Consider the following 114,630-nt stretch of genomic DNA (forward strand, 5'->3'; position numbering starts at 1 on the left):
CCGCAATCGGCGACCAGTGGACAGGAGCGGAGCCGCCATCTGGTTCGGTGGTCGCAGATTGCGGGTTACACCGCTCCGAAACCGCAAAGCGCGACCAGCGAACCGCACGAAGAGCACCCCCTCCGCCCCGTGGTCGCGGATTGCGGGTTACACCGCTCCGAACCCGCAAAGCGCGACCAGCGAACCGCGGCAGGGGGCGGGATCGAACCGATTCGATCCGCGAGTTTCCGCGAACAGCGCCGTCCCGGTACCCTGATCGCATGGCCGAGATCGAGCAGCAGTCCGCCCCCGGATCCGAGTGGTGGCGCACCGCCGTCATCTACCAGATCTACCCGCGGTCCTTCGCGGACGCGAACGGCGACGGGATCGGCGACCTGCCGGGCATCACGTCGCGCCTCGACGCGCTCAGCGAGCTCGGCGTCGACGCGATCTGGCTGAGCCCGTTCATGCCGAGCCCGCAGAAGGATGCGGGCTACGACGTCTCCGACTACCGCGGCGTGGATCCGCTGTTCGGCACGCTCGACGACTTCGACGCCATGCTCGCCGCGGCGCACGAGCGCGGGATCCGCGTGATCGTCGACCTCGTGCCGAACCACTCCTCCGACCAGCACGCCTGGTTCCAGGAGGCCCTCGCCGCCGCCCCGGGGAGCCCGGAGCGCGCGCGCTACATCTTCCGCGACGGCCGAGGCGAGAACGGCGAGCTGCCGCCGAACAACTGGCAGAGCGTGTTCGGCGGCGGCATGTGGACCCGCGTGACCGAGGCCGACGGCCGGCCGGGTCAGTGGTACCTGCACATCTTCGACACCAGCCAGCCCGACTTCGACTGGACCAATGAAGAGGTGCGCGAGGAGTTCCGCGGCGTGCTGCGGTTCTGGCTCGACCGGGGCGTCGACGGATTCCGCGTCGACGTCGCGCACGGGATGATCAAGAAGGCCGGGCTGCCCGACTACACGCCCGACGACGGCGCCGACTCGATGGGCGGCGACCAGGAGGACGTGCCCTACTGGGGCCAGCCGGGCGTGCACGAGATCTACCGCGAGTGGCACGAGGTCCTCGCCGCCTACGACGGCGACCGCGCGCTGTGCGCCGAGGCCTGGATGCCCACGCTCGACCAGATCGCGCTCTGGGTGCGCCCCGACGAGATGAACCAGGCGTTCAACTTCAACTACCTCATGACGCCGTGGAAGGCCGACGAGCTGCGCGACGTCATCCGCGATTCCCTCGACGCGTTCGGCGCGGTCGGGGCCCCGAGCACGTGGGTGCTGTCGAACCACGACGTGGTGCGGCACGCCTCGCGCCTCGCCCTCACCTGGGACAACCCGCAGGGCGAGGGCATCGGCCCGCGCGACGAGCCCAAGCCCGACCGCGCCGTCGGCCTCGCGCGCGCCCGCGCCGCGACGACCGTGATGCTGTCGCTGCCCGGATCCGCCTACCTCTATCAGGGCGAGGAGCTGGGCCTGCCCGAGGCGATGGAGATCCCGGACGAGTTCCGGCAGGATCCCACCTGGTTCCGCACCGAGGGCGAGCGCTACGGCCGCGACGGCTGCCGCGTGCCGCTGCCGTGGGGCGGCACCACGCCGTCGTACGGCTTCAACGACACGGGCGCCTCGTGGCTGCCGCAGCCGGCCGAGTGGGCCGAGTACGCCCGCGCGCTCCAGGAGCAGTCCGACGCCTCGACCCTGTCGCTGTACCGGGAGCTGCTGCGCCTGCGCCGCGCGCGCGGACTCGGAGCCGGCTCGCTGGTCTGGGAGGACCTGGGATCCGACGCGGTCGCGTTCCGCCGCGGCGAGCTGCACGTCGCGGCCAACCTCGGCACCGCGCCCCTCGCGCTGCCCGCCGGGGCGACGGTGGTCGTGCACAGCGCACCGGACGCCGGCGCCGTGCTGCCGCCCGACTCCGCCGCCTGGTACACGCTCGCCTGAGGCCGCCGCCGCGGCTCCGGCGTCCGGGATCCCCCCGCCCGCGGACGAGTCTGCGGAATTCCGGCGCGAGCGATCCCTCCGAGGAGGGATCCGGATCCGCTCAGGCGGGCTCGACCGCCCCGAGCGGCGGCTCGGCGGCGCCGACCACGTCGGACGAGCGACGCCGCCGATGCGTCACCGCCGTGGCGAGCTGCACCGCGAGGGTCACCGCCAGCACGACGCCCGACAGCGGCAGCAGCTGATCCGGCAGGGCGCCCGCGGCCAGGGCGACGCCGCCGAGGGCGCTTCCCAGCGCGCTGCCGAGCATCATGGCGCTGTTGTTCAGAGCGAGCACCAGCGCGGCGACCGCGGGCGGCACCATCGTCGCGAGGCGCGTCTGCGCTGCGACGCCGGATCCGCCGTTGAAGAAGGCGCAGGCGAGGAACCAGGCGAGCCCCGCGACGGCCCCCGCGATGCCGGGCAGCATCAGGCCCGCCCAGCCGAGCAGGGCGGCGGCGAGCACGGTGGCCACGATCACCGTGAGCACGGCGACCGGACCACGGCGGTCGGTCACGCGGCCCGACACGATGTTGCCGACCAGGCTCACGATGCCGTAGCCGAACAGGGCGCCGATCATCGGATACCCCTCGCCGATGCGCGGGCCGAGGATGAGCGTCGCGTAGGTGAAGCAGAGGTAGCTCGCGCACATGAGCCCCATGGGCACCACGAGGACGGCGAGGATCGCCGGCCGGGTGAGCGGGCTCAGCGCGGCGCGCAGCGAGAGCGGCGGGAGGTGCAGGCGCGGTACGCGCGCGAGGATGCCGATGAGCGCCGCGGTGCCGACGCCCACGACGAGGAACAGCGGGATCCGCCAGTCGGCCTGGCCGATCACCAGCCCGATCGGCACACCGAGGGCCGTCGCGAACAGGAAGCCGCCCATCACGAGCGAGAGCGCGCGTCCGCGGTAGTGCTCGGGGGTGCGTGCGATCACGTAGGAGCCGATGACCGCGTTCAGCAGCGCGCCGCCCAGCGCCGAGACGACGCGGCCGGTCATCGCCCAGAAGTACGACGGCGCGAGGCCGACCAGCAGGTTGCCGACCACGAAGACGGCCAGGGCGAGCACGATCGTGGCCTTGCGCTCCCAGCGTCCGGTGAGCGCGCCGAGCACCGGTCCGGCGATCGCCCCGGTCGCCGCGAACACGCTCATGAGCTGTCCGGCGGCGGCCGCGTCCACGCGCAGGTCGGTGGCGATCTGGGGCAGCAGCCCCGCCAGCACATAGCCGTCGATCCCCATCGAGAAGGTCGCGACGGCGAGCCAGATCAGGGCGCCGGCCCGGAAGCCGGTGTCGTCAGCAGTCGTTCGCACCACGTCATCCAAGCAGAGCGGATCCGCCGCCCGGAAACTTTTGCGAGGATTCCGGACGAATTGTCGGATCCGGCTCAGCCCTGCACCTCGAAGCCGACCGCCAGCAGCGTCTCCTCACGGGACGACGGCCCCACCAGGAGCTCGAACGCCCCCGGCTCGACCCGGCGGATCCCTGCGGCGTCGACGATCGTGCACGCGGCGACCGGCAGCTCCAGCCGAACCCGCGCCGACTCCCCCGCCGCGAGCTCGACCTGACGGAACCCCTTGAGCTCCTTGTCGGTCCAGCTCGCGCTCGTGACCACGTCGCGCACGTACGCCTGCACGGTCTCGCGCACGGGACGGGATCCGGTGTTGGCGACGGTGACCTCGGCGACGATCGTGTCCTCCGTGCCGAGCGTCGCCGAGGCGAGCGCGAGGCCCGAGTACTCGACCGTCGTGTACGACCGGCCCTCGCCGAACGCCCAGGCGGGCGCCTGCGTGAGGTCGGCGTAGCGGGCGCCGTGCTGTCCGCGGATCTGGTTGTAGTAGGTCGGCTGCTGCCCGGCGTGCCGCGCGAACGAGATCGGCAGCCGTCCGGACGGCTCGATCGCCCCGGTGATCAGTTCGGCGATCGCCGCCCCGCCGCGCATCCCCGGGTTCGCCGCCCAGATCACGGCCGCGGCGTTCGCCACCGAGGCCGGCAGCACGAGCGGCTTGGAGGCCAGCAGCACCACGACGACGGGCGTGCCGGTCGCGATCACCGCGTCGAGCAGGGCTTGCTGGCCGCCGAGGAGCTCGAGCGTCGCCGTGGAACGCCCCTCGCCGACGACCTCGATCCGATCGCCGACCACCGCGACGACGACGTCCGCGGCCTCGGCGGCGGCCACCGCGTGCGCCCGCTGCGCATCGTCGATCGGGGCCGCCACCACCACCGGCGGTCGCGGCTGCCCGTCGGGGAACGTCGGCCCGAGCGGATCCTCCTCGAGCGTGAGGATGTCGGCGCCCTGCGCGTACTGCACGGCAAGGCCCTCGACGCCGCGGAGCCCGTCGAGCACGGTGGTGATCATCTCGCGCGGCTGGCCCTCCAGCCATCCGGCCTGTCCCGAGCCGCCGGCCCAGTCGCCCAGCTGCGTCTGCGCGTCGTCGGCCAGTGGGCCCACGACGGCGACGCGGACCGGATCCGCCGTCCCGGCCGCGGGGCTCAGAGGGAGCGTGCCGTCGTTCTCGAGAAGGACGAGGGAGCGGCGGGCGACGTCGAGGTTGAGCACGGCGTGCGCGGAGGAACCGATGACGGTGTCGAGACGCTCGGACGGCAGGCGGGGATCCTCGAAGAGCCCGAGGTCGAACTTCAGGGTCAGGATCCGCGCGACGGCGGCATCGAAGGCATCGGGGGCGAGCATGCCGTTCTGCACGGCTTCGAGCGCGCCCTCGTAGAACCCCGGCGTGGTCATCACCATGTCGTTGCCCGCCTTCACGGCGGCCGCGGCGGCGTGCGCGTGGTCGGGCTGCACCTTCTGCTCCCACACCATCCGGCCCACGTTGTCCCAGTCCGTGATCAACGTGCCCGTGTATCCCCACTCACCGCGCAGCACCTCGCTGAGCAGCCAGTCGTTGACGGTGATCGGCACCCCGTCCATGCTCTGATACCCGAGCATGAAGGTGCGGCATCCCTCCTTGGCGACCCGCTCGAACGGCGGCAGGAACCAGGACCGCAGCTTGCGGCGGGAGATGTCCGCCTCGGACGCGTCCCGCCCGCCCTGCGTCTCCGAGTACCCCGCGAAGTGCTTCGCCGTCGCGAGGATCGCGGTCGGATCCGCGAGCCCCTCGCCCTGATATCCACGCACCATCGCGCTGGCGAGCTCGCCGATCAGGAACGGGTCCTCCCCGAACGTCTCGCCCACCCGTCCCCACCGCAGATCCCGTGCGATGCAGAGCACCGGGGAGAACGTCCAATGGATCCCCGTCGCCGAGACCTCCACCGCCGTCGCCCGCGCCACCTGCTCGATCAGTGCCGGATCCCAGGACGCGGCCATCCCCAGCTGGGTCGGGTAGATCGTCGCCCCCTCCCAGAACGAATGCCCGTGGATGCAGTCCTCCGCCACCAGCAGCGGGATTCCGAGTCGAGTCTGCGCGGTGAGCCGGTTCGCCTCGACGATCCGCTCCGGCGACGTGTGCAGGATCGACCCCGCATGCCGGCGCAGCACGTGATCGGCCAGGTCGTCGCGCGCATCCAGCTGCAGCATCTGACCCACCTTCTCCTCCACCGACATCCGGCCGAGGAGATCCGCCACGCGTTCGGCCGTGCTGAGTCGGGGGTCGCGGAAGGGCAGGGCGTCGCTCATGCAGTGGTGCTCTCTGTATCGGATCCGGTCTTCGCCGGGGAGGATTCGGTGCGCACCGCGGTCACGGCCGCGTTCGCGTCGATGCCGCGCTTCTTCAGGGCGCGGGCCCGCTCTCCGGCGGAGCGCAGGCGGGGGTTCACGTACTCGTCGATGCCGAAGTTGATCAGCGCGAGCGCGACCCCGAGGAGCGCGATGCAGAGGCCCGCGGGGACGTACCACCACCAGTAGTCCGGGAACGCGCTGTTCTGCTGGGCCCAGAACAGGATGGTGCCCCAGTTGAGGTTCGACACCGGGATGACGCCGATGAACGCGAGGGTCGTGAGTCCGAGCACCGCGGCGGTCATGGTGCCCACGAAGCTCGACGCGATGATCGCCATGAGGTTCGGGAGCATCTCCACCAGGATGATCCGGTGCAGCGGCTCGCCGTTCGCGCGGGCCGCCTGGATGAAGTCTCGGTTGCGCAGCGACATCGTCTGCGCGCGCAGCACCCGCGCGCCCCACGCCCACCCGGTCAGGCCGAGCACCGCCGCGATGACGACGAGAGGCGGATCCTGGAACTGCGAGGCGATGATGATCATCAGCGGCAGGCCGGGCAGCACGAGGAACACGTTCGACAGCGCCGACAGCGACTCGCTCTTCCAGCCGCGCAGGTAGCCGGCGGTCACGCCGACCACGATCGCGACCACGGTCGCCATGATCGTGGCGAGGAAGCCGACCACGAGCACGCCGCGCGTGCCGTAGACGAGCTGGCTGAACACGTCCTCGCCGATGTGGGTCGTGCCGAGCAGGTGCTGCCAGGACGGCGGCTCCAGCGTCGCGTCGAGGTGCTGCGCGGTGGGGCTGTAGGGCGCGATCAGGGGTGCGAAGATCGCCACGAGCGTGAACACCCCGAGGATGATCAGCCCGGCGGCCGACTTGCGGTTGCCGAACATCGCGAGCGATGCGCGCAGCTGGGTCCAGAAGGTGCGCCGCGGCGCGGGTCGGCGCTCGGCGGCGAGCAGCGCCGCGGTCTCGGGCGCGCCGGCGGCCGGCTGCGCGAGCTCGGGGGGAACGGGAGTCGTCATGATCAGGCCTCCGTCTGCCGGGTGCGCGGGTCGAGGATGGCGTAGGCGATGTCGGCGATGATGTTCGCCACGAGCACCGCCATCACGAGCACCAGGAAGATGCCCTGCATGAGCGCGTAGTCCTTCGCGTTCGTGGCGCCGAGCAGCAGCAGCCCGATGCCGGGGTAGGAGAACACCATCTCCATGACGATCGTGCCGCCCACGATGAAGCCGAGCGACAGGGCGAAGCTCTGGATCTGCGGCAGCACCGCGTTGCGCGCCGCGTAGCGCCAGAGCACCCGGCGGTTGGGCATGCCCTTGGCCTGGGCGACGGTGATGTAGTCCTCGTCGAGCACGGTGAGCATCATGTTCCGCATGCCGAGCACCCAGCCGCCGAGCGAGGCGATCACGATCGTGATCACCGGCAGCGCGGCGTGCGAGAGCACCTGCCCGATGAACTCGGCGTTCCAGCCCGGATCCACGCCGACCTCGTAGGCGTGGCCGGCGGGGAACCAGCCGAGCAGCGTCGAGAACAGCGCGATGAAGATGAGCCCGAGCCAGAAGTAGGGCACGGTGCCGAGGAACGTCGTCACCGGCACGAGCACGTCCAGGCGTCCGCCGCGTCGCCACCCGATCACGGCGCCCAGCACCGTTCCGATGAGGAAGGAGACGATCGTGGCGAAGCCGACCAGCCCCAGCGTCCACGGCAGGGCGGCGGCGATCGCGTCGCCGACCGGCGCCATGCCCGTCGAGATCGACACGCCGAGGTCGCCGCGCAGCAGCATCCCCCAGTAGTCGAGGTACTGCTGCCACAGCGGCACCGAGTGGTCGAGTCCGAACATGAGGCGCAGCGCCTTCTCGGCGTCGGGCGTGAGCTGGCCCTGGCTGCGCGCCATGTACGCGTCGACCGCGTCGCCCTTCATCAGCCGCGGGATGAAGAAGTTGATGGTGATCGCCGCCCATGCGGTGAACACGTAGAAGGCCGCCCTGCCCCCGATGAAGCGCCACGGCACGCGCATGCGTCCGCGCTCGGCGCGGGTCGCGGTGGTGCCGACGAGCGTCGGGTCCACCGGTTCGGGCGCGCCGGGCGAGGCCTCGGTCGCAGGTGCGGACGTGTCGGCGCTCATCGCGCACCTCCCGTGGTCTGTGCCTCCCGGCGGCGGAAGAACTCCTCCGGGTCGGGCGAAGCGGCGCGCAGCTCCCGCGTGTACGGGTCGCGCGGGCGCAGGATGACGTCGTCCGCGGGCCCTCGCTCCACGACCCGGCCCTGGTTGAGCACCAGGATCTCGTCGCTGAAGTGGCGTGCGGTCGCCAGGTCATGGGTGATGTAGAGCACGCCCAGCCCCTCCTCGCGCTGCAGATCGGCCAGCAGGTTGAGCACCCCGAGACGGATCGACACGTCCAGCATCGACACCGGCTCGTCCGCGACGAGCAGCGCCGGCCGAGACGCGAGCGCCCGCGCGATCGCGACGCGCTGACGCTGGCCGCCGGAGAGCTCATGGGGCCGCCGCTCCATCACGGCGTCCGGATCCAGGCGCACGCGTTCGAGCAGGCGACGCACCTCGGCCTCGACCTGGTCGCGAGGGACGACGCGGTCCAGGCGCAGCGGGCGCTCCACGTGATGGCGGATCGAGTGGTACGGGTTCAGCGAGGCGAACGGATCCTGGAACACCATGCGCAGCTGCTGCCGGTAGGTGCGCAGGCCCTTGCCCCGCCGCGGGATCGGCGCCCCGTCGAGCAGCACGTCTCCGCGCGTGGGGGTCTCGAGCTGGGTGAGGATCTTGGCGATCGTGGACTTGCCGCTGCCGGACTGGCCGACCAGTCCGATCGTCTGACGGGAGCTCAGGGTGAAGCTGACGTCGTCCAGGGCCTTCAGCTGGCCGGAGCCGCGGACGTTGTAGATCTTGGTGACGCCGCGGAACTCGAGCGTGGTCATCGCACCACCACCCCCCGCTCGCCGGTCAGGCGCGGAAACGAGCGCAGCAGATCGCGCGTGTACTCGTGCTGCGGATCCGTCCACAGCCGCTCGGCGTCGGCGAGCTCGACGATCTCGCCCTCGCGCATCACCGCGATGCGGTCGCTGATCTCCAGCAGCAGCGGCAGGTCGTGGGTGATGAACACGACCGAGAAGCCGAACTCGTGGCGCAGCTGGGAGATCTGCTTCAGGATCTCGCGCTGCACCAGCACGTCCAGCGCCGTGGTGGGCTCGTCCATGACCATGAGCTGCGGCCGGAGCGCGAGGGCCATCGCGATCATCACGCGCTGACGCATGCCGCCGGACAGCTCGTGCGGGTAGGACCGGATCCGCTGGCCGCCGACCTTCACGATCTCGAGCAGGTCGACGACCTCCGCGCGCCGCTGCGCACGGCTCATGCCCGGGCGGTGCACACGGAACACGTCGTCGAGCTGCGCGCCGATCGTCGCCACGGGGTTCAGGGCGTTCATCGCGCCCTGGAACACCATCGACACCTTGTCCCAGCGGAACCGGCGCATCTGCTCGGTGTCGAGGGCGTGCAGGTCGACGTCCGTGCCGTCGGCGTCGTGGAAGACCACGCTGCCGCCGGTGATCACGGCCGGCGGCTTGAGCAGCCGCTGCACACCGTACGCGAGCGTGGTCTTGCCGCTGCCGCTCTCGCCGGCGAGGCCGACGATCTCACCGCGACGGATGTCGATCGTGACGTTCTTCACCGCCCGCACGGGCGGATCCACGTCGTACACGACGGAGAAGTCGCGCACGGAGAGAAGGGTGTCTGTCATGAGGGCATGCTCCGGTAGCGGTCGTTGAGCGAGGCCGCGCGCAGCGCGACTGAGACGAAACGCGGGGCGCTCGCTCAACGACCGAGAGGGATGGACGGTTACTTGCCGGCCGGCTTCAGGTTCATGATGACCTGGACGGCCGAGGGCTGCGTCGGGTCGGCGGTCGCGTACTGGTCCTTCTCGCTCGGCCACCCCGTGAAGGTCCGGGTGTTGTACTCGCCGAGCTGGGGGTGCGTGCCGATCGGGATCGCGGGGACGTCCTCGACGAAGATCTTCTGGATCTTGTTGAGCGCGTCGGTGCGGGTCGCGTCGTCGGACGCCTGCGCGTACTGCTTGAGCAGCGCCGTCGCCTCCGGGTTGCTGTAGCGGCCGAAGTTGTCCGAGACCTTGCCGTCGGCCGCCTGCTCCAGGTACGCCCCGTTCATCACGTCGTCGTAGATGTGCCACGGGTTGGAGCCGGAACCCGACCAGTGCAGCGCGGCGTCGAAGTTCCCCGTCGCCATGTTGGTGAACCAGGTGTCGGCGTCCGGCGTGGCCACCTTGGCGTCCGCGCCCAGCGTGCTCTTGACCTGCGTCGCGACGAGCTGGATCCCGGTGACGTAGTCGTTCCAGCCCTGCGGATCCTGCAGCGTGAACGACACGGGGTTGCCGGACGGGTCGATCAGCGCGCCGTCCTTCCAGGTGTAGCCCGCGTCGGTGAGCACCTTCTTGGCGCCGTCGACGTCGATCGAGAAGGTCTTGTCCTTGTACTCGGGCGCGATGTACTGGTCGCCCGTGGGCTGCGGGATGCCGGTGACGCTGGTGAGCTCGGGGCCGGCGTTGCTGCGTGCCTTCTCCGCGTGCGCCTTGCGGTCGACGACCATGTTCACGGCCTTGCGGAAGGCGACGTCGTTGAACGGCGCCTTCGTGGTGTTGACCAGGACCATGTCCGGGCTCAGCACGTTCGCCCCCCAGAACACGTTGTGCTTCGGATCCTTGTCGACGTAGTTCTTCTGGTAGTCGGTGATGAAGATCTGCGCCCAGTCGGCCTCCTTGCTCTGCAGCGCGCGCAGGAGTCCCGTGTTGTCGTTGTACTCGAGGTACTTGAGCTGGCCGACCGGCACCTTGCCGCCCCAGTAGTCGGTGCGCGCTTTCAGCACCACACCCTGCGAGGAGAAGCTCTTGATCGTGTAGGGGCCGGTGCCGACCGCGTCCTTGACCGGATCCTTGGACGGGTCGGAGATGCTCTTCCACTGGTGCTCGGGGACGATGGTGACCTGCAGCACGTCGCCCTGCTTGACGAACTTCGACTCGCTGAACGAGAGCACGACGTTCCCGCCGTCCTTCTTGACGTCGGCGAGCTTGAGGCCGGCGAGGTCGAGGGCGGGCGTGTTCTTGATCATCGTGTAGGTGAAGACGATGTCGTCGGCGGTGAACGGCTTGCCGTCGCTCCATTTCACGCCGCTGCGCGGAGTGACGGTGAGCTGGGTGTAGTCGGCGTTCCACTCGACCTTGGAGGCGAGCCACGGGGTGGTCTCGTTCTTGCCGACCGGGTTCACGATCGCGAGGGGCTCGTAGATCATCCGGTCGTATCCGAGCGACATCCCCGACCCCGTGGAGATGAAGGGGTTGTTGGTCTGGGTCGACAGGATCGCGGCGCCGTCCGGCTTGGCGACGGTGAGCGAGCCGCCGCCGGACGCGCCGGCGGTGGAGCCCGACGAGCAGCCGGTCAGCGCGACGGCGCTGAGGGCCGCGATCGCCGAGACGACGAGCAGGGTCTTGGTGAGCCTCATTGCTTCTCCTTCTGGGGCACGGCCATCGTGCGCCACCTGGTGCGGGGTCTCGCTTCCGGAACTTTACTTACTAGCGAGAAAGTAAGTAGATGTGAGGTTACCGACGAGTAAGCTGGATGACAAGCGGCGAAGGGGACGAAATGGTCACGACGACGTCGGCGCGCGTGAAATCACGCCCCGAGACCGAGCGCAAGCGCACCGAGATCCTGGACGCGGCGATCGAGATCTTCGGCGCGAAAGGATCCACCAACGGCACCCTCGCCGACATCGCCGAGCAGGTCGGCATGACGCACGCCGGGGTGCTGCACCATTTCGGGTCGAAGCAGAAGCTCCTGCTCGAGGTGCTCGACTACCGGGACAAGAGCGACGTCGCCGAGCTCGCCGATCAGCACATCCCCGACGGCCCCGAGCTGTTCCTGCACCTGGTGAAGACGGCGTTCGCCAACGAGCATCGTCCGGGCATCGTGCAGACGTACACCGTGCTGTCCAACGAGTCGGTGACGGACGGCCATCCCGCGCGCGGCTTCTTCGAGCACCGCTACGAGAAGCTCCGCACCGAGGTGTCCGCCGCGTTCCGCGAGCTGTGCGCGCAGGAGGGCGTGACCGACACCGCCGCGATCGGCACGGCGTCGGCGTCGATCCTCGCGGTCATGGACGGACTGCAGCTGCAGTGGCTGCTGGATCCCTCCGCCGTCGGGCTCGCCGAGGCCAGCGCGTTCGCCATCCGGGCGATCGTGAACGGCGTGCTGCACCCCGGGCCCGCACTCGAGACCTACGCAGGACGCTGACACGGGCCCGCCGCCGGATCCGCGTAGGCTCAGCCCTATGACGATCGACCTCGAAGCGCTCTTCATCGACCTGCACCGCAACCCCGAGCTCTCGTTCCAGGAGGTGCGCACCGCGGGCATCGCCGCCGGTCACCTGCGCGATCTGGGGTTCGAGGTCACCGAGGGGGTCGGACGGACGGGCGTCGTCGGCGTGCTGCGCAACCCTTCGAGAACCTCAGGGACCCCTTCGAGAACCTCAGGGACCCCTTCGAGAACCTCAGGGACCCCTTCGAGAGCCTCAGAGGCCCCGGGGCCCGTCGTGTGGGCGCGGGCCGACATGGACGCCCTCCCCGTCGTCGAGGAGTCGGGGCTGCCCTATGCCAGCACTGCCAAGGGCGTCGACGCCGAAGGGCACGAGGTCGGCATCATGCACGCGTGCGGCCATGACATGCACGTGACCGCCATGATCGGCGCCGCCGAGGAGCTCGTCCGCACCCGCGACGAATGGTCCGGCACCCTGGTCGTCGTCATCCAGCCCGCCGAGGAGTTCGGCGCCGGTGCCCGCGCGATGCTCGACGACGGGGCGCTGGACCGCTTCCCGCGTCCCGACATCGTCATCGGGCAGCACGTGACGCCGTTCCCCGCCGGCGTGATCGGCGTGCGGCCCGGGCCTCAGATGTCGGCCTCCGACGGTCTGCACGTGGTGCTGCACGGCCGGGGCGGACACGGATCCCGGCCGCACTCCACGATCGACCCGGTGGTCATGGCGGCCGCCACGGTGATGCGCCTGCAGACGGTGGTCTCGCGCGAAGTGGATCCGCATGACCTGGCCGTGGTCACGGTGGGCGCCATCCACGCCGGCACCAAGAACAACATCATCCCGGCCGAGGCCACGCTCGATCTCAGCCTGCGCTACCCCGACGACGTCCTGCGCTCCCGGGTGCTGGCGAAGGTCGAGCGCGTGATCAAGGCCGAGGCGATGGCGAGCGGCGCGACCGTCGACCCGACCATCGAGACCCTGCACACGCTGCCCGCCACGATCAACGACGACGCGGCGACCGAGCGCGCGACCGCGGCCTTCCGCGCCGCGTTCGGCGAGGAGAACGTGATCGATCCCGGCCTCTTCACCGGCAGCGAGGACGTGTCGTGGTTCGCCCGCGATGCCGGCGTGCCGCTGGTGTTCTGGTTCTGGGGCGGCATCGCGCCCGCCCGCTACGCCGCCGCGGTGGCGCAGGGCACGGTCGACAGCGAGATCGCCACCAACCACTCCCCGTTCTTCGCGGTCGAGATCCACCCGACGATCGAGGTGGGCGTCCAGGCTCTCACCGTCGCCGCGCGCGAATTCCTGGACTGACGGGCGACGGTCACACGCCGATCGGCGCGTCCGTCTCCGGGTCGTCCGATCCCGGCATCGCGACGGGCGCCTCGGCATTGCGGGCGGCGTCGCGACGCGGGCGCCCTGCGGCCACGACGACGCCGGCCAGCACGAGGAACGCCCCGCCGAGCACGATGGTCCACCAGGGGAAGCCGGGGATGTCCGGCGCCGCACCGGCGGCGTCCAGATCCTTCTGCGGGGTCGGCGTCACGCGCTCGCCCGTGACCAGGATCCGGTGGGTGTTGATGCCGAGCGGGGTGCAGGTCACGAGCGTGACGAGGTCTTCACCCGGCTGGGCGCTCAGCGCCTGCGTCTCCTCGGGGAGGACCACCTTGGTGTCGCGCACCCGATAGGTCAGCACCTGGCCGAACACCTCGACGGTGAACGTGTCCCCGACCTTCAGCTGATCGAGGTTGTCGAACAGCGTCGCGCCGGCGAGGCCGCGATGCGCGGTGAGCACGGAGTGCTGATCGACGCCGCCGATGGGGAGGGACGTGCCCTCGAGATGCCCGACGCCCTTGGTCAGGGTGCTGTCGGAGGTGCCGTGGTAGATCGGCAGGTCGACGCCGATCGCGGCGATGCGCAGCCGGCCCATGACGCCGTCGGCATCGGCCTTGAGCATGCGGGAGTAGTCGAAGCCGGGCGCGGCCGCAGTGCTGGTGGGGACGCGCGATCCCGGCGCGACGAGCGCTCCGCCGACGAGGGCCCGGTTGTACGCCCGCGCCTCGTCGAGCGCCTTCTGCCGCGCATCGGGCGCGGAGCCGCCGACCTCGGAGTCCACCTTCACGATCAGCTGCGACTGGTTGTACTGCGACCACCAGCTCGCCACCGTCGGATACATCAGGACCAGGACGCCGACGAAGGCGACCGCGGCGAGCATCGCGGTCGCCCAGGGCATCCGCCACCGCGCAGGCGGCGCGGGCCTCACGTCCCGACGACGAAGCGGAGCGGTCTGCGTCACGACGGCTCCTCTCTCGGCCTCGGTGGATTGACGTGAAGGGTCCCGTGATCCCGGGCGCGCGACGCGAGCGGGATCACGGGAATGGGGGGAGGAGGGCAGGAGCTCTGGGGGCTCTGCCCTCCTCGGGCCCGTCGGCGACCCCTGCGTGAGGAGTCACCGACGGACGAGGGTTTCAGTGGCGACGAGCGCGCACGCGGCGCACCAGGATCGCACTGACACCGGCCACGACCAGCAGTCCGCCGATGACGGCGAACAGGGTGCTGCCCGCACCACCGGTCAGGGGCAGGTTGGGACCGACCTGCTGGGTGTTGGAGATGGTGATGCTGGTCGGGTTGGCCGAGCCGTTCGCGGTCACCGTGACCTGGGTCCACGGGTCGGCGGGCAGCACGTAGCCGGCCGGGGCCTGGACCTCCTTGAGCCAGTAGTCCTTGCTCTTCACATCGTTGTTGCCGACCCACAGGCCGTCGACCAGGATCTGGCCGTTCGCGTCGGTCGTGACGGGGCCGGCGACCTTGGTGCCGTTCTTGGCGTCGTAGACCTCGAAGATCGCGCCCTGCAGCGTGTTCTTCGTGTTGCCGTCCTGCTTGACGACCTTGAGCGGGCCCCAGTTGGTCTGCGGCGTGTTGGTGGTGCGGTCGGATCCGTTGGTGTTGACGACGGCGGTGTTCAGGATCTGGCCGTCGGCGCCGAGCGAGGTCACGGTCGTGGTGATGTCCGCGGTCACCGCGGTCTTGCCGGCGAGCTTGCCGAGGCCGGTCGCAGTGAAGGTGATCACGGTGTTGCCGGAGACGGTGTAGTCCGTGCCCTCGGTGAGGGTGGTGCCGTCGACCTTGACCACGGCGCCGACGTAGGTCAGGCGCGGGTCGAGGTTGTCCGTGATGGAGAAGCTGCGGTAGGTGTCACCCGCGGCCAGGGCGGGGATCGGGGCGTTGACCGTCCACACGATCTGCGAGCCCAGCACCGGCGCCTTCGGGTCGGCGACGGTCTTCGTCGGCTCCGTCGAGTTCAGCTTGTTCTTCGGGTAGACGTGGACGTTGTAGAGCCACGTGCCCTGGTTCGGGTAGGGCACCGAGACCAGGAACGGCTGCACCGGCGAGACGATGGGGTTCGCGCCGGGGCTGGTCTCCGTCACGAGGTACAGGCCGTACGGCAGGTTCGAGACCACGGCCTGCCCGGAGGCGTCGGTGGTCGCGGTGGTGCCGGTGCCGAGCGAGAACGGCGCCGACGACACGTTCGCGGGGGTCGCGCTCTTCGCCTGGTCCCAGCCGGCAGCGGTGGTGAGGTCGATCGGGGTGCCGTTCGCGCTCACGCGCTGGACGCTGAACTGAACGCCCTCGAGGCCCTGACCGAGCGCGGCGATCTTCGCCGGGTCGGTGATCTGGGTGCCGTCGCCCGCGGCGCCGGGGTCACCGGCGTGCTTGTGGATGGTGAGGGTGCCCGTGGTGCCCGTGATGTTCGACGGGCTCAGGGTGTCGGCGGCGTTGGCGGCCGGCGACACCGCGAGGGCGCCGAGGGCGGCGAGGGCCGCGACTCCGAGCCCGGCTGCGAGCTTGCGCAGCCCGAGAGACCTGCTGGTCATTTCCGTTCCTGCTTTCTTTGTGGTTCGTCGACCGACACCCGTCGGCCGACAGTTGTCGTGCTGTCGGTTGAGGTGGGTGAGGGGTCAGGAGGCGCGGCGCGAGGTGCGGCGGAGTCGGAGGAATCCGAGGAGCGCGAGGGCGGCGAACACGATCGCGCCGCCCGCAAGGAGGAACGCATCGCTTCCGATGCCGCCGGTCAGCGGCAGCACCGCGCCGGGCTGCTGCTCGTTCGGCTGGGCGCCGATGTCGAGCGTGGTGCCGGCGTTGGCCGCGCTCACCGTGAAGGTGAACGATCCGGCCGCGATGTAGCCGGCGGGAGCCAGCGTCTCCTTCGCCGAGTAGGTCCCCCAGGCGAGCTTGTCCAGGCGGAAGGCGCCCGGCGCCGGGTCGAGGTCGGGGCCGGCGCAGGGAGCCGCGGTGCAGTCCTTGACGACGAGTCCCTGGGCGGGCAGGCCGGGGCCGGTGAGGGTCCACTCGGATCCGGCGAGCTGGCCGCCGGTCGCCTTGGACGTCTTGGTCCAGACGACGGATCCGGGCTTGCTCGCGTTGGTGATCGTGCAGACCGCCTTCGCGTTCGCCGCGACGGTGACGGAGGATCCGCTCACGGTCGCGCCGGTGCAGGTCCACGCACCCGCGGCGTAGCCCGCCGGACTGCCGCTCTCGGACAGCGCGTAGGTCCCCGGGGACACGATCGCGCCCGTCACGCTCGCGTCGCCGGTCTTGCCGGTGATCGTCTGCGTGCCCGTCGCGGTGAGCGTCCAGTCGGAGATCGTGGACGTGCCGCCGTAGGTGTTGTCGACCTGCTTCTTGAGGGTCAGGTTCGCCGCGGAGGGCTTGTTCGTGATGGTGCAGGCCACCGCGTCACCGGGGGCCACGCCGGTGATGTCCGCACCGGCGGCGCCGGGCAGGGTCACGGAGCGCTGCGCGCCGCCGAGCGAGGTGACGGTGCAGCTGCCGCTGACGAAGTCCCACCCGCTCTTCTGCGTCTCGGAGACTCGCACGGTCGCCCGCGAGGTCGTCTTGTCGAACGCGACGGTCCAGTTCGCGTCGCCCGAGGCCGGGGTCGTCTGCGTGGTCGCGGCCGGCGTCGAGGTGGCGGTCCCGGTGGTCGCGGTGGTCGCCGCGCCGAGGGTCCAGCCGGAGCCCGGCGCCGGGTTGTTGCCGGCGATGTCGAGCACGGTCTTGTGCACTGCGACGGTCGCCAGCAGCGGCGCGTTCGTGATGGTGCAGACGACGCTGGCGCCCGAGCGGTTCGGGATCGTGAGCTGGCCGGCGGCGTTGGTCGGCACGGTCGCACCGAGGTCGTCGACGCAGGCGAGCGAGCTCGCGTAGTCGGCCAGCGTGCCGGGCGATCCGGCGGCGATCGCCTCGGACACCGTGTAGGTGTTGTTCTGGATCACCGGCAGCGGGCCGATCTGCGCGGTCTGGATCCCGGTGGCGGCCCCGGTGGTCGTCGCGGTCGCGGACTCGGTCGTGCCGCTCTTGACAGACAGGCGGAACTGGTCGCCGACGTGGGCGCGGGCGACGACGTTCTTCTTGACCGTCAGGTTCGCGGGCGAGTTGCAGCTCGCCAGATCCGTGCTGGAGAGGCTGTTGGTGACGTCGCCGCCGATCTGGGCGCCGGTCGACGCGTTGTACTCGCGGACGGTCGAGGCGTTGCCGAGGTACATCGACCCGGTCGTGTTGAACGCCATGCCGTTGATGTTGGAGAACCCGGCCGGTGTGAAGGAGAACGACGGCGACGACGCGAGCTGCCCGCCGGTGCCCGCGGCGAGCGCGGCGGCGGTGACGGAGTAGACGGTCGTCGTGGACGCGCTGCCGACCACGTACAGGTTGCCGTTGGCGTCGAACGCCATGTCGCCGTTGGTGCCGCCGGCAGCCGAGGTGTCGATCGTGCCGACGAGCGAGAAGGCGCCGGTGCTCAGCACGTACTTGTAGATGTAGAAGCTGCCCGACGCGAACCCGCCGAAGAAGTAGTCGCCCGTCTTGAGGTCGATCGCACCGGCGATGAGCGTCGCGGACGTGGTGTAGCTGTCCCCCGTGGACTTCCACGTGGATCCGTCGAAGTACCAGATGGTCGCGGTGCGGCTGTTGTTCGTCCGCTCGTACGCGATCGCGGTGGAGCCGTTCGCGCCGATGCCGAGGCCGTTGAACGACGAGACCCCGAGCGCCGGCGTGCCGACGGACGTGACGGCGCCGTTCGCGACGCGCTGCAGCTGGCCGGTGCCCGACAGCGCGTAGAACGTTCCGGTCGCGCAGACGAGGCCGGCACTCGTGGCCGGTGCGGTGCGCGCCGCGAGCGGGCCCAGCGCGGCAGAGTGCACCGAGGTCGTCGCCGGCGATCCGCTCAGCGAGAGCGATGCGGGTGCGGCCTGCGCGGCGGGCGTTGCGACGAATGCCAGCGCGATGCTCGCCCCCAGCGCCACGACGGCGCGCGCAAAGTGGTCCCCAAGCTTCATTGTGCTCCCCAGCCACAGAAGAAGGGCGTCCGCTCCCCGCGGAACGTCCTTCACGAGAGCCGATCACTCGGCTCTCTCCTCCCCATCGGACCATCCCCTGGCCCGCTGTCGGGAACCCATTTCCCGTGAGTCCCCTACGGCCGCCAATCCCCTGGCGACCTGGATCCCTTCCTCGCCCGCATCCGGCCCCAGGGACGGATGCACTACCGCGCGCGGACAGTGGATCTGTTCAAGACGCTACGACACGTGCGGGTGATTCACAAAATCGACGCCGGTACGTCGCATTTTGGTGCGCGTTCGTCGGAGCGTTCTGGTAGCGGATCCGCGACCCGGCTCGACCCGCGACAGCCGGACCACCCTCGCCGTGGTGTCCGGGTTCCAGATCGTGGCTCTGTTCCAGCGCCTCGCCAGCTCCGCATCCCGCCGCTCGCGCCTCTCCGTCCACGCTCACTGCCCTCCCGAGTCGCACGTCCGCGCCGGTGCGATGCCGTGGATCGTCGCCCACTGGACCTGCAGCTCGTCGCCGAACTGGGGCGCAGGGCCGGGGAGCTCCGGCGTGCATCCGGAGGTGCTGAACCCCCCGATGACCTGCCCGGGGCGAGCGGTGAGGGTGACGGTGTAGACGTCGCCGCCGGGCGCGGCGTTCTCGAGAACCGTGCGGATGGCCGGCCACCCGGGCGCATCCGTGAGCGCGAGATCCGACGGGAGCGCCGGCGCCGCCGATGTCGGGATCCTCACGGAGAGCCGCGGCGGCCCACTCGGGAACACGTCGACGGCGAACCGCAGCTCGTGGTCAGGATCGGCCGCGGCGAAGCCGCGGTAGCCGGCGTCGAAACCTCGCAGGATCGCCCCCAGCGACGCAGGAACAGGCGACTCGATGGTGGAGTCCTCGCCGAGCGAGAGGGTCAGTCGATCGGTGCGCGTCTGCATCGAGAACTCGTCGAGCAGCGCGGCCTGCGCCGAGGGCGAGAGCCGTTCGTCGGCGATCCGCAGGGCGCGGCCGTCGCCGACGGATCCGGAGAGCGGGATTCCGCGTTCCGCCCGGCTGAGCCATTCGCCGACGAAACGGACCCCGGGCGGCGGAGAGCCGGGGGCCACGGTGAACGACGCCTCGGCGACAGCCTCCAGCGCGAGGTGCAGCGATCGTGCACGTGAGCCTGGGATCCCGTACTCGGCACCTCCGCCGCCCTTCGCGGACAGCCAGGTCGTGATCACGCGATGCGCCTCGCCGGCCGTGACGCCGCGCTCGAGCCGGACGTCCGTGTCCCGGGCGATCCCCGCATCGAACCCGCCGTCGTCCACGACGCACTTCGCCGAGGCGACCCCGGGCAACGATTTCAGTGCCTCGCAGGTCGCAGCGGCGGCGCGCTCAGCCTCCCTGACGTCCCCCGGCGCCGAGCACGCGGTGAGGGCGCCCAGCAGTGTCAGCACAGTGAGGGCGGCTGTCGCACGGCGGGCCCCTGCGCCGCCCTGCCGAAGACCGCCCCCTCGCCCTCCCCGGTGCCGTCGCATAGGCACAGAGCCTACCGATCAACTGAATGCCTGTTCAATGCATTCCGGCCCGATTGCCGTCGACCGGCGAGGCGTCGTCGTTCAGGCGAGTGTGAGGAAGAGCTTCTCCAGTTCCTCCGCACTCGGGGACCCCGCGGCATCGGGGTCGGTCAGACACTCGCGCAGCGCCGTGGAGATCACCAGGAAACCGGCGCGGTCCAGCGCCTTTGTGACCGCGGAGAGCTGCTGCACGATCGCGCGGCAGTCCTCGCCTCCCTCCACCGCGGCGATCACCGCCGCAAGCTGACCGTGCGCACGTCGCAACCGGTTCGCGATCTTGCGCACCGCGTCCGGATCGTGCCCCGCTGCGCGCGTCTCGTCGTCTGCGATGCCCTGAGTCGTCTCCCTGCTGACCATGGAGCCAACTATACCCCGGGGAGTATGTTACGGTGATACTCCCGGGAGTATTCGACCATGCCGGGATGAAGGAGCAGAGATGTGCCGTGCAGTGACGTGCAAGACGTGCGGGAAGACCACCTGGGCCGGGTGCGGCCAGCACGTGTCCGAGGTGAAGCGCTCCGTGCCGGCGGCACAGTGGTGCGACGGCCGGCACACACAGGCGCAGATCGACGCGACCAGCCCCGCTCGGAGTGGTCTACTGTCCCGGATCCTCGGTCGATGAGCGCGGCCACGACGCCGCCGCGCCGGATCGTGATCGTGGGTGGCGTGGCGGCCGGGATGAGCGCCGCCGCCCGGGCACGCCGCCTGGACGAGGACGCCGAGATCATCGTCCTCGAGCGGGGCGAGCACGTCTCGTTCGCCAACTGCGGGCTTCCCTACTACGTCGGCGGCGAGATCCAGGATGAGGCCGCGCTGCTCGTGCAGACGCCGGCGAAGCTGCGCGACGCCCTCGACCTCGATGTGCGCGTGCGTCACGATGTCATCGCCCTCGACCCCGCCCGCCGGACAGTGGCCGTACGAGGACCTCAGGGCGAGAAGCAGCTGCGGTATGACGCGCTCATCCTCGCGCCGGGCGCGGCCGCCGTGCGCCCCCCGCTACCCGGACTCGACTCGCCGCGGGTGAGCACCCTGCGGACCGTCGAGGATGCGGTGCGTCTGCGAGCGCGCATCGACGCGCAGGCTTCCCGCCCCGCACGACGCGCCGTCGTGCTCGGCGCCGGCTTCATCGGCCTGGAGGCCGCGGAGGCTCTGAGCCGCCAGGGCCTCGAGGTCGATCTCGTCGAGCTCGCCCCGCATGTCCTCCCGCCTCTGGAAGCCGAGATGGCCGCCCCCGTGACGACCGAGCTGAAGCGGCTCGGGATCTCCGTGCACGCGGGCGTCGCGGCACAGGCCGTGGAGCAGCACGAAGGACACGACACCCTGGTGCTCGCGGACGGGCGACGAATCGAGGCCGATCTCATCCTGCTCTCCGTCGGCGTCCGCCCCGACACCGCGGTCTTCGAGACGGCCGGCGTCGCGTGCGAGCGCGGTGCGATCCTCGTCGACGAACACGGCCGCACGAACGTCCCGCACGTGTATGCCGCGGGAGACGCGGTCCTGTCCGCCGATGCCGTCACGGGACTGCGTCGGCCGGTGGCTCTCGCCGGCCCTGCGAACCGGGCGGGGCGCGGGATCGCCGACCACATCCTCCGCCCCGCATCGGCTCGCCCGCTCCCTGCCCCCGTCGGCACGGCGATCCTGCGCGTCGGCGAGATCACCGCGGCGCTCACCGGGGCGAATGCGGATGCGCTGCGCGCCTCCGGCATCCACACCGACACCCTTCACCTGCACCCCACCCAGCACGCCGGCTACTTCCCGGGAGCGACACAGATGGCGCTCGTCGTCCACATCCGCCGCGGCGACGGTCTCCTGCTGGGCGCGCAGGCGGTCGGCCGCGAGGGCGTGGACAAGAGGATCGACGTGCTCGCGACGGCCATCCGAGCGGGGCTCACCGCGGCCGACCTCATCGACCTCGACCTCGCCTACTCCCCCGTCTACGGCAGCGCGAAGGATCCGGTGAATCTCGTCGGCATGGTGGGCGCGAACGTCACCGACGGCACCCTCGCGCTGTGGTATGCCCAGGACTGGGAGCGGCTCCGGGGCGAGACGCTGGTCCTCGATGTCCGCAGCGCGGCGGAGTACGCCGCAGGGCACCTGCCGGGCGCCCTGCACATCCCGCACACCGAGCTGCGGGGCCGTCTCGACGAGGTGCGCGCCGCCGCCGCGGGCCGCCCGGTGCGAGTGCTGTGCGGCTCCGGCGTGCGGTCGCACATCGCCCACCGGCTCCTCACGCAGTCGGGCTTCGACTCCGCGTCGCTGTCGGGCGGGATGCTCACGGCCCGGGCGGTGCTCGGCGACGAGGTCCTCGTGGCCTGACGTCGCGCCGGGTCCGGATCAGGGCAGCACTACGGTCTCGACGCCCTCCCCGCCGGTTCTCCTGCATCCGTCGTCTCGTCGAGGGGCTCACGGCGGCCCACCGGCGCGCCCGACCCTCCGGCCGGGAGCGCGAACCGGGATGCCCCGGTGAAGGCGGATGGCTCCGCGCCCGTGTGGCGCCGGGTCTGCACCACGAACAGGACGATGCCGAGCGCGACGGCGGCGAGCGACGCCCATACGTTGGCGGGGACGCCCAGGAAGCCGATGCTCGAAGGATCGATGCGGATCGATTCGAGGTAGCTGCGGCCCGCGCCGTACCAGATCAGGTACAGCGCGAGCACCTTGCCCCATTGCAACGCGAAACGGCGCTCGGCCCAGAGGATCACGGCGAAACCGAGCAGGTTCCAGACGATCTCGTAGAGGAACAGCGGCTGGAACAGGGTGCCCGCCGGCAGCCCGGGCGGGAACTTGGAGTTCGTCGCCTCGATCTCAAGGCCCCAGGGCAGCGTGGTCGGCAACCCGAAGAGCTCGTGGTTGAAGTAGTTGCCGAGTCGGCCGAGAGACTGGGCGACCAGCAGCGCCGGCGCGAGGGCGTCCGCCACGCTCCAGAACCGCACCCGAGCGCGGCGGCAGGCGATGGCGATGCCGACGGTGCCGCCGATCAGGGAGCCGTAGAGGGCGTTGCCCCCATCCCAGATCGCGAACACGTTCCACAGGTCGTCCCCGGGAGCGAAGTAGTCGCCCACGTGCGTGAACACATGGTAGAAACGCGCGCACACGATCCCGAGGGGCACCGACCAGAGGGCGATGTCGATCGCGAATCCCGGCTCGATGTCGCGCCTCCTCAGACGCCTGCCGAGGATGAGGGTCGCCGCGATGATGCCGGCGATGATGCACAGCGCGTACGCATGGATCGTCAGCGGACCGACCTGGAACTGCGCCCATTGCTCAGGAGGGCTGGGGATGCTCGTTCTCATTCGATCGCCTTTCGGAGACGGGCACGGCATGAGCCACGCCAAGGGGCGGGTCGCGGAGGCGGCTGTGAACGGCGCAGCAGCCCCGCCTCAGACGTCTCGAGGCACCGTCGGGAGGGCGGCGAGCGGGGCGTGCGCCTCGTGGTGCAGCCGCTCCATGCGGCCGTCGAGCTCGCTGGCGGCATCGGCGGCCGCGGTGAGATCGTCGACGAGGTGCGCGGGCACCTGACCCTGGAACTTGTAGTGGATCTTGTGCTCCAGGCTGGCCCAGAAGTCCATGGCGATCGTGCGGAACTGCACCTCGACCGGCACCATGATCGGCCCGGAGGACAGGAAGACGGGTACCTCGAGGATCGCGTGCAGGCTGCGATAGCCGTTGGCCTTCGGCGTCGCGATGTAGTCCTTCACGATGCGCACCGTGATGTCGTCCTGCGCGGTGAGCAGGTCGAACAGGCGGTAGACGTCGGCCACGAAGCTGCAGGTCACCCGCACCCCGGCGATGTCGGTGATGTGCTGCCGGATCGACGCGAAGTCGGGCTCGACGCCGCGCCGCGCTACCTTCTCCACGATGCTGTCGGGCGACTTCACCCGGCTCTTCACATGCTCGATCGGGTTGTAGGAGTGGTGGTGGGTGAACTCGTCCCGGAGGATCGAGATCTTGGTCTCGATCTCCCGCATCCCGAACTCGTACTCGTGCAGGAAGCGCTGGAACTCGTCGCGCAGCTCCCGCGCCTCCGAGAGGGTCTGATTCAGCGCGTCGTCGTCGAGGGGGACCGTGCTCATGACTGCGACGCTACGCAACGGGCGTTCGGATCTCCTGTGTGTTCGTTCTGAGCGGATCCGGGAGCGACGAGACGCACCGGAGAACGCTCTCCCATAACGCTCCGGGACACGCCCGGCGCCGGACCGGGGCAAAGAGTGATGGAACAGTGATGCAACAACGCGCGCGCGAAATTGCATCGGCCCCGTTCCAGGCGTAATTTAGCCGCTCGTGGCAAATGACAGCCGTGAGAGCGCCGACGCCCCGCAGGTAGCCAAACGCATCCTGCTCGGCGAGCCGCTCAGCACAGAGAAGGCGAACGAGCAGCTCCTCCCGAAGCGGATGGCGTTGCCGATCTTCGCATCCGACGCGCTCTCCTCCGTGGCCTACGGCCCCCAGGAGATGCTGATGACTCTGGGCATCGGCGGGCTGGCGTTCCTCGCGTTCGCCCCGTGGGTCGCGGCAGCCGTCGTGCTGCTGCTGATCGTGATCGTGCTGAGCTACCGCAAGCTCATCCAGGCCTACCCCTCCGGCGGAGGCGACTACGAGGTCGCTTCGAAGAACCTCGGTGAGATCCCCGGCGTCGTCGTGGCCGCCGCACTGCTGGTGGACTACATCCTCACCGTGTCGGTGTCGATCGCCTCGGGCGTCGACAACATCATCTCCGCGGTCCCCCAGCTCGATCCCTTCCGCGTCGAGCTCGCCGTGGGCTTCGTGATCCTCATTGTGATCGTGAACCTGCGCGGCGTGCGCGAGGCGTCGACGTTCTTCGCGGTGCCGACCTACATCTTCATCGGATCCGTCGCCGTGATGATCGTCACGGGTCTCGTGCGCACCTTCCTCGGCGATGTGCCGATCGCCGAGAGCTCGCAGTACGCGATGCACGGCGATCAGCTCGCGAACGCCGCCGTGATCCTGCTGGTGCTGCGCGCCTTCTCGAGCGGCTGCTCCGCCCTGACCGGCGTCGAGGCCGTGTCGAACGGCGTGCAGGCGTTCCGGATCCCGAAGATCGGCAACGCGCAGGCGACGCTCGCCATGATGGGCGGCATCGCGATCCTGCTGTTCACCGGCCTCACCGCGCTCGGCCTCATCACGCAGGTGCACTACGCGGAGGACCCGTGCCGCGACCTCGTCGGCTACGCGTGCGGCCAGCCGCAGCAGAGCCTCATGGCCCAGATCGCGTCGGCCGTGTTCGGCGGCGGCTCCCTGCCCTTCTTCATCATCCAGGCGGCGACCGCGTGCGTCCTGCTGCTCGCGGCCAACACCGCGTTCAACGGCTTCCCGCTGCTCGGCGCCGTGCTCGCGCGCGACGGCTACGCCCCCAAGGCGCTGAACACGCGCGGCGACCGCCTCGTCTTCTCCAACGGCATGATCGTGCTCGGCATCGCCGCGATCGGCGTGCTGGTGCTGTTCCAGGCGAACCTGACGAACCTCATCCAGCTGTACATCATCGGCGTGTTCGTGTCGTTCTCGCTGGGCCAGGTCGGCATGGTGAGGCACTGGAAGGCGCTGCTGCGCAGCACCAAGTCGATGAGCGTGAAGGATGCGCTGCCCGTGCGGCGCACGGCGTACACGGGCCTCGTGATCAACTCGCTCGGCGCCTCGCTGACGATCGCCGTGCTCGTGATCGTCACGATCACGAAGTTCACCCACGGCGCGTGGATGGTCTTCATCGCGATCCCGCTCCTCGCCCTGCTCATGATGGGCGTGAAGCGCTACTACCGCGACGTCGAGCACGAGATCGCGATCGACGACACGACCCACTTCGGATCCGAGGGCGACGTCGCGATCATCCTCGTCAACCGCCTGCAGAAGCCGGTGATCAAGGCGATCGACTACGCGATCGCGGCGAAGCACCAGAAGACGATCGCCCTGCACGTGGCCGCCAACCCGGAGGACGGCGTGCAGCTGCAGAAGGACTGGCAGGAGCACCGGATCCCGATCCCGCTCGTGATCGTGGAGTCGCCCTTCCGCCACTATGCGGCGCCCGTGGAGGCGTACATCAACAAGTACCGGCAGAAGCACGGCCCCGCCGTGGTCACCGTGTACCTGCCGCAGTACATCGTCGGCCACTGGTGGGAGTCGATCCTGCACAACCGCCGCGCCCGCCGTGTGGCGAACCAGCTGATGCTCGTGCACGGCGTGACGATCACGCTCGTCCCGTGGCTGCTCGACTCGTCCGAGCTCATCTACGGCCGCCGGTCGCGCCCGGTGCCCGGCCAGCAGCGTGCAGGCCGCCCTGTGCCGCTCTACGGCGGCGAGGACTCCAAGGCCGCCCGCCGCGTGCAGCGCCCCGCCGGACCGCCCGAGAAGGGCTGAGCGCCCGCCCGGGTCGGCCGTTGACATGACGCCCCGCCCGGCGGGACACTCGGGCTGACCGCGGGTGAACGACCACCGCGCGGCGGCGGAAGGACGATGATGCCCGAGACCAGTGCCCTGATCGACCGGCTCCGCAGCAGGCTCCCGCAGGACGGGCTGGAGGACCGGGATCCCCGCGACGTCACCGGGGCCCTGAGCGCGATGATCGACCTCGCCGAGGGCCGCCGTGCCGGCGAGACGCGCGTGGCCGTGTTCACGCCGACCGTCGCGGAGAACGGCTGGACGTCGCGCCGGACGATCGTGCAGATCTGCACCGACGACGTGCCCTTCCTGGTCGACTCGGTCGCCGCCGCCGTCGCCGAGGAGGGCCCGACCGTCCACCTGCTCCTGCATCCGGTGGTGGCCGTCCGCCGCGACGACGAGGGCGGGATCCTCGAGGTCGGCGGCCTGGGCGGCCGGTCCGAGTCGTGGATGCACCTCGAGACCGACCGGATCCCGACGGCCGAGCAGCGCGAGGCGCTGCGCTCCCGGATCCTCTCCGTCGTCGCCGACGTGCACGCCGCGGTCGCCGACTGGGGCGTACTGCGACGCACCTGCCTCGACATCGTCACCGCGCTGCGCACGTCCCCGCCGCCGACCGCCGCTCCCGCGGAGATCGCCCGCAGCACGGAGTTCCTGAGTTGGCTCGCCGACGACCACTTCACGTTCCTCGGCTACCGCGCCTACGCGCTCGACGCGATCGACGGGGAGGACGTGCTCCGCCCCATCGACGACACCGGCCTCGGCATCCTCCGCGACGCGCCGAGCCGCGTCGTCCATCTGCGGCCCGAGGCCCGCGCGACCGCGCACGAGCCGCGGATCCTGACCATCACGAAGGCCAACTCCCGATCCACCGTGCACCGGCCCGTATACCTCGACTACATCGGTGTGCGCTCGTTCGACGAGGCGGGGAACGTGACCGGGGAGCACCGCTTCCTGGGGCTGTTCACGTCCATCACCTACGCCTCCTCCGTGACCGCGCTGCCGATCGTCGCCGCGAAGGTGACCGCGGTGCTGGCGGCCTCCGGGCACGCGCCGGGGTCGCACTCGGCCAAGGAGCTGGAGCAGATCCTCGAGGACTACCCCCGCGACGAGCTGTTCCAGGACTCGCCGGAGCACCTGCTCGCCGTCGCCACCCGGATCGGCCGGCTGCGCGAACGCCGGGGCGCGGCGATCTTCGCGCGTAGCGACGAGTTCGGCCGGTTCGTGTCGGCGCTGGTCCTGCTGCCGCGCGACCGCTACAACACCCCCGTGCGGCTGCGGATCGAGGCGCTGCTGAAGGACGCCTACGGCGTCGACGCCCTCGAGTACACGGCGAAGGTGGGCGAGTCGCCGCTCGCTCAGCTGCACGTGGTGATGCGGATGCCGAAGGATCGCGATATCCCGGCGGTCGATCCCGCCGACCTCGACGCGCGCCTCGCGGCCGCCCTGCGCACCTGGGACTCGGAGTTCGTCGACGCCCTGCACAGCGCGTACGACGAGGAGACCGCCGGGAGCCTGCACGCCCGCTACAGCGCGGCGTTCCCGGAGTCGTACAAGGAGTTCGCGACTCCCGAGGAGGCCGTCGGCGACGTGGAGCGCCTGGAGCGGCTCGACGCGTCCGGCGGGGTCGCCGTGCACCTGTACGCGGAGGGCGACGACCCGGCGCAGCGCTTCCTGACCGTTGTCAGCGTGGATCCGCGCCCGCTCGCCGAGGTGCTGCCCATGCTCACCGCGCTCGGCGTCGAGGTCGTCGACGACCGCCCGCACACCGTCTCCCTCGCGGACGGCAGCCGGCGGCACATCTCCGACTTCGGCCTGCGGCTGCCTGACGCGTCTCTGTGGGGCGACGAGAGGCGGGCGGCGCAGTTCGAGGACGCGTTCCTGGCGATCTGGACGGGCGCCGCGGAGAACGACAACCTCAACGCCCTGGTCGTGCACGCCGGCCTGGACTGGCGCGACATCGTCATCCTGCGCGCGATCGGCGGCTACCTGCAGCAGATCGGATCCGCGTTCTCGACGGGCTACATCGATCAGGCCCTGATCACGAACCCGGCCATCGCGGTGTCGCTGGTGCAGCTGTTCGCCGCGCGCTTCGACCCCGACACGGCCGACCCTGCCGCGGAGGCGCGCATCCGCGAGGGCGTGCTCCAGGGGCTGGACGGTGTCGCGAGCCTCGACCAGGACCGCATCCTGCGCGCGTTCCTCGGCGTGATCGACGCGACCCTGCGCACCAACTTCTTCCAGCGCGACGCCGAGGGGCATCCGAAGCCGTGGGTGTCGATGAAGCTGGACAGCAAGCGGGTGCCGGATCTTCCGGCGCCGCGGCCGATGGTCGAGATCTGGGTCTACTCCCCCGAGGTCGAGGGCGTGCATCTGCGCTTCGGCGCGGTCGCCCGCGGCGGCCTGCGCTGGAGCGACCGACGCGAGGACTTCCGCACCGAGGTGCTCGGGCTGGTCAAGGCGCAGATGGTCAAGAACGCCGTGATCGTGCCGACCGGTTCGAAGGGCGGGTTCGTCGGCAAGCGGCTGCCCGACCCGGCCGCCGACCGCGGGGCCTGGCTGGAGGCGGGCAAGGCCGCATACCGGACCTTCATCCGCGGGCTGCTGGACCTCACCGACAACCGCATCGGAGCCGGGATCGTCGCGCCCGATCGCGTCGTGCGCAAGGACGGCGACGACCCGTATCTCGTCGTGGCCGCCGACAAGGGCACCGCCACGTTCTCGGACATCGCGAACGGCATCTCCCAGGAGTACGGCTTCTGGCTCGACGACGCCTTCGCCTCGGGCGGCTCCGTCGGCTACGACCACAAGGCGATGGGCATCACGGCCCGCGGCGCGTGGGAGTCGGTGAAACGGCACTTCCGGGAGCTGGGCCACGACACGCAGACCGAGGACTTCACCGTCGTCGGCATCGGCGACATGTCCGGCGACGTGTTCGGCAACGGCATGCTGCTCTCCGAGCACATCCGCCTCATCGCGGCGTTCGACCATCGTCACGTCTTCGTCGACCCGGATCCGGATCCCGCCGCGTCCTTCGCGGAGAGGCTGCGGCTGTTCCGGCTGCCCGGCTCGTCCTGGGGCGACTACGACCCCGCGCTGATCTCCGCGGGAGGCGGCGCCTTCCCGCTCAGCGCCAAGTCGATCCCGGTGTCGCCGCAGCTGCGCGCGGCGCTCGGGCTCGATGACGCCGTGGTGGCGCTCACCCCGAACGAGCTCAAGCGCGCCGTGCTGCTCGCCCCGGTGGATCTGCTGTGGAACGGCGGCATCGGCACCTACGTGAAGGCCTCGACCGAGTCGCACGCGGAGATCGGCGACCGGGCGAACGACGCGATCCGCGTCGACGGACGCGACCTCCGGGTGCGGGTGGTCGGGGAGGGCGGCAACCTCGGCGTCAGCCAGCGGGGCCGCATCGAGGCGGCACATGCGGGCGTGCAGATCAACACCGACGCCATCGACAACTCCGCCGGCGTGGGCACCTCCGACCGCGAGGTCAACATCAAGATCCTCCTCGGCGCGCTCGTGCGCGAGGGCGTGCTGAGCATCGAGGACCGCAACGCCCTGCTCGCGTCGATGACCGACGAGGTGGCGGTGCAGGTGCTGCGCGACAACTACGAGCAGAACGTGCTGCTCGGCAACTCCCGCGCCAACGCCGCGATCATGCTGCCCGTGCACGAGCGGCTGATGGAGAGCCTGGAGGCGCGCGACGAACTCGACCGCGACATCGAGTTCCTGCCGGACCGGCTCGCTGTCCAGGAGCGTGTGGAGGCCGGCGAGGGCCTGACCCGTCCGGAGTTCGCGGTGCTCGTCGCGTACGCCAAGCTCGCGCTCAAGACGGACCTGGCCGCGACCGACCTCGCGGACGACCCGTGGTTCGCCGGAACGCTCGCGGAGTACTTCCCGAGCGCCCTGCGCGAGCGGTTCGCCGAGCGGCTCGCCGAGCATCCGCTGCGCCGCGAGATCATCGTGAACACGGTCGTGAACTCGATGGTCAACCGCGGCGGGATCACGTTCGCCGACCGCGCGGCCGCCGAGACCGGCGCCACCGCCGAGCAGATCGCCCGGGCCTACGTCGCGGCACGGGAGATCTTCGACCTTCGCGGATTCGTCGTCGCCGTCGAGGCCACCGACAACCTCGTCGACACCGCCACCCAGACCCGGCTGTACCTGGACTTCCGGCGACTGCTCGACCGTGCGGCGCGCTGGTTCGTGCAGCACCGCTCGGAGGGCGTCGACATCGGTGCGGAGATCGCCCGGTTCGCCGAGCCGGTGCGGATCCTGTCCGAACGGCTCGCCGGGTTCTTCCACGGAGACGAGGCGGCTCAGTTCGCGGCACGGCAGGCGGCGCTCGCCGCCGCGGGAGTGCCCGAGGATCTCGCGCATCGCGGCGCCCGGCTGCTCGAGGCGCTGCGACTGCTCGACGTGATCGAGCTCGCCCAGGCCAGGAGGTGGGATCTCGAGGACGTCGCGCGCACCTACTTCCTGCTCTCCGGGGAGATCCGGTTCGACGACCTGCTCACCAGCGTCTCGGAGCTCCCGCAGGACGACAGCTGGCAGTCGATGGCCCGCGCGTCCCTGCGCGACGACCTGTACGCCGTGCTCGTGGACCTGACCGCCTCGGTGCAGACCCATGCGGGCGACGTCGAGCTCGACCGGCGGTACGCCCGGTGGCTCGAAGGCGGCGGCAGCACGGCGCAGCGGGCCGCCGCCGCGCTCGCGGCGGCCTCCGCGGTCCCCCACCCCGGCATCGCCGTGCTGTCCGTCGCGCTGCGGCGGCTGCGCTCGCTCGTGCGCTGACGGCATCGGCGTTTCGCGGGCCGCTCCCGCCCGCGTCCGTCGGCAGGCCGTATGGATCCGGCGGGGAGCCGTAGGGAATCCGTGAGGACGCCGTTCCCGCGGTGACGGACCCGGTTCGATCGGATCCGTGCTCGACATCATCTACGTCGCGGGAACGCTCGCGCTGTTCGCCCTGGTCGCGCTGATCGCCCGAGGGGTGGAGAAGCTGTGATCGTCATCGAGATCATCGCGGCCGCCCTCGCGGTCGTCGCGATCGGCTACCTCGTGGTCGCCCTCGTCGCCCCGGAGAAGTTCTGATGGGCGCCGCGGACATCTGGCTGGGCGTGCTCCAGGCCGCCACCCTCATCGCCGTCCTCGTGCTCCTGTACCGCCCGCTCGGCGACTACATGGCACGGGTCTACACCGGGGCCAGGGATCTGCGCGTGGAGCGCGGCCTCTACCGCCTCATCGGCGTGGATCCGTCGTCGGAGCAGACCTGGCGCGCCTACGCCCGCAGCGTCCTCGCGTTCTCCGTGGTCGGCCTGCTGCTGCTGTACCTGCTGCAGCGCGTGCAGCAGGTACTCCCGCTCTCGCTGGGCCTGCCCGCGGTGCCCGAGGGGCTCGCGTTCAACACGGCCGCGTCGTTCGTCGCCAACACCAACTGGCAGTCGTACTCGCCCGAGCAGACCATGGGCCACCTCGTGCAGCTCGCGGGCCTCGCCGTGCAGAACTTCACCTCGGCCGCGGTCGGCATCGCGATCGCGATCGCCCTCGTGCGCGGCTTCGCCCGTCGCGGCAGCGCCACGATCGGCAACTTCTGGGTCGACCTCATCCGCGGCCTGATCCGCCTGCTGCTTCCCCTCGCGGTGCTCTCGGCACTCGCCCTCATCGCGGGCGGAGCGGTGCAGAGCCTGTCCGGCTTCACCGAGGTGCACACGCTCGCCGGTACGGCGCAGTCGATCCCCGGCGGGCCCGTCGCCTCGCAGGAGGCGATCAAGCTGCTCGGCACCAACGGCGGAGGGTTCTACAACGCCAACTCGGCCCACCCTTTCGAGAACCCGACGCCGTGGACCAACCTGCTCGAGATCGTCCTCATCCTCGCGATCCCGTTCGCCCTGCCGCGCACGTTCGGCCGCATGGTCGGCGACCACCGCCAGGGCTACGCGATCGCCGCGGTGATGGGCACGATCTTCCTCGTGTCGCTCGTGGCCCTCAGCGCCCTGGAGCTCGGCGGCGGCGGCACCGCCACGCAGCTGGCGGGCTCGGCCATGGAGGGCAAGGAGCAACGGTTCGGGATCCTCGGATCCACGCTCTTCGGCACCGCGTCCACGCTCACGTCCACGGGCGCCGTCAACGCGATGCACGACTCGTTCACGCCTCTGGGCGGCATGATGCCGATGATCAACATGATGCTCGGCGAGGTCGCCCCGGGCGGCGTCGGATCCGGCCTGTACGGCATGCTCATCCTCGCCGTGATCGCCGTGTTCGTCGGCGGGCTGCTCGTCGGGCGCACCCCGGAGTACCTGGGCAAGCGCCTCGGCCCGCGCGAGATCAAGCTCGCCAGCCTGTACATCCTGGTGACGCCGACCCTCGTGCTCGCCGGCACCGCCCTGAGCTTCGCGATCCCCGGCATCCGCAGCGACGTCGAGAAGACGTCGATCCTGAACCCGGGCCCGCACGGACTGAGCGAGGTGCTCTACGCCTTCACCTCGGCGGCCAACAACAACGGATCCGCCTTCGCCGGGCTCACCGCGAACACGCCGTGGCTCAACACGGCGCTCGGCGCGGCGATGCTGCTCGGACGCTTCGTCCCGATCGTGTTCGTGCTGGCCCTGGCCGGATCCCTGGCCCAGCAGCAGCACGTGCCCGAGACCGCGGGCACGCTCCCCACCCACCGCCCGCAGTTCGTCGGGCTTCTCATCGCGGTCTCCGTCGTGGTCACCGCCCTCACCTACTTCCCCGTGCTCACGCTCGGGCCGCTCGCAGAAGGACTCGTCCGATGAACGCCCTGTTCAAGACCACCCCGGCCCCGGAACCCACCCCGTTCCCCGAGGATCTCGAAGGGACGAACGCCGGGCCGGCCGCTTCGAGAGCCTCAGCGACCGAGCGCCCGCAGCGCGCCTTCGGCTGGAGCCAGCTCGTGCAGGCGCTCCCCGGCGCACTGCGCAGGCTGAACCCGGCGACGCTGCTGCGCAACCCCGTGATCCTGCTCGTCTGGGCCGGCGCCGCGCTCACCACGGTGCTCGCGATCGCCGAGCCGTTCCTCGGCCCGGGCGCCGCCGCATCCGGCGGCACCCCCGCGCCGAGCGGATTCACCTGGTCGATCGCGGTCTGGCTCTGGCTCACGGTGCTCTTCGCGAACCTCGCCGAGTCGGTCGCGGAGGGACGCGGCAAGGCGCAGGCGGCGACGCTGCGCAAGACGCGCACCAGCACGATGGCCCGGCGCGTGGTCGGCTACGACCCCGCCGCCGACCCGGATGCGGTCCGCGCCGCGACCGAGGAGGTCGCCTCGAGCGAACTGCACCGCGACGACGTCGTGCTCGTCGCGGCGGGCGAGCCGATCCCCGGCGACGGCGACATCATCGCCGGCATCGCCACGGTCGACGAGTCCGCGATCACCGGCGAGAGCGCCCCGGTGGTGCGCGAATCGGGCGGCGACCGCAGTGCCGTCACCGGTGGCACCCGGGTGCTGTCGGATCGCATCGTGGTGCGCATCACGTCGAAGCCGGGCGAGACCTTCGTCGACCGCATGATCGCCCTCGTCGAGGGCGCGGACCGGCAGCGCACCCCCAATGAGATCGCGCTCAACATCCTGCTCGCGAGCCTGTCGATCGTCTTCCTCGTGGTCGTGCTGGCGCTGAATCCGATCGCGTCGTATTCCGCGTCCCCCGTGAGCGTCCCCGTGCTCATCGCCCTGCTCGTGTGCCTCATCCCGACCACGATCGGCGCGCTGCTCAGCGCGATCGGCATCGCGGGCATGGACCGGCTCGTGCAGCGCAACGTGCTCGCGATGTCCGGCCGTGCGGTCGAGGCGGCGGGCGACGTCACCACGCTCCTGCTCGACAAGACCGGCACCATCACGTACGGCAACCGGCGCGCGACCGACGTGCGCCCGGTCGAGGGCGTCACCGCCGACGAGCTGCTGCACGCGGCGGCCCTGTCGTCGCTCGCTGACCCCACACCGGAGGGCGCCTCGATCGTCGAGCTCGCCGCGGGCCGCGGCATCGTGGTCGCCGCTCCCGAGGGCGCCGAGACCGTGCCGTTCACCGCGCAGACCCGCATGAGCGGGGTGGATCTCGCCGACGGGACGCAGATCCGCAAGGGGGCAGGATCCGCGATCCGCGCCTGGATCGAGTCGGAGGGCCCTTCGACAGGCTCAGGGACCGGCGCGGGGGCCTCAGGGACCGGCGCGGCGGCCTCAGGGACCGGCGCGGCGGCCGCCGCCGAGGCCGCGCGCTTCGCCGACGAGATCGCCGCGTCGGGCGGCACTCCGCTCATGGTGGCGGTCAGCGCCCCGAGGTCGTCGACCGAGGGAGGCACCCGGATCCTCGGCGTCGTGCACCTCAAGGACGTCGTGAAGGAGGGCCTGTCCGAGCGCTTCCAGGAGCTGCGCAGCATGGGCATCCGCACCGTGATGATCACGGGCGACAACCCGCTCACGGCGAAGGCCATCGCCGCCGAGGCCGGGGTCGACGACTACCTCGCCGAGGCCACGCCCGAGGACAAGCTCGCCCTCATCCGGCGCGAGCAGGAGGGCGGCCGCCTCGTCGCGATGACGGGCGACGGCACGAACGACGCCCCGGCGCTCGCGCAGGCCGACGTCGGCGTCGCGATGAACACCGGCACCTCGGCCGCCAAAGAGGCCGGGAACATGGTCGACCTCGACTCGGATCCGACCAAGCTGATCGACATCGTGCGGATCGGCAAGCAGCTGCTGATCACCCGCGGGGCGCTCACGACGTTCTCGCTCGCGAACGACATCGCCAAGTACTTCGCGATCATCCCCGCGATGTTCATGGGCGCGTTCCCCGGCCTCGCCGCGCTGAACATCATGCAGCTGCACTCCCCCGCGTCCGCCGTCACGAGCGCGATCGTCTTCAACGCGATCGTGATCGTCTTCCTCATCCCGCTCGCTCTGCGGGGCGTCGCCTACAGGCCGGCGAGCGCCGCGCAGATCCTGCAGCGCAACCTGCTGATCTACGGGATCGGCGGCGTCATCCTGCCGTTCGTCGGCATCAAGATCATCGACCTCTTCGTCGCCCTGATCCCCGGCTTCTGAGCCGGTCCGGCGGCCCTCCCGAAAGGCACCTCCCATGTCGAACCTCCGCGGCACCGTCCGCGTCACCGGCGTCGCCGTCCGCGCGATGCTCGTGCTCACCCTCGTCCTCGGCGTCGGCTACGCGCTCGTGGTCACGGGCATCGGCCAGCTCGCCCTGCCCTGGCAGGCGAACGGCTCGCTCGTCGACGCCAAGGGCGCGCCGACCGGCGGATGGACCGGCGGCTCCGCCCCGGTCGGCAGCACCCTCGTCGGCCAGTCGTTCACCGATTCTAAGGGCGATGCCCTGCCGCAGTACTTCCAGCCGCGGCCCTCGGCGGCCGGCAAGGACGGCTACGACCCGACCGCGTCCGGGGGCAGCAACCTCGGACCGAACAACCCCGATCTGGTGAAGGGGATCTCCGAGCGCCGTGCGGCGATCGCGGCCCGCGAGCACGTCGCCGAATCGGCGGTGCCCGCCGACGCCGTCACCGCATCGGGCTCCGGACTGGATCCGCAGATCAGCCCGGCCTACGCCCTGCTGCAGGTGAACCGGGTCGCCGAGGCGCGCGGCCTCGATGCGTCCGCCGTGCGCCGCCTGGTGGAGTCTAGGATTCAGACGCGCGACCTCGGCTTCCTGGGCACGGCGCGGGTGAACGTCCTCGAGCTGAACCAGGCGCTGGACGCCCTGCCGCGATGAGGATCCGGGTCGATGCGCGAGGGTCGGTGAGCAGGCCGGCATGTCGGTGAGCGAAGGGGTGTCGGCGATGGCCGAGCGGCGGCGAGAGGGCGGGTCCGCGCGGGGACGCCTGCGCGTGCTGCTCGGCGCCGCGCCCGGCGTGGGCAAGACCTACGAGATGCTCGGCGAGGGCAGGCGTCTGGACGAGCTCGGACGCGACGTCGTGATCGGCGTCGTGGAGACGCACGGCCGCGCCGCGACTCTCGCGCAGACGCAGGGCATCGAGCAGGTGCCGCGCCGGATCGTGTCGCACCGCGGCGTGCAGCTCGACGAGCTCGATCTCGACGCCGTGCTGGCCCGCCGCCCCGAGCTCGCCCTGATCGACGAGATGGCGCACACGAACGCACCCGGATCCCGCAACGCCAAGCGCTGGCAGGACGTGCAGGAGCTGCTCGACGCGGGCATCGACGTGATCACCACGGTGAACGTGCAGCACATCGAGTCGCTGAACGCGGTCGTGGAGAAGATCACCGGCGTCGTGCAGCAGGAGACCGTGCCCGACGAGGTGATCCGCGACGCCGACGAGGTGGAGGTCGTCGACCTCGCCCCGCAGACCCTGCGCGACCGGCTCTCCGCCGGGCAGGTGTATCCGGCCGAGCGGATCGACGCGGCCCTGTCGAACTACTTCCGTCTGGGGAACCTCACCGCCCTCCGCGAGCTCGCCCTGCTCTGGCTCGCCGACGAGGTCGACAGCGCCCTGCGCAGCTACCGCAGCCAGCACGGCATCGACAGTGCCTGGCAGACCCGCGAACGCGTGGTCGTCGCCCTCACCGGAGGGCCGGAGGGCGAGACGCTGCTGCGTCGCGGCGCGCGGATCGCGGCCCGCTCGGCCGGCGGCGAGCTGCTCGCGGTGCACGTCACCACGCAGGACGGCCTGCGCGGCGACCGTCCCGGCGCCCTCACGCAGCAGCGCGGTCTCGTGGAGTCGCTCGGCGGCAGCTACCACCAGCTCGTCGGCGACGACGTGGCCGGCACGCTCGTCGAGTTCGCGCAGTCGGTCGACGCCAGCCAGCTCGTCATCGGCGTCAGCCGGCGCAGTCGCCTCTCGGCCGCGCTCACCGGGCCGGGCATCGGCGCCGAGATCATCCGCCGCTCCGGCGACATCGACGTGCACATCGTCACCCACTCGGCGGCGGGCCGGCGCGGGCCGCTCCCGACGATCCGCGGCGGCGCCCTGGGCTGGCGGCGCCAGCTCATCGGCTTCGCGGTCGCGCTCATCGGCGGGCCGCTGCTGTCCTGGCTGCTGTTCTCGCTCAAAGCACCGGGATCCATCACCTCCGACGTGCTCAGCTACCAGCTGCTCGTCGTCGTGGTCGCGCTCATCGGCGGCCTGCGGCCCGCGCTGTTCGCGGCGGTGCTGAGCGGATTCACCCTCGACTTCCTCTTCGTCGAGCCGCTGTTCACGGTGACGATCGCGGATCCGCTGCACGCCCTCGCACTCGTCCTCTACGTCGTGATCGCGGTGCTCGTGAGCATCGTCGTGGACCAGGCCGCCCGACGTGCCCGCGCCGCGCAGCGCGCCTCGGGCGAGGCCGAGCTGCTCGCCGCCGTGGCCGGCAACGTGCTCCGCGGCGACAGTGCCCCGACGGCGCTCGTCGCCCGCGCGCGCGAGGCGTTCGGACTGAGCGGGATCCGGCTGCTCTCCCCCGACGGCGACGTGCTCGCGGTCGACGGCGAACCCCTCGGCGGCAACGTCCCCGGAGGAGACCCGGAGCACGCGGCGCACGACGCGCACGGGCCGGAGGCGCGGACGACCACCGCGACGGCGGGCGCGTCCGCGACGGCGGACGGAGCCCAGCCCCCGCGGCCGCCGCGTGTGGAGACCGTGCCGGTCGGCACCGCTGCGGACGGGCGCCCGCGGGCGATCCTCGAGCTGCACGGCGGAGACCTCGACGCCGCGGGCCGGCGCCTGCTCGACGCGATCGTCGCGCAGCTCGCCGCGGCGATCGAGCACACCGACCTGCGCGAGACGGCGAAGGAGGCCGCCGTGCTCGCCGAGACCGACCAGGTGCGCAGCGCCCTGCTCTCGGCGCTCAGCCACGATCTGCGCCGTCCCCTGGCCGCGGCCGTCGCCGCCGTCGGCGGGCTGCGCGGCGCCCACCGGCTCTCCGCCGAGGACCGCGCGGAACTCGTCGAGACCGCCGACGAGAGCCTCGCCACGCTGTCGCGCCTCGTCACCGATCTGCTCGATGTGAGCCGCGTGCAGGCCGGCGTGCTGGCGGTCTCGCTCGGTCGGGTCGACGCGGGCGGCGGCGTCGTGTCGGCGCTCGACGAGCTGTCCCTGGGCCCCGACGAGGTCGAGCTCGCCCTGGACCCGGCGCTCCCGCCGCTGCGCGCGGATCCGGTGCTCCTGCAGCGCGTGCTGGTGAACCTGCTGACCAACGCCGTGCGGCACTCGCCGGCCGGCGACCGCGTGATCGTGTCGACGAGCCGGCTCGGCGAGCGGGCCGAGATCCGCGTGGCCGATCGCGGCGAGGGCATCCCGGAGGATCAGCGCGAGAGCGCGTTCCTGCCGTTCCAGAGGCACGGCGACACCGACAACACCACCGGCCTGGGCCTGGGCCTGGCCCTCTCCCGCGGTTTCGCCGAAGGCATGGGCGGTACGCTGACCGCCGAGGACACGCCCGGCGGAGGCCTGACCATGGTGGTGTCGCTGCCTCTGGACGATGCTGGTCTCGACGTGAGTACTCGGCCGGATCCGGGCGCCGAGTACGACACTCTGCGCACTTCGCACCGGGAGCCGCGCTCCGACGACGAGGGAGGGACCCGATGAAACTGCTCGTCGCCGACGACGATCCGCAGCTCGTGCGCGCGCTGCGGATCACCCTCGCCGCCCACGGCTACGACGTCATCGCCGCTCCCGACGGGGCCGCCGCGATCGCGATGGCCGCGCAGGCGCACCCCGACATCGTGCTGCTGGACCTCGGCATGCCCAAGCTCGACGGGATCGCCGTGATCGAGGCCCTGCGGGGATGGAGCGACGTGCCGATCCTCGTCGTCTCAGGGCGCACCGGGTCCGCCGACAAGGTCGAGGCGCTCGACGCCGGCGCCGACGACTACGTCACCAAGCCGTTCCAGGTGGACGAGCTGCTGGCACGGCTGCGCGCCCTCGCCCGCCGTCGCGGCGGCGCACCGTCCGAGTCGTCCGTCTCGTTCGGCGACGTCGAGGTGGATCTGGCCGCGAAGGCCGTCACGCGGGACGGATCCCGGGTGCACCTGACCCCCACCGAGTGGCAGATCCTGGAGCACCTCGCCCGCCACCCCGGGGCGCTCGTGACCCGGCAGGAGCTGCTCCGGGAGATCTGGGGCACGGAGCAGGTCACCGACACCGGCTACCTGCGTCTGTACCTGTCGCAGCTGCGCAAGAAGCTCGAGCGCACCCCCAGCGCTCCGGAGCATCTGCTCACCGAGCAGGGCATGGGATACCGTCTGGTGCTGGATCCGGCCTGACCCCCGGGCGAGCCGCCCCTTCCCTTCCGTCTGTTTGCGCCGATCCGTGGCGTTCGGGGCCTGAAACCCACCGTTTGACGCAAACAGACGGAAGGGGCCGGAGGGCAGGCGCTTCGGATCCCGAGGTCACGCGCGGGAGCGCCAGAGCAGCCACACGAAGTAGGGCGCGCCGAGGAGCGCCACCACGAGCCCCGCCGGCAGCTGCGCGGGGGCGATCACGGTGCGGCCCACGGCGTCGGCGGCCCCGACCATCACCGCGCCGAGCAGCACCGCCACCGGTACGACCCTGGCGTGACGCGCGCCGACGAGCGCACGGGCGGCGTGCGGGGCGACCAGGCCCACGAACCCGATCACGCCGACCTCCACCACGCTGAACGCCGCGAGCACGGCGGCCACCGCGAGGATCAGCAGCCGGGAGCGCTCCAGGCGCACGCCGAGCAGGCGCGGGGTGTCCTCGTCGAGCGCGAGCAGATCCAGCTCCCGCGCCCGCAGGAGCACGACCGGCAGCGCGATCGCGAGCACCACCGCCAGCGGGACGACCTGCTCCCAGATCCGCCCGTAGGTGGTGCCGCTCAGCCAGGTGTAGATCTTCGGGGTGTCGAACGGGCTCGCCCGCAGCAGCACGAACGACGTGAGGGCGACCGCGGCGGAGGAGACGCCGATCCCGATCAGGAGGAAGCGGTCGGCGCCCAGCCCGCCCCGCCAGGAGAGCAGGTACACGAGGGCGAAGGCGCTGAGCGCCCCCACGACGGCCGCCACGAGCATGCCCGCGGTCGTCGCCGCCGCGCTGGTCACCACGAGCACGGCGCCCAGTCCCGCGCCGCCGGTGATGCCGAGAAGACCGGGATCCGCCAGCGGATTGCGGCTGACGGCCTGCGTGAGACATCCGGCGAGAGCGAGGGCCGCTCCCGCCGTGACCGCGGCGAGCACGCGCGGCGCGCGCTCGTCCAGGGCGAAGGCGATCTGCGGAGGCGCCTGACCCTGCAGCCACAGCAGCACGTCGCCGGAGAGCAGCCGGGTCGCGCCCAGCAGCAGGCCCGCGAGCACGGCAGCCCCCAGCAGCACGGCCGCGACCGCCAGCACGATCGCGAAGCGCCGTCGTCCGCGCACACCGAACCGGATCGACGGCGGACGGCGTGTGGGTCCGGAGTCGCGCAGTCGCCGCGCCATCGCCACGAGCACCCCCGCGCCGAGCAGCGTCGTGGCGACCCCGGTGGGCACGGCGATCGCGCCCTCCGCGCCGATGATGAGCCGCAGGAGCGCGTCGGAGAGGATCACCACGAGCGCGCCGAGGAGACCGGAGGTTGGCAGCAGCAGCGCGTGCCGGCCGAGTCCGGGCACGACACGCACCAGGAGCCGGGCCAGAACCGGCGCGCACAGCCCGACGAAGCCGAGCGGGCCGGCCAGCGTCACCGCGGTCGCCGTGAGCACCACCGACAGCACGATCCCGAGCATCCGCGTGGACCGGATCGGCACGCCGAGGCTCGAAGCCAGGTCGTCGCCGAGGGCGAGCACGTCGAGTCGCCGGGCGAGCAGGAGCGCGGCGGCGGCCGCCACGACGACCACCGGCGCAGCCCGCAGGAACGCCTCGACCCCGAGCTGCGACAGGCTCCCGCTGCCCCAGGCGAGCAGGCCCTTGGTCTGCTCGCTGAACAGGATGAGCAGCGCCGAGGTCGCGGCCTGGAAGGCCAGTGCCAGAGCGGATCCGGCGAGCACCAGGCGGGTCGTCGAGGATCCGGATCCGCCGGCGAGGCCCAGCACGATGACGGCGGCGGCGAGGCCGCCCGCGAAGGCGACGACGCCCGATGCCCAGAACGGCAGCGAGATCCCGAAGGCGGCGACGACGGTGATCGCGAGATAGGCGCCCGCCGTGACGCCGAGCGTGTCGGGGGAGGCGAGCGCGTTGCGGGCGAGCGACTGCATGAGCAGGCCAGCCATGCCCAGGGCGATGCCGACGGCGATGCCCGCGGCGAGGCGCGGCACGCGTGCGCCGAGCAGGATCTCGGGCTCCGCCCAGACCGCCCCGCTCGTACCCTGGGTGAGGTGCCAGCCCGCGGACGCGACGAGGGCGAGAGCGAGCACGACGAGCACGCCGACGACGCCGAGGCGGGCGCGGACCCCGGTCGCCGGGCTCGTGCCCGGTTCTCCGGTCGTCCGCGGATCCGCCCCCGCCTCGGCCGCCTCCGTCGTCCCCGCCGTCCGCATCGCGCTCATCGGATCCGGGTCACTTGCCGAACACGTCGACATAGGCGTCGGCGATGCGCTCCGCCGAACGCGGGCCGCCGAACGTCCAGATCCCGGTGGGGAACGCGTGGACGCGCTTCTCCTTCACGGCCGGGATCGTGGTCCAGGCCGGGTTCTTCTCCGCGGCGGCGATGAAGCTCGTGCTGTCGGGGTCGTCCGTCCCGGTGTGCAGCAGGGTCGCGGACCCGATCGTGGTCATGCCCTCGATGTCGGTGCTGCCCAGGCCGTACGCGGGATCGGTCTCGCCCTTCCAGACGTTGGTGAGGCCGAGCTCGGCGCCGATCGCCCCGATCAGCGACCCGGATCCGAACCGCCGCAGCGACACCGTGCCGGCGTCGACCCAGCCGTCGATGTAGACGAAGTCGGTGCTCGCGGGCTTCGCCGCGGCGATCGTCTGCTTCGCCGTCTCGAGATGCGCGTTCAGCTCGGCGGTCACCGCCTCGGCACGTTCGGTGCGGCCCGTCGCCTGCGCGATCAGGTCGAACGTCGCGCGCAGCTGCCGGAGCGGATCCTTCGCGTCGGCGCCGACCGTCACGAGCACGGGCACGCCGTACTTCTCCAGCTGCCCGATGATCGCGTCGTCGCGGGTCTGCGCCTCGACGATGACGAGATCCGGCTTGGTGGCGAACAGCGCGTCGAGATTGGGCTCCTGGCGCTTGCCGACATCGGCGACCCCGTCGGGGAGCGCGATCGACGTGTCCCACTGCCGGTAGCCGGCGGCGTCCGCGACGGCGACGGGCGTCACGCAGAGGGTGAGCGCATCCTCGACCTGCTGCCACTCCAGCACGGCGACGCGCTCGGCGGGCTTGTCGAGCTTCACGGTGCGGCCGATCGCGTCGGTCAGGGTGACGGGTCCGGTGGCCGTCTTCGTGTCGGCGGCGCACTCCGCGGTCGTCGCGGTGGTACCGCCGCGGGGTTCTGCGACGGAGGTCGTGCCGCAGCCGGCGAGGACGAGCGCCGTCACGGCGAGCAGCGGGGCGAGGACGAGGGGCTTGCGCATGGTTCTCCAGGGTCGGGATCGATCGAGGGCAGGGATCCGGTCGGGCCGGTCGACGTCGGGGGCGAAATCAGGCGGGCTGCGGGATGACGCGACGCACGCCGTGCCGTCCGCGCGGGATCACGCGCACGCGCCCGTCGTCATCGATCGCGGTGTCGATGGGCAGCCCGTAGGCCGCCGACAGGTGCTCGCCGGTGAGCACCTCGGCCGGGGTGCCGTCGGCACGCACCCGTCCGTCGTGCAACAGCACGATCCGGTCGGCGATCGCGGCGGCGTGGTCCAGGTCGTGCAGCACGACGCCCAGGGCGGTGCCGGCATCGGCGAGATCGCGGATGAGGTCGAGCGTGGAGATCTGGTAGCGCAGATCGAGGTGGTTGGTGGGCTCGTCCAGCAGCAGGATCGGCGTGGCCTGCGCGAGCGCGGTGGCCAGCCAGACGCGCTGCAGCTCGCCGCCGGAGAGCTCGTCCACGGGCCGCGCGCCCATCGCGGTCAGGCCCGTGACGTCGAGCGCGCGGTCGATCGCCGCCCGGTCCTCGTCGCGCAGGCCGCTGAACCGTCCGCGGTGCGGGTGACGCCCGAACGCGACGACGTCGCGCACCTCGAGGCCCGACGGGTGCGGGCGCGACTGCGAGAGCATCGCCACGGTGCGGGCGAACTCGCGGGCATCGAGCGCGGCGGCGTCCTGCTCGCGTCCGGACGGGCCGAGCCGCACAGTGCCGGACCGCATCCTATGGAGCCGGGCGATGGCGCGGAGGGCTGTGGACTTGCCGCTCCCGTTGGGGCCGATGAGGGCCGTCACCTCACCGGGGACCAGCGTCAGCGCGACGTCGTGCACGACGGGCGTGCGGCCGTAGTCGAGGGCCAGACCGTGCGCCACGAGCCCCGTCGGACGGGTCGGCGCAGGCCGGGCGGATTGTCTGCGATTCGTCATGTTAGGGGAGCCTAACCTATCCTGGACGAGTGCCCCACCATCCTTACCGGACCTACCGGACCACCGTCGCCCGTCGCGAGCAGCTGTCGCCGAACTTCCTGCGCCTGACGCTGACCGGCCCCGACCTCGTCCATTTCGGCACCGCCGGACTCGATCAGCGCATCAAACTCGTGCTGCCGCTCCCCGACGGATCCTTCACCGACGTCGGCCAGTTCGACGAGTCGGTCGGGATGATGCAGTGGTACCGCCGCTGGCGAGAACTCCCGGATGAGAAGCGCAATCCGATCCGCACGTACACGATCCGCGCGGTGCGGCCGGAGGCCCGCGAGATCGACGTCGACTTCGTGCTGCACGGCACAGAGGGCCCCGCGTCGGCGTGGGCGTCGTCCGCGACGCCGGGCGCGCCACTGGTGGTCGTCGGCCCGGACGCCCGCTCCGACGAGACCGGGGGTCTGGAGTGGAATCCCGGCGACGCCGGATCCGTGCTCATCGCGGGCGACGAGACCGCCGTGCCCGCGATCTGCGCGATCGTCGAATCGCTGCCCGCCCACCTCACCGGGTCCGTCTACATCGAGGTGCCCACCGAGGCCGACGCCCTCCCGCTCGCAGCTCCGGCGGGCGTCGCCGTCACCTGGCTGGCCCGCGGGGGCACTCCGCACGGGCTGCGCCTGAGCGCCGCCGTGCACGCGTGGGGCGAGACGCGGGCCGCGCAGGCCGCCCCGCACGCGAACGCAGCGCTCGTCGACCTCGCCGACCCGCACGAGGACGAGGTGCTGTGGGAGGTGCCGGAGGCCGCGAGTGGATCCTGCTACGCCTGGCTCGCCGGCGAGGCGTCCACGATCACGGCGCTGCGCCGACACCTCGTGCGCGACCTGGGGATCGACCGCCGCTCGATCGCGTTCATGGGCTATTGGCGCCGCGGACGGGCCGAAGCAGCCTGAGCCGCCGCGCGCTCACGCCGAGGCGGCCGCGACCACGAGCGACACGTTCTGCCCGCCGAAGCCGAAGGAGTTGCTGAGCACCGCTCCCTGCGGGGCCTCGCGCCGATCGGTGACGACGTCGAGGCCGATCTCCGGATCGACGGTCTCGGGCGTGAGGTTGCGCGTCGGCGGGATCACGCCGTGCTCCACGCTGAGCACGGCGATGAGCGCCTCGATCGCCCCCGCCGCACCGAAGAGGTGTCCGAGGGACGCCTTGGGGGCGGTCACCGGCACGCGTCCGAACACCTCGCGGATCGCGCGCGACTCCGCGGCGTCGCCGACGGACGTACCGGTGGCGTGCGCATTGACGTGCGCGATCTCCGCCGGCGACAGGCGCGCCTGCGCCAGTGCCTTGCGCATGGCCGAGGCCTGCCCCGAGCCGTCCGGCGCGGGCGCGGTCAGATGATGGGCGTCCGCCGCGATCCCCGCGCCCGCGACCACCGCGTGGACCCGGGCCCCTCGGGCGGCCGCATGCCGGGCGCTCTCGAGCACCAGGATCGCCGCCCCTTCGGCGAGCACGAATCCGCTCCGATCGCTCGCGAACGGCCGCGAGGCCGAGGCAGGGTCGCCGGCATGGTGCGACAGCGAGCGGGCCTGGCGGAAGCCGGCGATCGTGAGAGGCGTGATCGCCGCCTCGGTGCCTCCGGCGATCACCACGTCGGCCTCCCCGGCCCGGATCAGCCGCGCGCCCAGCGCGATCGCCTCGGCACCCGACGAGCAGGCGGAGACGGGGGTGTACGAACCGGCCCTGGCCCCGTAGGCGATGCTCAGGAGGGCCGCCGCGGCGTTCGGCATGAGCATCGGCACGGTGCGCGGAGAAACACGGCGCGCGCCGGACCGCTCCCGCACATCGTCCTCGCTCAGGAGGGTGCCCACCCCGCCGATGCCGGTGCCCACCGCGGCAGCGAGCCGCTCCGGGTCGACGACCGGAGCACCCGCGTCCGCCCACGCCTCCGCGGCGGCCGCCAGCGCGGCCTGCTGCGAGCGATCCAGCCGCTTGGCCTGCACCGCGGGGAGAAGGCCCGCCGGATCGACGGCCATCGTGCCGGCCGCCACCCCGGACAGCACCGGATCCTCCGTCCCGGCGAGCACGTCGCCGCGGATCCCGGAGCGCCCGTCCAGGAGCGCCTCCCAGGTCGATCGCACGTCACCCCCGAGCGGCGTGATCGCTCCGAGCCCCGTCACGACGACGTCGATCCCACTCATGCGCGCTCCTCCTTCTTGTATGCGATACAAACAACGGATCTATTTGTATCACATACAATCGAGGGATGGCGCGGAAGGCGATGACGGGCGACACGTCGACTCCACGGACCGAGCGCACGCGCTCCACCCGGCAGACGATCATCGAGGCCGCCGCACGGCTGGGCCGGGAGCGATCCGGGGGCCAGCCGAGCGTCGCCGAGATCGCGGAGGCCGCCGGCGTCTTCCCCAACCAGATCACCTACCACTTCGGCTCCAAGGACTCGCTCCTCGTGCACGCGGCGTTCCTCGCGCTGCTCCACGACACTCGCCGGGTCGAGCGGGTCGGACGTCAGGCCGCCGATCCCGAGGCGTTCCGCCGCGGCATCGCCCGCGTGGTGCTCGCCCTCCCGTCACTGCCCCTCGTCGCAGGGGCGCTCGCCCTCGGCATCGGGCGGAGCGAGCTCGCCCCCGTCATCGACCGCCATCTGCAGCTGCTGTTCCGCCAGTCGGAGCGATACCTGCACACCATCCTCGACAGCCGCGGCTGGACCGCCGACCGACCGATCGCACAGGAGGCCCGGACCTTCTGGAGCGCGGCCCTGGGCGGCGCCCTGCTCGCGCAGGCTGGGGTGCAGGGCTCGGCGGCCGATCTCGATCTCGCCGGCACGCTGACAGTCAGAGGCGCATCCGAGATTGACTGAATGACGATTCAGTTCATGGTAGCGTGCGGGTCGTGGACGATGACACCGGGATCCTGATCTTCCTCGCAGCGGGCGTGCTGGTGCTCATCGGCATCGTCGTCTTCGGCGTGCTGAGCTCTCGTCGCAAGCGCTCCGCGACGAAGCGCACCTTCACCGTGCGCCAGGGGTGGATCGGCGATCAGCCGTTCCTCGAGAGCTCCGATCTCGACGCCTCCGACACGCGCCAGGAGGAGCTGTTCCGCCTCACGTATCCCGTCGGCGGCAGCATCGTGGTGAGCGGCGCGGACGCCGAGGGGGAGCCGATCGAGCGGGAGCTCCACGTCTCGCGGATCGGTCGCAGCCTCCGCGCCGGCTGGCCGCAGGCGAAGCTCGGCCTCTCGGTGTACTTCCAGGAGTGGGAGCACAGCGAGTTCCCTGCGCGCTTCGTCGTCACGGGGACCGACGGAGCGACGAGCATCGACCTGGACGCGTCGGGCGCCCGCGCCGTCGACCGCGCCGAGAACGTCGTGTGGTCGGCGCCCTGGGAGAAGCTGACCTTCTCGAACGGCAACGACATCGTCCTGGGGAACGGATCCTCGAAGACGATCCGGATCGAGATCCCCGACGGCGACCCGGACCTCGAGGAGATCCTCATCAAGTACGGCACCTTCCGTCAGATGCACTTCTGACGGAGGGCCCGACGGCGACCGCGGCCCTCTTCGCCCGGCGGGTCAGGCCCCGCCGCCCACCGCGCGCTGGATGAGGAGGTCGAAGACGCGCGCGGGCAGGATCCGGTGTGCGAGCACGAGCGGCTTCGCGCCGAATCCGATCCGGTAGCGGGTGCGCGGTCGCCGCGCCGTCGCGGCCCGCACGATCGCCCGCGCGACGACCGCGGGCGAGGACGTCAGCCGGGCGTCGGGTCGCGAGCTGTTGCCGAGCGCGTTGGCGACCGCCGCGGCCTGCTCCCGGTACGGGCCGTCGCCCGAGGTCTCGAGCACCTTGGCCGCGGCGATGGCACCCCACTCGCTGCGGATGGATCCGGGCTGCACGACCACCACGTCGATGCCGAACGGCGCGAGCTCCATGCGCAGCGCGTCGCTGATCGCCTCGACCGCGTACTTGCTGGCGTGGTACCAGGCGCCGAGCGGCGTCGTGAAGTTGCCGCCCATGGAGGAGATGTTGACGATCCTGCCGCTGCGCTGCGCGCGCAGGTGCGGTGTCACGAGCCGCGTCATCCGGGCCAGGCCCAGCACGTTCACGTCGAGCTGCGCCTGCGCCTCGGTGAGAGGCACGTCTTCCAGCGCGCCGTACGATCCGTATCCCGCGTTGTTGACCAGGACGTCGATGCGCCCCTGCTCGGCGAGGATCTGCTCGACCGCCACACGCGCCGAGTCGTCGTCGGTCACGTCCAGCGCGATCGTATGGATCCCGACGGCGCGCAGCTGCGCCATCCGGTCCACCCTTCGCGCCGCCGCGTAGACGGTGAACCCGGCGTCGCGCAGGTGTCGCGCAGCCGCCTCCCCGATGCCGGAGGAGGCCCCCGTGACCAATGCGACCTTCGCTGCCATGTCCGTCTCTCCCGCTCTCGTCTTATCCACGTCCTTATCGGACCAGTGGTCTCTAAGTTAAAGAACCGATGGTCCTTTGTCAAGAGACCGGCAGTCTGTAGAGTGAGGGCATGACCACGTTCCAGCGCGCGCGCACCGAGGAGCAGCGCGAGGTCCGCCGGCGAGCGATCCTCGACACGGCCGCCGCGATGCTGACGGAGCTGCCCGTGGCCGAAGTGAGCCTCAACGAACTGAGCCGCCGCGTGGGCCTGGCCAAGTCGAACGTGCTGCGCTACTTCGAATCGCGGGAGGCGGTGCTGCTCGACCTGCTCGGCGAGCAGGCCGAGGTGCTCTTCACCGAGGTGCACGTGAGCCTCCCCGCGGAGATCCCGACCGACGGCGACGTGAGACGGCGCGTGGCGGCCACCGCCGCATCCCTCGCGTCGGCCTTCGCGCGGCACGAGATGCTCTGCGAGCTCATCGCCGCCCAGGCCGGGGTCCTCGAGCACAACGTCTCCGTGGAGACGATCACGCGCTTCAAGCGGAACGGATACGAGGCCCTCGATCGCTTCGGCGCGCTGCTGCGTCAGGTCGTCCCGGAGCTGACACCGGCGCAGGCGGGCGACGCGGCCCGGTCGATCCTGATCGCCGTCGGCGCCTACTGGACGCACACGCATCCCCCGCAGGCCGTTCAGGACGCGTATGCCCTCGACCCGTCGCTGATCTTCCTCCCGGAGCGGTTCGAGGGATCCTCCGCGCGTGCGATCGAGGTGATCCTGCTCGGCACGCTCGCGCTCTGACCGGCGGCGCCCGGTCTCAGCGGGCGCGCTGGGCCACGGCGGCCTCGGTGCGCGAGGAGACGCCGAGCTTGCGCAGGATCGCGGACACGTGCACGCTCGCGGTCTTGCCGCTGATGAACAGCCGCTCGCCGATCTGGCGGTTGCTGAGACCCTCCGCGATGAGGTCGAGCACCTGCTGCTCGCGGGCGGTGAGCTCCACGCTCTCCGCGACATGCGCACCCCGGGACGACGTCCGGCTCAGGCCCGCCGCGTCGATGAACTCCGCCGTGCGGCGCCGCAGCCGATCGTGGCCGAGCGCCTCCGCCACCGCGGCGGCCTCGGCCGCGGCATCGAGCGCCGCCGCACGGTCGCCCGCCGCCACCAGCGCCCTCGCGCGCTCGAGGCGCACGACCGCGCGGAACACGGCGGGTACGTCGTCGCCGTCCGCCGCGGGCACGGCCGTCTGCAGCCGATCCGCATCGCCGTCGAGCACCGCGCCGAGCACGGTGCCCCACTGCGGATGCTGCAGCTCGACCGGCAGGGAGTCCCACCGGGCGCGCACCAGCTCCGCCGTGGAGTGCGCGAGCGCATCGTGGCCGTCGGCGCGCAGATCCGCCACGACCCGGCCGCCTTCGAGCAGGATCCGCCCCAGCAGGGCCAGCCGCGGACCCGGATCCTCGATCACGACGCGCAGCTCTGCGGCCGCGCGCACGGGGTCGCCCTGCCCGAGCGCGATCAGGATCTCGACGTCGTGCAGCGAGTACCAGACCTGCCGCTCGACCGCGGCCACGCCCTCGGCGATCGAGCGCCACTCGCGCAGCACGCGGACCGCCTCGTCCATCTCGCCGCGCCACGTGAGAGCCCGGATACGCGACATCGTCGAGTACATCCGGAACACCTGCAGAGTGCGCACCGCGAGGTCCCGCGCGGAGATCTCCTCCACACGGTCGATCTCGCCGAGCTCGAGGAGCGGCTCGACCATGTTGTGCGACAGGATGGCGCCCGTCGATCGCTCGACGCCGAGCGTGCGCGAGTGCGCGACCCCCGCCTCGGCGACCTCGACCGCCTCGCGGAAGCGGCCGAGCATGTTGAGACTGTCGGCGTAGTTCACCCGGTAGCGCAGCTGGGCGTCGTGGTCGACCGCATGCTCCCAGGAGAGACGGAAGTCGGCGAGACCGGCCTCGACCTCGCCGAGGTGGATCCTGCTGCAGCCGCGCAGGTTCGCCGCCACCGACATCACGTTGTCGAAGCCGATCGACTCCGCCATCCGGTATGCCTCGTCGGCGGTCGCGACGGCCTCTTCGAGCCGGGCGCCGATGAGATAACGACCTGCGAGATAGCCGAGCAGAGCGGCGCGCAGCCGCTCCTGCCCCGGCTCGTCCTCGATGATCGCGAGCGCTTCGAGGAAGAGATCGACGGATCCGCCCCGGCCCAGGTTCTGCAGGTACAGGGCCTTGTCGCGCAGCAGCCGCGCGTGCACCGAGCGGTCCTCCGTCGCCGGGTCGATCTCGGCGAGCGCGAGCGAGACGACGGCGAGCGCGCGCTCCCCGTCGCCGCCGTTGCGCAGGATCGAGCCGACCTGGGCGAGGAGGGGGATCCGCTCGACGCCCGCGACCTCTGCCGCGTCCGGCACCTGATCCCACAGCTCGAGCGCCAGCTCGCCGAACCGCGCCGCGGTGGAGAACGCGTAGCTGTTCTTCGCCTCCTGCATGGCGCTGACCGCGGCGGCCAGCGCGCGCGGGTAGTCGTGCGAGCGGTGCCAGTGGAAGGCCAGCGTCGACGGCGCTCCCCCTGCCGTCTCCAGCGCATCGGCGTACGCCCAGTGCAGGCGCGCCCGCTCGCCCGGGAGCAGGTCGTCGTGCACCGCCTCGCGCAGCAGCGCGTGCCGGAATCCGTAGCTCTCCCGATCCGACACCCCGATGATCCCGGCGCCCATCGCCTCGCGCAGAGCCTCGTCGAGCCGCTCGTCGCCGAAACCCGCCAGCGCGGCGAGCAGGTCGTGCGCGATCGCGCCGTCGGATCCCGAGGCCACCCGCACCACGCGCTTGGCGTCGTCGCCGAGGGCGTCGAACCGGGCGAGCAGCACGTCGCGCAGCGTGTCGGGCATGGGGCCCTGCACGTTGCACAGCAGCTCCTCGATGAAGAACGGCACGCCCTCGCTGCGCTCCATGAGCCGCGCGAGGGCGGCGTCGTCGACGGCGCCGCGCAGCCCGAGCACCAGATCGCGCACCGCGATCGCGTCGAGGCGCTCGAGCGTGACCCTGTCGAGCAGGCGCGCCCGCTCGGCCTCCGCGAGGAACGTGCGCACGGCGCCGCCGCGGCGCACCTCGTCGATGCGGCAGGTCAAGAGGAACAGCACACGGCGGCCGGCGAGGGCGCGCAGCAGGAACGACAGCATCGACAGCGTCGCCGCGTCGGCCCAGTGCAGGTCTTCCACGATCACGACCACGGGCCGGATCGCAGCGGCGGCCTCGAGCAGGTTCGCGATCGTCTCGCGCAGGCCCTCGGGGCGGATCGCAGAGCGGTCGACCGGAGCCGTCGCACGCTCGGGAAGGAGAAGCTGCAGCGCGTCGCGCCCCGGACCCGCGGCTTCGTCAGCCCGGTCGCCGAGCTCGTCGATCACAGCGCGCAGGATCGCCGGCAGCGGACCGAAGGGCGCCGGCGTGGAGCCGTAGTCGAGGCACCACCCGGTGAGCACGGCCGCCTCGTCGGCCACGCGACGACGGAACTCCGCCGTCAGCCGGGACTTGCCGATCCCCGCCTCGCCGCCGACGAGCACCGAGGCGCTCTCGCCGTCGACGGCGCGGCGCAGGGCCGTGTCGAGGAGGGCGAGTTCGGCATCGCGCCCGACCATGGCGGCCGACGTGGTGGCGAGGGACATGTCTTCATCGTGCCACCTGCCACCGACATCGGGCGCCCCCGGAAGCCTCTCGCCGCTGTCGGCAGAGACATCGGCGGAGGAGGCCTCGGAGGAGACGGTCGAGGGCGCGATCATGGGCAGCGCGGCAGAAGAGCCTCCCGGGGCCGGATCCGGGATCGGATCCAACGTCGGGAGGCTCTTCGGTGCGAGGGTGCGGGCGGGCGGTGCGACGTGCCCGTCGGCGGCGCCGGTCACGCGGCGTGCGGGGCGCAGCCGACCAGCTCGCGGTCGCGCGCCGCGCCCGCCGTCGACGCCTCGACGGTCGCCGACGCGAGCTCCGCGACGGGCGCCGCGGGGACGGGTGCCGACACGGTCGCGGGGGCGGGCGCCTCGGCCACGGCCGTCGCCGGGACGGCCGGGCGCACGGCGGTCGCCGTCGCGCGGCTGTTCTGCAGGAGGCGCAGTGCGCGACGCAGGATCCCGTCGCGGCGCACGATCTGGTCGGCGTGCTCGGCGGCGATCCGCGCGCGCTCGGCGCGGATCGCGGCCTGCTCGATCTCGAGCGTCGTGATGCGGTAGCTCATCGAGGGGTGCATGGTCATGATCTCTCCTTCTCCGGTACTCATACACTCGTCGCTAAGGCACCCCTCCCCCATCGGGCAGATGCCCTATCTTCGGCAGCACCCACCTCAGATCCCGGCCCGAACCGCAGCAGCCCTCGAACACGACGCAGGAGTGCACTCTCGAGTCGGCGTCTGCGGCGGCCAGGATCCGCGGAATCCCCAGACTCGCTCCTGGTGCGTCCGCAGCAATTCCTGCGTTGTGTTCGGTCGCCCCGGCACTGCGCGCACGAACCGACCCCGCCGACCCCGCAGCTCGCGCGCCGGGCGGAGGGGCGGACTACCGTGGAAGCATGCGTCCGCTCGCCGCCCTCCGTGCCGCCCGGCGCGCGCCGCTGCTGCAGGTCGCGAAGTCGGCGGCCGCGACGATCGCGGCCTGGCTCGTCGCCGGCTGGCTCGTGCCGGGGCATCTTCCCGTGTTCGCGGCGATCGCGGCGCTGCTCGTGGTGCAGCCGAGCGTGAACCAGTCGTTCGCCAAGGCCGTCGAGCGCAGCATCGGCGTCATCGCCGGCGTCGTGATCGCGGTGCTGCTGAGCCTCGCGCTCGGAGGACTCAGCTGGGTCGTGCTGCTCGCGGTCGTCGTGGCCATGGTGGTGGCGTGGTCGTTCAAGGCGACGCCGGGAACCGCGAACCAGGTCGCGATCTCGGCGATGCTCGTGCTCGCGCTCGGCTCCGCGAGCCCCGACTACGCCGTGGACCGGATCCTGGAGACGCTCATCGGCGCCGCCATCGGCTTAGTGGTCAACGTGGCCGTGGTGCCGCCCGTGCTGGTCGACCCGGTGCGCCGCGATCTGGCGCTCCTCGGTGCCGAGCTCGCCGCGACGCTCGACCGCCTCGGCGACGCGATCACCGAGGACCAGAGCCAGGCGCACCTGCAGGAGCTCATGCTGAAGGCGCGCCTGCTCCGCCCCATGAAGGAGGCTGCGGACGCGTCCCTCGGCGCGGGCGAGGAGTCGCTCACCCTGAACCCGCGCGGATCCCGGCACCGCACGGAGCTCGCCGCCATGGGCGCCCTGCTCGAGAGGCTCGGGCCGATCGTCACCCAGGTGATCGGGATGACCCGCGCCTATGTCGACCAGTACGACACGACGCTGCCCGCCGAGCCGGCGGTCCCCGCGATCGCGGAGCAGCTGCACCGGGCGGGCCACGACGTGCGCCTCGCCGTGCAGGTCGCCGAGGTGGTCCCCGAGCCCGAGGCGCTCACGTCCGCGATCCCGGCGCTCACCTCGCCGCTCGAGATCCGCCCGCCGTCGTCGCGCAACTGGGTGCTCATCGGCTCGCTCACGGAAGACCTGCGCCGCATCCGCGCAGGGCTCCGCGACGAGGCCTGAGGGCCGGAGCCCCCGCCGTCGCGGCCGGTGCGCTCAGGATCCGATGAACTCCTCGACCGGGCCGAAGTCGGGCTCCTCGCGGATCTCCACGGCGGATCCGAGCGCGTCGGTGTCGAGCACGCGGATCTCGTTCCGCCCGGTGCGCCACAGCGGAGCGGGCGCGTACAGGGTGACCTGCGGTCCGACCGCCCGGTACCGGCCGAGCAGGAAGCCGTTCAGCCAGACCAGGGCGTTGGCGGATCCGGGGAAGGCCAGCCACGCGTCGGCGGGATCGGCGACGTCGAACACGGCGACGCCGAGACCGTCGGCCGCCGCCGGCGCGACCGCGTCGGCACCCGCCCCCACGGGGGCATCGAGCGGCAGGACGCGGTGGGTCCACCCGTGCGCGAAGCGGCGGCCGATGCGGACACCGTCCAGGATGCCCTTGCGCTCCCCCGTGTGCGTGCCGTAGTTCACGCGACCCTGGCTCTCCACGACCAGCGTGAGCAGGCCGGATCCGCCGTCCGCCGGCAGCACGAGCGAGCGCTCGCCGTCGCGCTCCAGCACGCCCAGGCGCTCGCCGTCGAGGAACACCACGGCGCGATCGTGCAGCACGTCGACGCTCAGCACCGCCCCGGGCTCGTAGGACACCTCCGCCTCGTACGCGACCAGCCCGTCTTCGGCGCCGAGCTCCTCGAACGACAGCGGCATCGGCGCGGTGCGCGCAGCGGGCACCGCGCGCACGACGTCGAGCAGCGTCCCGATCGGCGTCAGCGCAGCCGTGGCCGCCGCCTGCCGACGGGGCGCCTCGGGGACCGGCGGCAGGTCGCCCGCGTGGAACGGCGCGAACGCGGCGCGCAGCGCGTGGAACTTGGCGTTCAGGGATCCGTCCTCGCCGATCGGCGCATCCGAGTCGTAGGAAGTGACCGTCGGCTGCAGTGCGCCGTCGTGGTTGGCGCCCGCCCAGAGTCCGAAGTTCGTGCCGCCGTGCGCCATGTACAGGCTCACGGATCCGCCCGCGGCCAGCAGCTCCTCGACCGTGCCGATCATGCTCGCGGCCGAGCGCACGTGGTGCTGCTCGCCCCAGTGGTCGAACCAGCCGCCCCACAGCTCGGCGCACAGCAGCGCGTCGCCGGGCTTGCGGAGCTTCTCGGCGAGCGCCACCCCGGTGCCGAAGGTGAACGAGCCCATCGCCCCGTCGACGCTGCCGTTGCGCACCATGTCGGCCGTCGTGCCATCGGCCGTGGTCAGCAGTTCGACCATGCCGCGTGCGCGCAGTCCGTCCCGCAGGTGCACGAGGTAGTCGTGGTCGCTGCCGAAGGATCCGTACTCGTTCTCGATCTGGACAGCCGTGATGGGTCCGCCGTGCGCGGCCTGCAGAGGCGCGAGCCGCGGGACCAGCGCGTCGTACCAAGCGTCGACCGCGGCGAGGAAGACGGGGTCGCTCGTGCGCAGCGCACGCGTGCGAGCGCTCAGCCAGGACGGGATCCCGCCGTTCGACCACTCCGCGCAGATGTACGGGCTCGGACGCACGAACACGTCGAGGCCGACGTCGCCGGCCAGCCGGATGAACCGCTCCACGTCACGCCAGCCGGTGAAGTCGACGTCACCCTCGGCACGTTCGTGGAAGTTCCACGGGACGTACGTGTCGACGGTGTTCGCGCCCATCGCCGCGAGACGGCGCAGCCGGTCCTCCCACTGGTCGGGGTGGATGCGGAAGTAGTGCACGGCCCCCGACAGCATCCGGAAAGGCGTGCCGTGCCGCAGCAGCACGCCGTCCTCGTGGGTGAGCGCGGCGCGCGGGGTCTCGGTCATGGCTCTCCTGGCGTGCCGTGGGTCATGTTTGCGTCACCATTCTGGCGCACTCGACGGGTGCGCGCACTCTTCCGCGCACAACGCAGGAGATTCCGCCTCTTCCGCAGGCAAGAGCACCCGCGGGCGGGGGCGGCCCACCGGCGGGCGGGAACACCTGCCGACCGGATCCGCCCGCCGTAGGCTGGCGGCATGCCGACCACCCTGCCCGAGGCCCTCGCCGAACTCGCCGCGCTCGAGGACCCGAAGGCCCGCGCGATCAACGAGCGGCACGGCGATGCCCACGGCGTGAACCTCACGAAGCTGCGCGGCCTCGCCAAGAAGATCGGCACCGACCCGGATCTCGCCCGCGAACTCTGGGCCTCCGGCGACGTCGCCGGGCAGCTGCTGGGGATCCTGCTCGCGAAGCCGCGCGCGTTCGACGCCGACGAGCTCGACGCCATGATCCGCGCCACGGAGAGCGCCAAGGCGCACGACTGGCTCGTCGCGTACGTCGTGAAGAAGTCGCCGCTCGCCGAGGAGCTGCGCCGGCGCTGGATCGACGACGCGGATCCGAACGCGCGCGCCGCCGCGTGGTCGCTCACGAGCGCCCGGGTCGCGAAGAACCCCGACGGTCTCGACCTCGACGCGCTGCTGGACCGGATCGAGCGCGAGCTGGCGGACGCCCCGTCGCGCGAGCAGTGGGCGATGAACGAGACCCTCGCCACCATCGGGATCCACCATCCCGCGCTGCGCGATCGGGCGATCGCGATCGGCGAGCGCCTGCAGGTGCTCGCCGACTATCCGGTGCCGCCGAACTGCACGTCGCCGTTCGCGCCGCTGTGGATCGCCGAGATGGTGCGCCGCCAGGGATGAGCCCCCTGTCCGCGTGCGCCGCCAGGGATGAGCCCGCCCCGCGCGCACGACGACGCAGGATCCCCGCGCATCTGCGCGCTGCGTCGCGGCCGCTCGAGGCGCCGCATACGCTGAGCGCATGAGCACCCACATCGCCGCCGCCCCCGGCCAGATCGCCCCCGTCGTCCTGTTCCCCGGGGATCCGCTGCGCGCGAAGTGGATCGCGGAGAACTTCCTCGACGACGCGGAGCTGTACTCCGAGGTGCGCGGGATGCTCGGCTTCACGGGCACCTGGCGGGGGCACCGCGTGTCGGTGCAGGGCTCGGGCATGGGGCAGCCGTCGATGTCCATCTACGCGAACGAGCTGTTCCGCGAGTACGACGTGCAGACGATCGTGCGGGTGGGATCCTGCGGCGCGCTCACGGAGAAGGTGGGGATGCGCGACATCATCATCGCGAACGGCGCGTGCACCGACTCCGGGATCAACCGGATCCGCTTCCACGGCCAGGACTACGCCCCGGTCGCCGACTTCAGCCTGCTGCGCCGCGCCGTCGAGGCGAGCGAGCGGATGGATCTGGAGCACGCCGTGCACGTGGGCCTGCTGTTCTCCGGCGACCAGTTCTACAACACGCGCCCGGAGCTGACGGACCCGCTGGTGCAGCACGGCGCTCTCGCCGTCGAGATGGAGACCAGCGCGCTCTACACGCTCGCCGCCTTCTTCGGCCGGCGTGCGCTGAGCATCTGCACGGTGTCCGATCACCTGGTCACGCACGAGGAGACGACCTCCCTGGAGCGCGAGCAGAGCTTCGGCGACATGGTGCGCATCGCGCTCGAGGCCGCGACCGCTGCCTGACCCGGCGTGGCCGCGCCCGCACCGGGCGGTGGGATGATCGACACATCATGTCTGCGCGCCTCGATCCGTCCGTCGTCCGCCCGGCCGCGGGGGATCCGGATCCCGACGCGGTCTATCTCGCGTTCGTGGAATGGGTCGAGCAGAGCGGGATCACGCTCTATCCCGCGCAGGACGAGGCGGTCATCGAGATCGTGTCGGGGCAGAACCTGATCCTCAGCACCCCGACCGGGACGGGCAAGTCGCTGGTCGCCGTGGCGGCCCACTTCGCGGCCCTCGCCGACGGACGGCGCACCTATTACACGGCCCCGATCAAGGCCCTCGTGAGCGAGAAGTTCTTCAGTCTCGTCGAGGTGTTCGGTGCGGAGAACGTGGGCATGGTCACGGGCGACTCCGCCGTGAACGCGGATGCGCCGATCGTCTGCTGCACGGCGGAGATCCTGGCGAACCTGGCGCTGCGCGAGGGGCCGGACGCCGAGGTCGGCCAGGTGGTCATGGACGAGTTCCACTTCTACGGGGACCCGGATCGCGGCTGGGCGTGGCAGGTTCCGCTGCTCACCCTGCCTCAGGCGCAGTTCGTGCTCATGTCTGCGACCCTCGGCGACGTCACCGCACTGGCCGCAGACCTCACCCGGCGCACCGGCCGGGGCACCGCGGTCGTCACCGGGGTCGAGCGCCCGGTGCCGCTGCACTTCTTCTACGAGACCACGCCGATCCACGAGACGATCGAGGATCTGCTGCAGACCGACCGCGCGCCCGTCTACATCGTGCACTTCTCCCAGGCGGCGGCCATGGAGCGCGCCCAGGCCCTCGCGAGCGCGAAGGTCGCCACGCGCGAGCAGCGTGACGAGATCGCCGAGCTCATCGGCGGCTTCCGCTTCACGACCTCCTTCGGCAAGACGCTGGCACGGCTGCTGCGGATGGGCATCGGGGTGCATCACGCCGGCATGCTGCCGAAGTACCGCCGTCTCGTCGAGCAGCTCGCGCAGCGGGGTCTGCTGCGCGTGATCTGCGGCACCGACACCCTCGGCGTCGGCATCAACGTGCCGATCCGCACCGTGCTGCTGACGGCTCTGACGAAGTTCGACGGCACGCGGATGCGCCAGCTCAACGCCCGGGAGTTCCATCAGATCGCCGGGCGGGCGGGCCGCGCGGGATTCGACACCGCGGGCACGGTCGTCGCACAGGCGCCGGAGCACGAGACGGAGAACCTCGCCGCGATCCGCAAGGCGGGAGACGACCCGAAGAAGAAGCGCAAGATCATCCGCAAGAAGGCCCCCGACGGATTCGTCTCCTGGGGTGAGCCCTCCTTCCAGAAGCTCATCGCCGCCGAGCCCGAGACGCTGACCTCGCACATGCAGATCACGAGCGCGATGATGCTCAACGTGATCGGGCGGGGCGGCGACGTCTTCGCGAATATGCGCGCCTTGGTATATGACAACCACGAGCCGCGCGCCCGGCAGCGGATCCTGGCATTGCGGGCGCTGGGGATCTACCGGACCCTGCGGGAGTCCGGGATCGTCGAGCGAGCCCCTGACGGCACGGTCCGGCTCACGGTGGACCTGCAGCCGAACTTCGCGCTGAACCAGCCGCTGTCGCCGTTCGCGCTGGCCGCGTTCGAGCTGCTGGATCCGGATCCTTCGTCGGGCACGGGGAGCGGCGCCTACGCCCTGGACATGCTGTCGATCGTGGAGGCGACGCTGGACGACCCGCGCGCCGTGCTCAGCCAGCAGGAGTTCCTGGCACGCGGCGAGGCCGTGGCGGCCATGAAGCGCGAGGGCATGGAGTACGAGGAGCGCATGGAGGCGCTCGAGGAGATCACGTACCCGAAGCCGCTCGACGAGCTGCTGACCGCCGCGTTCGAGACCTTCGGGGCCGCGCAGCCGTGGATCCGCGACTTCGAGCTGCACCCGAAATCCGTGGTGCGCGACATGTACGAACGGGCCATGTCGTTCGGGGAATACGTCGCCCTCTACAAGATCGCCCGGTCGGAGGGCGTGGTGCTGCGCTACCTCTCCGACGCCTATCGGGCGGCGTCGCAGACCATCCCGGAGCACCTGAAGACCGAAGAGCTGCGCGACCTCATAGAGTGGCTCGGCGAGCTCGTCCGCCAGGTCGACTCCTCCCTGCTCGACGAGTGGGAGGAACTCGTCTCCGGGCACCCCGTCGCCCACGACGACGAGCCCGTGGTGCCCCCCGCGCCCCAGCGCCTCACCACGAACGTCCGGGCGTTCCGCATCCTGGTGCGCAACGAGCTGTTCCGGCGCGTGCAGCTCGCCGCCCGCGAGGATCTCGACGCCCTCGCCGCGCTCGATCCCGAGTTCGGCGCCGAGGGCTGGGACGCGGCGCTGGACGCGTACTTCGCCGAGCACGACGAGATCCGCACGGGCCCGGACGCCCGCAGTGCGGCGCTGCTCATCATCGACGAGACCGGCGGTCCCGACCAGGAGCGGCCGGCGCGGGCGTGGTCGGTGCAGCAGATCCTCGACGATCCGGCGGGCGACCACGATTGGCGGATCACCGCGACGGTCGATCTCGACGCCTCCGACGAGGCGGGGGAAGCGGTCGTCGTCGTGAAGGCTGTGGACCGCCTGTAGAACCGGTGCCGGTGTCGGCGACCCGGCGTAGGGTCGAAGACACCCAGCGATCGGAGGCCCGCCAATGACCATTCACGAACGCGAACCAGCATCGGCACGGCCCCTGCTGCATCAGGGGATCATCCCGTCCTACCTTCTGGCGAAGCTGGCGGAGTCGGAGCGCTACACGCAGGCGGCGGAGGCGGCGCGGCAGACGCTCATCGCGCCGACGCCCGCGGCCCATCGGTCCCAGCTCCGTCTGTCGATCGACGAGAACGGATCCCTCGTCGCGACGGTCGAAGCCGCGCCGAACCGCACCATCAGCGACGCGCACGGCACCGAGAGCCTTCCCGGCACGGTCGTGCGCACCGAGGACGAGCCGACCGTCGCCGATGTCGCCGTCAACCAGGCCTTCGACGGGCTGGGGGCGACCTTCCAGCTGCTGCTCGACGCGTTCCAGCGCAACTCCGTCGACGGCAAGGGTCTCGCGCTCGACGCGACGGTGCACTACGGATCCGGATACGACAACGCCTTCTGGAACGGCGAGCGGATGGTGTTCGGCGACGGCGACGGCCAGGTGTTCCAGGGCTTCACCGCCTCGACCACGGTGATCGGGCACGAGCTCGGACACGGCGTGGTCCAGTACACCGCCGGTCTGGAGTACCAGGGGCAGCCCGGCGCGCTGAACGAGTCGATCGCCGACGTGTTCGGGGCGCTCACCGAGCAGCATCTCCTCGACCAGACGGCCGACGAGGCGACCTGGCTGATCGGCGCGGGCATCTTCACACCGGCCGTGCACGGCAAGGCGCTCCGGTCGATGCTCCATCCGGGCACCGCCTATGACGACCCCGAGCTCGGCAAGGATCCGCAGCCGGCCGACATGAGCGGCTACGTGACCACCACCGACGACAACGGCGGGGTGCACATCAACTCGGGCATCCCCAACAGGGCGTTCGCGCTCTTCGCGGTGGAGCTCGGGGGCAACGCCTGGGAGACAGCGGGCTCCGTCTGGTACCGCGCGCTGTCGGGCGGCCTGCCGGCGTCGTCGACGTTCGCGCAGTTCGCCCGCGCGACCATCGCGGAGGCCGACAAGGTCAGCCGAGCGACAGGCGATGCGGCGCGCATGGCCTGGGCGTCGGTGGGAGTGATCAAGGCGACGGGCGATGGGCGCTCCGCCGGCTGACCCGCCTGTCGGGATCCCGTCCGACGCCGATGACGACGACGGCGTCGCGATCCGTGTCGCGCGCAGCGGAGGCATCGCGGGGATGACGCGGCGGTGGAGCGTGCAGCCCGCCGGCGACGACAGGGAGCAGTGGCTGCTGCTCGTCGACCGCTGCCCGTGGGATGAGAAGCCGCCGTCCGGCTCCGGCGCCGATCGCTTCGTATGGCGCATCGAAGCCCGCGTCCGCCGTGTGCGGCGCGAGCAGGTGATCCCGGAGGAGCATCTCTCCGGCCCCTGGCGTGAGCTCGTCGATGCCGTGCGCGCCGCCGACGGCGGAGGCGCCCCGCAGCGGTGAGCACGTTCGGCTCGGCCGTTCGGAACGACCGAGCCGAGCGCGGTGCCGGCAGCGGTTCACATACCGGGGATCTCCAGCAGCTCCAGCGCCTCGATCGTGCCGCCCCAGGCGAGGTGCGGGTGGCCGTCGAAGATCGCCGTGAGCGCGTCGAGCGACTCCGCCTGGACGATGGAATATCCGCCGATGAAGGAGGTGGCGCCCGGGTCGGCGCCGTCGACGGTCTGCGTCGGCGAGCCGAGGTCGACGATCGCGTCACCCGCTCGCTGCGCCCACTCCATCCACGCCTTCATGCTCTCGGCGCCCGCCTCAGGATCCGCATTCTGCATCTGCTCGGCGGCCGACACGTTCGACCGGTACAGCACCAGGTACTTGCTCATGTGATTCCCCAATCTCGTCCACGCCGGCACGGCTGGTCCGTGCCAGCCGGCGACCAATGTCCCCGCGGGGGATCGTGACGCATGAACCTATGAACGGGCCTGCCGTCGCGGTGTGGGACGAGACGCCGCCGTCCGGCTCCGGGGCCGGGGCCGGGGCCGGGCGCACCGTGTCGTCCGGCGATGCGACCCCGCGACGCGTCACGGAGGATCGCCGCCGGACGTCATCCGCGCACGCCGGTCTCGGACCGGCCGGTTCCGCCGCGGCTCGTGCTCGTCGACGTCGGCCCGAGCGGTCTCGCGCCGGAGGTGCTGCCGGGACCTTGCCACGGCCACTCCGACTGCTTGCCCCTCTGGCGGTCTCTTCTCTCGAGGCGCTGTGCCCGGGCGTTCCTGCGCACCTCGGACGGACTCATCCCCGTCGTCGCCGTGACGGCTCGCCTCATCGAGCGCAGGCTGGAGAATCCGGCCGACGTCGAGATGGACTCCAGCCCGACGGACCGCAGACGGGGATCCCGAAGCGCCTCCAACGCCAGGCTCGTGCGCTGGAAGCGGATCTCCTCCGCGATGGTGCGCGTATGCCCTTCGAAGAGGTGGTGCATGTGTCCGAGTGAGTAGTTCAGACGAGCGGCGATCGCCGACGGCGTGGTCTCGACGAGGTTCGCCGTCTCGCGTATCGCGGCCAAGGCCCGCGCAAGCGAGCCGTCCGGCGGGTGGTCGTCGGGTTCGCCTGCCGCTCCGCCGCGCTTCACCAGCGAGTTGAACATGTACGAGGCGATGTCGTCGGCGGCCGCGACGGTCTCCGGATCCTGCTCCCGGGCGTGAAGGTCCGCCGACTTCGTCAGCGATTCGAGGAAGGCCACATACGCGTCGCCGAGAGGCGAGACGTAGGCAAGGACATCGGCGCCCCCTCCCGGCCCGGCGGCCACCGGCTTGTCAGCGAGGCTCGCCATGAGGAAGATCCCTCGAAAGCCGTCGTCGAACTCATAGGTCACCCGGTGATCGGCGGGAATGTTCGGCTCGACGTGGATGACGTCGCCGACGCCGGCATCCACGTGCCGGCTCTCGTCGGAATATCTCATCGCGCCGGCGGTCACGATGCACAGGACGTTCGGATAGGAATCGCGCATCGCCCCGCCGCTCAAGCGCACGGCCAGCGCGTCGGTCGCCATCTCGACGATCGCGACTTTCGGCATGATCAAGGCGCTCACCGAGAGCGTCGAGCGATCCGGTGCGCGCAGCAGCTCGGCGGCACCGAAGGCATGGCGGAGCGAGTCGGCGCCCAGCCTGCGCTCCGGCACGGCGAGCAGGGCTCGATGGGTGAATGGCACAACGACATCCTTCGTGCGGGCATTGCGGCGTCTCCCTCGTCTGGATATCGAGATAACGCACTGTCCGGCATGCCGGACGCAATGACCCACATATCAATATGTTTAAGAATTCCGGGAAAATGCGCGGAGTAGCATCGGCTGGGCCACACCTCGGAATGCTTTTCGAATCGCACTCTCTTGTGCAATTCCCGCTCCGGGTGGGATCCAATCATCGAGAATGCGCGTCGCGCTTTCCGTCCTTTTCATGACGGGGGAGAGAAATGAACAACGAGATCAACGGAAATGTCGGAGGCGCTGCGTTTCCGATCAAGAGGAGGACGATCGTCAAAGGGGTGGGCTGGTCGATCCCGGTGATCGCGGCGTCCGCGGCCATGCCGCTTGCCTCCGCATCGGGAATCACCACCCTCTCCTTCACCGCGGCCGTCTACGCCGCGAGCGCGTGCGGAACCATGACCGCGACGATCCAGGCGATGAACGGCGCCTCCCCCTCCGCCAACGCCGCGGTGACGGTGTCGCTGCCCGACGGCCTGATGTGGCCCGACGGGACCACGGGGCCGAAGAGCTTCACGACGGACTCCGCCGGTCAGGTGAGCCTGACCCTGAAGGCGCCCGCGAACAACGGCACGTACGCGATCATCGCCGCGGCGGGCGCGACCACGGCCACCGCGAGCGTCACCGTGACGGGAAGCACGACGACCACCTACGTGTGGCAGAACTACAACAACACCACGAGCGATCGCAGCACCACCTACGCGAACATTCCAGCCTCGGCGACGCCCCTCGGCAACAACTTCTTCCTGGCCGACGGCGCCGTCTGGTGGGGGAACAGCACCAACAAGGGCGGCAAGATCGTCGCATCCGGCGTCACCCAGGCCGTCGCCTTCCACTCCGACAGCAACGGCCACGACGCCGACTGGGTGACGATGCTGGTCAACGGCACGTGGACCAGCTTCTACGGCACCACGGGATCCAACGGCACCTACGCGACCTACCCCGCGGTGCCCGCGACGGCGACGGCGCTCCAGAACTTCTACTTCCTGGACGGGACCACCCTCTACTACGGCAACACCCCTGTGCTGTCGAACGTGACCGATGCCTTCGGTTCGTACGGCGGCAATGCCGACTACCTGGACGTGCTGATCAACGGCGTCTGGTACACGTACAACAACCAGAACGGCTTCACCAATCCTCTCTACACGAACTCCGTGGTGCCGGCCGGCGCGACCCCTCTGGGCAATCAGTACTTCCTCGACGCGGGAACCCTGTATTTCCGCAATGCGCTCGTGACCACCGGCGTCACGCAGGCCGTCGCGTTCCGCAGCCCGAACAACAACTACGCCGACGCGCTCGTCAACGGCGTCTGGAAGAGCTACCGGGACGGCAGCCTCAGCGAGACCTACGCGACGGTTCCGGCGGGGGCGACCCCGTTGAAGAACCACTACTTCCTCAACAACGGGACCTTGTCGTACAAGAACACCGTCGTCGCGTCCGGAGTCACCTCTGCCCAGGGGTACTACGGCGGCGACCAGGGTTCGCATGCCGACTTCGTCAACTTCAACCAGACCGGCACCTGCTGAGGAGCCTGAGAAGCCGCACGCGCTCAGCGCCTCCATGACGCGAAGGCCTTCCTCCGACCGAGGGAGGCCTTCGCGGCGCGTGATGCCCGGGTCACATCCCGGGGATCTCGAGCAGCTCCAGCGTCTCGATCGTGCCGCCCCAGGCGAGGTGCGGGTGGCCGTCGAAGATCGCTGTGAGCGCTTCGAGCGACTCCGCCTGGACGATGGAATATCCACCGATGAAGGAGGTGGCGCCCGGGTCGGCGCCGTCGACGGTCTGCGTCGGCGAGCCGAGGTCGACGATCGCGTCACCCGCTCGCTGCGCCCACTCCATCCAGGCCTTCATGCCCTCGGCGCCTGCCTCAGGATCCGCGTTCTGCATCTGGTCTGCGGCCGAGACATTCGACCGGTAGAGCACCAGGTATCTGCTCATGTGATGTTTCCCCAACTCAGTCCGTGCCGGCATGAGTCAATCTGTCCCAGCCGGCGACCATTCTGTCCCCGTCGGGGATCGTGGGGCATGAACCTATGAACAGGCTTAGCGGGGTTGTCCCTCAGAGGCGGGTTCGCCGTCGACCGCGCCCGCTTCGGGCGGGAGGGGGATCGCGACGCTCGTCGCCGAGGTCGTCGCGCCGAGGCCGATGCCGAACGGATCCGCCGCCGGCTCGGGCAGCAGGTCGTCGTCGCGGTCGAGGGGCTCTCCGGGCAGCGCGGCCCACGCGCTCGGCTCCTGCGGCTTCTGCGTGAACATGCCCATGGCTCCATTGTGCGCCCGTGCGCGGCCGACCGGACCGATCGAGGCGTCGGCTCCCTCGAGCCCGGCCCGGTGCGGTCAGCCCCGCAGGAGCGTGGCCCGCGCCGAGACCCGCGGAAGGTCGGGCACCAGCACGGCGAGCACGCGAACGAACGTCGTCATCCAGACCAGCCCCAGCCCCACGGCGATCGCTTCGAGCCCGGTGGACGAGTACAGCCGGATGGGCCAGTGCAGCACGACGGCCGCGACCAGCAGCACACCGAGTCCGATGGTCGCGATCGCGAGCGCACGGGGTCGTCCGGGCAGCGCGGCCGCGGAGGTCGCCGCGGCCGCCGCGAACAGCAGGAGTGTGCCGACCGCGGCGATCCAGTGCACGACCCGGCTGAGCTCGATCGGCACGAGACCGACGACGGCGAGGGCCAGTCCGGTCGCCGCCCACAGTGCGACGACCACGGCGATCCCGCGGAGGGCGGCGTCGCCGCGCAGCCGGTGCAGGTCGCGGCCGATGTAGGAGCCCACCGTCGCGAACAGCAGCCCCGCGACCACGAGGGTGCCGTTGAACGCCCAGCCACCGGTGCCGAGCCCGAGCTGGGAGAAGTTCTGCTGCCACCACAGCGGGTCCGCCGCGGTGGCCATCGCGAACAGGGTGCCGATGGCCAGGAAGCCGAACAGCAGGGCGGACAGGTCCCGCGTGCGGATCCCGATCCCCGCCGTGTAGGCGAAGCGGCCCCCCAGCGCGGCGGCGGCTCCCGCGATGAGTCCCCCGCCGAGCGACGGCGCCGTGAAGTCGTGCAGCCCGGCGCCGAACACGAGTCCCGCCAGCAGCACTCCGAGCGCGGTCACGGCGGCGAACACGATCGTGAGCGCGACCGCGGAGACGTGTGAGACGGCGCTCTGCCACGGCGGCATCGGGGCGGTCTCGCCGCGCCGGTGCTGCAGCGTGCTGGTGACGAACGCGGCCGCGGCGATCACGGCAGCGATCACGGCGACGGGCTGGCTCAGAGAGCCGGGTCCGGTCAGGGGACGAGGCGGCCCCTGCAGCACGATGAAGCCCGCGATCGCGCCTGCGGCGAAGCAGAGCGCGGTCGCCCAGACCGTGCGGGTCTCGGCGCGCAGGCGTTCAGCGGTGTCCATGCCGTCATCGAACCACGCGCCGCGGACGTCGCCGACGCGCCGGTCCGCGGAGACCGGATCCGACCCGCGTCGCCGTCTCAGCGGGGGCCGGGCCCGCCGTACAGCTCGCCGCGCACCGGCCAGCGCCCGTTGTGCTGCCGGAACTCGTTCGCCCGCAGGAGGGGCGACAGGTCGTACAGATTCGGGGTGAGGCGCAGTCGCGCGCCGGACGCCGCGCGCACGGTGAGCCGCAGCCGACCGCCGGAGGCGTGCACCGAGAAGTCGGTGATGTCCGCATACGCGATCACGCCCTCCCTGCCCCAGACGGTGCGGAAGGCGACCTCGTCCGCACGCGGCTCGACGTAGAAGTTGCGGTACATCACAAGGAACCACGCGCCGCCCAGCGCGATCACGACCGATGCGACCCGCAAGGGCCAGAGCATGCCGTCGGCATTCTGCGCGGTGAACGATGCGAGCGCCATCAGCCCGCCCATGGCGACGAGGAGCACGCCGACGAAGAGCACGAGCATCGGCATGCGCTGCCGCACCGGGCCGACCGATCGGCGCCCGCGCATCCTCGACACGGCCGCCGCCACGAGGATGAGCACGGCGAGCACGAGGAGGATCTTCACCACGAAGGCGGACATCCTCCGACCGTACCGCGTCCCGGGACTTCGGCCGGCGCGGGGTGGTGGCTGCGGCCCGCGGCCCGGCGTCGCCCCGGCGTCGAACCCGGCCGTCGGCCCCCGGTCTCGGTCCCCGGCCGCGCACGACGCAGGAGATCCCGGTCGGAATCCGCCCCGGAGGGCGATATCGACCGGGATCTCCTGCGTCGTGTTTCTCAGACCGGGATGAGTCGGATCCAGGGGGATCAGACCCGGGTGGGTCAGACCAGGACGAGGTCCTCCATGCGGGCGTAGGAAGCCTCCATGCCGTCGATCATGCCCGTGGCGAGGATCATGTCGCGCGTCGCGGCGTCCGGATACTCGACGAGCAGCGTGATCAGCGTCGCGCCGTCCTCCTCATAGAGCGAGACGTCGTTCAGCGTGGTCGGGCCGTCGGTTCCCTGCATCCGCTCGGTGGTCACCATCCGGCGCGGGGCCTCCACGAGCAGCGCCTCGCCCTCGAACCCGAAGGCCTGCCCGGCGGTGTCGCCGACCGGCGCCCACGCGTTGCGGTAGGTCTGGCCGGGCTCGGTCGCGATCACGCACTCCGTCATCTCCCAGCCGTCCGGACCGAGCAGCCACTTCCTCATCAGCTCCGGGTCGTTGTGCGCACGCCACACCAGGTCCCGCGGGCCGCCGACCAGCCGGGTGATCCGCACATGCGTGTCGTCGAGCACCTCGAGGCGGGTGCCCTTGCCCTGGGCGTAGTCGCGCAGATCCTGCAGCACCGCGTCGAGCTGGCTCATCGCGGCCTTCGTGCCCTCGATCACGCCCATCGCGACGACCTGCTCGAGCGCCTCGACCGAGTCGAAGTGGCTTGTCCCGGTCATTCGGGTGCCCTCCGCGGTCGGCGAGAACTCGAGGCGCATCCGCATCGCCGGGAAGCCCTCGACGGGCTGACCGTCGTCGTCGACGAAGGAGTCCAGCACCTCGAACATCGTCGGCGCCTCGATGCGGATGAACTCCCACCGCCCGGACGACTTCTCCCCGCGAGGACCGATCAGGCGGTACTGCGCGAAGCCGCCCACCGTGTGGTCGAACTCGGTGAACGTGGCGGGCCATCCCGGAGGGCCCCAGAAGCGCTCGAGCTGGCGCGGGTCCGCGTACGCGGCCCATACGCGCTCCACCGGCGCAGCGAAGTCCGCGAGGATCGTCAGCGTCAGATTCTCGGGATCGGTGATCACATCGGTGACGGGCATGTCACTCTCCTTCTGTGTGAGTCAGGGGGTCGAGGATCCGCGCGGAGCGGATCCGGAGTCGGGGGCGTCTTCGGCGAGCAGGTCGTCGAGGCGGGAGATCCGGGAGCGCCAGAGGTCCTCGTAGCGGGACAGCAGGGCGCGAGCGCGGGCGATCATCTCGGGATTCGCGCGGACGAGCCGCTCGCGTCCTTCGGCGCGCTTGATGATGAGCTCGGCCGCCTCGAGGACGGCCACATGCTTCTGCACCGCCGCGAACGACATGTCGTAGTCGCGGGCGAGCTCGGAGACGGACTGCTCCTGGGCGATCGTGCGGCGCAGGATGTCGCGCCGCGTGCTCGCCGCCAGGGCCTGGAACACTCGGTCGATCTGTTCATCGCTCAGTTCATTTCTTACAACCATTTGGTTGTAGATTACGGCGGCCGGATCCCCGTGTCAAGGGTGTCGTCGCGCTTGCGACCTCAGGATCCGACCAGCACCCGGACGAAGAAGAACGAGCCGATGACGAACAGGGCCATGGCGCCCAGCGCGCTGACGAGCACGACCCGGCTGGTGCGCTCGACCGGATACGACTCGCGTGGATCGGCGGGGTTGACGCACACCGTCAGCCGCTCGGACTCGGGGAGCGGTCGCCCGGCGCTCCACACGGTCTTCCCCGTGAAGCTCTGGCCGTCGGCGGCTGTGTACCGATAGACGCTGAGGTACGACGGCAGCTGCGAGATCTCGCCCGGCTCGCTCAGACCCGGCACCTCCTGGTGACCGACGACGACGGCCGGCACGTGCGGCCAGTGGCGCATCCCGCGCTCGCGGTATCGGATCCTGCTCAGCTGGAACACCGAGACGGCGATCATCAGGAGGACGAATCCACCCCAGACGCTCCACACGACGATCTGGATCGTGGTCATGGTCGTACCTCTCCGAGGACGCGGTTCGTCGGCATGCCGACAGGACCGTCGTCACGCGAGCGCTGCGGACCGATCCTAACCAGGACCGAGCCGGTCACCTTGATTCGATTCCTCCGCCCGCCGCGCACAGTTCTCGCCTCGACAACGCCAGTAGCCTGGGCCCGAGCAGACAGGAGTCCACAGTGGCGGCGGAGTCGAACGTGCGAGCCGAAGGGCGCGGCAGGAGCGTCGTGCAGTCTCGTGCGATCGAGAAGCGCGAGCAGCTCCTCCTCGGGGCGGCCGCCGTGTTCGACGAGGTCGGATACTCGGCTGCCAGCCTGTCCCTGATCGAGCAGCGCTCCGGCGTCTCCCGCGGCGCGATGTACTTCCAGTTCACCACCAAGCGCGAGATCGCGGATGCGGTCATCGACGAGCAGCACCGCGCCTCGTCCCGTCTGACCGAAGCGGCCGCCGCGACCGGCGCCGGACCGATCGAGCAGCTGGTGATGATGAGCCATGGGCTGGCCCGTCAGATCCTCGACGATCCTCTGGTGCGCGGCGGGATCCGGCTCACGATGGAGCTCGCGTTCGACGACAGCCCCGTCCATCCGTACCTCGGCTGGATCACCGTGATGGCCGACCTGCTGCGGCAGGGCCAGTCCGAGGGCGTCATCGACGCGGAGGTGGACGCGGACGCCGCCGCCCGCGTGCTGGTCGCCTCCTACACCGGCACGCAGGTCGTGTCGCATGTGCTGGAGGCGCGCAAGGATCTGCCCCGCCGCGTCGACGACCTGCTGCGGATCTTCCTGACCGGGATCATGACGCCCCGCGGACGCGACGAGCGGGAGCGCATCCTCGGAGCGCGCGCCTGACCCGATCGTCGACGAATCGGTGGGGAACGGGCGGCGAGGCGCCTATCCTGGCCGCATGACCGAGAACCCGGATCCGCACGTCGTCGCCGAGGGACTACTGCCGACGCCGTTCACGGCCGCCGAGATCCGCGACGCGCTGCGCGCCGGAGCCGTCATCCGCGTGCGGATCGAGGAGCCCGACGGCACCACGACCGAGCGGATCAACCGATTCTCCGCTGGTGACGACGACGGGGCGCTGCTGGAGAGCCATCCGGCGGACGCGCCCGAGGCGGCGAAGGGCGCACGCGTCACCTGGCGGGAGCTGCAGGCCCATGCGGCCTTCCCCGCCGACCGCTCGACGGTGGCCACCCAGATGATCGAGCACCCGCTCGGTCGGCTCGAGTGCCGGCGCTACGACGTCGCGGACGAGGACGGCGGGACGGTGTTCTGGTTCGCGCTCGCGCATCCGGGCATGCCGGTGCGATACGAGACGACGGATGCGAACGGCACCACCCGGACGACGGTGCTCGCGATCCTGAAGGACTGACGCCCGGCGACGGCGGAAGGCGGGCCTGAGGTGCTCTATGGCGTTCGCCGGGTCCGCCGATACGGTTGGGGCGTGAGCTGGGTTGACGGGTTCGTTTTCGCTGAACCGATGATCGATCTGCGTGACGAGCCCCGGCGGGCAGAGTTGCTGGCGGCCGAGTTGCGTCGGGAACTTGGTCCGGCGCATCCTCTGGCGGGTACTCAGTGGACTGTGGTTGCGGAAGCCGAACCGCAGGACGACGTGCTCGTTGTGACCGCCATGGGCGTGGCAATGGTGCACTTGACGTGGTCGGGCAACACGGAATCTCTCCCGTGGCCGCGCGAGTACGACCTTCCAGATCCCGCAGCGCTGGATCGACTGATCATCGAACGCTATTGAGCCGCTCGCAGAGGGGGTCGTCGCGGAGCATCGGGTCGATCAGGCGTGCGAAGAGCCCAGCACCGCGTCGAGCAGTCCGGGGAACCGCGCCTCGAGGTCGTCGCGGCGGAGCGTGAGGATGCGCCGGCGGCCGTTCGGCTCGTTGCGGATCACGCCCGCCTCGCGCAGCACCTTCATGAAGTGCGACTTGGTCGACTTCGGCAGGTTCGGATCCGTCGCGTGGCACGCCGCCATGTCGAGCGGACCGTCGACGAGCTGACGGGCGATCGAGAGGCGCTCGGGATCGCTCAGCGCGAAGAGTACCGCGGTGAGCTCGATCTCGGAGCGTTCCGGATGCGGAAGATCGACGGCGCCTGGCATGGTTCGATAATACTTGAACATTCATCGGCGGGCGAGTAGTGTGCACAACGTTCGACAATTCTCGAACGGATGAGGAGACGCCATGACCACCCAGCCGATCGCGACGCCTCGGATCGGGGAGTCCGCCGCGCTGCCCGCGCGCTCCGCGCGCACGCGGTTCGGGTTCGTCCTCGCGATCGTCGCGCAGATCCTGATGATGGCGGGGGCGAGCGCACCCTCGCCCTTCTACCCCGTGCTCGCCCAGCGCCTCGGATTCGATGCGATCGTCATCACGGTGGTCTTCGCCGTGTACGCCGCCGCACTGCTGCTCACGCTGCTCGCGGCCGGGTCGCTCTCCGATCACGTCGGACGACGGCCCGTCATCGTCGCAGGACTCGTGGTGCTCGCCGTCAGCATGATCCTGTTCGGGAACGCAGGATCCGTGCTGCTGCTCGTGCTCGCCCGGATCCTGCAGGGCATCGCGAGCGGCCTGCTGATCGCCGCCCTCTCGGCGACCGTCCTGGACCTCGCGCCGCCGGCCCGGCCCGGAACGGCGGCGCTCTGGAACGCGCTCAGCCCCGGGATCGGCCTCGCCTCCGGAGCCCTCGTCTCCGCCCTCGCGCTCGACGCGACCGCCGACGCGCTCCCCGACGTGTTCGACCCGCTCACCGCGGCGTACCTCGTGATCGCGGGGCTGGTGCTCATCGCGCCCGAGACCGCGCCGCTGCTGCCCGGAGCCTGGGCGTCGCTGCGCTTCCGCCTCTCGGTGCCCGCCGAGATCAGGTCGGAGTTCTGGCGGGCCGCTCCCGCGGTCATCGCCGGCTGGGCGACAGGAGGGCTGTTCCTCTCCCTCGGCGCGAGCATCGTCCACGGCGAGCTCGGCGGCACCGCGCACCTGTGGCAGGGGCTGGCCGTCGCGCTGCTGGCAGGCGTCGGGGCGGTCACGGCCTTCGCGATCCGGCGGCGCACGGCCCGCACGATCGTGATCTTCGGCACCGCGGCGCTCGCCACCGGCACCGCGCTGTCGCTGATCGCGCTGGGGCTCGGATCCCTGCCCGCCTACCTGGTGGCCGCCGCCGTGACGGGCATGGGCTTCGGCACCGCGTTCTTCGGCGTTGTCGGATCCCTCGCCCCGCGGATCCCGGCCACCCAGCGCGCCGACGCCTTCGCCGTGCTGTACCTGCTCGCGTATCTCGCCTTCGGGGTGCCGGCCGTGATCGCCGGCGTGCTGGTCGCACCGGTGGGGCTCGGCACGGTCTGCGTCGGCTACGGCGTCATCGTTATCGCGCTGTCGCTGCTCGCGCTCGTCCTGCGCGTGCGCCGCCCCGCCTGACCCGCGGCTGCCGCGACGGCGCTCGCGCCGGGCGACGTGCGCCTCGCACGACGGTCTCGCCGGGGCGGCACCGCGCGCTGATCGGCACGGCGCGTCACCCACCGTTCACCCGGCCGCAACCCTTCGTCCGCCTCGGCTGACCAGGCTCGGGGGAGACTCCCGTCCCCCGTCCTCTGGAGACCCCGTGCCCCTGCTTCACTCGCGTCGCACGCTCGCCGTCGCGCTCGCCTCATTCCTCACCCTCGGCGGATCCGTGCTCGCCGCCGCACCCGCCTCCGCCGCCGACGCGCCGACCGACGTGAAGGACGCGTCGTGCGCGGTCGGCGACACCCGCGACCTCTGCGCGCCCGTCGGCGAGCTGCTCGACGTGCGCATCGGCGACGTGCACCCGACGCAGCCCTCGCTGGGCTACGACGAGGTCTACTACAAGCTCGGCCGCTACGACGCCGAGCTGTCGAAGGACGCGATCAACAAGAAGTTCGCCGACTGGTGCGAGGCCAACGGCCAGCAGGACGTCGCGAGCGCACAGCCGGACGCGACACTGACGGATCCGTCCACCTTCACGTGCACGGTGCCCGTCGGCGGGGAGACCGCCGCCACGATCGAGCCCATGAAGACGGTCGTCATCGGTCCCCACGGAGTGCTCTACCTCACGGACGGACACCACACGCTCACGTCCTTCCAGGAGAACAGCGGCCCCGACGTGCGCGTGCGGCTGCGTGTGCTGGGCAACCTGTCCGGGCTGTCCGACGCGGACTTCTGGAACGCGATGCAGGCGAACAAGTGGACCTGGCTGCGCGACGTGAACGGCGACGCGATCACCCCCGCCCAGCTGCCGTCGAACGTCGGGCTCTCGAACTTCGAGGACGACCGCTTCCGCAGCATCCTCTACTTCGCCCGCGACATCGGCTACTCGGCCGACGGCGCCGTGCCGTTCCAGGAGTTCTACTGGGGGACGTGGCTGCGTACCCGGGCCGACATCCCCGTCGCCGGCTGGAACCAGGACGACCGGGCTGGATCCCTGGCCCTCGTGAAGCAGCTCACCCAGGCGCAGGTCGCGCTCGGCGCGAGCACCGTCGTCGACCCGCAGTCGGGCTACACCGCGGGCGACCTCAGCGTGCTGAGCGCCTGGAACGACGGCAAGGCGGAGGGCAAGGGCGAGTGGGCGAAGCTGGCCAAGCCCTACACCGACGCGAAGCCGGGCAAGCTCGCGTACATGACCGAGTACCGGCTGCGCCACGTGACGCCCGCGCCCACGGCGCCGTCCGCTCCCGCCGCGCCCTCCGCTGTCGTCGGCGGCGCCTCGTCCGCCGGGTCGCACGTGACGCTCAGCTGGACGGCCCCCGCCGACGGCGGGTCCCCGATCACCGGCTACACGGTGTCGCTCGGCGCCGGGCTGACGGCGGACGTCGATGCGCGCAGCACGTCGTTCACGTTCGACGGCGTCGCCCCCGGCTCGTACTCGGCGACCGTCACGGTGCACAACGCGATCGGATCCACGGCGTCCGCCGCCACGCCGGTCGCGGTGGCCGACCCGGCCGCGGTGCAGGGCGCGGTGGCGATCTCGGGCGACCTGCGTCCGGGAGGCACGGTCACCGTCTCGGCGACCGGACTCGCGTCCGACGTCGCGGGGTTCGCGGTCGAGGTGCACTCGGATCCGGTGTCGCTCGGCACGGGATCTACCAACGCCGCCGGCGCCTTCACGCTGCAGGCCGCCCTGCCCGCCTCGCTCCCCGCGGGCGCCCACACGGTGACCGTCTCGTTCGGCGGCACCACGGTCGCCTCCGCGTCGTTCACGGTCGTCCCGGCGAGCGCCGGGAACGGCGGCGGCTCCACGCCGGGCTCCGGATCCGGCGGCTCGGCAGGATCCGGATCCGCTTCCGCGGGTTCTCTCGCGACCACCGGATCCGAGGCGCCGATCGGGCTCGGCATCGCCGGCGTCGTCGTGATCGCCGCGGGCGTGCTGCTCCTGGCCCGCCGCCGCGCCGCCCTCGACGCGGACTGACGCCGCACCCGAGGAAGGGCGCACGACCGCGATCCGGTCGTGCGCCCTTCCTCGTCGCGCCGCGGGCTCCCGGTCAGCGCGGCCCGCGCCGGAACAGGCCCGCGAAGAGGGTGTGCAGCAGCGGCAGCACCGAGACGCTCATCAGGACGACGCCGAGCGGAGGGTTTGCGGTCAGCACGAGCGCGCCGCCGATGAGCAGCGCGGCGAACAGCAGCGCCGAGACGCCGCGGCGGATGAGGCCGTCGATGCGGTCGAGGCGGCGCTCGATGCGCGAGGTGTCGAACGTGACGGATCCCTCGTCGACGCGCGTGATGATGTCGTCGATCCGCTTCGGCAGCCGCCACAGCGTCGCCGCGTTCGCGACCGCCTGACCGGCGAGATCCTGCACGATGTTGCCGCTCTCGTCGGCCAGCAGCCGGGTGGCGTACGGCTCGATCGACTCCCAGATGTTGAACTGCGGATCCAGCCCGCTGCACATTCCCGAGGTGAGCGACACCGCCCGGATCAGCAGGAGGAGCCCCTCGGGCAGCTGCACCGGAAGCGAGCGCATGGTGTCGCCGAACTCCTCGGCGAACCCCTGGAACTCGCGAGGATCCACGTCGCGCAGCTCGGCGAACCCCATGCCCCCGAACCGGGCGAACAGGGCGGTGAGCGCCCGCTCCAGCTCGCGGTTCTCGGCCGACGGCATGAGCACGCCGATCTCCTGGGCTGCGGCGACCATGCCCTTGCCGTCGCGGGAGGCGGCCGCGATGAACAGGGTCCGCAGCCCGTGCCGGATGCCCTCGGGCACCTCCGCCATCATCCCGAAGTCGATGAAGGTCAGCCGCCAGCGGCGCCCGGCCGTTGAGCGAGCGGAGCGAGACGAAATGCCGTCTTCCGCAGGATCAGCACTCTCCGGGACCTGGTCCTCGTGCGGCGTGACGAAGATGTTGCCGGGATGCGGATCCGCATGCACGAAGCCGTGTGTGAAGACCTGGTCGAACATGACCTCGGCGAACACGTGGGCCACGTCGGCCGGATCGATGCCGGCCGCGCGGAGGGCATCCACGTCGTTGATCTTGATCGCGGTGACATCCGAGAGCGTGAGCACACGGCGCGTGGTGCGCTCCCAGGCGACCAGCGGGGCGTCGACCCGCGGGTCGTCTCGGAACGCCTCCGCGAAGCGCTCAGCGGCCGACGCCTCGTGGATGTAGTCGATCTCCTCGAGGCTCGTCTGGGCGAACTCCTCGACGAGCGCGGGCGCGTTGACGCGATCGGCGACGAACCGGATCCGGCGCAGCCACCCGGCGACGCGGCGCAGTGCGGCGAGGTCCGTGGCGACGACCTGGTCGATCCCCGGCCGCTGCACCTTGACGACGACCTCGGAGAACCCGGTGTCGCCCGCATCCTGCGCGGAGAGCCGGGCACGGTGCGCCTGTCCCAGCGAGGCGGCGGCGAGCGGCACCTCGTCGAACGACGCGAAGGCGCGCGCGAGCGGCACGCCCAGCTCCGCTTCGGCGAGCGCGCGGATCTGGTCGATCGGCACCGCGGGCACCTCGTCCTGCAGGCCCGCGAGCTCGGTGGTGATCTCGGGCGGCAGGACGTCGAGCCGTGACGACAGGAACTGGCCGACTTTGATCATCAGACCGCCCAGCTCGACGGCGAGCACGTGGAACCGCTGCGCGAGGGTGCGCATCCGCCGCTCGCGGCTGCTCTCGGCGACCCGCGCCAGGCCGATCCGCGGCAGCGCGATCTCGAACCACCACGTCTGCGCGAGCACACGCGCGGCGAAGGCGAGGATGCGCCGATAGCGGGCGCGCAGCGGAGCACTCTGCCCCTCTGCCCCGGCGGTGTGCGGCGAGGGCGACGGACTCCGATCAACGACCATCACGATGTGCCTCCGGTCCCATCTTCGTGCCCTGGGCCGCCCTGGACATCCCCCTCGCGACCGCCGCGCCGGGAGAGGAGATCGCCCCGGGGATCGAGGCGGCCTCCCCCACCGCAGTCGGGACCGGGAGCTCGGTGCGCGCTGCGGTTCCTCCCGCCATCAGTCGGCGAGGATCGCGTACAGCCTGCGGCGGGCCTCGTCGAGCACTTCGATCGCCTGCTGCACCTGCTCCGGGGTGCCCGTGCGCGCGACCTGCGCCGCCGCACCCGCGAGGTCCACCCCGGCCTTGGGCAGCGCCCCGAACGCGGCAGCACCGGCGCGCGCACCGGATCCCTCCCATGGCGGCGTGCCGGCCTCATCGGCGACCGCGCGGCCCGCCTCGGTCAGCGAGTAGGTCTTGCGGCCACCCTGCTCGGCAGCCTCGATCAGGCCCTCGTCGGCGAGCAGCTGCAGGGTCGGGTACACCGATCCGGCGCTCGGCTTCCACGAGCCGCCGCTGCGCTCCTCGATCTCCTGGATGATCTGGTAGCCGTGCATGGGCTGCTCGGCGAGCAGCGCGAGCACGGCGGCGCGCACGTCGCCGCGGGCCATGCGCGGAGCCTGCGGCCGCTGGTCGAAGACCGAGCGCAGGTGCTCCATCGCCTCCCAGAGCCCCGCCGTCGGGTTCATGCCGGGCCGTCCGCCGAAGCCACGGCCACCGCCCGGTCCGAACCCCGGTCCTCCGAAACCACGAGATGCATAGTTGTTGTCCATGACGACCTCCTCAGGTCTGCCCCTTGTCGAGCGATAGTTAACGATATGTCGCTATGTATCGGAAGGGAAGAGAGGATCCGGATCCGCATCCGAGGCGATTCTCACCGACCGTAGAATTTCGGCCCGGCGAGTCGCTAGGCTCCGAGCACCCGATGCCGATCGAACGAATGGTGACGATGATGTCCCCACGAACCGGCGCTGAGGTGCGTCTCACCGCCCCGCGACGCACGCTCTCACTCTCAACCCTCCGACGCACACCCGCGACCATCGCCGTGGTGGCCGCCTCGCTCCTCGTGCTGGCGGGCTGCGGCGGCACTGCGCACGATCCGGCCCCGGAGACTCCGCATGCGTTCGCCGCTCCGGCGTCCGCCGGCCCCTCGCCGAAGGCGACCACGTTCGAGACCGTCGAGGTCAGCACCTCCATCCCGTTCGAACGCACCACCGTCGACGACCCCGAGCGAGACGCCGGCGTCACCGAGATCGTGACACCGGGCGCGCTCGGAACGAAGGTCTCCACCTACCGCGTGACGCGGGTCGACGGCGTGGAGGCCGCACGGACGCTGGTGGGCGAGACGGTGACGGTCGCGCCCGTCACCGAGGTCACCGCGCACGGCACCCGGGAGCCGCAGGCGGCGGCCCCTGCACCCTTCGTCGCCGCGGAGCCCGCGGCACAGTGCGATCCCAACTATGCGGACGCGTGCGTGCCGATCGCCAGCGACGTCGACTGCGCCGGGGGAAAGGGCAACGGCCCGGCCTACGTGCAGGGTCCGGTGCGGGTGGTCGGCACCGACATCTACGACCTGGATCGCGACGGCGACGGCATCGGCTGCGACAAGTAGCCGCCACGCCCGGGCAGCATCCCGCCACGCCCGGGCGGCATCCCGCCACGCCCTACGGTGGAGGCATGACGATCACCGCCGCGGCAGACGGTTCCGCCCTGGGCAACCCCGGGCCCAACGGCTGGGCCTGGTACATCGACGACGCGAACTGGGCGGCCGGCGGATCCCCGCACGGCACGAACAACCAGGGCGAGCTGCAGGCCGTGCTGGAACTGCTGCGCGCGACGTCGGTCGTCGCCGGCGAGAAGCTCGTGATCGAGTGCGACAGCCGTTATGTGATCGATTCCGTGACCAAGTGGATGCCGGGGTGGAAGCGCAAAGGGTGGCGCAAGTCCGACGGCGGCCCCGTGCTCAACCGGGACCTGCTCGAGGGCATCGACGTCGAGCTGCGCGGCCGCGACGTCTCCTTCACCTGGGTCAAGGGCCACGCGGGGCACCCCTTGAACGAGGCCGCGGACCTGCGCGCGAACGCCGCCGCGACCGCGTACCAGCGCAAGCAGGAGCCCGACCGCGGACCCGGGTTCACCGCGGCGGCGCCGTTCGACGAGGCCCCTGCCGTGCTCGCGGAGCCGGAGCCTGCGCTCCCCCCGCGCGGCCACGAAGCGCCGGCCGTCGCACCGTCGCCGGCACCGGCGCAGACGCTGTGGGCGGAGGCGACGGATCTGCTCGACGGGCTGGACCTGCCTGCGAGCACTCCCCCGATCGACCTGCACGTCGCCCTGAGCGCCGAGGAGCACGCGCGTCTCCGCGACCGCGCGGACGCCCAGAGCGTGACCCTCGAAGAGGCGCTGCGCCGGCTGATCTGAAGCGCAGGCGAGCGCGACGCCACTCGGCGTAAGCGCGCGGCGTGAGCGAGGGTGGCGCCGATCCTCTCTCAGTACGACCGCAGCGCCACCCGCGTCTGCGTCTGCGCGGCCCCGCACTCCTTCTTGAGGCGGCGCAGCAGCCGGTCCAGGGTCGCGGTGTCGCGGGTGAACGCGCGCACCATGCCGTCGTAGGCGCCGGTCATGTGCACGGCGTCGACGATCTCCGAGATAGATCCGACCCGCTCCGCGAAGACGTCGAAGTCGGTGGTGTCGTCCAGTCGCACGTCGATGAAGACCTCCAGCCCGCCGCGCGGATCCGGGGCGTCGATCCCCGTCCGGATCGTGTAGCCGAGAATGATGCCGCTCTGCTCGAGACGACGCACGCGGACGGCGGCGGCGTTGGTGCTGAGCCCGACGGTGCGCCCGATCTCACTGAACGAACGGCGTGCGTTCTCCTGCAGCAGACCGAGGATCTGCTCGTCGATGGCGTCCATGTTGGTCAGACTAACCACTGAACCGACAGAATCCCCGATCGGTCGGCACGAAGCCGTCACACTGGACGGCATGGAGGGGTTCTGGATCCCGGCGGTGGCCGGCATGCTGGCCGGGCTCGGTGTCGCGATGCCGCTGGGCGCGATCGGCGCGCTCCTTCTGCGCGAGGGCATCGTGAACGGGTTCCGCGTCGCTGCGGCCGGCGCGGCCGGCGTGGCGACGGTCGACCTCCTCTACTGCGCCGCGGCCACCGCCGCGGGAGCGTTCCTCGCCTCGGTGATCGAGGGCTTCCGTGGCCCTTTCCTGATCGCATCCGGGGTCCTGGTCGTCGGGATCGGGATCCTGCAGCTGTTCCGGATCCGACGCGATGCCGGATCCGATGAGCCCGAGGTCGGCAGGATCTCGGCGCTCGGCGCGTACGCGCGGTTCGTCGGCCTCACGGCGATCAACCCGATGACGCTGATCTACTTCCTCGCACTCGGCGGCGCCGTCACCGCGCGCAGCGCCTCGCCGTCGGGACCCGTGGTGTTCGTGGTCGCCGCGGGGATCGCCTCGCTCGCCTGGCAGCTCGTGCTGGCGGGCGTCGGCGCGGCCTTCGGCCATCTGATCGGACCGCGCGCGACCCGCCTCATCGGGATCCTGGCGTCGCTCGTCGTGATCGGGCTCGGGGCCGTCGTGCTCGCCGGCGGCGTCGGCGCGCTCGTCTCCCCCTGAGCGTCTCAGCGCCCGGCGAGCAGCTCTTCCAGGCGCTCGGCCTCGGCGGCCGGCATGGAGTACATGTGCTCCGGAGCCGGGTACACGCGGTCGCGCACCTCGTCCGCGTAAGCGGTGACCCCGTCGATCGCCGCCCTGCGCAGGTCGGCGTACCGCTTGACGAACCGGGCCGCGCCGCCGTCGTAGATCCCGAGCAGGTCGTGGAAGACCAGCACCTGCCCGTCGGTGGCGGATCCGGCTCCGATCCCGATCACGGGGATGTCGAGGAGGGGCATGAGCGCTGCGGTGACCTCGCTCGGCACCGCCTCGACCACCAGCAGTGCGCAACCCGCATCCTGCAGGGCGAGGGCGTCGTCGATCAGGGCGAGCGCGGCCTCGGCCGTACGCCCCTGCGAGCGGTAGCCGCCGAGCGAGGTGGCGGTCTGCGGGGTGAGCCCGACGTGGCCGACGACGGGGATCCCGGCCTCCACGAGGGCTCGTGCGCGTTGCACCGAGGTGCCGCCGCGCTCGATCTTGACGAGGTCGCAGCCGGTCTCCTTCACGAAGCGCTGCGCTGTCGCGAGGGCCTGCGCGTCCGACGTCTCGTACGAACCGAACGGGAGGTCGGCGACGAGCAGCGGCTTCGTGAGGCCTCGGCGCACAGCCTTGGTGAGCATGATCATCTCGTCGACGGAGACGGGCACTGTGCTGTCGTAGCCGAGCACCGTCATCGCTGCGGAATCGCCGACGAGCACGATGTCGACGCCGGCCGCCTCGACGATCTGCGCGCCGGGGTGATCGTAGGCCGTGACCATGACGATCGGCTCGCCGGCGGCCTTCTTCGCCGCGAGATCGCCCAGGCCGAGCCGGCGGTCCGGGGCGGCGTGCGCGCTCACTTCGTCTCCCCCCGGTCGCTCAGTGCGGCGTGCGCACGGGCCTCCGTGAGCAGTGCGTCCACGGCGGTGTCGACCTGGCTGATCGCGTTCGCCCGGTCGACGTGCACCACGGTCGGGGCGTAGCCGACGAGGTCTTCGGGCGCGTAGTCGGCGTACGAGATGACGATGACGGTATCGCCCGTGTGCACGAGCCGGGCGGCCGCGCCGTTGACCTGGATCACTCCGGAGCCGCGCTCGCCCGCGATCGTGTAGGTCTCGAACCGCGAGCCGTTGTCGACGTCGACGACGTGCACCTGCTCGTGCGGAAGGATGTCTGCCGCGTCGAGCAGGTCGGGGTCGATCGTGATGGATCCGACGTAGTGCAGGTCGGATCCGGTGATCGTCGCCCGGTGGATCTTCGACTTCAGCATGGTGCGTCGCATCAGGCGCTCACTCTCAGGAGGCGGTTGTCGATGAGGCGGGCGGCGCCGACGTGCGCGGCGACCGCGAGAAGGGTGTCGCCGGTCAGCGTCGTGACCGGCCGCAGATCGTCGGCGGTGCGCAGCTCGAGGTATTCGGGGACGATGCCGGCATCGTCCAGCGCGCGCCGCGCGACATCCATGACGACCGCGGCCTCGCGCTCGCCCTGTTCGACGGCGACGGCGGCGGCCGCGAGAGCGCGGTTCACAGCCGACGCCTGCCGTCGGGCCGCGGGGTCGAGGTAGACGTTGCGCGAGCTCATGGCGAGTCCGTCGGGTTCGCGCACGGTCGGGACGGCCTGGATCCGCACATCGATGTCGAGGTCGCGCACGAGCCGGCGCACGACGAGCACCTGCTGCGCATCCTTCTGCCCGAAGAAGGCGATGTCGGGGGCGACGATGCCGAACAGCTTGGCGACCACGGTGGCGACCCCGTCGAAGTGGTGAGCGCCGCGACTCGCGCCGTCGAGCACGTCGGTGATGCCCGCGATGTGGATCGTCGTGGCGAAGCCGTCGGGGTAGATCTCGGCGGGCGCGGGTGCGAACAGGATGTCGACGCCGGCACCTTCCGCCAGGGCCGCGTCCCGCGCCTCGTCGCGCGGGTAGCGGCTGAGGTCTTCGTTCGGGCCGAACTGGGTGGGGTTCACGAACAGCGAGACCACGACGAGGTCGGTGCTCCTGCGCGCTTCGTGCATCAGCGCCAGATGGCCGGCGTGGAAGGCGCCCATCGTCGGAACGAGACCGACGCTGCCGCCCTGGATCCTGGCCTCACGGACAGCCTCGCGGACCTCGGCGATCGTGCGGATGATCCTCATGCGCGGGTCCTCCCGGCCTCTCCCGTGGTCGTTCCCTGGTCAGCACCCAGGGTCGTTGAGCGAGCGAAGCGAGACGAAACGCCGTCTCCTTCGCGACCCGCGAGCACGCGGGTCTGCGCCGTCAGCGCATCGACGAGCTCCAGGAGCTCCGGATTGCCCGCCGCGACCGCCACCCGCTGCCGGGCGACAGTGGCCTCATCGCCGCGGGCGATCGGCCCGGTGAGGGCCCCGGCCGCGCCACGATCGGCCCAGTTCGTCACCGTCTGCCGCACGAGCGGCGCGAGGACCGCGCGTGCCTGCGCCGACGGGATCCCCGCGGATCCGGCCACCCGCTCGGCGGCGTCGAACACGGCGAGGATCAGGTTCGAGGCGATCGACGCGGACGCGTGGTAGCCCGCGCGGTGCCGGTCGTCGACCTGGAACGGGTGAGCTCCGAGCGCGACGGCCAGCCTTTCCGCCACGGCGAGGGTCTCGGGCGTGCGTCCGTCGACCGCGGCGCCGATTCCGTGGAACACGCTCGGCGCCTCGGTTCCGGTGACGGTCTGCAGCGGGTGGACGCTGAAGTCGACGTCATCGAGGCCCGTGGCTCCGGAGACATGGCCGACCAGCCGCGCGTGCGGGCGCGCTGCGAGCGCCGCGTCGTGGATCGCCGCATCCGGCACGCAGAGGATCGCGGCGTCGACCGCGGGGATCGGGTCTCCCCGATGAAGAGGTCCGGCGACGCTGAAGCCGGCTGCCGTCAGCGCCCGCGCGAGCACACGGCCGAGCCGTCCGGCACCGACGACGGCGATGTCGCGGACGGGCGCGGCGGGGAGGGAAGAGAAGGTCTCGTTCATTGTTGGACCCCGACCGGAATAGACGGCCGGGACGGGTCGAGTATCCGCCCGAGACACGAGGCGTACCAAATCGTGGATCAGATAGACATGTACTGACCATCGTTGATAAAGCTATTTGATGCAAAATGATTTATCTTGCCGGTCCTTTTGATCTCTGCCTACGCCGCGCGCTGGCACGCGCCGCCTCGCTCCGAGTCGGCACCGGCCAGGCTGGATACCCCGGTCTGGCGCCGAAGTTCGCGGCTCGAGCGCTCTGCTAGCCTCACCCCCATGCCGTCGCCGTCGACTCTCGCCGCCCTCCGCGCCTTCGTCGAGGAGCGGGACTGGGACCAGTTCCACACCCCGGAGAACCTCGCGAAGAGCATCGCGATCGAGTCCGGCGAGCTGCTGGAGTGCTTCCAATGGGGCGGCGATTTCGATCCGACGCGCGTGGAGGAGGAGCTCGCCGACGTCGTCACGTACTGCATCCATCTCGCGAACCGGATCGGCGTCGACCTCGATGACATCGTGCTGCGCAAGCTCGAATCCAGCCGACAGAAGTACCCGACCGAACAGGCGCGCGGGCGAATGGTGAAGTACACGCAGCTCGCGGCCGAGCGAGAGGCCGAGACCGAGACCGTCACAGAAGCCGCGATCCGGGATGGCGCACGCGCGGGAGCGGCCTCGGATCCTGAGCCATCATGACGCGGATTGAACATTTGGCGTTCCGCCAGGATGTCGTCAGTACGCGAGCGCGCGCAGATCCGCACCTCACAAACTGGCCGGTCGTGTACGTGATCGATGGCTTTTCCCGCAGTCGCAAAGCTCCCGATCTGTATGTCGGCGAGACGGTGAATGCGCACAAGCGCCTGCTCCAGCACCTGAAAGGACCGAAGCGGGCAGCCCGACTCGACACGATCCACGTTGTCATCGATGAGCGCTTCAACAAGTCGGTGTGCCTCGATCTTGAGGCACACCTGATCCGGTGGTTCTCCGGCGACGCTCGGTTTCAGGTGCTTAACAGCAACGCAGGACTTGCGTCAGACGCGCAGTACTACGACCGGGAGCGATACCGAACGTCGTTCCGCAACGTCTTCGAACAGCTGCGCGCAGAAGGGCTGTTCACCCAGAGCATCAGCTCCATCGAGAACAGCGACATGTTCAAACTGTCACCGTTCAAGGCGCTCAACCCCGATCAGAACGTCGCCGTCGACAACATCCTGAAGGCTCTCCTTAGGGATCTGCGCCATGACAAGAGCGGCTCGACGCTTGTGGTGCAGGGTGGACCGGGCACGGGCAAAACGATCGTCGCGATCTTCCTCATGAAGTTGCTCGCTGACATCGCGGCTCACATCCCGGGTGATGACTTCGAGCAAGATTCCTTGTTTGCCGACTACTTCCTGGACGGGGATCGCCAGCCGCTCGCCGGGCTCCGAACGGCACTCGTGATCCCGCAGCAGTCGTTGCGCCGGTCGGTCCAGCGCGTGTTCGCCAAGACGCCGCGTCTAGATCCGAAGACCGTCCTGAGCCCGTTTCAGCTCGCGGAGTCCGCCAGCGAGTACGATCTTGTCTTCGTCGACGAAGCTCATCGACTCGGACAACGCGCGAACCAGGCGTCCGGCAGTCAGAACAAGAAGTTCTCCAACATCAACGAGAAGTTGTTCGGCCGCGACGATCGCACGTTCACCCAGCTCGATTGGATCCGCGCTCGAAGCAGCCATCAGATCCTGCTCGTCGATGAGTTACAGAGCGTGCGCCCGCACGACATCGGTCCGGAGACTCTGCAGCGCACCCTTCGCGCCGCGAAGGACGGCGACCGCCACTTCCACCTCATGACCCAGATGCGCGTGAAGGCGGACGCTGACTACATCGGATTCGTGCGCGCGGCCCTGCGCGGTGAGGACCCGCCGCGCCCTGACCTTGGCGATTACGACCTGCGCTTCTTCGACGACCTCGGTGAGATGCGCGCGGCGATCCGTGATGCCGAACAGCGCTTCGGGCTGTCGCGCCTGGTCGCGGGATTCGCCTGGGATTGGGTCACGAAGAGGCGCAAGAACAAGAAGCTTGTGGCAGACTTCGACATCGAGATCGACGGCGTCCGTTTGCTCTGGAACACGACGGACAAAGACTGGATCAGCTCTGCCAGTGCCGCGGACGAGGTCGGCTCCATCCATACCGTCCAGGGCTACGACCTGAACTACGCCGGCGTGATCATCGGGCCTGACCTTCGGCTGGATCCAGCGACCGGGGCGATCGTCGCAGATCGAGAGAGATACCGCGACAAGAAGGGCAAGGAGACCACCGGCTCGTTTGCCGGTGGCTTCACTGACGAGCAACTGCTGGTCTTCGTCCGCAATGTATACGGCGTGCTTCTGACTCGTGGCATGCTCGGCACGTACGTGTACGTGTGTGATCCGGCCTTGCGCGAACGGTTGCGAACGGTGTTCAGCGACTGACCCCGAGATCGCCGCCACGCAGTCCACGCCACGCGCGGACGACGCGCCGGGAAAGTCTGCGGCCGCTGATTGGCTGGACGGATGGAGATCCCCACTCTCGTCCTGCTCATCGCCGTCGCCGTGCTGGTGGTCGCGTTCATCGTCACCGTCTGGATGCTGAGCCGACGCAATCGGCGGGTCACGGACGAGCTCCAGCGCCGTTACGCGGAGGGCGAGAACACGCTCATCGAGCGTCAGGCCGACGTGACGCGTGAGCTGCAGAGCTCGCACGACGAGACGCTGGCCGCGCTGACCGCGCAACACCACACCGAGATCTCGCAGAGGATCCAGGCGCATGAAGAGCAGGTGCGCTCGCTCATCGCGGAGCGCGACGCCGCGGTCGCGAACGAGGAAGGATCCCGGCTGCTTGCCGGCCGCGGTCTGCGCTGGGACCTCGCCTCGCGTGAGGTGCTCGTGGACGCCTGCGATGCGGCGGGCCTCGACGCGATCATCGCGACGAACATCGTCTTCTCGCCGCGCGACGAGGGATCCATCGCCCCGTACTGCGCGCAGCTCGATCATCTGGTGATCACCGAGAAGGCGATCGTGCTCGTGGAGAGCAAGTACTGGCAGGGGCTCATCCTCGACGGCAAGAAGCCCTCGACGCTCGCCGGCGCGCTCGGGGTGCTGTTCGACGAGAGCACCCTTCCGACATCGTTCGTGATCGCGATCTCTCGCGACGGCAACGAGCGGCTCGATGTGCGCACGCTGCTCGACGCTGATTCCCCTGCCTCGCAGGTGCGCCAGCAGGCGCACCTCTTCCACCAGCACCTCGTCGCGCAGCATGGATCCGCGCCCTCCCTGCAGACCTGCGTGTTCTACTCGCACCCGGATGCCCGCGTCTGGACGGGCGGCCTCGACGAGACCGAGCATGCGGAGCCGACGCGCATCGCCTCGGTGCGCACCATCCAGAAGGCGCTCCTGGACGCGCAGTCGGGTGGAGCGGCGGGCCCGTCGTCGCACCAGCTCACGCAGCTCGTCGCGACGGTGCGCGAGCTGGGCGCCGACCTGCACGGAACCGGGCGGTTCGCCTCCGAGTTCCGCAGCCCGGTGCCGCTGGACTTCCGCATGCCTGCGCACGGGGCGCTGGCGGCGGCGTCTGCGGATGGGCCGCGGATCCGGGAGCGACGCAGCGTGCGCGCCTGAGCGGTCGGAGCGCTTCTTCAGTAACGCGGGGCCGGGCGCGGTCAGCATCCTGGTGAGCCGGGACGTTCGCTGCAGGTGCCCTGGACGAGCGCGGTGTGGGCCCTGACCACGCGGACCTGCTGGCTCGCAGCCGGGCCGATCAGCGTGCCGTTGATCGGGATCCAGCCCGCGCCGAGGTCGACCTCGGCGGCGTAGGTGACGGTGACCGTCACGGTGTAGGTGCCCGGCTGCGTGTAGACGTGGCTCGTGTCGGTCGGGGTGAACTGCGCGAGACCGATGGCGCCCCAGGGGGCTCCCGCCGTGCTGCTCGTGCGCTTCCCGCCGTCGCCGTAATCGAACGCGTAGCCGACGGGAGTGAACCGGATGTTCAGCCCCCGCCCGAGAACGGTGCCCGGGATCGTTTCGGTCATCGCGCTGCTGACGAAGTTCGCGGGCAATCCGACGACGGCGATGTTGTCGGGCTCTCCCACGACGGTCGCGGTGCTGGGGACGAACCGGGCGAGATCGGAGACGGTGACGCTCCAGCCCTGCGCGGCCGGCGCGAAGGGCTGTCCGCTGGCGACACCCACGGGAGTCAGCGAGCGGCAGAAGGCGCTCGGTGGGCCGGGGGTGGCCTCGCAGACCTCCTGCGGGGTTAGGGTCGGGGTGCCGCCGTCGGTGGAGTTGTCGGGATCGGCGGGGCCGCCGTTGGGATCGCTGCTTTCCGCTCCTGGACCGCCTTCAGTTTGCTGGTCCGTGATCGTTACGCCACCGCCAGCATCTGGATCGCAGAATCCGAGGGACGCTGCCTCGAAGCTGCATCCCGCGGTCGAGTCCGCAGACGCTGGTTCCGCGTTAAGGCCAGCGACGACAAATAGCTGGAGCATCACAATGCCTAGGCCAAGGGGCAGGACGTTCAGTGCGCGACGCATGTCTTCTCACTCGGATTTGATTCAGAGATCTTCAGCGAAGCGCCACTAGAGACCAAAAGGACTCGGATGCTGACCAAACTGCCTCGATCGGCAGGAGTCAAATCCGTACCGTCTTCCGCGATGACGCGACTGGCACTGACATCGAGACAAACATCCGCCTCGACTGTCTCAGCTTTGGAGTTGAACTCGGTGCCGCGAAAGTCCGTCAGCGCGTTGTTGCCAGCGACGCGAACCTTGCGTTCTTCAAGCATTCGACGAGTAGAAATATCATCTTCGAGCGCTTTACCAATCAAGAACGACTCCGGTTCAGTTGAAGCACCCGCTCGCCGTGCGTTGCCCGCATCCACATAGTCCCGGTACACCTGCTCCGCCGCTTTGAACGCCTCGGCCTTGCTCGCGAAGAGCGGGGTAGGCGTGGGCTTCGGAGCGGGGGCGGGAGCGCATCCCGCCAGGCCGACGGAGACCGCGAGGACGGCCGTCGCGATACCGAAGCGCAGAGCGGGAGCGGCACGCCGTCTGAGGAGGGGTCGCGGGAGAAGTGCGCTTCGCCGTGGATTCATCCCCACACCGTAGCCAGATCCGTTTCACCGCCGCGGAAGTTATCCACAGGCGCTTGTTTGGGAAGGGCGCGGCGCTCGTCTCGCTTCGCTCGCTCAACGACCGAGGGGAACAGCCTCGAGGAAGGATCCGCTCAACGGCCCCGGGGGCGGGCGGCGATTCCTTGCGTGACGAGCTCGACGAGGGCGTCCACGCGCGCCGCTGTCAGCGGGCGCCCGAGCAAGGCGGAGTACGACGTCGCCGCGAGGAACTGGTCCGCGACGGCGGCCGCATCGACATCGGGGCGCACGTCCCCCTCCTCCTGCGCACGGGTCACGCGTGCGACGATCCACGACACGACCGGATCCGCGAAGCGATGGTTCAGCGCCGCACCCCGCTCCGGGTCCGTCGCCGTCACCGCGATGAGCGCCCGCGCGAGCGCCACGTTCTCGGGACGCGACAGGTTCTCGCCCGCCAGGGTGAACCAGCCGCGCAGATCCGCCGTCAGGTCGTCGGAGAACGGCAGCGCGACGTCGGCGCCCGGAAGGCTGCCCTCCAGCAGCGCCTCGCCGAGGATCGCCGCCTTCGACGGCCACCACCGGTAGATCGTCTGCTTGGACACCCCGGCCTCCGCCGCGAGCCCCTCGATGGTCACCGCGTCGTAGCCGTCGGCCGCGAGCGCACGACGCATCGCCGCCAGCACGGACTGGCGGGCGTTCTCACTGCGCGGACGGGGCACCCTCCGAGCGTATCGAGGTGTACGCTCAGCAATAAGTGGACGCACCGTTGCGAAACCCGATCGCAGCAGCCGTCGCGTGCGGCGGAGCGGATCCACGGCGAACGAAGGAGACACCCATGGCCCTGACCGCGAATTCCTCCATCGGCGACTGGCTGGCCGATCCGGCCGGCGGCGAACTCATCCGCGGGCTGCTCGCGCAGTCGGGGGCGAGCGCCGACTCGCTCACCCCCGTGCTGGGGCTGCCCCTGCAGCAGCTCGTCGTGATGAGCCAGGGTGCGATGCCGCAATCGGTCGTCGACGACCTCGTGCGCGCGGTCAACGGCGGCGAGATCCCCGAGGACGCATCGCCGCACGGCTGGATCGAGCAGGTCACTCCCGGTCGTTTCACCGGCAAGACCGTGATCGTCACCGGGGCCGCGTCCGGCATCGGCAAGGCCACCGCCTCCCGCATCGCACGAGAGGGCGGTCGCGTCATCGCGTGCGACATCGCCGCCGAGAAGCTCGACGCGCTGGCCGCCGACCTCCCGGGAGTCGTCACGGTGGCCGGAGACCTCACGCAGCAGGACGCGATCGACCGTGTCGTCGCCGCCGCAGGCGACCGCATCGACGGACTCGCGAACGTCGCCGGCATCAACGACGACTTCTCCCCGGCCGGCGAGACGCCCGACGCCGTCTGGGACCGCGTGATCGCGATCAACCTGACGGCGCCGTTCAAGCTCATGCGCGCCGTGCTCCCGATCATGGAGGCGAACGGACACGGATCCATCCTGAACGTCTCGAGCGAAGCGGGCCTGCGCGGCAACGCCTCGGGCAACGCCTACACGGCCAGCAAGCACGGCATCATCGGCGTCACCAAGTCGGCGGCCTTCATGTACGGACCGAAGGGGATCCGCGTGAACTCGGTCGCCCCCGGCGGCGTCGCGACCGGCATCCCGATGCCTCCGCACATGTCGGAGTACGGATCCGGCCGGCTCGCCCCATTCCAGCAGGCCATCCCCACCGTCGCGACCGCCGAGCATCTCGCCGCCTCGATCACCTTCCTGCTCTCCGACGACGCGGTGAACATCAACGGCGCGATCCTCGCGTCGGACGGCGGCTGGTCGGTGCAGTAGCGCGCCTACTCGCCCCTCACCGGCGCGTACTGCAGCAGCACGTTCGACGAGCCGGGGATCGGGGTCGCGCCGAGGGGGCGCAGACGCGCGGGGGCCCGGAACGCGGGGACGCCCTCGCCGATCGCGTCGGGGCCCATGATCAGGTCCAGCCGGTCGACCGCTCCCTCGGCGAGCAGCCCGTTCCACAGCGTCGCGCTCGCGAACACGACGATGTCGCCGCCGTCTGACGCTTTCTCCTCGGCCAGCGTCGCCGCGAGCCCGGCACGGCCCACGACCTTCGTGGTCCCGTGCCACGGGTTGTCCGCGGGGACGACGAACCCGTCGCTCACCATGATCTTGGGCACGTCGCGGTACAGCCGGCTGAACTCACGGTTGACGGCGCTCAGCGCGGGGTTGGACGGGTCCTCGGGCGCATCGGCGATCAGCGGCCAGAACGAGCTGAACAGCTCGAACGACTTCCGGCCGAGCAGCACGGTGCCCGCCCCGCGCATCAGGTCGAGGTTGTGCGCGTCGAACCCCGCGTCGAGGTTCAGCACGAGGGGATTGCCGCCGGAGCCTGCGAAGAAGCCGTCGAGGGTGATGGCGTTGGAGACGATGAGCGAGCGCATGAGCGTTCCTTTCCTGGCTGAAGAGGTGCGTACACAGGTGCAGAGACACCGGATCCGCGGAACTCATCGGTCACCCGGAAGATTCTTCGGAATCCACGGAGCCGTCGACCGGTCCCTCATGCACGGACGGCCCGGTCTCCTCCCTTTCCCGAACACAGCGCAGGAGAATCGTCACACTCCGCCTCCCTCCGCCCGCTGACCTGCAGGATCTCCTGCGTCATGTCCAGCCAGGGGAGCCGGGATCCCGCCCGATGCGCGGCGCGCTGCGGGACATCCCGATGCCGTCGCGCGGCTTCGGTCAGTTCTCGCGGTCGTCGGAACCGGTCTCGGCCGCGATCCGGTCGGCCTCCGCGCTGTCGATCGCGTCGTCGTCGCGGTCCGGGTCGAGCTTCTCGTGACCGTCCGGTTCCTCCACGAGCGGCGGGTCGGAGAGCTCGTCCTCCGGGTCCTCGGGCACCAGCGGCATCTGCGGGTTGTTCGTCATGGCCTGCTCCTTCGCGTTCGGGCGTCCGGCCGGAACCGTCCTCCGTGAAGGACGCCGCACCGGGCGCACCGCACACGCTAGGGGCGCCCGACCGCGACGTCTGCGGTCTTGTCACCGCGCCCCCGGCGTGCTAGCTCAGGGCAGCGACCGCCCGAGCGCCTCCCCAGGTCCTCCCTCAGGTCCTCCCGCAGCTCCCGGCACGCTCGTAGCGCGCATGATCCCGGATCGGCTCGACGAGCGCGGGCAGGTCTTCCCGGCGGACGCGACGGATCTCGGGTGCGTCAGCAGTCACAGGTGACCGTGCTCAGCGGCGCCGTGAGGGGATCCTTGGCGCGCACGACGGGCCCGTGCGCGTCCTCGACGGGATAGCCCTCCCGCGCCCAGTACTCGAAGCCGCCGATCATCTCCTTGACCTGGTAGCCGAGCCGAGCGAACTCCAGCGCGGCGCGCGTCGAACCGTTGCAGCCGGGCCCCCAGCAGTAGGTGACGACAGGCAGGTCGAGGGGGATCTCGGCGAGCGCACGCTCGGCGATCTCGGCGGTCGGCATGTGCACCGCTCCGACGATCCGTCCCTGCGCCCAGGCCGCGCCGCCGCGGGAGTCGATCAGCACGAAGCCCGCCCCCTGCTCCTGTGCGGAGTGCACGTCGGAGGCGTCGGTCTCGAAGGCCAGCTTGCCGGCGAAATGGGCAACGAGCAGATCGGCAGAAGGAGCAGTCGATGTCATGCCTGAAACGCTATTCACGCGCTTCAGCGATGTGAAGGCCGCTTCCACGGCAGTCCGAAGAAAACGGCGTCGATTTCGTGGCAATCTTGGCGCATGGCCGTGAATCTCCCATTTCAGCCCGACAAGGTCGACGCAGCGATCCTGAAGGAGCTGCAGGCCAACGGCCGCCAGAGCATCGCCGACCTGGCCCGGCGCATCACCATGAGCCACAGCGCCGCCGCCGAGCGCGTGCGCAGGCTCGAGGAGGCCGGCGTCATCAGCGGCTACGCCGCTCAGGTCGACCCGGAGCGGCTGGGGTTCACCATCCTCGCCTACCTGCGCCTGCGCTACCCGAGCAGCGTCTACGAACCGCTGCATGAGCTGCTCGCGGGCCTGCCGGAAGTGATCGAGGCGCATCACGTCACCGGAGACGACTGCTTCATCATGAAGGTCGTCGCGACCAGCATGAAGCACCTCGAACAGGTGAGCGGCAGGATCGGCACACTCGGCAGCGTGACCACGAGCGTCGTCTACTCGTCCCCGCTGCCGCCCCGGCCCCTGCTGCCGCCGGCGTGAGCGCCGCGCCGCCGACCTGGCGCGGTCGCCGGGCTCAGCGCTCGGATACCGCGCGTTCGATGACCCGCGGATCCAGGAACGATGCGATCCACGAGATCTCGGATCCGCGGAAGCCGAGCGCCATGACCGCGCCGGGCCGCCAGACGCCGTCGGTCTGCTGATCGGCGACGAGCGCCGGCATGCCGTTGACCAGCACGTGCTCGCGCACGCGCCAGGGCGTGACGAGCGACCGCTCGGCGAAGAACGCGGCGACATCGGCGATCCCGTCGAACCAGGCGGGGAGCGGCGGCATCGTGAGGCGGACATCCTCGGTGAGCAACCCGACGATCCCCGGCACGTCGCCCGCCTCGAAGGCGGCCACGAACGCGTCGACGGCGCGCTGCTGAGCCGGATTACGGACGGTTCCTCGGTCCGCGGCCGCTTCGGCGCCGGCTCTGCTCGCGCGGGCCCGCTGCAGGGCGCTGTTCACGGCGGCGACGCTCGTCTCGAGAGCCTCGGCCGTCTCGGCGGCGGAGAAGTCCAGCACGTCGCGCAGGATGAGCACCGCTCGCTGACCCGGCGGGAGCTGCTGCAGCGCCGCGAGGAAGGCGAGCGAGATCGCATCGCGGCGCTCCGCCGCCTCTGCGGGGTCGTCGGCCGACGCGATCCAGGGCTCCAGCCACGCCGTCGCATCGTCGGGAGCGCCGAGATCGCCGAGCGGATCCCGCGCCGGATGCGCGTCCCACGACAGCACCCGCGCGGGCCGGCGCTCCGCGATCCGCAGGCTCGTGCGCGTCGCGATCCGGTACAGCCAGGTGCGCAGCGAGCTGTGGCCCGCGAACCCGGCGATGCCGCGCCAGGCGGCCATCAGCGCCTCCTGCGTCGCGTCCTCGGCGTCGGCGAGCGAGCCCAGGATCCGGTAGCCGTGCCGTTGCAGCTCCCGACGGTGCGGCCCGACGAGCGTGGCGAACGCCGACTCGTCGCCGCCCCGGGCGCGGTCGAGCAGCACCGCATCCGTCATGCGCGCTCCATCGCCATGCCGCGAGCGTAGCGCCCGCGGCCGACGCCCCTCACGCCCCTCACGCCCTTGGGCGATCCCTGCGGCGTCAGCCGCCCAGGCCGTCGTCGAAGACCTGCAGCGCGGAGGTGTCGTTCGTCGCGTCGGTGCGCGCCAGGCGCGTGCCGCGGAAGAACTCCGGCGAGGCCTTCGCCTGCACGAACATGAGGATCACACCGAGGCCGAGCACGGTCACGCCGATGATGCCCACCAGGCCGATCCCGCCGATGCTGCTTCCGGATCCGGCCTCCGGATCCATGGCGTCGATGGTCGTCTTCACGAAGACGATCAGCAGCAGGATCCCGCCGAGGCCCGGCAGCACGACCTTCATCATGATCGAGCCGAAGCCCTCACGGAAGGCGGACTTGCGGAAGTACCAGGGGCTCGCGAGCGCGGTGACGCCGTAGTAGAAGCAGACCATCATGCCGAGCGCGGTGATCGTGTCCCACAGCACGTCCTCGCTGATGAAGCGCATGACCGCATAGAACACCGAGGCGACGATCGACGACAGGAGCAGCGCCACGTGCGGCGACTTGTACTTCGGGTGCACCTTCTTGAGCGACGGCGGCAGCGCGCCGTAGTGCGACATCGCGAGAAGCGTGCGCGCCGGCGAGATGGCGGTCGAGTTGATCGACGCCATGGCACTGACGAGGATCGCGAGGGAGAGCAGGATCGCGGCCGGGCCCATGACGGGATGCGCGAGCGCCGCGAACACGTTCTCGATGATGTCGGGGTTGCCGAGCCCGGTGGGGCCGTCGCCGAGACCCGCGTAGGCGACGGTGGCCGTCGCGGTGCCGACGTAGAGGACGACCAGGATCGCGACGAGGATCATCGCGGCCTTGCTCTCGGTGGACAGACGGCCCTTGGACGGCTTGGTCTCCTCACCCATCGTGAGCACCGTGTCCCAGCCCCAGTACACGAAGATCGACACCGCGATGCCGGCGGCGAAGGCGCTGAAGCTCGACACCTCGAACGGGTTGAACCAGCTGAGTTCAGGAAGCTTGGCCTCCTTGTTGGCGGGGTCGCCCGCCCCGACGAACATCGCGACGACGAACCACACCATGACCGCCATCTGGAAGATCACGGTGATGTACTGGAACACCTTGGTCGAGGTCATGCCGCGGTACGAGATGAGCGTCGCGAGGGCCATGAACGCCAGGCACACCGCGATGTTGATGAACTTGTTCGCCGCGAGGTCGGCGATCGACGGATCCCCGACGAGGATGCTGATCGACTGGAACAGGAACTCGACGGCGATGCCGGCGAGATTCGACAGCACGAGCACGGTCGCCGCGATCAGGCCCCATCCGGCCATCCATCCGACCCATGGGCCGAACGCGCGCGTCGCCCATGTGAAGGAGGTGCCCGAGTCGGGCATCGCGGAATTCAGAGCGCGGTAGCCGAGTGCGACGAGCAGCATGGGGATGAAGCCCATGAGGAAGATCGCGGGCGTCTGGTACCCGACCTCGCTCGCCGCGGGGCCGACCGCGGCGGTCAGCGTGTACGCCGGTGCACACGTCGAGATCCCGATCACCAGCGCGCCGAGCACCCCGACGGTGCCGGTCGGAAGGCCCTTCTTGCTGATGCCCGTGACCGAGTCGAGCGTGCGCGTCGCCGGGTCGGGCGCTCCCTGGTCGTACTTCACACTCATCAGGATCCTGCCTTCCCGCACGTGGACATCGCCACGGATGCTGCGTCGCAGGGCGGTCGCCCCGCTGCGTCCCCCCGTCGAGTCTATGGGTTCGCTGGAGGATTGCTTCGCGGCGCCTGGAAGAAGGCCGGGCACGACGGCAACGGCCCCCTCCCGCCCGGCTCGGATCCGAACCACGTGACGATTTGCACACGGCGTGACGACCGACACCCGATCTCGCCGGATCCGCGTGCTGATCGTCGCATGGTGTGCTGATCGTCGCGCGGGCGCACGCTGGCCCGCGATGCGGTCACCTCGCAGGCAGGGCTATGAAAGTGAGGGCGGCGATCAACCGCTGAAACACACCTAAACTGGATCCCGCCCCGCCGGCCCGATCTTGGAGTGCGTGTGACCACCCCGAACACCCCCACCGCCCACGTCCCCGACTCCGTCGCGAACGCCGCTGCGACGCCGGAGAAGGAGCAGCCGTACGCGGCGCTCGGTCTCAAGGACGACGAGTACGCGCGGATCCGGGAGATCCTCGGCCGCCGCCCCACCTCGGGCGAGCTGGCGATGTACTCGGTGATGTGGAGCGAGCACTGCTCCTACAAGAGCAGCAAGAACTACCTGCGCCGGTTCGGGCAGAAGGTCTCCGACGAGATGCGCAAGCGCCTCATGGTCGGCATGGGGCAGAACGCGGGCGTCATCGACGTGGGCGAGGGCTGGGCCGTCACGTTCAAGGCCGAGTCGCACAACCACCCGTCGTTCATCGAGCCCTTCCAGGGCGCCGCGACCGGCGTCGGCGGCATCGTCCGCGACATCATCTCGATGGGCGCCCGTCCGGTCGCCGTGATGGACGCCCTGCGCTTCGGCGCGATCGACGACCCCGACACCGCTCGCGTCGTGCACGGCGTCACCGCCGGCATCAGCTTCTACGGCAACTGCCTCGGCCTGCCCAACATCGGCGGCGAGACGGTGTTCGACGCCGTCTACCAGGCGAACCCCCTCGTCAACGCGCTCGCCGTGGGCGTGCTGCGCCACGAGGACCTCAAGCTCGCGAACGCCACCGGCGTCGGCAACAAGGTCGTGCTCTTCGGCGCCCGCACCGGCGGCGACGGCATCGGCGGCGCGTCGATCCTCGCCTCCGACTCGTTCGACGAGACCGGCCCGACCAAGCGGCCCGCCGTGCAGGTCGGCGACCCCTTCGCCGAGAAGGTGCTCATCGAGTGCTGCCTCGAGCTGTACCGCGACGAGCTCGTCGAGGCGATCCAGGACCTCGGCGCGGCCGGCATCTCCTGCGCCACGAGCGAGCTGGCCGCCAACGGCAACTCCGGCATGCATGTGTCGCTCGACAACGTGCTGCTGCGCGACCCCACGCTGACCGCTGAGGAGATCCTCATGTCGGAGTCGCAGGAGCGCATGATGGCGATCGTCGCACCCGAGAAGCTCGACGCGTTCCTCGCGGTCGTGAAGAAGTGGGACGTGGAGACCTCCGTCCTCGGCGAGGTCACCGGAGACGGCCGCCTCATCATCGACTGGCAGGGGGAGCGGATCGTCGACGTGGATCCCTCCACGGTCGCCGTCGACGGCCCGGTCTACGACCGTCCCGTCGCCTACCCGACCTGGATCGACGCGCTGCAGGCCGATGCGGCCGAGCTGCTCCCCCGCGACAACGACCCGGAAGCGCTGAAGCAGCAGTTCCTCGCCCTGCTGGAGAGCCCGAACCTCGCCGACACCCGCTGGATCACCAACCAGTACGACTACTACGTCCTCGGCAACACCGCCCTCGCCTTCCCCGACGACGCCGGCATGATCCGCGTCGACGAGGAGTCGGGCCTGGGCTTCTCCATCTCGACCGACGCGAACGGCCGCTACAGCCAGCTCGACCCGTACGCGGGCGCGCAGCTCGCCCTCGCCGAGGCCTATCGCAACGTCGCCGTCACCGGCGCCGAGCCGACCGCGATCACCGACTGCCTCAACTTCGGCTCCCCGGAGAACCCCGAGGTCATGTGGCAGTTCGGGCAGACCGTCGACGGTCTGGCCGACGGCTGCTACGAGCTCGGCACCCCCGTCACCGGCGGCAACGTCTCGTTCTACAACCAGACCGGCGACGTGCCGATCCACCCGACCCCCCTGGTGGGCGTGCTCGGCATCATCGACGACGTGTCCCGCCGGATCCCGTCCGGCTGGCAGGACGAGGGCCAGAACATCTACCTGCTCGGCACCACGTCGACCGAGCTGAGCGGATCCGCCTGGGCCGACGTCATCCACGACCACCTCGGCGGACTGCCGCCCAAAGTCGACCTCGCGGCCGAGAAGCGCCTCGCCGGCCTCATCGCCGCCGCCCGCGACGAGTGGCTGATCTCCTCCGCGCACGATCTGAGCGAGGGCGGCCTGGGTCAGGCGCTCGCCGAAGGCGTGATGCGCTTCGGCGTCGGCGCCCGCGTATGGCTGACCGAGCTCATGGAGCGCGACGGCGTGGACGCTGCGACCGCCCTGTTCTCGGAGTCGACCGGTCGCGTGATCGTGACCGTGCCGCGCGAGGACGACGTCAAGTTCCGCGGCCTGTGCGAGGGCCGGGGCTACCCGGCGCTGCGCATCGGCGTGACCGACAGCGCACCGCAGCTCGAGGTGCAGGACGTGTTCACCCTCTCCGTCGACGAGCTCCGCACGACCGCGCAGGCGACCCTGCCGGCCGCGTTCGGACCGACCGTCGCGGAGCCCGTCGGCGCCTGACGCCGCGGGAGACCACGTGAACAGCACGCCCGACCCTTCGACAGGCTCAGGGGCCACCGAGGACCTCTCGATCTACAGCGCCCGCCGGCAGCGCCGGATCCGCATCACGGCCTGGGTCGTGATCGTCGCCCTCATCCTCGTGGGCGGCGGGTCCACGGTGCTCACGGTGCTTCTGGGCTGACCCGGGGTCGGGCACCGCTCCTCGCGCGCCGTTCTGCAGGGAGGCTCGGCCGTTCTGCAGGGAGGTCTCGCGGTTCGGCCGGGTGTCGAAGCCGCAACACGGGCGCCGCGGCCTGATTCGACCCACTCCCGGCAGACCCACCCTGCAGAACAGCACCGGGTCCCTGCAGAACGTCCTCCCCACGCGGCGGCCGACGCCCTCGCGGCGCGACCGCCCCGACGCACGGGGTAGGTTCGACAGCATGCGACCCGACCGTGCGGTGACCCTGCAGGACATCGCCGATCGCCTCGGCGTCTCCCGCTCGACCGCGTCCTTCGCGATCACCGGACGAGGGCGCGTGTCGGAGGAGATGCGGCGCCGCGTGCACGAGGTGGCCGATGAGCTCGGGTACCGCCCCAACACCGTCGCCCGCCATCTCAAGGGCTCGCGCACCGGCATGCTCGCCCTGCGCCTCCCGCCCGACAGCACCACGATGTCGTACTACATGGAGGCGACGTTCGGCATCGTCGAGGAGGCGAACCGCGCCGGCATGACGGTGATCATGCTGCCGACCGAGCAGGGCGCCGACCGCGCCGACCAGCTCACCGCCGACGCGGTCATCCTGCTCGACCCCGACCTCAACGATCCGGTCGTGCACACGCTGCTCGCCGGCCGCCTGCCCGTGATCACCGGAGAGCCGACGCCCGCGGGGCTCCCCGAGCCGCGCGCCTGGGTCACCAGCGAGCACGCGCCCGCGGTGCGCGAGCTCATGGACCACCTCCTCGAGAGCGGGATGCGCCGCCCGGCGATGCTCTTCCCCGAGCTGCGCGGCTACTGGGCGCTCACGGTGCGCGATGCGTTCGAGCAGTGGTGCGCCGAGCACGGCCTGCACCCCCGCATCAGCGAGGTGGAGCATCCGGCGCCGCCCGAGGTCATCCATGCCGCGGTCTCCGACCTCCTCGCCGAGGACGACGAGGATCCGGTCGATGCGATCGTGTCGGTCTCGGACGGCACCGTGCTGAGCGTCGTGACCAGCGCGCAGCAGCTCGGCCGCCGCGTGGGCGAGGACCTGCTCGTGGCCGCCCTCGTCGACACCGAGGTGCTCTCGCTGACGCGTCCCTCGATCACGGCGATCGACCTGCACGCCCGCGAGTTCGGACGGCGCTGCGTGCGCGCCGCGCTCGCGGTGCTCGACGGCACCGCCGACGACGAGGGCGCGCCGATCCGGGAGGTCGTGCCGATCACCGTGCACCGCCGCGCCTCCACCCGCGGCTCGGCCTGATCCGCCCTGCGGCGCCTTCCGAACGACGCGCTTGCGATGCTTTATCGATATTGCTACTCTTCAAGCACCTTGATCCGCTGACCTCTGCGGCCGACGACGATGTCGCGTCCGCCATCAGGAGCCCCCCATGTCAACGTCCGACGAATCCCTGGCCGCGCCCACCGAACTCACCGCCCAGGTCACCGAGGGACGCTTCCGCCGCGTCCTCGGCGTGCCCTCGCTCGTGCTGTTCGGCCTCGTCTACATGGTGCCGCTGACGGCGTTCACCACGTACGGCATCGTCACCCAGCTCACCGGCGGACGCGTCGCCGCGACCTACGTCATCACGCTCGTCGCGATGGTGTTCACGGCGCGCTCCTACGCGCGGATGTCGGTGGCCTACCCGTACTCCGGATCCGCCTACGTCTACACGCAGCAGTCGTTCGGCGGCGCGATCGGCTTCCTCGCGGGCTGGGCGCTGCTGCTCGACTACCTGTTCCTGCCGATGATCAACTACCTGATCATCGGCCTCTACATGGGAAGCAGCTTCCCCGGCGTCCCGTCCTGGGTCTGGATCGTCGTGGCGATCGCCCTGGTCACCGTGCTCAACGTCATCGGCATCGTCTCGGTCGCCCGCGCGAACTTCGTCATCATCGCGGTGCAGACCGTGTTCATCGTCGCCTTCGTCGCGCTGTCCCTGGGGGCGGCGGCCGGTCACGGAGCGAACCTGCTCGCGCCGTTCAGCGGCGACGGCACCGTGGGCAGCTTCTTCCCGCTGTTCCAGGGCGCCGCGATCCTCTGCCTGTCGTTCCTCGGATTCGACTCCGTCTCGACGCTCTCCGAGGAGGCGAAGGACTCCCGGCGCACCGTGCCGCGCGCGATCATGATCGTCACGGTCGTCGCCGGCCTGCTGTTCATCCTGCTCACCTACGTCGCGCAGATCGCCTACCCGTCCAACCGCTTCACGTCGGCGGACACCGCGAGCATCGAGGTCGTGGCGTCGCTCGGACAGCAGTGGCTGTCCGTCCTGTTCATCGCGGGCTTCATCGCCGGCAGCGTCGGATCCGCGCTCACCTCGCAGGCCTCCGTCGCGCGGATCCTGTTCGCCATGGGCCGCGACGGCGTGCTGCCGCGTGCCGTCTTCGGCAACCTGAGCAAGCGGTTCGGCACCCCGGTCGTCCCCATCCTGATCGTCTCGGCCGTCTCGCTCTCTGCGCTGTTCGCCGACCTGCTCACCGTCTCGAACATGATCAGCTTCGGCGCCCTCATCGCGTTCTCCTGCGTGAACCTGTCCACGATCAAGCACTACTTCGTCGATCGCGGCGAGCGCGGCGGCTGGCATGCCGTGAACAACCTGGTGCTGCCGGGGATCGGCTTCGCGCTCACCGTGTGGCTGTGGACGAACCTGACCGGCATGACGTTCGTGGTCGGGCTGTCCTGGCTCGCGATCGGCTTCGTGCTCCTGCTCATCGTGACGCGGTTCTTCCGCCGCCCGACCCCGACCCTCGATCTGAAGGAGTGACGTGATCGACGCGATCGTCATCGCCGCCCGGGTGCGCTCGCTCGCCCCCGAGACCCCGGAAGGCGCGGACGCCGTCGCGATCGCCGACGGACGGATCGTCGCCGTCGGGCCCCGATCCGAGATCCTTCCGCTCGCAGGCCCCGGCACCGCGCTCGTCACCCACCCCACGGCGACGATCATCCCGGGGCTGGTCGACGCGCACAGCCACCCGGTCTTCAGCCTCGGCATCGTCCGCGGGCTGTCGCTCACGGACGTGCACACCTACGACGAGCTGGTCGCCGCGCTCGAACGAGGGCGCGCGGAGCAGGCCGGCGACGAGTGGTTCCTCGCCTGGGGACTGGATCCGACCGCTTTCGAAGGACGTCCCCTCGGCAACGCGGTCCTGCAGGAGGTGCTCGGCGACGAGCGTCCCGCCTACATCACGATGTTCGACGCGCACTCGGGCATCGCGTCGGCCGCCGCGCTGGCCCGCGCCGGGATCGATGCGCCGGTCACGCACCCGGACGGATCCGGCGCCGTGGGCGACCAGGACGGGAAGCTCACCGGGCATCTGATCGAGTTCCCGACGATGGAGATCCTCGAGCGCGCTCTTCCCGAGCTCGGATTCTCCGACCGGGTCGCGCAGCTGCGGGGCCTGCTGGCGGACATGGCGGCGGTCGGCATCACGGCGGCGCACGTCATGGACCTGCAGGACGCGGATGCGCTCGACCTGCTCGCCGCGATCGAGGCATCGGGCGAGCTTCCCGTGCGGCTGCGCATCTCGCCCTGGGTCACCCCGGAGACGACGGACGACGAGGTCGCCGCGCTCATCGCGCTGCAGGGTCACGGCGGGCGGCGCTACCGGGTCGAAGGAGTGAAGTTCTTCATCGACGGCACGGTCGAGGGGGGCACCGCGTGGCTGGCCTCCCCCGACGCCGAGGGCGAAGGGCTCTCCTCCGCCTGGGCGCCCGCCGAGGCCTATGCCGAGCGGGTGCGGCGGTTCGACCGGGCGGGAGTCCCCACGGCGACGCACGCGATCGGCGACCAGGGGATCCGGTTCGTCGCGGAGACGCTCGCGGCACTGCCGCCGGGGGGCGTGCCGCACCGCATCGAGCACATCGAGTCGGCGGAGGACGACGTCATCGCGCTGATCGGCGCGAACGGCATCGTCGCGAGCATGCAGCCCACGCACTGCACGCATCACGTGCGCAGCGACGGCTCCGACGACTGGTCCCGCCGCCTCGGCCCCGAGCGTGCGGCGCGGGCCTGGCGCACCGCCGACGTGCGCCGCAGCGGAGCGATCCTCGCTCTCGGCTCGGACTGGCCCGTTGCGCCCTTCGATCCGTGGGAGATCATGGCCGACGCCCAGGGGCGCCGCCGTGTCGCGAGCGCGGGTTCGGCACCCGTCGCGCCGGACCAGGCGCTCACCGCCCTCCAGGCCCTCGAGGGGTACACCACCCATGCGCACCGGGCGGTCGGCTCCGACGGCGGTCGCCTCGCCCCCGGAGCACCGGCGGATCTGGTCGTCGTCGACCGCGATCCGCTGGACGCCTCGCCGGAGGACCTCCTCGCCGCGCGGGTGCTCCTCACCCTCGTCGACGGCGTGGCCACCGCAGGACGCTGAGCACGGTCGAGGCCGGGCTGGGCGGTGGGGCGGCACACGACGCAGGAGAAACCCCTGTGTGGGCGTGCTGGGCCGATGCCGGTGGCGGGTTCTCCTGCGTTGTGTTCCGAGCGAGGCGCCCCTCCGCGTCCGCCACCGCGAGCGGCGCCGTCCCGTCCCTGCCCGCACCGAGCGCGGTCCGCCGCCGACGGGCGGCGAGCGGGCGCTATGACCGATCCGTCGCGTTCGACCTGCTGTCCCGCGGGCGCAGCGGCGAGAGATCGTCGTCGCGCAACAGGCCGCGACCGCGGGCGACGGCGATCGCATCGGCCCTGTTGGTCACTCCGAGCTTGCGGTAGATGCTCCTGACCTGGGATTTGACGGTGTTCGACGAAACGTAGAGGGTCGACGCCAGCACTTTGATCGATGACGTGTGCACGAGTTCGTCGAGCACGACGGCTTCACGCTCGGTCAGACTCGTCTGGTCGTCCCAGGAGAGCAGCAGCGAGCGCACCGGAACATTCTGGACGAGGTCTTCACGACCGACGTCTCCGAGCGCTCTGCGGACTCTCTCGAGGTCGGCTCGCGGGATCAGCGCGAGTGCCAGGCGTTGACCGGTGTGCTCCAGCACAGCGGCCAGGTGGAGCGCGAGCCGTGCAGTGCGCGTCGACGGCGCCGTGCGGAGCAGGGCGGCGAGCTCGATCGTCAGCCGTTCCGCCTCCGAGCGCGACGTGAGCCCCGCGACGACGGAGCGTCGCGACTCGTCGAGAGCCACATCGATGCGGCCGAGAACCAGGGCGACACGTGCCCGCTGGATGTGGGCATCGGCGCCGGAACCCAGATCCCGGCGAAGGGCGGCCCAGGCGGCGTGGGGGTCGCCGAGGGCGAGATGGATCACTCCGCGGACGCCCGCGAGCCGGTGCCGCGCCCCGACGGACCGTCCCTCGGCGCCTCGTCGGGTGACGAACGCATCCAGACGCGCGATCGCCTCCCCGGGTCGTCCATCGACGAGCTTCGTCCAGGCTTCGACGATCGCGATCTCCGCCCAGAACTCGATCGTGTCGCGATCATGGACCATGCTCGCCAGATGCTCGCGCGCCGAGGTGCTGTCGAATCGCTCGAGGGCGATCATCGCTTCCGCCAGACGGTAGAAGGTGCCCGAGTACATCGATCTCTGGATCTCCGTCCAGCAGTCCTCGCGCGCCAGTTCCGCGTACTGCGCGGCGAGCCCCATGTCACCGCGGAAGGCGTGGATGCCCGCCAGCATCGAGATGTTCCCGAAGCCGTTATGAGGCCGCTCGGGGAGCGCTTCGGCGTAGCCCTTCACGAACGTCCCGAGCGCCTCCTCGACGTTGCCCGCGCAATAGAAGGACGTGCCGATCTGGCTGTAGATCCGCGGGATGTCGCCGACCTCTTCTCGCTGGTCCTCGCTCAGGCCGTCGAGCGCGCGCACCGCCGCCCGCGCGGAGCGGAGACCCAGACGCGGACGCCCGATGAGGCGGTACGCAACCGCCTCACTGGCCCGGATGAGAGCGCGATCGATCGCGGGGAGCTCGCGCTTCCGGCCGTGCGCCGCCCGCAGGACGGAGACGAGGATCCGGGCCGATCGGAGCCGGTGGTGCGGAAGTCCGTAGAACGACAGTCCGTAGGCGAATCCGAGCAGCGGACGGCTCTGGAGGTCGGACGGCGGCATGTCCCGGAGCAGGCTGCGAAGCTCATCCGAATGGACCGCGATCAGCGGGAACCAGTCGGCCCGGAGCAGATCCATGACGGCGTCGTAGTCCTCGTCCGCCACGGCGTTCGAGATCTTCTGCACCGTCGCGGGCACGGCCAGCTCGACGCGACGCCGGAGATCGTCTGCGCCCGTCCCGCCCGCGTGTCCGTCTCCCCGAGCGGGCGTGCTCTCCATAACCGATATTCTGCCGGAGTCGTCACATCCCGGCCGACAGCGGACGCAGCTCGTTGCTCGCCCGAGCCGATGCCCCAGATCGTGCCGCCCAGGACTGTGGCGGACACTCCGAACGAGAGGTCGTCATGCAGCACGTCGCGGGGGAACCGCTGCTCGACGATCGCCAGGACGCAGCGCCGGACGAGACACGGATGCTCGGCCTGAAGGCGAACCTCGCGAAGTTCTTCCTGCTCGCCGCCCTCGTTCCCCCGGCGACCGTGGCGATCGCGCGACGGGCGTCGGAGATCGGCGGACCCGACAGCGCTGCCGGCTGGACCGCGCTCAGCATCGCCGTCGGCTCCGGCAGCGGGATCGCGGGCTCGCTGCTCGCCGGGTGGGCCGCCGACCGGGGACGGCGGTCCGCGCGCAGCCGCTGGTGGGTTCTCCTCGGCGGGACCGTGCTGGGCGTCCTCGCGCTCGCCTGGATGAGCTTCGCCCGCGCCGGAGGCGAGCTCGCGGCCGGCTGGGGGCTGGCACAGGCAGGCCTGTCGGGAGCGATCGCCGTGTCGCGGGCTCTGCTGACGCACGTGCCGGCCGTGCGCCGAGAACGCAGCGCGGTGATCATGATCGCGATCTCATCCGTGGGGCTGCTCGTCCCCCTCGGGTTGCTGATCCTCCTGCCCGGATCGGCGTGGATCACGTCGATCTGCCTCGCGCTGTGCGCGGTGGCGGTGGCGGCGATCGCCCTGCGGCGACCCTCCCTGCCCGCAGCCGGCGCGTCTCGCGCGCCGACGACCCCGCCCGCGCGTGACGGTGCCCGCACGGCGACCCCACGGATGTCCTGGGGGTCGGTGCTCGCGCTCGGCTTCAGCGCTCAGGTCGCCTTGTCCGCATACCTGACCTATCACCCGCTGGACGTCGTCGCGCGGCTCGGTCTCGAGTGGGACCAGGCGGTGCGAGCGGGAGCGCTCGTGCTGGCGGTCGCGCTCGTCGGTCTCGTCGGAGCGTCCATCGTCATGATGGTCTTCCCCCGCGTGCTGCGGCGCACGCTGCCTCTCCTGTCCCTCGCGGGGACGCTGCTGGTGTGTGGATTGATCCTCCGGGCGATGACGGCTTCCCTCGCGCCGCTGATGCTCTCCGGCCTTCTCAGCGGAATCGCGATCGGGATCAGCACGACCCTGCTCTTCACCGCGGCGTTGGCTCTCACGACATCGGAGCGGGCCGGTTGGAGGCTCGGCGTGTACAGCGCCGTCACCGGCATCGGCCAGCTCATCGGTCCGTCGCTCGTCCTGGGCGCGGTGATCGCGATCGCGGGCACTCCGGACTACTCCGCTCTCTTCCTGCTGCTCGCCCTCATTCCGTCGGGCTGGATCGTCATCGCGCTCGCGTCGGACATCCGCCGGCGACGCACGCAAGCCCGGTGAGCGGACCGCACGCCTAGCGGCACCCTCGCCCCGTCGAAGGGGCGCGGTGCTCTGCTTTCACCCCCATTTCACCCCGGAAACCGTCGCTCGCTCCGTGTCGCTCGGACAGTCTGTTCTGTGTCCGGTACCCGCGGACGCGGGAGTGGGGTCGCGCTCTGCCGACATGAGGGCAGGATGCGGAGGTCGGGACGCGATTATCGTGTCTGCCGCCCGCGCCGTGAACGGAAGACCAGAGCGTGAGACGAAGGAGACCTACCAAGATGTTGCACAGGCGGACGGCTGAATCGCGGCAAGCACCGGAGACCATCGAAAGCGCCCGCCCGGCGACCTCGGCGGGACCGATCAGCCGACGCACGATCGTTCGCGGCGTCGCGTGGAGCGTCCCCGTGACGGCGGCCACCGCGGCGACGCCACTGGCCGCCGCGTCTGTGGGCTCCCCCACCCTGCGATTCGTCAACGGCCCCTACTCCGTGGGCGGGTGCGGCGATCTGAACGACGTGACCCTTGCGGCGACGACGAACGGCACGTCGCCGGCGGCGAACACGACGGTCTCCGTCGTCCTGCCGAGCGGACTCGCCTGGAAGGACGGGTTCACGGGCCCCCGCAGCTTCACCACGGATCCGAACGGCAAGGTGGTCCTGCCCGCGATCACCGCATCCCCCAACACGACCTCCGCGGTGTCGATGGGCGCATCGATGACCGGCGCGAACGCGAACGCGCCGGTGACCGTCACGGCTCAGGTCGGCGCGAAGATCTACGACGTCGTGTCGACCGGGAACCCGCCGGCGACCGGGATCCCCCTCGGCTCGGTCGCCGTCGGCCACGGAACCTTCCTCAACCCCGACGGCAGCCTCGTGTACTTCAACACCGTCGCAGGGCAGGCGATCCCGCTCGCGACGAACGTCACCAGCGGTACGACCGTCCTCATCGGCGGAACGCAGTCCTACTCCACGTACGTGTCGGGCGGGGTCGCCCGAGTGCAGGACGTGGCGACCGGCGTCACGATCACTGCGGCAGGCGTGCCGAACGGATCCACCGCGGTCGGGCACGCGACGTTCCTGGCTGCCAACGGAGACCTCTACTACTTCAACTCGGCGACCAACTCCTCCGTGCTGGTCGCCTCCGGCGTGTCGAGCGCGAAGGTGTCGCTCTTCAACGGCACACAGCCGGTGCTGACCTTCGTGGCGGGCGGCGTGGCGAGGGCGTACAACGCCACGACGGGAAGCTACGTCACCGCGACCGGCGTCCCCGCGGGCACCACCGCCGTCGGCCACTCCACCTTCCTCGCCCCCGACGGGCTGCTCTACTACTACCGGGCAGCCACCGGCACCGCGATCGTGGTCAGCTCCGGAGTGTCCAGCGCGACGACGGCGCTCTACGGCGGCACGGATCCGTATGTGACCTATGTGACCACCGGCATCCCCGCGGTCTACAGCGTCACCAACGGCACGTATCAGACCGCGACGGGCGTCCCCGCGGACTCCGTCGTCGTCGGACACGCGACGTATCTCGCGCCCGACGGCCGGCTGGTCTACTACAACGCGGGAGCCAACGCGCCGATCGTCCTCGACACGGGCGTGACGAGCGCGGTCGTGCACCTCTACGGCGGCACAGACCCGATCGCGACCTACACGCACAGACTCGTCTGCTGAGGCGACACCGGGAATGGCGGCGCGGGCGCCGGCGGGTCGGGCGCCGGCGCCGTCGGCCCGTCGGTCCGGCGCCGGGGGACGGCGCCGGCGGTCCGCGGCAGGCCTAGAGTGAGCCGCATGACCGCCGACGCCCGCGACCGCCTGCAAGAGCTCCGCTCCGAGGCCCAGGCGCAGGTCGCGACGGCCGACGAGGCGCTCCGCGCGCTGCTGCACGACCGGGAGGGATCCCACGACGACGACGAGCACGACCCGGAAGGCGTGACGCTCTCGTCCGAGTGGTCGCGCCTCGCCGGGCTCGCCGACGCGGCCGCCGCCAAGCTGCAGCAGGTCGACGACGCGCTGGCGCGCGTGGACGCGGGCACCTATGGCGTCTGCGCATCGTGCGGGCGCCCCATCCCTGCGAGGCGCCTCGAGGTGCGCCCGTTCGCCGAGCACTGCGTCGCCTGTGCGGAGAGGCTCGGTCGCTGACCCGCCCTGCCGCCGGCTCCAGCCCCTCGGGAACTTTTTGTGACGAATCCGTGCGTCGGCGCGTCAAAGAGATGACGTCGCAAAAGCGGCGCCGACGGAGGGGATGCGCACGGAGGTGCGCAGCATGAAGGGGAAGAGCACATGGCCAACGACATCACCACCGGCAAGCAGACCGCTCAGGCGACGGGGACCCAGTCCGGCAAGACCACGATCGAGGACGCGGTCGTCGCGAAGATCGCCGGCATCGCGGCGCGCGAGGTTCCGGGGGTGCACGCGCTCGGCGGCGGTGCCGCTCGGGTCGTCGGCGCGATCCGCGACGCGCTGAACTCCACCGACCTCGCTCAGGGCATCGGCGTCGAGGTCGGCGAACGACAGGTCGCGGTCGATGTGACGCTCGTCGCCGAGTATCCGGTCTCGCTGCAGGATCTCGCCTCCGCCGTCCGCGCAGCGGTGTACACGGCGATGGAGAAGCTCGTCGGCCTCGAGGTGACCGAGGTCAACGTCACCGTCAACGACGTGCACATCCCGTCCGACGACGAGGGTGACGACGCCCAGGAGGCGCGAGTCCAGTGAGTGCGAGCACCATCGGTGCCGCCGTCGGTGCGGTGCTGGCGCTGACCTGGGTCGCCTTCGGCTTCTGGGCCTTCCTGTTCGTGGGTCTGGCGATGCTCGCCGGCCTGGGTGTCGCCCGGGTCGTGAAGGGCGAGATCGACCTGCGCGGGCTCGCCCAGGCGCTGCGCGGGCGGCGCACGTCGTCATGAGCGCCGAGGCTGCGACGGACGCCGGGTCCGCGCAGCGCGGACGCACGACGCTCACCGCGCAGGCGCTGCGGCGCCTCGCCACGGGCCTCGTCGCAGACGCATCGGGGGCGTCTGCGCGCGAGGTCGTGGTGCGGTGGGAGGACGCGCGGGGCAGCCTGCACGCCGCGGTGAGCCTGCCGCTGGTGCAGGGGCACGCGCCCGAGCGCACGCTCGCCGAACAGGGGGCCGAGCTGCGGGCGGCCCTGACGGCCGGCATGGCGGATCTGGCAGGGCGAAGGGTGGACGGCGTGGATCTCCGCTACTCGGGGTTCCGCCGCGTCGAGGGGAGGAGGGTGCGGTGAACGAGCAGCGACATGCAGGACGACGTCTCCTGCACCGTGAGCTCCGCGCCTCGCGCACGGCTCCCGCGGTCGTGGTCGCGGTGGTGCTGCTGGCGGCGGTCGTCGGGGCGACCGCGCTGTGCCTGTGGACCGCGGGGGACACGCGGGCGGGGGCAGCCGCCGGCGACACGGTCGCGTTCGTGCGGTCGGCATGGGAGGAGCCGGCCGTACGGGCGACCGTGGCGCTGGCGGCGGCCGTCGTCGGGCTGATCCTTCTGGCGCTGGCGGTCCTCCCGGGGCATCGCGCCCGTCACGGACGCACCGCGGGAAGGGTGGAGCTGGTGGTCGACGACGGACTGCTCGCCGACGCCGCCGCCCACGCGGTGGCGGAGCGGTGCGCACTGGCGCCGTCGCAGGTCTCGGTCACCGTGACGGCACGGCGCGCACGCGTGCGGATCCAGCCGATCAGCGGCGTCCCCGTCGACGAGCGCGCGGCGGCGGGTGCCGCGGAGCGGGCGCTGGAACGGCTCGGCTTCCCGCTCCAGCCCGTCGTGATCGTATCGTCGAAGGGGGTGCTGGCATGAGGACGAGATCCCGGATCCTGAATCGGGTGGTGCTGCTGCTCGCCGGAGCGCTCGCTCTGGCCGCCGCGCTGCTGGCCGCGCAGCCTCTGCTCCCGCCGCTCCTCGTCTCATCGTGGTGGGAGCCCGTCCGTCACGCGATCGACGGTCTCGCCCGCGTCGCCCCGTCATGGCGGATCCCGGCGACGGGGACGGTCGTGGACGGCGGCGCGGTGGCGCTGGGCGCCCTCGGCGCCGGGGTCGCGGTGATCCTCATCGCGTTCCTCGGCACGCGGCGCCGCCGCCGCACGCGCACCGTGGCGACGTTCGAGGACACCGCCGGACGCACGGCGGTCGACGAGTCGGTCGCCGACGCGGTGCTCGCGGATCCGCTGCGGTCGCGCACCGACGTGCTCTCCTCGCGCACTCGAGCGTACCGGGTGGCCAGGCGGACGGCGTTGCGCGTCGCCGTCGTGCCGCGCGCCGGGGCGGATCTGGCCGCACTGGTCTCCGAGGTGCAGCGCACGGCCGCGGACTGGGACGCGCTCAGCGGAAGTCAGAGCCCGATGGTGCTGCACCTGGCCGATCGCGGAGGTCTCGATCGCCTCCGGTCCGGGGCGAAGGTGCGCTGAAGCGACGCGATCGCATCGCGGGGTGCGCATCGCGGGAACGACGACCGGCGCCTGGTCGGCGCCGGATGACAGAAAGGAACGAGCATGAGCCTCAAGGACAAGGCGGAAGCGAAGGGTCAGCAGATCCTGGGAGCGGCGCAGGAGAAGGTCGGCGACGCCACCGGGAACGACCGGATCGCCGAACAGGGCCGCGAGAATCACGCGGAGGGACGGCTGAAGGAAGTCGTCGCCGACGTCACCGAGACCGTCGCGGACGCCGCGGAGAAGGTCAAGGACGCCGCGGAGGACCTGGCCGACAAGGCAGGACGTCTCTTCAAGAAGTGAAACCCGCTCCGGTGCACGCCGGAGCAGACGAAAGGAAGCAACCCATGGGATTCCTCGGATTCCTCCTCCTCGGCCTCATCGCCGGGGCGATCGCCAAGCTGATCCTGCCCGGGAAGCAGGGCGGCGGCTGGTTCGTGACCCTGCTGCTCGGCGTTGTCGGCGCGCTGCTGGGCGGATGGCTCGGCGGCCTGATCTTCCATGTCGGCCTCGAGTCCTTCTTCAGTCTCACGACGTGGCTGCTGGCCATCGGGGGTTCGCTGGTCGTCCTGCTGATCTACGGCCTCATCGTCGGACGGCGCAAGGCCTGACGGGTCGCGCCGCGCTCGCCGGGTTCGTCCCGGTGAGCCGCCTCGGGGTCGGTGCTCCGGCACCGGCCCCGCAGGCGCGTCAGAACCGCCGCCTCGAAGGGAGAGTGATCGATGACCGGCCTAGATGACGGACCGGCCCTCGAGACCGCCGACGACCGCACCCTCGCGGGACGCGCGGCGGATGGGGATGTGGACGCCTTCGCCGTGCTCGTGCGCCGCTACACGCCGCTCCTGCGCGCGTACGCCCGCCGCATCCTCAGCGGCACGGCGAACCTGGACGACATCGTGCAGGAGAGCCTCGTCACGGCCTGGCAGCGCCTGCCGGAGCTCGACGACCCGGGCCGCGTGCGCGGCTGGCTCATGCGGATCGTGAGCAGGAAGGCGATCGACGAGGTGCGCGCGACCCGCCCGCACTTCGACCTGGACGCCGTGGACGGCATCGACCTCAGCGCCCGCCCCGACGACGGGCCGGCGCGTCGCGCCGAGCACCGCGCCGAGCTGACCGCGCTCGCCGACGCCCTGGACGAGCTGCCCGGCCCGCAGCGCGAATCGTGGGTGCTGCGGGAGCTCGGCGGCTGCTCGTACGACGAGATCGCGGAGCAGCTGGACCAGCCGGTGAGCACGGTGCGCGGCCTGCTGGCGCGCGCCCGAAAGCACATCATCGTGCGAATGGAGGAGTGGCGATGACACGCGACGACAGCACGGGCGCGAACGCCCTCGGCTTCGAGCCCGAAGACCTCGACGGCCACACCATGGACGAGCTGTCGGACTACCTCGACGCCGGCCGGCAGCCCGCCGACCCGTCGATCGACGCCTCGCCGGGCTGCAGGATCGCGCTCGACGCCCTCGAGCGGCTGCGGCGGCTCGGACCGGCGCTGCTCGACCAGGACACGGCAGGGGAGCCGCAGCCCGACGACAACTGGGTCCGCTCGATCCTCGACGGCATCGCCCGGGACGCGCGTGCGGGACGCCGCATCCCGTTCCCGGTCGCAGAGCCGGACGACGATCTCGGGATCACCGAGGGCGCGGTCCGCGGCCTCATCCGCGCCGCGGGCGACGGCGTCCCCGGGGTGCTCATCGGCCGGTGCCGCCTGGACGGCGAGGTCGCCACTCCCGGCGCTCCCGTGCGGATCGAGGTCGAGGCCAGCGTCCCCTACGGGCTGCCGATCTCCCGACTCGCGGAGCGTCTGCGCGACGAGATCGGCGAGCGCCTGCGCACCCACACCGAGCTGAATCTCACCGGGATCGACATCGTGGTGCACGATGTGAGGGATCTTCCGAGCGGCGGAGGGAGTGCGCGATGACCGAGGCAGAGGCCGCCGAGCTGGCGGCGCGGATCGAGCAGGATCTGCTCGCGGAGCCCGGGATCAGCGCCGTCTATACGGCATCGGGCGGAGGACGGCTGCGCGAGGTCGCCGCGAAGCTGCGGGGCGCGGACGACGCCGCGCGCGTCGTGGTGCGCCCGGGCGAGGTCGCGCAGGTCGAGGTCGCGCTCGGTCTCGACGACGCCCGGCCCGCCGGCGAGACCGCGCGGGCGGCACAGCGGATCATCCGCCGCGCCGCCTCGGTCCCGGTGCGGATCCGTCTCACCGTGGCGCACCTCGACGTCGCCCCGCCGGAGCACGCCGCCACGACCACGGCCTGACGGACTGCGCCGGCGGTGGTGCGGTCATCGCCGTCGGCACGGAGCCGCCACAATGGACCCATGACCGCCGACGCCGACGACCTCGCCCGCGCCCTCGCCGCCGACGCACCCCTCACCTGGGTGCTCACCGGCGACTCGATCACCCACGGCACGGTCCATACGCAGGGCGCCCGCACGTACGCGGAGCATCTGCACGAGATCATCCGCGGCGAGCTCGGCCGCGTGCACGACGCCGTCCTGGACACGGCGATCAGCGGGTGGCGGATCACGCAGATCCTGGACGACTTCGACCGCCGGGTCGCCACCTGGCGCCCGCAGGTCGTGACGCTCATGATCGGCACGAACGACTGCGTGGAGGACGGCGGTTCGCCGGCCGTCCAGCCCGCCGAGTTCGCGGCGTCGCTGACGGACTTCGTGCACCGGGTGCGCGCGCTCGACGCGACCCCCGTGCTGCTCACGCAGCCCGCGGTGGACGTGCCGAACGCACCGGAGCGCAGCCGGATCGCGCAGTTCGCGCAGGCGGTGCGCGACGTCGCCGTGGCCGAGCAGACCGTCCTCGTCGACATCTTCACGCGCTTCGCCGACCTCGGGAACGGCGGCGTGCCCTGGGGGCTCATGAACGACCCGTTCCACCCCAATGCCACCGGGCACGCGGCGATCGCCCTGGAGGTGGCGACCGTGCTGGGACTGGATCCATCCGGGTCTCGCGTGCTCCCGCAGCTCCGCGCCGACGTCGCGGCCGGCCGGCTGGACCCGTAGCCCGCGCACAGCGTGGATCTCGGACCGCGTGGATCCTGGGCCGCGTCGGCACCGCGACGGATCCTGGACGGCGTGGATCCTGAGGAGAGCGCTGAGATCTGCGCCCTCGCCGATGACGTCGGGGACTCCGGCGGCATAGGCTGAGGGGCATCATGGACTCCCTGCAGCAGATCTTCGGCTGGTTCGGCGACCACTGGTGGATCATCTTCCCCCTCATGGGTGTGGGCGGCGCCATGGCCGGACGGTGGCAGGCGCTGTCGCGCCAGCGGCACAAGCAGAAGCTGGAGACCCTGCGTCTCAAGAGCGAGATCAAGGCCGCACAGCTGGCCGCCCGTGGCCAGATCGCTCCCCCGGTCTCGCCGCGCCAGGCCGCGCGACAGCAGGAGAACTCGGCCAAGGAGCTGCTCGGGCGGCTGTTCGCCGAGCACGACGCGATCACCGCGCGCTGGCTGGACTACGAGCTCGATGTCGCCAAGATGATCGCCTTCCCCGCGATGAGCGACGGCCGTCAGCCCCTGACCGCGGCATTCCTGCGGGCCAAGAAGACCGCGGACGCGCTGCGGCCGACATCGGCGGACGCGTCGGTGACCGAGCAGCAGGTGTCGGAGTACCTCGACGCGGTCGGCGCCTATGCGGTGGCGTTCGAGATCGCGGAGAAGGACGCCCGGCGCCTGCGCGACTCGACCTTCACGGACGACGAGCGCAAACGCCTGGAACGCGCGCAGCACCTGCTGAAGGTGGCGGTCGACCAGTCCGCGACCCCCGCCGAGCGACAGACCGCCTACCGCCGGGTGCGCGAGGAGCTCGACGGTCTCATCGACCTCTCCGACGCCGCTGTGGAGAACCTGGAGAAGAAGGTCGCGCTGCAGCTCGAGTCGCGTCCCGCGGCCGCGTCCGCACCCGCGGAGCAGGCCGAGCCCCAGCCGATCCCGATGCGGGATCCGCTCGCCTCGGCCGAGCCGCAGCGGCAGGCCGCGCCGCTGCCGCATCCGGAGTCCTGAGCCGGTGGCGGGACAGGACGCGCCGCTGCGGGTCGGACTCCTCGGCGCCGGCGGGATCGCCGCGGCGCACCTCGATGCCTGGCAGGCGCTCGGCGCGGAGTGCATCCTGTTCTCGCGCACCCGGCCCGAAGCGCTCGCCGCGCGGTTCGGCGTGGAGATCGCCGACGACGCCGACGGGCTGATCGACCGGGTCGACGTCGTGGGGATTCTCGCCCCCACCCCGACGCATCCCGAGTTCGCACGGCGTGCGATCGCCCAGGGGAGGCACGTCGTGTGCGAGAAGCCGCTCGCGGTGAGCGCCGCAGACGCGCGGCGCATGACCGACGCCGCGGAGGCCGCCGGAGTGCGGCTGTTCCCCGCCCACGTGGTGCGCTACTTCGCCGCGTACCGGCGGATCCAGCAGCAGCTCGCGGCCGGTGGGATCGGTGCGCTGCGCTCCCTGCGGCTGAGCAGATCCGGCGCGGGTCCCTCCTCGACCTGGTTCTACGACGAGCACGCCGGCGGCGGGCTCATCCGCGACCTGCTCGTCCACGACATCGACCAGGCGCTGTGGCTCGCGGGGCCCGCGGTCTCGGTCTCGGCACGACAGGATCCGCCGAGCGTCGACGGACGGCTGGCGGCACCGGTGACCGCGACGGTCGAGCTCACGCACGCGAACGGCGTCACGACGCGGATCGACGGCGGCTGGCTGGGCGAGGAGGCGCCGT

At 71.0% G+C, this 114,630-nt stretch carries 105 protein-coding genes (1 of these 105 only partly in view); 57 read left to right on the forward strand and 48 right to left on the reverse strand.

Going from position 1 to position 114,630, the window contains the following annotated elements; translation table 11 throughout:
* Positions 1-260: 260 nt before the first annotated feature.
* Complete coding sequence (locus RL72_RS11685; protein ID WP_045251031.1) at positions 261-1,922, forward strand: glycoside hydrolase family 13 protein; 1,662 nt, start codon at positions 261-263, stop codon at positions 1,920-1,922.
* Between the two features lie 100 nt (positions 1,923-2,022).
* Here the strand turns inward: RL72_RS11685 and RL72_RS11690 are convergent, their stop codons facing one another.
* The 7 genes from RL72_RS11690 to RL72_RS11720 form a co-directional block, all read right to left on the reverse strand.
* Complete coding sequence (locus tag RL72_RS11690) at positions 2,023-3,267, reverse strand: MFS transporter (RefSeq protein WP_248700460.1); 1,245 nt, start codon at positions 3,265-3,267, stop codon at positions 2,023-2,025.
* 74 nt (positions 3,268-3,341) lie between these two features.
* Entirely contained in the window at positions 3,342-5,588 is a 2,247-nt protein-coding gene (locus RL72_RS11695; protein ID WP_045251032.1) for an exo-beta-d-1,3/1,6-glucosidase, read from the reverse strand.
* Complete coding sequence (locus tag RL72_RS11700; protein WP_082072344.1) at positions 5,585-6,652, reverse strand: ABC transporter permease; 1,068 nt, start codon at positions 6,650-6,652, stop codon at positions 5,585-5,587. The genes RL72_RS11695 and RL72_RS11700 overlap by 4 nt, the downstream gene beginning before the upstream one ends.
* A 2-nt stretch (positions 6,653-6,654) precedes the next feature.
* On the reverse strand, positions 6,655-7,650 hold the full coding sequence (locus RL72_RS11705; protein ID WP_211256053.1) for an ABC transporter permease: 996 nt from the start codon (positions 7,648-7,650) through the stop codon (positions 6,655-6,657).
* Positions 7,651-7,754: 104 nt separating this feature from the next.
* A complete protein-coding gene (locus RL72_RS11710; RefSeq protein ID WP_045251033.1) occupies positions 7,755-8,567 on the reverse strand; it encodes an ABC transporter ATP-binding protein in 813 nt (270 codons plus the stop codon).
* Positions 8,564-9,388, reverse strand: a complete 825-nt coding sequence (locus tag RL72_RS11715; RefSeq protein ID WP_045251034.1) for an ABC transporter ATP-binding protein — start codon at positions 9,386-9,388, stop codon at positions 8,564-8,566. The genes RL72_RS11710 and RL72_RS11715 overlap by 4 nt, the downstream gene beginning before the upstream one ends.
* Before the next feature lie 98 nt (positions 9,389-9,486).
* Positions 9,487-11,160 (reverse strand): ABC transporter substrate-binding protein, encoded by a 1,674-nt coding sequence (locus RL72_RS11720; RefSeq protein ID WP_045251035.1) that lies wholly within the window; start codon positions 11,158-11,160, stop codon positions 9,487-9,489.
* A 140-nt stretch (positions 11,161-11,300) separates the two neighbouring features.
* Between RL72_RS11720 and RL72_RS11725 the strand changes: the two genes are divergently transcribed.
* Both RL72_RS11725 and RL72_RS11730 read left to right on the forward strand, forming a co-directional pair.
* Entirely contained in the window at positions 11,301-11,948 is a 648-nt protein-coding gene (locus tag RL72_RS11725; protein WP_045251036.1) for a TetR/AcrR family transcriptional regulator, read from the forward strand.
* A gap of 37 nt (positions 11,949-11,985) precedes the next feature.
* Positions 11,986-13,281 carry an amidohydrolase gene (locus RL72_RS11730; protein WP_045251037.1) on the forward strand — a complete coding sequence of 432 codons (1,296 nt, stop codon included), beginning with the start codon at positions 11,986-11,988 and terminating at the stop codon, positions 13,279-13,281.
* A gap of 10 nt (positions 13,282-13,291) precedes the next feature.
* Here RL72_RS11730 and RL72_RS11735 read toward each other — a convergent pair whose 3' ends face one another.
* The 5 genes from RL72_RS11735 to RL72_RS11755 form a co-directional block, all read right to left on the reverse strand.
* Entirely contained in the window at positions 13,292-14,263 is a 972-nt protein-coding gene (locus RL72_RS11735; protein ID WP_248700461.1) for a class C sortase, read from the reverse strand.
* A 172-nt stretch (positions 14,264-14,435) separates the two neighbouring features.
* Entirely contained in the window at positions 14,436-15,842 is a 1,407-nt protein-coding gene (locus RL72_RS11740; protein ID WP_045251039.1) for a SpaH/EbpB family LPXTG-anchored major pilin, read from the reverse strand.
* A gap of 84 nt (positions 15,843-15,926) precedes the next feature.
* Positions 15,927-18,302, reverse strand: a complete 2,376-nt coding sequence (locus RL72_RS11745; RefSeq protein WP_156156788.1) for a SpaA isopeptide-forming pilin-related protein — start codon at positions 18,300-18,302, stop codon at positions 15,927-15,929.
* A 447-nt stretch (positions 18,303-18,749) separates the two neighbouring features.
* Positions 18,750-19,604 (reverse strand): hypothetical protein, encoded by an 855-nt coding sequence (locus tag RL72_RS11750; protein ID WP_045251040.1) that lies wholly within the window; start codon positions 19,602-19,604, stop codon positions 18,750-18,752.
* A 291-nt stretch (positions 19,605-19,895) separates the two neighbouring features.
* Complete coding sequence (locus RL72_RS11755; RefSeq protein WP_045251041.1) at positions 19,896-20,210, reverse strand: metal-sensitive transcriptional regulator; 315 nt, start codon at positions 20,208-20,210, stop codon at positions 19,896-19,898.
* Between the two features lie 261 nt (positions 20,211-20,471).
* On the opposite strand from RL72_RS11755, the gene RL72_RS11760 reads away from it, so the two are divergent.
* Complete coding sequence (locus tag RL72_RS11760) at positions 20,472-22,169, forward strand: FAD-dependent oxidoreductase (protein WP_045251042.1); 1,698 nt, start codon at positions 20,472-20,474, stop codon at positions 22,167-22,169.
* A 29-nt stretch (positions 22,170-22,198) separates the two neighbouring features.
* Here RL72_RS11760 and lgt read toward each other — a convergent pair whose 3' ends face one another.
* Complete coding sequence (gene lgt, locus RL72_RS11765; RefSeq protein WP_082072347.1) at positions 22,199-23,146, reverse strand: prolipoprotein diacylglyceryl transferase; 948 nt, start codon at positions 23,144-23,146, stop codon at positions 22,199-22,201.
* Positions 23,147-23,233: 87 nt separating this feature from the next.
* Positions 23,234-23,926: a GTP pyrophosphokinase gene (locus RL72_RS11770; RefSeq protein WP_045251043.1), complete on the reverse strand. Its 693-nt coding sequence runs from the start codon at positions 23,924-23,926 to the stop codon at positions 23,234-23,236.
* Between the two features lie 208 nt (positions 23,927-24,134).
* Between RL72_RS11770 and RL72_RS11775 the strand changes: the two genes are divergently transcribed.
* The 8 genes from RL72_RS11775 to RL72_RS11810 all read left to right on the forward strand — a co-directional run bounded on the left by RL72_RS11775 (position 24,135) and on the right by RL72_RS11810 (position 39,460).
* Positions 24,135-26,222, forward strand: coding sequence for an APC family permease (locus tag RL72_RS11775; protein WP_052674352.1), 2,088 nt, complete (start codon positions 24,135-24,137; stop codon positions 26,220-26,222).
* Between the two features lie 99 nt (positions 26,223-26,321).
* On the forward strand, positions 26,322-31,037 hold the full coding sequence (locus tag RL72_RS11780; RefSeq protein WP_248700462.1) for an NAD-glutamate dehydrogenase: 4,716 nt from the start codon (positions 26,322-26,324) through the stop codon (positions 31,035-31,037).
* A gap of 207 nt (positions 31,038-31,244) precedes the next feature.
* Positions 31,245-31,334: a potassium-transporting ATPase subunit F gene (locus tag RL72_RS19880; RefSeq protein WP_045251045.1), complete on the forward strand. Its 90-nt coding sequence runs from the start codon at positions 31,245-31,247 to the stop codon at positions 31,332-31,334.
* On the forward strand, positions 31,334-33,019 hold the full coding sequence (gene kdpA / locus RL72_RS11790; RefSeq protein ID WP_045251046.1) for a potassium-transporting ATPase subunit KdpA: 1,686 nt from the start codon (positions 31,334-31,336) through the stop codon (positions 33,017-33,019). The genes RL72_RS19880 and kdpA overlap by 1 nt, the downstream gene beginning before the upstream one ends.
* Positions 33,016-35,295 carry a potassium-transporting ATPase subunit KdpB gene (gene kdpB / locus RL72_RS11795; protein ID WP_045251047.1) on the forward strand — a complete coding sequence of 760 codons (2,280 nt, stop codon included), beginning with the start codon at positions 33,016-33,018 and terminating at the stop codon, positions 35,293-35,295. Before kdpA ends, kdpB begins: the two co-directional genes overlap by 4 nt.
* A 34-nt stretch (positions 35,296-35,329) precedes the next feature.
* Complete coding sequence (gene kdpC, locus RL72_RS11800; protein WP_045251048.1) at positions 35,330-35,971, forward strand: potassium-transporting ATPase subunit KdpC; 642 nt, start codon at positions 35,330-35,332, stop codon at positions 35,969-35,971.
* 40 nt (positions 35,972-36,011) lie between these two features.
* Positions 36,012-38,783: an ATP-binding protein gene (locus RL72_RS11805; RefSeq protein WP_248700463.1), complete on the forward strand. Its 2,772-nt coding sequence runs from the start codon at positions 36,012-36,014 to the stop codon at positions 38,781-38,783.
* Positions 38,780-39,460 carry a response regulator gene (locus RL72_RS11810; RefSeq protein WP_045251049.1) on the forward strand — a complete coding sequence of 227 codons (681 nt, stop codon included), beginning with the start codon at positions 38,780-38,782 and terminating at the stop codon, positions 39,458-39,460. Before RL72_RS11805 ends, RL72_RS11810 begins: the two co-directional genes overlap by 4 nt.
* 126 nt (positions 39,461-39,586) lie before the next feature.
* Here the strand turns inward: RL72_RS11810 and RL72_RS11815 are convergent, their stop codons facing one another.
* The 3 genes from RL72_RS11815 to RL72_RS11825 all read right to left on the reverse strand — a co-directional run bounded on the left by RL72_RS11815 (position 39,587) and on the right by RL72_RS11825 (position 43,632).
* Entirely contained in the window at positions 39,587-41,674 is a 2,088-nt protein-coding gene (locus RL72_RS11815) for an iron ABC transporter permease (protein WP_045251050.1), read from the reverse strand.
* A gap of 10 nt (positions 41,675-41,684) precedes the next feature.
* The gene (locus RL72_RS11820) at positions 41,685-42,704 is read right to left on the reverse strand and encodes an ABC transporter substrate-binding protein (protein WP_045251051.1); all 1,020 of its coding nucleotides are present in this window, start codon (positions 42,702-42,704) and stop codon (positions 41,685-41,687) included.
* A gap of 67 nt (positions 42,705-42,771) precedes the next feature.
* Complete coding sequence (locus RL72_RS11825) at positions 42,772-43,632, reverse strand: ABC transporter ATP-binding protein (protein WP_045251052.1); 861 nt, start codon at positions 43,630-43,632, stop codon at positions 42,772-42,774.
* Between the two features lie 29 nt (positions 43,633-43,661).
* Between RL72_RS11825 and RL72_RS11830 the strand changes: the two genes are divergently transcribed.
* Complete coding sequence (locus tag RL72_RS11830; protein WP_045251053.1) at positions 43,662-44,573, forward strand: siderophore-interacting protein; 912 nt, start codon at positions 43,662-43,664, stop codon at positions 44,571-44,573.
* A 12-nt stretch (positions 44,574-44,585) separates the two neighbouring features.
* Here RL72_RS11830 and RL72_RS11835 read toward each other — a convergent pair whose 3' ends face one another.
* Positions 44,586-45,818 carry a beta-ketoacyl-[acyl-carrier-protein] synthase family protein gene (locus RL72_RS11835; RefSeq protein WP_045251054.1) on the reverse strand — a complete coding sequence of 411 codons (1,233 nt, stop codon included), beginning with the start codon at positions 45,816-45,818 and terminating at the stop codon, positions 44,586-44,588.
* A gap of 65 nt (positions 45,819-45,883) precedes the next feature.
* On the opposite strand from RL72_RS11835, the gene RL72_RS11840 reads away from it, so the two are divergent.
* Positions 45,884-46,498 (forward strand): TetR/AcrR family transcriptional regulator C-terminal domain-containing protein, encoded by a 615-nt coding sequence (locus RL72_RS11840; RefSeq protein WP_045251055.1) that lies wholly within the window; start codon positions 45,884-45,886, stop codon positions 46,496-46,498.
* Positions 46,499-46,530: 32 nt separating this feature from the next.
* Positions 46,531-47,166, forward strand: a complete 636-nt coding sequence (locus tag RL72_RS11845) for a hypothetical protein (RefSeq protein WP_045251056.1) — start codon at positions 46,531-46,533, stop codon at positions 47,164-47,166.
* A gap of 42 nt (positions 47,167-47,208) precedes the next feature.
* Here the strand turns inward: RL72_RS11845 and RL72_RS11850 are convergent, their stop codons facing one another.
* Complete coding sequence (locus RL72_RS11850; protein WP_045251057.1) at positions 47,209-48,045, reverse strand: oxidoreductase; 837 nt, start codon at positions 48,043-48,045, stop codon at positions 47,209-47,211.
* A 110-nt stretch (positions 48,046-48,155) separates the two neighbouring features.
* Between RL72_RS11850 and RL72_RS11855 the strand changes: the two genes are divergently transcribed.
* Positions 48,156-48,824 carry a TetR/AcrR family transcriptional regulator gene (locus tag RL72_RS11855; protein WP_045251058.1) on the forward strand — a complete coding sequence of 223 codons (669 nt, stop codon included), beginning with the start codon at positions 48,156-48,158 and terminating at the stop codon, positions 48,822-48,824.
* A gap of 16 nt (positions 48,825-48,840) precedes the next feature.
* Here RL72_RS11855 and RL72_RS20575 read toward each other — a convergent pair whose 3' ends face one another.
* Positions 48,841-51,684, reverse strand: coding sequence for a helix-turn-helix transcriptional regulator (locus RL72_RS20575; protein WP_045251127.1), 2,844 nt, complete (start codon positions 51,682-51,684; stop codon positions 48,841-48,843).
* Between the two features lie 230 nt (positions 51,685-51,914).
* Positions 51,915-52,265 (reverse strand): hypothetical protein, encoded by a 351-nt coding sequence (locus tag RL72_RS11865; RefSeq protein WP_045251059.1) that lies wholly within the window; start codon positions 52,263-52,265, stop codon positions 51,915-51,917.
* A 311-nt stretch (positions 52,266-52,576) separates the two neighbouring features.
* Here RL72_RS11865 and RL72_RS11870 point away from each other — a divergent pair, with 311 nt between their 5' ends.
* Positions 52,577-53,614: an FUSC family protein gene (locus tag RL72_RS11870; protein WP_045251060.1), complete on the forward strand. Its 1,038-nt coding sequence runs from the start codon at positions 52,577-52,579 to the stop codon at positions 53,612-53,614.
* Positions 53,615-53,647: 33 nt separating this feature from the next.
* Here RL72_RS11870 and RL72_RS11875 read toward each other — a convergent pair whose 3' ends face one another.
* Positions 53,648-55,408: a glycoside hydrolase family 35 protein gene (locus tag RL72_RS11875; protein ID WP_045251061.1), complete on the reverse strand. Its 1,761-nt coding sequence runs from the start codon at positions 55,406-55,408 to the stop codon at positions 53,648-53,650.
* Between the two features lie 189 nt (positions 55,409-55,597).
* On the opposite strand from RL72_RS11875, the gene RL72_RS11880 reads away from it, so the two are divergent.
* The 5 genes from RL72_RS11880 (at position 55,598) to RL72_RS11900 (ending at position 61,182) form a co-directional block, all read left to right on the forward strand.
* Complete coding sequence (locus tag RL72_RS11880; protein ID WP_045251062.1) at positions 55,598-56,260, forward strand: DNA alkylation repair protein; 663 nt, start codon at positions 55,598-55,600, stop codon at positions 56,258-56,260.
* 118 nt (positions 56,261-56,378) lie between these two features.
* Positions 56,379-57,092, forward strand: a complete 714-nt coding sequence (gene deoD / locus RL72_RS11885) for a purine-nucleoside phosphorylase (RefSeq protein ID WP_045251063.1) — start codon at positions 56,379-56,381, stop codon at positions 57,090-57,092.
* Between the two features lie 47 nt (positions 57,093-57,139).
* Complete coding sequence (locus RL72_RS11890) at positions 57,140-59,686, forward strand: DEAD/DEAH box helicase (protein ID WP_045251064.1); 2,547 nt, start codon at positions 57,140-57,142, stop codon at positions 59,684-59,686.
* Between the two features lie 64 nt (positions 59,687-59,750).
* A complete protein-coding gene (locus RL72_RS11895) occupies positions 59,751-60,848 on the forward strand; it encodes a M4 family metallopeptidase (protein WP_175491221.1) in 1,098 nt (365 codons plus the stop codon).
* Positions 60,829-61,182 carry a protealysin inhibitor emfourin gene (locus tag RL72_RS11900; RefSeq protein WP_052674354.1) on the forward strand — a complete coding sequence of 118 codons (354 nt, stop codon included), beginning with the start codon at positions 60,829-60,831 and terminating at the stop codon, positions 61,180-61,182. The genes RL72_RS11895 and RL72_RS11900 overlap by 20 nt, the downstream gene beginning before the upstream one ends.
* A gap of 56 nt (positions 61,183-61,238) precedes the next feature.
* Here the strand turns inward: RL72_RS11900 and RL72_RS11905 are convergent, their stop codons facing one another.
* Together RL72_RS11905 and RL72_RS11910 are read right to left on the reverse strand one after the other, a co-directional pair.
* Positions 61,239-61,559 (reverse strand): YciI family protein, encoded by a 321-nt coding sequence (locus RL72_RS11905; RefSeq protein WP_045251065.1) that lies wholly within the window; start codon positions 61,557-61,559, stop codon positions 61,239-61,241.
* A gap of 221 nt (positions 61,560-61,780) precedes the next feature.
* Positions 61,781-62,887 (reverse strand): helix-turn-helix domain-containing protein, encoded by a 1,107-nt coding sequence (locus tag RL72_RS11910; protein ID WP_045251066.1) that lies wholly within the window; start codon positions 62,885-62,887, stop codon positions 61,781-61,783.
* 260 nt (positions 62,888-63,147) lie between these two features.
* On the opposite strand from RL72_RS11910, the gene RL72_RS11915 reads away from it, so the two are divergent.
* A complete protein-coding gene (locus RL72_RS11915; RefSeq protein ID WP_045251067.1) occupies positions 63,148-64,464 on the forward strand; it encodes a hypothetical protein in 1,317 nt (438 codons plus the stop codon).
* A 91-nt stretch (positions 64,465-64,555) separates the two neighbouring features.
* On the opposite strand, the gene RL72_RS11920 is transcribed toward RL72_RS11915, so the two are convergent.
* From RL72_RS11920 to RL72_RS11950, 7 genes are all read right to left on the reverse strand, one after another.
* Positions 64,556-64,876 carry a YciI family protein gene (locus RL72_RS11920; RefSeq protein ID WP_045251068.1) on the reverse strand — a complete coding sequence of 107 codons (321 nt, stop codon included), beginning with the start codon at positions 64,874-64,876 and terminating at the stop codon, positions 64,556-64,558.
* A 105-nt stretch (positions 64,877-64,981) separates the two neighbouring features.
* A complete protein-coding gene (locus tag RL72_RS11925) occupies positions 64,982-65,200 on the reverse strand; it encodes a hypothetical protein (protein WP_045251069.1) in 219 nt (72 codons plus the stop codon).
* A 75-nt stretch (positions 65,201-65,275) separates the two neighbouring features.
* On the reverse strand, positions 65,276-66,331 hold the full coding sequence (locus tag RL72_RS11930) for a DUF998 domain-containing protein (RefSeq protein ID WP_156156789.1): 1,056 nt from the start codon (positions 66,329-66,331) through the stop codon (positions 65,276-65,278).
* 77 nt (positions 66,332-66,408) lie between these two features.
* The gene (locus tag RL72_RS11935; RefSeq protein ID WP_052674355.1) at positions 66,409-66,957 is read right to left on the reverse strand and encodes a hypothetical protein; all 549 of its coding nucleotides are present in this window, start codon (positions 66,955-66,957) and stop codon (positions 66,409-66,411) included.
* Positions 66,958-67,196: 239 nt separating this feature from the next.
* A complete protein-coding gene (locus RL72_RS11940) occupies positions 67,197-68,174 on the reverse strand; it encodes an SRPBCC family protein (protein WP_045251070.1) in 978 nt (325 codons plus the stop codon).
* A 21-nt stretch (positions 68,175-68,195) separates the two neighbouring features.
* Positions 68,196-68,573, reverse strand: coding sequence for an ArsR/SmtB family transcription factor (locus tag RL72_RS11945; RefSeq protein WP_045251071.1), 378 nt, complete (start codon positions 68,571-68,573; stop codon positions 68,196-68,198).
* Between the two features lie 59 nt (positions 68,574-68,632).
* Positions 68,633-69,076 (reverse strand): DUF3592 domain-containing protein, encoded by a 444-nt coding sequence (locus tag RL72_RS11950; protein ID WP_045251072.1) that lies wholly within the window; start codon positions 69,074-69,076, stop codon positions 68,633-68,635.
* Positions 69,077-69,306: 230 nt separating this feature from the next.
* On the opposite strand from RL72_RS11950, the gene RL72_RS11955 reads away from it, so the two are divergent.
* The 3 genes from RL72_RS11955 (at position 69,307) to RL72_RS11965 (ending at position 70,831) form a co-directional block, all read left to right on the forward strand.
* Positions 69,307-69,927, forward strand: a complete 621-nt coding sequence (locus tag RL72_RS11955) for a ScbR family autoregulator-binding transcription factor (protein WP_045251132.1) — start codon at positions 69,307-69,309, stop codon at positions 69,925-69,927.
* A 55-nt stretch (positions 69,928-69,982) separates the two neighbouring features.
* Positions 69,983-70,453 carry a hypothetical protein gene (locus RL72_RS11960; RefSeq protein ID WP_045251073.1) on the forward strand — a complete coding sequence of 157 codons (471 nt, stop codon included), beginning with the start codon at positions 69,983-69,985 and terminating at the stop codon, positions 70,451-70,453.
* A gap of 72 nt (positions 70,454-70,525) precedes the next feature.
* Positions 70,526-70,831: a hypothetical protein gene (locus RL72_RS11965; protein ID WP_052674357.1), complete on the forward strand. Its 306-nt coding sequence runs from the start codon at positions 70,526-70,528 to the stop codon at positions 70,829-70,831.
* 39 nt (positions 70,832-70,870) lie between these two features.
* Here RL72_RS11965 and RL72_RS11970 read toward each other — a convergent pair whose 3' ends face one another.
* Complete coding sequence (locus tag RL72_RS11970) at positions 70,871-71,191, reverse strand: ArsR/SmtB family transcription factor (RefSeq protein WP_045251074.1); 321 nt, start codon at positions 71,189-71,191, stop codon at positions 70,871-70,873.
* Between the two features lie 82 nt (positions 71,192-71,273).
* Between RL72_RS11970 and RL72_RS11975 the strand changes: the two genes are divergently transcribed.
* Together RL72_RS11975 and RL72_RS19885 are read left to right on the forward strand one after the other, a co-directional pair.
* Positions 71,274-72,503 carry an MFS transporter gene (locus tag RL72_RS11975; RefSeq protein WP_045251075.1) on the forward strand — a complete coding sequence of 410 codons (1,230 nt, stop codon included), beginning with the start codon at positions 71,274-71,276 and terminating at the stop codon, positions 72,501-72,503.
* Positions 72,504-72,687: 184 nt separating this feature from the next.
* The gene (locus RL72_RS19885) at positions 72,688-74,508 is read left to right on the forward strand and encodes a ParB-like protein (protein ID WP_156156790.1); all 1,821 of its coding nucleotides are present in this window, start codon (positions 72,688-72,690) and stop codon (positions 74,506-74,508) included.
* Positions 74,509-74,581: 73 nt separating this feature from the next.
* Here the strand turns inward: RL72_RS19885 and RL72_RS11985 are convergent, their stop codons facing one another.
* Entirely contained in the window at positions 74,582-76,375 is a 1,794-nt protein-coding gene (locus RL72_RS11985) for an ABC1 kinase family protein (RefSeq protein WP_045251076.1), read from the reverse strand.
* 159 nt (positions 76,376-76,534) lie between these two features.
* Entirely contained in the window at positions 76,535-77,128 is a 594-nt protein-coding gene (locus RL72_RS11990; RefSeq protein WP_045251077.1) for a PadR family transcriptional regulator, read from the reverse strand.
* A gap of 275 nt (positions 77,129-77,403) precedes the next feature.
* Here RL72_RS11990 and RL72_RS11995 point away from each other — a divergent pair, with 275 nt between their 5' ends.
* Both RL72_RS11995 and RL72_RS12000 read left to right on the forward strand, forming a co-directional pair.
* On the forward strand, positions 77,404-77,967 hold the full coding sequence (locus RL72_RS11995) for a G5 domain-containing protein (protein ID WP_346218193.1): 564 nt from the start codon (positions 77,404-77,406) through the stop codon (positions 77,965-77,967).
* Between the two features lie 65 nt (positions 77,968-78,032).
* Entirely contained in the window at positions 78,033-78,773 is a 741-nt protein-coding gene (locus tag RL72_RS12000) for a ribonuclease H family protein (protein ID WP_045251078.1), read from the forward strand.
* A gap of 68 nt (positions 78,774-78,841) precedes the next feature.
* On the opposite strand, the gene RL72_RS12005 is transcribed toward RL72_RS12000, so the two are convergent.
* Positions 78,842-79,267 (reverse strand): Lrp/AsnC family transcriptional regulator, encoded by a 426-nt coding sequence (locus RL72_RS12005; protein WP_045251079.1) that lies wholly within the window; start codon positions 79,265-79,267, stop codon positions 78,842-78,844.
* Between the two features lie 70 nt (positions 79,268-79,337).
* Between RL72_RS12005 and RL72_RS12010 the strand changes: the two genes are divergently transcribed.
* Complete coding sequence (locus tag RL72_RS12010) at positions 79,338-79,979, forward strand: LysE family transporter (RefSeq protein ID WP_045251080.1); 642 nt, start codon at positions 79,338-79,340, stop codon at positions 79,977-79,979.
* A 5-nt stretch (positions 79,980-79,984) separates the two neighbouring features.
* On the opposite strand, the gene panB is transcribed toward RL72_RS12010, so the two are convergent.
* From panB to RL72_RS12030, 4 genes are read right to left on the reverse strand one after another with little or no spacing between them, the layout of a single operon-like run.
* On the reverse strand, positions 79,985-80,854 hold the full coding sequence (gene panB / locus RL72_RS12015; protein ID WP_045251081.1) for a 3-methyl-2-oxobutanoate hydroxymethyltransferase: 870 nt from the start codon (positions 80,852-80,854) through the stop codon (positions 79,985-79,987).
* Complete coding sequence (gene panD, locus RL72_RS12020; RefSeq protein WP_045251082.1) at positions 80,851-81,276, reverse strand: aspartate 1-decarboxylase; 426 nt, start codon at positions 81,274-81,276, stop codon at positions 80,851-80,853. Before panD ends, panB begins: the two co-directional genes overlap by 4 nt.
* Positions 81,276-82,127 carry a pantoate--beta-alanine ligase gene (gene panC, locus RL72_RS12025; RefSeq protein WP_045251083.1) on the reverse strand — a complete coding sequence of 284 codons (852 nt, stop codon included), beginning with the start codon at positions 82,125-82,127 and terminating at the stop codon, positions 81,276-81,278. The genes panD and panC overlap by 1 nt, the downstream gene beginning before the upstream one ends.
* Positions 82,124-82,963: a Rossmann-like and DUF2520 domain-containing protein gene (locus tag RL72_RS12030; RefSeq protein ID WP_082072352.1), complete on the reverse strand. Its 840-nt coding sequence runs from the start codon at positions 82,961-82,963 to the stop codon at positions 82,124-82,126. The genes panC and RL72_RS12030 overlap by 4 nt, the downstream gene beginning before the upstream one ends.
* 270 nt (positions 82,964-83,233) lie before the next feature.
* Between RL72_RS12030 and RL72_RS12035 the strand changes: the two genes are divergently transcribed.
* From RL72_RS12035 to RL72_RS12045, 3 genes are all read left to right on the forward strand, one after another.
* Complete coding sequence (locus RL72_RS12035) at positions 83,234-83,647, forward strand: nucleotide pyrophosphohydrolase (RefSeq protein WP_082072353.1); 414 nt, start codon at positions 83,234-83,236, stop codon at positions 83,645-83,647.
* Complete coding sequence (locus RL72_RS12040; protein WP_045251084.1) at positions 83,644-85,398, forward strand: DUF2075 domain-containing protein; 1,755 nt, start codon at positions 83,644-83,646, stop codon at positions 85,396-85,398. The genes RL72_RS12035 and RL72_RS12040 overlap by 4 nt, the downstream gene beginning before the upstream one ends.
* Positions 85,399-85,479: 81 nt before the next feature.
* Entirely contained in the window at positions 85,480-86,583 is a 1,104-nt protein-coding gene (locus RL72_RS12045; RefSeq protein WP_045251085.1) for a nuclease-related domain-containing protein, read from the forward strand.
* 41 nt (positions 86,584-86,624) lie between these two features.
* Here the strand turns inward: RL72_RS12045 and RL72_RS12050 are convergent, their stop codons facing one another.
* From RL72_RS12050 to RL72_RS12055, 3 genes are all read right to left on the reverse strand, one after another.
* Positions 86,625-87,152, reverse strand: a complete 528-nt coding sequence (locus tag RL72_RS12050) for a PKD domain-containing protein (RefSeq protein WP_052674358.1) — start codon at positions 87,150-87,152, stop codon at positions 86,625-86,627.
* A gap of 326 nt (positions 87,153-87,478) precedes the next feature.
* On the reverse strand, positions 87,479-87,841 hold the full coding sequence (locus RL72_RS19890) for a hypothetical protein (protein ID WP_156156791.1): 363 nt from the start codon (positions 87,839-87,841) through the stop codon (positions 87,479-87,481).
* Between the two features lie 344 nt (positions 87,842-88,185).
* Complete coding sequence (locus tag RL72_RS12055) at positions 88,186-88,770, reverse strand: TetR/AcrR family transcriptional regulator (protein WP_248700464.1); 585 nt, start codon at positions 88,768-88,770, stop codon at positions 88,186-88,188.
* Positions 88,771-88,886: 116 nt separating this feature from the next.
* On the opposite strand from RL72_RS12055, the gene RL72_RS12060 reads away from it, so the two are divergent.
* The gene (locus RL72_RS12060; protein WP_045251086.1) at positions 88,887-89,882 is read left to right on the forward strand and encodes an SDR family NAD(P)-dependent oxidoreductase; all 996 of its coding nucleotides are present in this window, start codon (positions 88,887-88,889) and stop codon (positions 89,880-89,882) included.
* A 5-nt stretch (positions 89,883-89,887) separates the two neighbouring features.
* Here the strand turns inward: RL72_RS12060 and RL72_RS12065 are convergent, their stop codons facing one another.
* The 3 genes from RL72_RS12065 to RL72_RS12075 all read right to left on the reverse strand — a co-directional run bounded on the left by RL72_RS12065 (position 89,888) and on the right by RL72_RS12075 (position 91,699).
* Entirely contained in the window at positions 89,888-90,490 is a 603-nt protein-coding gene (locus RL72_RS12065; RefSeq protein WP_045251087.1) for a dihydrofolate reductase family protein, read from the reverse strand.
* Between the two features lie 298 nt (positions 90,491-90,788).
* Positions 90,789-90,974 (reverse strand): hypothetical protein, encoded by a 186-nt coding sequence (locus RL72_RS12070; RefSeq protein ID WP_045251088.1) that lies wholly within the window; start codon positions 90,972-90,974, stop codon positions 90,789-90,791.
* Between the two features lie 281 nt (positions 90,975-91,255).
* On the reverse strand, positions 91,256-91,699 hold the full coding sequence (locus tag RL72_RS12075; protein ID WP_045251089.1) for a rhodanese-like domain-containing protein: 444 nt from the start codon (positions 91,697-91,699) through the stop codon (positions 91,256-91,258).
* Positions 91,700-91,792: 93 nt separating this feature from the next.
* Between RL72_RS12075 and RL72_RS12080 the strand changes: the two genes are divergently transcribed.
* The gene (locus RL72_RS12080; protein WP_045251090.1) at positions 91,793-92,254 is read left to right on the forward strand and encodes an Lrp/AsnC family transcriptional regulator; all 462 of its coding nucleotides are present in this window, start codon (positions 91,793-91,795) and stop codon (positions 92,252-92,254) included.
* 34 nt (positions 92,255-92,288) lie between these two features.
* Here the strand turns inward: RL72_RS12080 and RL72_RS12085 are convergent, their stop codons facing one another.
* Positions 92,289-93,254 (reverse strand): RNA polymerase subunit sigma-70, encoded by a 966-nt coding sequence (locus RL72_RS12085; protein WP_045251091.1) that lies wholly within the window; start codon positions 93,252-93,254, stop codon positions 92,289-92,291.
* Between the two features lie 85 nt (positions 93,255-93,339).
* A complete protein-coding gene (locus RL72_RS12090) occupies positions 93,340-94,941 on the reverse strand; it encodes an APC family permease (protein WP_045251092.1) in 1,602 nt (533 codons plus the stop codon).
* A 387-nt stretch (positions 94,942-95,328) separates the two neighbouring features.
* Here RL72_RS12090 and purL point away from each other — a divergent pair, with 387 nt between their 5' ends.
* The 5 genes from purL (at position 95,329) to RL72_RS12110 (ending at position 102,202) form a co-directional block, all read left to right on the forward strand.
* A complete protein-coding gene (gene purL, locus RL72_RS12095; RefSeq protein ID WP_045251093.1) occupies positions 95,329-97,656 on the forward strand; it encodes a phosphoribosylformylglycinamidine synthase subunit PurL in 2,328 nt (775 codons plus the stop codon).
* A gap of 16 nt (positions 97,657-97,672) precedes the next feature.
* Positions 97,673-97,837 carry a hypothetical protein gene (locus tag RL72_RS19895; protein WP_156156792.1) on the forward strand — a complete coding sequence of 55 codons (165 nt, stop codon included), beginning with the start codon at positions 97,673-97,675 and terminating at the stop codon, positions 97,835-97,837.
* A gap of 241 nt (positions 97,838-98,078) precedes the next feature.
* Entirely contained in the window at positions 98,079-99,098 is a 1,020-nt protein-coding gene (locus RL72_RS12100; RefSeq protein ID WP_045251094.1) for a LacI family DNA-binding transcriptional regulator, read from the forward strand.
* Positions 99,099-99,225: 127 nt separating this feature from the next.
* Positions 99,226-100,599: an APC family permease gene (locus tag RL72_RS12105; RefSeq protein WP_082072354.1), complete on the forward strand. Its 1,374-nt coding sequence runs from the start codon at positions 99,226-99,228 to the stop codon at positions 100,597-100,599.
* Between the two features lies 1 nt (position 100,600).
* The gene (locus RL72_RS12110; RefSeq protein ID WP_052674359.1) at positions 100,601-102,202 is read left to right on the forward strand and encodes an amidohydrolase; all 1,602 of its coding nucleotides are present in this window, start codon (positions 100,601-100,603) and stop codon (positions 102,200-102,202) included.
* A 205-nt stretch (positions 102,203-102,407) separates the two neighbouring features.
* On the opposite strand, the gene RL72_RS20475 is transcribed toward RL72_RS12110, so the two are convergent.
* Entirely contained in the window at positions 102,408-104,090 is a 1,683-nt protein-coding gene (locus RL72_RS20475) for a helix-turn-helix transcriptional regulator (RefSeq protein ID WP_052674361.1), read from the reverse strand.
* A gap of 125 nt (positions 104,091-104,215) precedes the next feature.
* Here RL72_RS20475 and RL72_RS12120 point away from each other — a divergent pair, with 125 nt between their 5' ends.
* From RL72_RS12120 to RL72_RS12195, 16 genes are all read left to right on the forward strand, one after another.
* On the forward strand, positions 104,216-105,493 hold the full coding sequence (locus RL72_RS12120) for an MFS transporter (RefSeq protein WP_045251095.1): 1,278 nt from the start codon (positions 104,216-104,218) through the stop codon (positions 105,491-105,493).
* Between the two features lie 386 nt (positions 105,494-105,879).
* A complete protein-coding gene (locus RL72_RS12125) occupies positions 105,880-107,145 on the forward strand; it encodes a hypothetical protein (protein WP_045251096.1) in 1,266 nt (421 codons plus the stop codon).
* 117 nt (positions 107,146-107,262) lie between these two features.
* Positions 107,263-107,613 carry a TraR/DksA family transcriptional regulator gene (locus tag RL72_RS12130; RefSeq protein ID WP_045251097.1) on the forward strand — a complete coding sequence of 117 codons (351 nt, stop codon included), beginning with the start codon at positions 107,263-107,265 and terminating at the stop codon, positions 107,611-107,613.
* 141 nt (positions 107,614-107,754) lie between these two features.
* A complete protein-coding gene (locus RL72_RS12135; RefSeq protein WP_045251098.1) occupies positions 107,755-108,186 on the forward strand; it encodes an Asp23/Gls24 family envelope stress response protein in 432 nt (143 codons plus the stop codon).
* Positions 108,183-108,374: a DUF2273 domain-containing protein gene (locus RL72_RS12140; protein WP_045251099.1), complete on the forward strand. Its 192-nt coding sequence runs from the start codon at positions 108,183-108,185 to the stop codon at positions 108,372-108,374. Before RL72_RS12135 ends, RL72_RS12140 begins: the two co-directional genes overlap by 4 nt.
* Complete coding sequence (locus tag RL72_RS12145) at positions 108,371-108,715, forward strand: hypothetical protein (RefSeq protein ID WP_045251100.1); 345 nt, start codon at positions 108,371-108,373, stop codon at positions 108,713-108,715. Before RL72_RS12140 ends, RL72_RS12145 begins: the two co-directional genes overlap by 4 nt.
* Positions 108,712-109,278, forward strand: coding sequence for a hypothetical protein (locus tag RL72_RS12150; RefSeq protein ID WP_045251101.1), 567 nt, complete (start codon positions 108,712-108,714; stop codon positions 109,276-109,278). The genes RL72_RS12145 and RL72_RS12150 overlap by 4 nt, the downstream gene beginning before the upstream one ends.
* Positions 109,275-109,886: a hypothetical protein gene (locus RL72_RS12155; RefSeq protein WP_156156793.1), complete on the forward strand. Its 612-nt coding sequence runs from the start codon at positions 109,275-109,277 to the stop codon at positions 109,884-109,886. Before RL72_RS12150 ends, RL72_RS12155 begins: the two co-directional genes overlap by 4 nt.
* Before the next feature lie 84 nt (positions 109,887-109,970).
* Positions 109,971-110,210 (forward strand): CsbD family protein, encoded by a 240-nt coding sequence (locus tag RL72_RS12160; protein ID WP_045251103.1) that lies wholly within the window; start codon positions 109,971-109,973, stop codon positions 110,208-110,210.
* 44 nt (positions 110,211-110,254) lie between these two features.
* Positions 110,255-110,518: a GlsB/YeaQ/YmgE family stress response membrane protein gene (locus tag RL72_RS12165; RefSeq protein ID WP_045251104.1), complete on the forward strand. Its 264-nt coding sequence runs from the start codon at positions 110,255-110,257 to the stop codon at positions 110,516-110,518.
* Positions 110,519-110,629: 111 nt separating this feature from the next.
* Positions 110,630-111,205 carry an RNA polymerase sigma factor gene (locus RL72_RS12170; protein WP_045251105.1) on the forward strand — a complete coding sequence of 192 codons (576 nt, stop codon included), beginning with the start codon at positions 110,630-110,632 and terminating at the stop codon, positions 111,203-111,205.
* The gene (locus tag RL72_RS12175; RefSeq protein ID WP_045251106.1) at positions 111,202-111,822 is read left to right on the forward strand and encodes an Asp23/Gls24 family envelope stress response protein; all 621 of its coding nucleotides are present in this window, start codon (positions 111,202-111,204) and stop codon (positions 111,820-111,822) included. Before RL72_RS12170 ends, RL72_RS12175 begins: the two co-directional genes overlap by 4 nt.
* Positions 111,819-112,163 (forward strand): hypothetical protein, encoded by a 345-nt coding sequence (locus RL72_RS12180; RefSeq protein WP_045251107.1) that lies wholly within the window; start codon positions 111,819-111,821, stop codon positions 112,161-112,163. Before RL72_RS12175 ends, RL72_RS12180 begins: the two co-directional genes overlap by 4 nt.
* A 60-nt stretch (positions 112,164-112,223) precedes the next feature.
* Complete coding sequence (locus RL72_RS12185) at positions 112,224-112,922, forward strand: SGNH/GDSL hydrolase family protein (protein WP_045251108.1); 699 nt, start codon at positions 112,224-112,226, stop codon at positions 112,920-112,922.
* 152 nt (positions 112,923-113,074) lie between these two features.
* Positions 113,075-113,923, forward strand: a complete 849-nt coding sequence (locus tag RL72_RS12190; RefSeq protein WP_045251109.1) for a hypothetical protein — start codon at positions 113,075-113,077, stop codon at positions 113,921-113,923.
* 4 nt (positions 113,924-113,927) lie between these two features.
* Positions 113,928-114,630 carry the 5' portion of a Gfo/Idh/MocA family protein gene (locus RL72_RS12195; protein WP_045251110.1) on the forward strand. Its footprint extends 278 nt past the window's final position, so 703 of the gene's 981 nt are visible here — the first part of the coding sequence; it begins with the start codon at positions 113,928-113,930; the stop codon falls past the right edge of the window.

Origin of the sequence: Microbacterium azadirachtae (assembly GCF_000956545.1) — a bacterium.
In the GTDB taxonomy this organism is placed as follows: domain Bacteria; phylum Actinomycetota; class Actinomycetes; order Actinomycetales; family Microbacteriaceae; genus Microbacterium; species Microbacterium azadirachtae.

Bases quoted from the DNA above. Each gene is read 5' to 3' on its own strand.
- RL72_RS11855 (WP_045251058.1), top strand. From the start codon at position 48,156: ATGACCACGTTCCAGCGCGCGCGCACCGAGGAGCAGCGCGAGGTCCGC.
- RL72_RS11705 (WP_211256053.1), bottom strand. From the start codon at position 7,650: ATGCGCGTGCCGTGGCGCTTCATCGGGGGCAGGGCGGCCTTCTACGTG.
- RL72_RS12000 (WP_045251078.1), top strand. From the start codon at position 78,033: ATGACGATCACCGCCGCGGCAGACGGTTCCGCCCTGGGCAACCCCGGG.
- RL72_RS12120 (WP_045251095.1), top strand. From the start codon at position 104,216: ATGCAGCACGTCGCGGGGGAACCGCTGCTCGACGATCGCCAGGACGCA.
- RL72_RS11720 (WP_045251035.1), bottom strand. From the start codon at position 11,160: ATGAGGCTCACCAAGACCCTGCTCGTCGTCTCGGCGATCGCGGCCCTC.
- RL72_RS12145 (WP_045251100.1), top strand. From the start codon at position 108,371: ATGAGCGCCGAGGCTGCGACGGACGCCGGGTCCGCGCAGCGCGGACGC.
- RL72_RS11975 (WP_045251075.1), top strand. From the start codon at position 71,274: ATGACCACCCAGCCGATCGCGACGCCTCGGATCGGGGAGTCCGCCGCG.
- RL72_RS11700 (WP_082072344.1), bottom strand. From the start codon at position 6,652: ATGACGACTCCCGTTCCCCCCGAGCTCGCGCAGCCGGCCGCCGGCGCG.
- RL72_RS11710 (WP_045251033.1), bottom strand. From the start codon at position 8,567: ATGACCACGCTCGAGTTCCGCGGCGTCACCAAGATCTACAACGTCCGC.
- RL72_RS12100 (WP_045251094.1), top strand. From the start codon at position 98,079: ATGCGACCCGACCGTGCGGTGACCCTGCAGGACATCGCCGATCGCCTC.
- RL72_RS20475 (WP_052674361.1), bottom strand. From the start codon at position 104,090: ATGGAGAGCACGCCCGCTCGGGGAGACGGACACGCGGGCGGGACGGGC.
- RL72_RS12070 (WP_045251088.1), bottom strand. From the start codon at position 90,974: ATGACGAACAACCCGCAGATGCCGCTGGTGCCCGAGGACCCGGAGGAC.
- RL72_RS20575 (WP_045251127.1), bottom strand. From the start codon at position 51,684: ATGTCCCTCGCCACCACGTCGGCCGCCATGGTCGGGCGCGATGCCGAA.
- RL72_RS11695 (WP_045251032.1), bottom strand. From the start codon at position 5,588: ATGAGCGACGCCCTGCCCTTCCGCGACCCCCGACTCAGCACGGCCGAA.
- RL72_RS11815 (WP_045251050.1), bottom strand. From the start codon at position 41,674: ATGAGCGCGATGCGGACGGCGGGGACGACGGAGGCGGCCGAGGCGGGG.
- RL72_RS12085 (WP_045251091.1), bottom strand. From the start codon at position 93,254: ATGACGGATGCGGTGCTGCTCGACCGCGCCCGGGGCGGCGACGAGTCG.
- RL72_RS12030 (WP_082072352.1), bottom strand. From the start codon at position 82,963: ATGAACGAGACCTTCTCTTCCCTCCCCGCCGCGCCCGTCCGCGACATC.
- RL72_RS11725 (WP_045251036.1), top strand. From the start codon at position 11,301: ATGGTCACGACGACGTCGGCGCGCGTGAAATCACGCCCCGAGACCGAG.
- RL72_RS11935 (WP_052674355.1), bottom strand. From the start codon at position 66,957: ATGTCCGCCTTCGTGGTGAAGATCCTCCTCGTGCTCGCCGTGCTCATC.
- RL72_RS12105 (WP_082072354.1), top strand. From the start codon at position 99,226: ATGTCAACGTCCGACGAATCCCTGGCCGCGCCCACCGAACTCACCGCC.
- RL72_RS11930 (WP_156156789.1), bottom strand. From the start codon at position 66,331: ATGGACACCGCTGAACGCCTGCGCGCCGAGACCCGCACGGTCTGGGCG.
- RL72_RS11760 (WP_045251042.1), top strand. From the start codon at position 20,472: ATGAGCGCGGCCACGACGCCGCCGCGCCGGATCGTGATCGTGGGTGGC.
- RL72_RS11805 (WP_248700463.1), top strand. From the start codon at position 36,012: ATGTCGGTGAGCGAAGGGGTGTCGGCGATGGCCGAGCGGCGGCGAGAG.
- RL72_RS11960 (WP_045251073.1), top strand. From the start codon at position 69,983: ATGACCGAGAACCCGGATCCGCACGTCGTCGCCGAGGGACTACTGCCG.
- RL72_RS11895 (WP_175491221.1), top strand. From the start codon at position 59,751: ATGACCATTCACGAACGCGAACCAGCATCGGCACGGCCCCTGCTGCAT.
- RL72_RS12155 (WP_156156793.1), top strand. From the start codon at position 109,275: ATGAGGACGAGATCCCGGATCCTGAATCGGGTGGTGCTGCTGCTCGCC.
- RL72_RS12005 (WP_045251079.1), bottom strand. From the start codon at position 79,267: ATGGACGCCATCGACGAGCAGATCCTCGGTCTGCTGCAGGAGAACGCA.
- RL72_RS11970 (WP_045251074.1), bottom strand. From the start codon at position 71,191: ATGCCAGGCGCCGTCGATCTTCCGCATCCGGAACGCTCCGAGATCGAG.
- RL72_RS11925 (WP_045251069.1), bottom strand. From the start codon at position 65,200: ATGGGCATGTTCACGCAGAAGCCGCAGGAGCCGAGCGCGTGGGCCGCG.
- RL72_RS12190 (WP_045251109.1), top strand. From the start codon at position 113,075: ATGGACTCCCTGCAGCAGATCTTCGGCTGGTTCGGCGACCACTGGTGG.
- RL72_RS11825 (WP_045251052.1), bottom strand. From the start codon at position 43,632: ATGACGAATCGCAGACAATCCGCCCGGCCTGCGCCGACCCGTCCGACG.
- RL72_RS12130 (WP_045251097.1), top strand. From the start codon at position 107,263: ATGACCGCCGACGCCCGCGACCGCCTGCAAGAGCTCCGCTCCGAGGCC.
- RL72_RS11820 (WP_045251051.1), bottom strand. From the start codon at position 42,704: ATGCGCAAGCCCCTCGTCCTCGCCCCGCTGCTCGCCGTGACGGCGCTC.
- RL72_RS11890 (WP_045251064.1), top strand. From the start codon at position 57,140: ATGTCTGCGCGCCTCGATCCGTCCGTCGTCCGCCCGGCCGCGGGGGAT.
- RL72_RS11715 (WP_045251034.1), bottom strand. From the start codon at position 9,388: ATGACAGACACCCTTCTCTCCGTGCGCGACTTCTCCGTCGTGTACGAC.
- RL72_RS12185 (WP_045251108.1), top strand. From the start codon at position 112,224: ATGACCGCCGACGCCGACGACCTCGCCCGCGCCCTCGCCGCCGACGCA.
- RL72_RS11755 (WP_045251041.1), bottom strand. From the start codon at position 20,210: ATGGTCAGCAGGGAGACGACTCAGGGCATCGCAGACGACGAGACGCGC.
- RL72_RS12075 (WP_045251089.1), bottom strand. From the start codon at position 91,699: ATGACATCGACTGCTCCTTCTGCCGATCTGCTCGTTGCCCATTTCGCC.
- panC (WP_045251083.1), bottom strand. From the start codon at position 82,127: ATGAGGATCATCCGCACGATCGCCGAGGTCCGCGAGGCTGTCCGTGAG.
- RL72_RS11850 (WP_045251057.1), bottom strand. From the start codon at position 48,045: ATGGCAGCGAAGGTCGCATTGGTCACGGGGGCCTCCTCCGGCATCGGG.
- RL72_RS11900 (WP_052674354.1), top strand. From the start codon at position 60,829: ATGGGCGCTCCGCCGGCTGACCCGCCTGTCGGGATCCCGTCCGACGCC.
- panD (WP_045251082.1), bottom strand. From the start codon at position 81,276: ATGCGACGCACCATGCTGAAGTCGAAGATCCACCGGGCGACGATCACC.
- RL72_RS11770 (WP_045251043.1), bottom strand. From the start codon at position 23,926: ATGAGCACGGTCCCCCTCGACGACGACGCGCTGAATCAGACCCTCTCG.
- RL72_RS11905 (WP_045251065.1), bottom strand. From the start codon at position 61,559: ATGAGCAAGTACCTGGTGCTGTACCGGTCGAACGTGTCGGCCGCCGAG.
- RL72_RS12180 (WP_045251107.1), top strand. From the start codon at position 111,819: ATGACCGAGGCAGAGGCCGCCGAGCTGGCGGCGCGGATCGAGCAGGAT.
- RL72_RS11920 (WP_045251068.1), bottom strand. From the start codon at position 64,876: ATGAGCAGATACCTGGTGCTCTACCGGTCGAATGTCTCGGCCGCAGAC.
- RL72_RS12040 (WP_045251084.1), top strand. From the start codon at position 83,644: ATGACGCGGATTGAACATTTGGCGTTCCGCCAGGATGTCGTCAGTACG.
- RL72_RS11810 (WP_045251049.1), top strand. From the start codon at position 38,780: ATGAAACTGCTCGTCGCCGACGACGATCCGCAGCTCGTGCGCGCGCTG.
- RL72_RS12045 (WP_045251085.1), top strand. From the start codon at position 85,480: ATGGAGATCCCCACTCTCGTCCTGCTCATCGCCGTCGCCGTGCTGGTG.
- RL72_RS11945 (WP_045251071.1), bottom strand. From the start codon at position 68,573: ATGGTTGTAAGAAATGAACTGAGCGATGAACAGATCGACCGAGTGTTC.
- RL72_RS12175 (WP_045251106.1), top strand. From the start codon at position 111,202: ATGACACGCGACGACAGCACGGGCGCGAACGCCCTCGGCTTCGAGCCC.
- RL72_RS11835 (WP_045251054.1), bottom strand. From the start codon at position 45,818: ATGAGTGGGATCGACGTCGTCGTGACGGGGCTCGGAGCGATCACGCCG.
- lgt (WP_082072347.1), bottom strand. From the start codon at position 23,146: ATGAGAACGAGCATCCCCAGCCCTCCTGAGCAATGGGCGCAGTTCCAG.
- RL72_RS11915 (WP_045251067.1), top strand. From the start codon at position 63,148: ATGAACAACGAGATCAACGGAAATGTCGGAGGCGCTGCGTTTCCGATC.
- kdpA (WP_045251046.1), top strand. From the start codon at position 31,334: ATGGGCGCCGCGGACATCTGGCTGGGCGTGCTCCAGGCCGCCACCCTC.
- RL72_RS11880 (WP_045251062.1), top strand. From the start codon at position 55,598: ATGCCGACCACCCTGCCCGAGGCCCTCGCCGAACTCGCCGCGCTCGAG.
- RL72_RS12065 (WP_045251087.1), bottom strand. From the start codon at position 90,490: ATGCGCTCGCTCATCGTCTCCAACGCCATCACCCTCGACGGCTTCTTC.
- kdpC (WP_045251048.1), top strand. From the start codon at position 35,330: ATGTCGAACCTCCGCGGCACCGTCCGCGTCACCGGCGTCGCCGTCCGC.
- kdpB (WP_045251047.1), top strand. From the start codon at position 33,016: ATGAACGCCCTGTTCAAGACCACCCCGGCCCCGGAACCCACCCCGTTC.
- RL72_RS11685 (WP_045251031.1), top strand. From the start codon at position 261: ATGGCCGAGATCGAGCAGCAGTCCGCCCCCGGATCCGAGTGGTGGCGC.
- RL72_RS11780 (WP_248700462.1), top strand. From the start codon at position 26,322: ATGCCCGAGACCAGTGCCCTGATCGACCGGCTCCGCAGCAGGCTCCCG.
- RL72_RS12165 (WP_045251104.1), top strand. From the start codon at position 110,255: ATGGGATTCCTCGGATTCCTCCTCCTCGGCCTCATCGCCGGGGCGATC.
- RL72_RS11950 (WP_045251072.1), bottom strand. From the start codon at position 69,076: ATGACCACGATCCAGATCGTCGTGTGGAGCGTCTGGGGTGGATTCGTC.
- RL72_RS11985 (WP_045251076.1), bottom strand. From the start codon at position 76,375: ATGGTCGTTGATCGGAGTCCGTCGCCCTCGCCGCACACCGCCGGGGCA.
- RL72_RS12170 (WP_045251105.1), top strand. From the start codon at position 110,630: ATGACCGGCCTAGATGACGGACCGGCCCTCGAGACCGCCGACGACCGC.
- RL72_RS12010 (WP_045251080.1), top strand. From the start codon at position 79,338: ATGGAGGGGTTCTGGATCCCGGCGGTGGCCGGCATGCTGGCCGGGCTC.
- RL72_RS11870 (WP_045251060.1), top strand. From the start codon at position 52,577: ATGCGTCCGCTCGCCGCCCTCCGTGCCGCCCGGCGCGCGCCGCTGCTG.
- deoD (WP_045251063.1), top strand. From the start codon at position 56,379: ATGAGCACCCACATCGCCGCCGCCCCCGGCCAGATCGCCCCCGTCGTC.
- RL72_RS12060 (WP_045251086.1), top strand. From the start codon at position 88,887: ATGGCCCTGACCGCGAATTCCTCCATCGGCGACTGGCTGGCCGATCCG.
- RL72_RS12035 (WP_082072353.1), top strand. From the start codon at position 83,234: ATGCCGTCGCCGTCGACTCTCGCCGCCCTCCGCGCCTTCGTCGAGGAG.
- RL72_RS11865 (WP_045251059.1), bottom strand. From the start codon at position 52,265: ATGACCATGCACCCCTCGATGAGCTACCGCATCACGACGCTCGAGATC.
- RL72_RS11745 (WP_156156788.1), bottom strand. From the start codon at position 18,302: ATGAAGCTTGGGGACCACTTTGCGCGCGCCGTCGTGGCGCTGGGGGCG.
- RL72_RS11740 (WP_045251039.1), bottom strand. From the start codon at position 15,842: ATGACCAGCAGGTCTCTCGGGCTGCGCAAGCTCGCAGCCGGGCTCGGA.
- RL72_RS11875 (WP_045251061.1), bottom strand. From the start codon at position 55,408: ATGACCGAGACCCCGCGCGCCGCGCTCACCCACGAGGACGGCGTGCTG.
- RL72_RS12090 (WP_045251092.1), bottom strand. From the start codon at position 94,941: ATGAGTGTGAAGTACGACCAGGGAGCGCCCGACCCGGCGACGCGCACG.
- RL72_RS11990 (WP_045251077.1), bottom strand. From the start codon at position 77,128: ATGGACAACAACTATGCATCTCGTGGTTTCGGAGGACCGGGGTTCGGA.
- RL72_RS11730 (WP_045251037.1), top strand. From the start codon at position 11,986: ATGACGATCGACCTCGAAGCGCTCTTCATCGACCTGCACCGCAACCCC.
- RL72_RS12135 (WP_045251098.1), top strand. From the start codon at position 107,755: ATGGCCAACGACATCACCACCGGCAAGCAGACCGCTCAGGCGACGGGG.
- RL72_RS11940 (WP_045251070.1), bottom strand. From the start codon at position 68,174: ATGCCCGTCACCGATGTGATCACCGATCCCGAGAATCTGACGCTGACG.
- RL72_RS12160 (WP_045251103.1), top strand. From the start codon at position 109,971: ATGAGCCTCAAGGACAAGGCGGAAGCGAAGGGTCAGCAGATCCTGGGA.
- RL72_RS12080 (WP_045251090.1), top strand. From the start codon at position 91,793: ATGGCCGTGAATCTCCCATTTCAGCCCGACAAGGTCGACGCAGCGATC.
- RL72_RS11840 (WP_045251055.1), top strand. From the start codon at position 45,884: ATGGCGCGGAAGGCGATGACGGGCGACACGTCGACTCCACGGACCGAG.